Here is a 115,343-nt window from a genome sequence, read left to right as displayed (position 1 = left end):
GTCGAGAATGTCGTCTCGCGTCAAGCCTTCTTGTTTGCCTTCGAAAACGCGTGCGATCAGTTTTTGGCTGCGATCGTCGTGGTCGAGCATCCAGGCGGCAAGGCCTATGGGCGAATCGTCTATGCCGTAAAGCGTTTGCGGGCGCAGGCTCATTTCGGACGCGTAACCCAATCCTTTTTTGTAGAAGAAATCAAGTTGTTTGTACGCATTTTGCTCGTCGGCCGAAAGCCCGTTCGGCATTTTTCCTTCGGCCAAAGCTTTCGAGATTTCGGCGGGAACCGTTGCGGCCATGTTCGTATGGATTCCCAACAATCCTGCGGGTGCGATCACGGCCATATTTTCGGAAACCGCGTTGCCCCAATCGCCGCCTTGAGCCACGTATTTTTTATAGCCGAGCCGATCCATGAGTTTGATCCAGACTTTTGCCACGTGTACCGGATTCCACCCCAATTCGGTAGGTTTTCCCGAAAACCCGTGTCCCGGAAGCGACGGAATCACGACATCGAACGCATCTTCGGCTTTACCCCCGTATTTCGTAGGATCGGTGAGCGGCCCGATGATTTTCATTTGTTCGATTATCGACCCCGGCCATCCGTGGGTAATGATTACCGGAAGCGCGTTTTTGTGTTTCGAGCGTACGTGGATGAAATGGATGTCGACACCGTCAATCGTCGTGACGAATTGTGGCAAAGCGTTTAGTTTGGCTTCCATTTTGCGCCAGTCGTATTGGTTGGCCCAATAATCGGCGAGCGCTTTCATCGTAGCAAGTTGTACTCCTTGCGTTTCGTCTTTTACAAGTTCTTGGTCTGGCCATTTGGTGGCCGAAATGCGTTGTTTGAGGTCTGAGAGTTTTTCATCGGCGATGTGTACCTCATAAGGGCGGATGCTATCATCTGCCTTTTTCTGGGCCGAAACCGGAGCGGCTGCAATGAGTACACCGATTATCAGGCCTTTGCTTACTTTTGTTTTCATTTTTTCTGTGCTTAATTTTTAGAAAAAAACGTTCAGTTAAGATTGTAGCCGGCACCTAAACCTCCGTCTACATTGATTATGGCGCCATTTATGAAATTGCTCTTGGCAACGGTATACACCATTTCGGCAATATCATCCGACTCTCCTACGCGATTTACCAAATGAAGCCCGGCCATTTGATCGCTTGTGTCGCCGTGCATCGGTGTGCGCACCACGCCTGGCGCTACCGTATTGACGCGGATGTTTTTCTTTCCGAACTCGGCGGCGAGCTGGATCGTAAGTGTGTGTATCGCGGCTTTGCTTGAAAGTGCCGCGGTTGCAGGCATTCCGCCTATGCTTTTGTTGACGAGAGGAGTTCCGATGTTGATCACGACGCCTCCTTTCTGCTCAAGCATTTGAGGAATGGCGGCTTGGGTCGTGAAATACGTGCCTTTGAAATTCGTGTTCAAAAAACCGTCGAGATAGGCTTCGTCCACCTCTGTGAAAGGTCGTACGCCAAATATGCCGGCGTTGTTGACCAATACGTCGGCCGAACCGAACCGTTCTACTGCAGCGGCCACTAATTTCTTGCCGGTTTCAGGTTTGCTTACATCGCCCGCAACCGTCAAAAGATTCGCGCCTGCTCCCAATTCGAAATAGGCTTTCTCTAATTTTTCGGCGCTTGCAGAATTGATGACCACGTTGTCGCCTCTGTCGAGGAAGTATTTTGCGATGGCTTTCCCGATTCCTGAAGAAGCGCCCGTAACTAATATCGTTTGTGTTTTCATGTTCTTTGTATTTAAAACTTTGATACAAAGTAACGGCGGTATCCAAAGGTGGTTACGTGACCTACATCACATTCTGGCAAGGTATGATGGAAGGGATCGGAATGCCTATCGGAAAGCGATAGGCAAAAGACAGTCAATGACTTATAAAATTAGGCAATCGCAAACCGCTTTTTTTAAATCTCAAAAAAAAGATAAAGTTGTTGTCACGAAAAATTATCTTTTCTAATATTGCATAATCAGTTATGTAAATGATTATGGATATTTTTCAGAAAACAGGCAAAGTGGCCATCGGCAGCAGATTGCGCCTTCTTACGGCAAAAGTCACCGAAGACGCATCAAAAATCTATGAAATGTATCATGTGGATTTCTCGCCCAAATGGTTTCCCGTGTTTTTCGTGCTTTCGGAAGATGGAGAGAAAACCATTACAGAAATCGCCGAGCAGATCAGGCATTCGCAGCCTTCGGTCACCAAAATCATAAAGGAAATGTCTGGCGCAGGACTTGTCAAAGGCAACCAAAAGTCGGACGATAAGCGCCGCAATGTTGTCGGCTTGAGCAAAAAAGGGACGCAACTCGCCGAAACCTTGCGCATCCAAACCAAAGATGTAGAATTGGCTGTCGAAGGGCTTATGGCCGAATCGACCAACAATTTGTGGGAAGCCATAGCCGAATGGGAATTCCTGCTCCAAAAGAAATCGCTTTTCAAACGGGTTCAGGAGCAAAAGAAACTGCGTGAAAGCGCCAATGTGGAAATCGTCGAATACGAGCCCAAATACAAAACCGCTTTCAAACAGCTCAACGAGGAATGGATTTCCAACTATTTCGAAATCGAGGAAACCGACAGCAAGGCGCTCGACAATCCCGAAAAATCAATCCTTGAAAAAGGCGGGGAAATCTTCGTGGCGCTTTATGAAAACGAACCGCTCGGCGTTTGCGCGTTGATCAAAATGGACGATCCCGACTATGATTTCGAACTCGCGAAGATGGCCGTATCGCCAAAAGCACAAGGAAAAAGCATCGGATTAAAATTAGGGCAAGCCGTGATAGAAGAGGCGCGGAAACAAGGAGCCAAAAAAATCTACCTCGAAAGCAACACCATTCTCACGCCGGCGATCAACCTTTACTACAAGTTGGGTTTTGAGAAAATCGTGGGTCGTGCCACGCCGTATAAGCGATGCAATATCCAAATGGAATTGCGTTTGAAATAAAGATTCGATCTCGTCATCGGCAATAAAAAAACCGCCCAAAAAAAAGGCGGCTTTTCCAATAGCTAAGTCAGTATAAATATGGATCAATCTATAAGTTCGAAACCTCCTTTGCAACGGATGTCTTCGGATGAAGAACCGATCATCACATCGAATTCTCCCGCTTCCGACTTAAATTCGAGGTCTTCGTGGTAAAACGACAATTTCTCATTGTCGATCACAAACGCAACCGTCTTGCTTTCGCCCGGCGCGAGTTTTATTTTCTGGAAACCTTTGAGCTCTTTTACGGGACGCACGACAGACGCGAACTTGTCCCTTAAATAAAGCTGCACGACTTCTTCGCCGGCAACTTTTCCGGTGTTGGCAACGGTAACCGAGACTTCGAGCGTTTCGTTTTTCGACATCTTGCTTTTCGACATGACCATATCGGAATACTTAAACGACGTATAGCTCAAGCCGTAGCCGAATGGAAATTTAGGCGAATTCTGCAAGTCGATGTAGGCCGAAACGTACATTTTGTCGTCTTCGTTCTTGGCCGGTCTGCCCGTGCTCATGTGGTTGTAATAAATCGGGATCTGGCCTTCTGCCCTCGGGAACGACATCGGCAGTTTACCCGACGGATTGTAATCGCCGAAAAGCACGTCTGCGATCGCGTTGCCCGCTTCGGAACCCAACCACCAGGTGTAGACGATCGTCGGCATGTTGTCGGCCGTCCAATTGAAGACGAGCGGTCGTCCGGCGTTGACCAAGACTACGATCGGTTTACCCGTTTTTTGGAGTTCTTTGATCAAATCTTCCTGTACGCCCGGAAGGTTTATCGTACTGCGGCTTTTGGCTTCCCCGCTCATGTCGGGTCTTTCACCTACGCTCAAAACCACTACATCGGCTTGGTTGGCGACATCTACGGCTTCTTTGAAACCCGCTTTGCTCGTATCGGTAATCCCACAACCTTTGGCGTAAAGCAGTCTGGTGTTCTTGCCGACTTTGCGTTGCATGCCTTCCCATTGGGAAACGATGTACGTAGAATCGACATCTTTAAGGTCTACGGCCCAAAAACCGTGGTTGGCTCTTTTGAGTTTGACCATAGGCCCGATGAAAGCGATGGTTTTGGCATCTTTCGAAAGTGGCAAAACGTTCTTTTCGTTTTTGAGCAATACGATGCTTTTAGCCGCAACTTCACGCGCCGCTTTGGTGTTTTCTGGATTGTTTAGTTCTTTTTGCTGACGTTTGGCGTCGCTGTAACGGTACGGGTCGTCGAACAAGCCGAGTTCGAATTTCTTGCGAAGGATGCGTTTCACGGCGTCGTCGATCAACGATTCCGAAACTTTCCCTTCCTTGACCAATTGCTCGAGGTTGTAACGATAGGAATTGCTTTCCATATCCATGTCGCTACCGGCTGTGATGGCCGAATACGCGGCCGCTTTTTTGTCTTGACTATAGCCGTGGTTGACCATTTCGCCTATCGAACCCCAATCGGAAACCACGAAACCTTGGAAGTTCCATTTTCCTTTGAGGATATCGCGCTGGATGCGTCTGTTACCCGTCGCCGGAATGCCGTTGATGTCGTTGAACGAGTTCATGAACGTAGCCGCTCCGGCGTCAAGTGCCGCTTTGAACGGAGGCAGATAGGTTTCCCACAACGCTCTTTCGCTTATGTCGGTAGAGTTGTAATCACGTCCGCCGATCGCCGCTCCGTACGCCAAAAAGTGTTTCGCGCATGCCATCACCGAATTCAAATCGCCCAGTTTGTTTCCTTGAAATCCTTTGACACGTGCGTAGGCGATTTTCGAACCTAGATATGTGTCCTCGCCTGCTCCTTCCATGACGCGTCCCCAACGAGGATCGCGCGCAATGTCGACCATTGGCGCAAACGTCCAGTGGATGCCGCTTGCCGCCGATTCACGCGCTGCGACACGAGCCGAAAGTTCTATGGCCGCCATGTCCCAACTCGCGGCTTCGGCCAACGGGATCGGGAACGTGGTTTTGTATCCGTGGATCACGTCGAGGCCGAAAAGCAACGGAATCTTCAAACGCGACTGCATCGCCAATTCCTGGTATTGACGCGTGTATTCCGAACCTAAAATATTGAGCATCGAGCCAATTTTCCCGGCTTTGATCTCTTCCTTTTTGTTCGGATTTATCGTCAATGGACCAGTCACGGTATTGTCTCCGGTGTATTGGTTGAGCTGGCCGACCTTTTCTTCCAAAGTCATTTTAGCCAACAACTCGTTTATTTTCTGGTCAATGCTTTTTTGTTGTGAAATTCCCGAAACGGATAGCAATAGGAATAGTAGGGATATTCGTTTTTTCATTTTGCGATGCGATTAATGACAGACCGAAATACCTTGGCATTCGAGCGTTCATTCTTAAAAAATTAATGGCTTATTGGTATACTTTTACGTAGTCTACTATCATTTTTTGCGGGAAAGGTGTTTGGGATGTAGGAAACCCTGCGTAATTGCCCCCGACGGCTATGTTGAGGATCATATAAAAATCATGGTCGTACACCCATTGACCCGGCACATCGCTTTTCGTGATGCGCTTGTACAGGAAATCGTCGCAGAAGAAATCGATTTTGTTTTCAGACCATTCGACTGCAAAAACGTGATACTCCAGATCGAAACGGCTGTTTTGCAACGCATAGGACGACGAAATCGCGCCTCCGGCCGAATATCCCGGGCCGTGAACCGTGCCGTGGATGATGTTCGGTTGTTGTCCTTTGAGTTCCATGATGTCGATTTCACCGCATTGTGGCCAGCCTACTTCGCCGACATTGGCACCCAGCATCCAGAATGCAGGCCAGATTCCGGGACCGTATGGCGTTTTGAGACGGGCTTCGAATCGGCCGTACTTTTGGGAAAACAGGGTTTGGGTCTTGATTCTTGCCGAAGTGTACGAATTACCGGCTTTTATCGCCGTGATCACCAAGTTCCCGTTGCCATCCAAAGAGACATTTTCGGGATCGTTCGTGTAGTTTTCGAGTTCCTGGTTGCCCCAACCTCCGTTGTTGCCCAAATCGAAACCCCATTTCGAGGCATCGGGTAACTCGCCTGCCGCACCGTCGAATTCATCGCTCCAGACCAAATCCCAATTACGGCCTGAAACACTTTGCTTGTCGTCTTCGTTGCATCCGGAGACCGATACGGAAATCACAGCCAGTAAGCAAACCGCCAAACGTCTGTTCGAAATACTATTTTTTGAAAAATATCTCATTTTATATCTTTTAGAGTGTAAGACTTGCGATTATCAGTTCCTGAACAAGATGTTGTCGAGATAGATGTCGCCGTTTCCGTCAAATTTCAATTGAATCACATCGGTAAGGTTTACCGGCGCGAACGACGATAGCGGAATATCGATGCTGTTCCATCCGCTTGTGGTTGGAACCGTCAGCGACTGCAGTTTTTCTACAGGTCCGGTGCTGATCAGGTATACGTTGAGCGCCGATGAATTGGCCGAATAATAATCGAGGTGTAAAAAGTTTTTCGAAGACACGTCCAATCCGCTCGCGAGCTGCAATCCCTGATAGTTCAATCCCGCATATTTCAACGTATTGTTGCCTGCGATAGGCACTTGGGAAACCACGGTCAATTGTCCCCAGTTCGGGTTCAGGTTCGAACCGGCCACGTTGGTATAGGCGTCGCTGAATATCGAAATCACGTCGGATGCCGGATATGAAGGCGTCGGCGCGGCTGCGGTCGGAACCGGAGGAATCACGCTTCCGTCGTTGTAGAAATAAATGTTGTCGGCGTAGAAATTGGTGATGTTCGCGCCTTCAAGGATGATTTGTCCCAAATGCGCCCTGTTGGCCAATCCGGTAAAATTGGCAAGCGGAATGTTGAGGCTGACCCAGTTTTGGGAAATCAATGTCGGCGCGGTGAACGTCAGCGTAAAATTGGTGTCGTTGCCTCCGCCAAAAGCGCCATCCGCTCCGAAATCGACGAGTCCGACCTTGAAATTCGATCCTGGCGGAAGCGCGTTAGGAATGTACAGGTCAAGATGCATGTGCGACATACCTGTAGCGTCTACCGTAGGGCTTGAAAATTCGATACCGACGAAATTGAAGTTGGTGTAGTTGAGCACGTTATCGCCATTTACCGCAAAATCGGCCGATTGGGTCGTTTGGTACGGCTCCCAAAATCCGTTGTAATAGTTTACCGGTACGTTTTGGTACGCATCCGAGAAAATCGAAATCACGTTCGACGGATTCTGCGTAGGTGTCGGCGCATGCACATACGTTCCCGCCGAATTGATCGTGAGTGAGCCCAATACGTCGACTCCTCCGACCGTAGCCGTGATCACAGCTGTTCCCGCACCGACCGTCGTCACGATGCCTTGCTCGTTTACGGTCGCGACCGACTGGTTTGAAGACGTGAACGTAAAATAAGCCGGCGTCACATTGACGATTTGGTTGATGCCGTTTGGCATATTGAACGCGCAGACCAATCCGTCGATCGTAGTGGTCACGCCCGCATAAGACGTCTGGACAACATCCTGTCCGTTGAAAATTTGGGGTTGTTGAGGCGTGATCGTGCCGAGTTTCTCGAACTTGACTTCATCTACCCAAAACGTGTAGCCGTTGCCGTTTTCGGGTCCTTCAGAAATAAAGAACATGCCTTTTTCGGCTGTGAGTTTCGCGGCGTCCGGGATCGGGATGATGTATTTTCTCCAGGCCGTGCTGATTTGCAAACCGGTTATCGAAGCCTGGTATTTGTTGTCTCCGAAGTCATTTCCGAAACCGACCACGTCTATTGTGGCAGCCACCGAACTTTTCGCCCAGAACGTCAACGCGTCGTATTTTGTCAAATCGCGCCCGACGCTCGTGTAGAAAGAACCTCCGGCGTAAGAACCCGACGGATCGTTCACGTTGGGCACGTCGAAACGCATCGAAGCCGCAGAATTGTTGTACGTGACGTCTGTATCGACCTGGAAAGCGTCGGCCACCGCACCGCCATAAGACGAATAGATAAGCCCTGAACTGAACGTATCTATGAACACTTCAGGATTTTTGGAATATGACGCCGGCTCGAAATCGTCGGGATCATTTTCGCAGCCGAAAACCGCCAGTGCGATGATGCACAACAACAGTGGCGCGGCCAAAAGGGTTTTAAAATTTGATTTCATAGTATTTCAATTTTTTAATTACCGATGTTGATGTGAATATAGGTCCTGATTTCCCACTCGCTTCCGTTAGGGAAACCGATTGCGGTCGGATCGGGAACCCATTGGCCCGAAGCGTCGAGCACTTGGGTAGGGTTGTATCGTGGCGAGTATTGGTCGAGCGACCTCCATGTGCCGCGTACGCCGATTCTTGTCCTTGGAATCCAGAACCAATCCGGTTTTCCTATTTCGTAAGAAAGGTCGCCCATCAATTGGAGCGGGAACGTGAGGTTGTAATCGCGGTGGTAATCGTATGGACCCCAATCGTTGACTTTCACAGAAGAGTTGAATTTGAGATTCCTGTAGATCATGCGCAAATCCATTCCGTAGCGGTGGATGGTTCTCGCATCGCTGCCGTTCGCCTGAGCGTCGCCTGTGTAAAGGTTGGCGATGATACCGAAGTCGTTCGTGAGTTTCGATACGATTCTCGCGTTGACTTCGTAAAGGTCTTTTGCAGGAGCGGCTCCGTCGAATGCGAAAGTCGTCCTTCCGTCGGGCAAGATCCCGATGGCGGCGTCCTGCGAGGTCGGATAATGACGGAATACGAATCCGGCGCTTACCGCGAATTTCGAATCTTCGGTACGGTCGCTGTCCCAATTGTACATCCAGGTGCCCGGAGTCGGGTCGAACGTAAACAGGATTTCTGCTGCGGTTTGTTCCCTGTTTCCTCTGACCACGAACGGATCGTCGAGGATGTTCCTCGGTCTTCCCGGAGCCGGAACGTCTGAAGTGATCGGTCCTTCAAGCGGCTTTTGGTATAGGAAGTTTGGTGCGATCTGGAGTTTGCCGATCGTATAGGTCAATCCGGTCAGGAAATTGTATTGGTTGCCGCTTCCGCTGTCTTTGAGCCTCCATCCGGTGAAGGTTTGGGTGTAGTCGGCACCTCCGTTTGCGACCAATCCCATGGCGGCCGTTTGTCCGTACCAGTTGAATTTTCCGCCTGTAAAGGTGAATTTGGCTTTTCCTCCCCAATTGTCTTTCGATTCGATTTCGCTTTGGAAGACTTGCTCGCCAGCTCCCGAACCTCTTACGAATTGGTATTCTCTTCCGTTCAACGGTGATCCGGCCCAGATTCCGCCCAGATCGATTCCGAATTTCCCGAATTTCCTATTCACGTGTAATGTGAAACGTCTGGTTTTAGGTTGCGGGATCGCGAACGAACTTTCGGTATTGGTGTGCTGCTCGAGGTCTTCGTGGAAAATCCCGGTAAAGCCGAACTTACCGACGTTTTTGGAATACTTGAGCAAGATCGCCGGGTTCGCACCCCACCAAAGCTGCGGTCCGAAAGCGAGCTTCAACCCGCTGAAGGTTTTTTTGCCTTCTACTTCGAAACCGAGTGGCGCGATGCCGTTGTAAATATCCATGGCCGGTCCGTAGTTGGCTTCGGGATACAATCCGAAGAAATCGCCTTCGTAACCCCAATGGTAATGGCCGGTTCTGTAAAATCCGTTAAGGTTGAAATATTTTTGGTTCCACTGATAGCTCGCGCTGTACACCTGTACGCGGTTGTTCGAATCCAGTCGCATGTCCTGGTTGTTGTTCTCGACGGTTACGGGACGTCCGCGGTTTTCATAGAAGATCTGGTCGATCGGGTTCAAGGCCACGTTACCCAAAATGTTGACCTCGACATTGGCTCGCATATTGGCCGACGGATTGGCTTCCACACCTACATAAAACGACTGCATATGGTCGAAACCTAGCTTGTTCGGATATTCGGTGGTATTCGGTTTCGGCTCGTCTGGAGTCGTGATCAGTGAACCGCCCGTGTTGAACGTGGTGAATTCCGCTCTTAGCTTGCTCAAACGGATCAATCCGCCTTGCTTGCTTTCGAGAGCCGCTTTGTCGCCTCTTGCCCTCAACGTCGCATCCATGACCTGGATGTTGTTGAAATGGCTGTCGATACTTGTCAACGAAGCTGAAAACGGATTCAGCTTGTGCACTTCCTTGAGCACGTAATACGCCGAGCGCGGATACAGTTCGTAAAAACCTTTCTCGTTGGTAGGACCTTTGGCGCAAATCCCGAACCATTCCTCGTTCATGTTGTTCTGGCCTTGCTCGTAATCGCGGATGTAACCTCCGTTCGACCACGATGCGTTGCCGTCGTGTACCTCTAGGTTGTCGGTTTGACCATATTTCCACCAGCCGTCGCTGAATTGGAACGTGAATCCGCCGAGCGCATTTTGTGCTTTGCCGACACCAGCGGCATTCTGGTAGATTTCCTTCCACTGGCTCAGCAAATAATACGACTGTGAAGTCTGGTCTTCCTGATTGGTCAGCGCATTGAACGCATCGGCGCCGAATTCTGCGAACAAAACCGGTTTCCCGTATTCTTTTTTCACGCGTTCGAACAGGTCTCCGAACGATGTGCCGCGGTAGACGTTGGTCGCGAAAATATCCATGTCTTTACATTCCTGTGCGATGATGTCGAGATACATCAGGTCTCCGTTACAGAACGCGATCGGATGCGAAGTGTCGATCTGTTTCATCGAAACCGCGGCCTCGTTGAACAATTTGTACATCGCAACCGCTCTTTTTGTAGAGACGCGTTGCGGAACCGGGATGTTTTCGGTTTCGGCTCCGTCCCAGAACAGGCCGTAGTTGTTTTCGTTTCCGAGCAGGAAAAGCAACAAACCTTTGGTGTCTTTGTATTCCGTCGCCAATTGTTTGACTTCCGACAAAAGCATGTCGCGGGTTGCAGGATTGGAATATTCGGTGTTTGGCGTCCAAGTGCCGTTTATGGTCAATCCGTAGCGGCCGAACGAATGGTTGATCATCGTGTAGATGCCGTAATTGACATACACGTATTCGATCCATTTTTTGGGCATGCCCGAATAAACCCTGATGGTGTTGACGCCCATGTTCCTGAGCAGTGCCATTTCGTTGTCTAGCGCCTGTTGTATGAAACTGTCCGATTGGGTCCATAAACTATACGTGAAATTGGTGCCTATCGGATAGTAGTCCCAGTTCATCCCGTTCACGATGAAGTCTTTTCCGTTGACTACCAATTTCGAACCATCACTGCCGTTTACCACAACAACTTTGTCGTTCTGGGAAAAAACCGAAGGCGAAAAAAGGGCAAGGGTTAATAGTAAAATTAGTTTTCTCATTTCAATGTCTATTTGGTTGGGTTTTTGGAATGATAAATTTCAACTTGGCCTAACGATGCGATTCTTGCTCATCTGCCATTTATTTAGGGTCTTATTTTTGAGTTTGGCAAAAAGCCTGTTTAAAAATTGTCAATACGCTAAAACTACATCTTTTGCATTTCGAAAATCAAATCGACCGATTAAAGAAACTATACAAAAACGGCTTTTAACAACCTTTCTCGCGAGAGCCTCGTTTGACACCGTTTTAGCTGCAAACACGGGCTCAAATCGTTGGTGTTGTATGGTAATTTGTTGGCTTCGCGTATGGTTGATGTATAGTTAAAACCATGTCAAATCCTACATGCTTAAATCGACAGGATGTACTCGACAACCCCTTTTTCGTGAGGCAAATCCATTTTTTTACGCAAACGATATCTTTTGACCTCTACACTTCGCACCGAAATGTTGAGCAAAGGCGCGATTTCTTTAGACGAAAGATTCAATCTGAGGTAAGCGCACAACCTTAAATCGTTAGGTGTCAGCGACGGATGCAACTGTTTTATCTTCTTCAAAAAGTCGTTGTCGGCATTGTTGAACGCTTCTTTGAAAATGGTCCAGGAATCGTCGTCCGAAATGCTTTTGTTGATCGTGTTGATCACCGATTTTATGCTCTTGTCGTCTTTGTCGGTTCCGGTTCTGTTCAAATCGTCTTTGATCAGCGCAAGCAATTCGTTCTTCTTCATCAAGCTCATCGTCGAGACGGCCAATTCGCGGTTTTTGCTGTCCACATCGCTCGACAATTGTTCGTTCTTGAGCTTCATGAGCTGCTGTTCGTTCTCGAGTTCTTTTATTTCGAGCAACAGGTTGTTTTCTTCGATGAGCTTTTGTTCCTTCTTGCGATAATATTCCTTATACGCCTTGTGGATGTAAAGCGCCAACAACACACACAAAATCAGGTACAACACGAGCGCCAGATTCGTCGCGTACCAAGGTTTGCAGATCGTAAAACTGTAAACGGCAAGGTTTTTCGGATTTGAATTCGCGATTTTCGCGCGTACCTTAAACGTGTAATCGCCCGGTGGCAAATTCTTGAAATTGGCCGTCGTCTTGGCCGACCAGTTGCTCCACTCTTCCTGAAGGCCTTCGAGAATGTATTGGTATTCGGTGTAGATGTACTTGTTGTATTCGGGTACGGTGTAATTGAGGATGATGTTGTTCTCGTCGTAATTGAATTCGCCTCCGCTCTTGACGGGACAACTGATCAGCTTTTCGTCGATTTTGTTGATCGTGACGTTCGTGATGGAAACGCTGTTGCTTTTGAATCTCAGGTCATTGAGGTTGATCGTGTAATAACCGTCGGTCGTGCCGATCAGATAAATCGAGTTCGACAGACGCGTCACGTTTTCATATCCCAACATAGAGCCGGTTAGCGACAACGGAATCGGTATGGTGTTCTTTTTTAGTTCGTTACCGATTTTGTTCACAGTGAAATAATGGATGTAATTTTTAGAAAACAACCACAATTTGTTCGAACTGTCGGCGATGAGCTTGCCCGACGTGTATTCGTCCTTTTCAAAAACGGCACTCAGGGTTTTGTCTTTTCGGAACGTTTTCTGGGCATCGTCGAGCACATAAATCCCTTGCTTGTTGGCATAGTAGATGTTCTTGTCGAATTTGATCAAACTCGCGTTCTTGCCTTTTTTGGGAGTCGTGAGCATCGTCAGTTCGGAACATGTGGTGAAATTCGCATCGAGATGGAATCGGAACACGCCTTTGTATTCGTGACTGATGTACACATCGCGTGAATTCGAGATTTCAAAGTGTTTCGCCGAATAGTCGAACTTCGAGATTTTGTTGCGGAACTTCCATTGGTTGCCCGCTTTCTGCAAAACCGAAATACCGTAATAATTACCTTGGAGCAACAAATCGGGTTTGCCCGGAATTTTCACGAATCCCCAAGTTCCGGATGCCGAAAAAATCGGGATGGCGTTGACGTCTTCTATGATGAACGTACCCGAATCGTGTCCGCAAAAGATCGTACCCTGGTATTCGAACAACGACCACACCTGCCCTTTCGTGTTTTTGATGAATTGGAACGGTTCGCTCGAATTGTACGTTTTGCAGAACAATCCCTGATTGGTGCCGATGTATAGTTTTTCGTTGTGCAAAAGCGACGCATACACCGTTCCCAAAGAACCCGTATTGTCCGAATAGCTTCGTATGGGCGACTGCAGGTTGATGCAGTTGATGCCGTTGTCGAGCCCGATCCACAAATTCTGGTCGGCATCCTCGAATATCGACAACACCGTATTGTTGCTCAAACCTTTGTATTGGGTGATGTGGTAGCGCAGTTTCCCGTTTGCCGAAAGGATGAAAACCCCGTTGGAAACCGTACCGATCGCAAATCCCTTGTCGGACAATTGCTGGCAACTGTATACGCTGCTCGTGATGATCTGGTCGTCCACATCTGAAAAGAAAGGCGCGAAATTCCCGTTGATGAACGTGAAAAGCCCGTTGTGTTGGGTTTGGAGCAGCAATCCGTCATCGGCCGAAAAAATCGCCACGATCTTGTTGTTTACCGCAACCGGATGATTCGAAACGAGCTTGCCCTTGCCGTTTTCTATTTCGTACAGACCTTCGTTGGCGACTTGGTAATAAATCGAATTATTGGCCTGGAACGACTTTAAAATCAGGTTTTTTGGCGATATGACGCTGAACTTGCCCGTCTTGGTGTCGTAAATATGGATTTGGTTCAACGACTGGAATATGATCCATTGCTCATACGAGAAAATGTTCCAGAACTGCTCGTCGTCTACGATTTTGTCCTTGATCTTGCTGCTCAGCGAATGGTATTTCAGATGGTTGTTGGCATCTCTCGTCCAATAGCCGAATTCCATATAACAACCCGTGTACACCCTGTCGCCTACCACTTTTACCGAACGGATGATCGTTTCGTTGGGCGACGGATAAAGCGTCCAGGCCGAACCGTTGAACTCAAGCAATCCTTCGTTGTTCGCGAAAAACAGGAACCGCTGGGCATCTTGCGATATCATCCAGTTCTGGTTTCCGGCGTTGTAGGTAGCGGGACTGTATTTTACGATGGGCGCCAATTCCTGGGCGAATGCGAAAACAGGAACGAGTAACCACCAAATAAGGGCGAATTTGATTTTCATTCTTACAAATGAGTTTTTATGCACTTGTTAAATAATTGTGACTTTAGCGCAAGATAATTTATTCGGTGTTTGAAAACCCAAGATTTTGAGAATCACCGTCGAATCGAGTTTGCGAAGCCTGGAAATTATGAACGTGCAAAGGCAAAAGGTAAATGTTTGTTTGGTAAATAGGTTTAATATGCTTTTTATCGGATTTGTTGGACTTCGAAAACCGTTTTGCCGCTATAGCCGTCCACGTCTACTCCCGATACGAAATTCTCGGCAAAAACTTCTACATATTCACCCACGTTGAGCTGCACGAGGCAATCTACAGTACGCTCCACCTGACCTATGCCATGGTGATCTCTCGAGGTTTCCTGATACAACGTTCCGTTTTTGTAGATTCCGATCGAATACATGTTGTTGTTGCTTTGGTTATTCGTATGCAAAGACGCGTTCACCCTATAGTAGCCCGCTTTGGTCGCCGTAAATCTGCTTGTCGCGAATTCGCCTGCGGTATCGAAAACTTCGGTCGCGAAATTCAATTTTTGCCAGCCTGCGGTCGTCAGGGTCTGGTTGGCCGACATATTGGCCCTAACCAAAGACAAGGCACTGAATGTGCTCGCCGGATTCGTCACCCAACTGGTCGCACCCGCGCCGTTCGTCTGCAGGATTTGTCCGTTCGTACCTCTAACATTCGGCAAAGCGTAACCATTGGCATTCGCCGGATTGTTGATTTGCAACGTTCCGTTCACGCGTGCGATGTTCGTGTCGAATTCGCCGTAAAGCAACGCATTGCTCGCATCGGCATTCGAATTGTCGATGTACAATTTGTTCGATCCCGTTTCGGCAGAACCCGCGCTGTAACCGATCGCGACGTTTCCGGTTCCCGTATTCGCGGTAAGCGCGTTGTATCCGATGGCGACGTTGTTGGCCGTAGCCGCATTCGCCTTAAGCGTATTCGAACCTATGGCCGTGTTGAACGAACCTGTCGAAAAAAGACCCGCCTGATAGCCGAGGAAAGCGTTGTTGTTCGTAGCTCCGGTGTTGTAGCGTCCGGCTTCGAATCCTATGTACGTATTGTTGGCACCGGTCGCATGTTCAAATCCAGCCGAGTCGCCAACCGCGGTATTCCCGGCTCCCGTATTGTTGTTCAACGCAGAAGCTCCGACAGCCGTGTTGCCCGTAGAAGTTGTATTTCCTTGGAGTGCATTATAACCCAAAGCCGTGTTGCCGTTGCCCGAATTGCTGAAAAGTGCATGCCATCCGATGGCCGTGGTATTGTTGAATGCGGTGGCCGAACCGAACTCGGCTTCGTGCCCCATTACCGTATTTCCCGAACCCAAATTTCGGCCTAAAGCGAAATTCCCGATGGCCGTGTTTTCATTCCCTGTCACGTTGCTCGACAGGGCTGAATATCCGACCGACGTATTGCGGCTTCCCGTAGAAAACGTGGTCGACGCCTGAAAACCCAAAGCTGTGTTTTGGCTTCCCGTAGTGTTGTTGGTTAACGCCTGAAAACCGACGGCAGTGTTGTTACTCGCCGTCGTGTTCTTGGATAACGCCTGAAATCCGACGGCCGTTCCATTGCTTCCGGTCGTATTTGCGGTCAAGGCCTGAAATCCGATGGCGGTGGACGCGCTTCCTGTATTGACCGTTAAAGCGGCATTTCCGACACCTGTATTTTGGATGCCTGTCGTATTCGAAGATAGCGTGCCATTTCCGACGGCGACGTTATCTGCACCCGTACTCAAAGCCAAAGCGTTCGTACCGAATGCGGCGTTGTTCGTAGCGACTCCGGCGGTCAATGCATTTGCGCCCAACGATGTACTTGTCGCCCCGATTTTACCCGAAGCCGTATTATTGCGCCTGAAGGCCAGATCGATGTTGTCTGTCGTGCCCAAAAAATTGGTCGTGCCCGACAATCCGGAATTTCCCGTCGTCAACCAGCCCGTTGTCGCGCCCGTTCCGAGTTTTTCCCAAACCGATCCGTTGAAGAAATAAAAACCCGTAGTCGTGACGTTGACGGTAGTTCCCGTCGCCGTTCCGTTCGATATGTCGTTCACGTAAAGTATGGTCGAAGTAGGCGTTCCGGTCATGGTTTGCGCTCGCAGTCTGGAAACCCTCGGAATCAACAGACCGTCAACCGTAGTTCCGGTCAGGTTTGCGGCCGTGATGTCGAGGGTGGCCGAAGGAGAGGTCGTTCCTACGCCAACTTGAGCCACGCCCGCCACCGAAAATAAAAAAAACAGCAGCGTTAATCTTTGTCTCGCATTTTTCATTAGTCTTAGTTTTTAGAGGAAAAGTAAAAACACCCCTCAATGAAGAAGGGTGTTTTAATCAATAATTCCACAACCTATCTTTTTACCACACGCAACGTTTTCACGTTCGCGCCTTGTGTCAACACGACGTTGTACACGCCCGAAGGATAGCGCTCACCAAACTGTTGCGTTTCGATCATATCGATCGCGAACTCGCGGTTCTCGACCAATTTGCCCAACATATCGTATACTTTGACCTGAACTTTGTCCTGACCTGAGTTATCCATGTCTAGCGCAAAGCTTTCGGTGTATGGGTTCGGATATACTACGGCACGGAAATCCATTGCCGGTTCCGCTTCGTCTGCTTTCACGATCGCTCTGGCAGCTCCGGGAGCCGTGATTTCACAAGCTTCCCCAAATGGCGACCACTGACCAGAAGTCTGTAAGGCCACGCGAACCGAGTAAACCGCACCCGGCGTAAAGCTTGGAACGCTTGCGAACGTGAACCAGTTTAGGGAACGGTCAACGATGGTTTGCTCGAAAGTCGTCATGTTCGTGACTTCGAAACGGTAGGCCTGAACGCGGTTCAAGCTGGTCGTAGCGATATAGGTAGAGGCACTCGCGATCGTAGCGCCACAGTTACTCAAAGTAGGAACGGCCGGAGACGTCACATTACAAGGCGACCCGTAGCCAGACCAAGTTCCGTTAGAGGTTTTGACGGCCACTTCTACCTGATACTCCGTTCCGTAGTTGAAACGGGTAAGCATCGTCAAGGCAAACCAATGGTAATTGCGTTCGATCACTTGTTGGACGTTCGGTTCGGTTCCGTCAGTCAAATTTGTCACACGGAAACGGTAAGCCGTAACTCCAGGCAAGCTTGTAGTCGCCACCAAAGTACTGATCGTAGGAAGCACGATGCCGCATTGAGAAGGTGAAACGGCCGCAGCTCCACCCGGATCGAGAATCGCAGGAGTAGAGACCAAACAAGGATTTCCGTAATAGTTGAGCCAGATTCCGTTGCGACGAAGCATCACACGGATCGAGTATGTCGTAGCATAGTCGTAGTTCGAAAGCATCGTCAATCCGAAGTTCGGCACGCTACGGTCGATGACCTGAACGGCATTGGTTTGGGTGTTGGTCACTTCGAAGCGGTATCCGTTAACCGGCGCACCGAAACTCACGGCTCCGATCAAAGAACTGATCGAAGTCAAAGTTGTTCCGCATTGTGAAGCGAGAACCTGGGAATAAATCTGGCTGCCTTCGTCGATCGTACCGTCGCAATCGTCGTCTACACCGTTGTACGCGACTTCGGCATGACCCGGGTTGACGGCGAACAAGGTGTCGTTACAATCGGTGTTTTCCAAAACATATCCGGCAGTCGGTTCGCACAGGAACGCAGAATTGGCTGGATCTCCGTATCCGTCGCCATCGGCATCGGCATAATACGTATAACATTCGTTGCTGAAGTAAACGTTGTCAAGGTACATTTGGATCGGGCTTCCCGAAAGTTGCTCCAATTTCAATCCCCAAACCTGAGCCAAATCGGCAGCTCCATAATTCGTCAACGGAATGCTCAACGAGTTCCATCCGGCGGTCAAATTGGTCGCCATGTAAGGGTAATCGCCGTTGGCAAGCAAATACACCAACATATTTGAGACTGGTGTGTTGAGATACACATCGAGATGCAAATGGCTCATTCCGGTTGCTCCGAAATGTACTTCAGCCTGATCGATAAGACCCAAGAATCCGAAATTGTCCAAACGCAAAGCCGTATTCGTGCCATTCGGAACTTCTGTAGTAGTCGTTCCTGCAGTCCAAGCCGATTGTACAGCCGTAATAGCGTTCGCATAAACCGGTGGACTTCCCGTAAACATCGAAACGACGCGCTCTGCCGGTCTTGCCGGTGGAATCGGAGAAGCCGGTGGCGGAGGGAAAGCGATGTTCAATTGAGCCGTGATGCTTCCTGAACCGTAAACGCCGTCGGCAGCCTGTGTAGCCGTAATCGTGACCGTTCCCGGCGCGACGATGTGTACCGTATTTCCTGAAATCGTGGCGATGTTCGTGTTGCCGCTGGAGTATGTGAAAGCTCCGGCACTGTTCGAAGTCGGTGCTGTAAGAGTAAAATCAGGATCGCCGAAATTCTTCGCAGGAATCGTGAAATTCGACAAAGTCGGAGGCAAAGAAGTCGCCGGTCTGTAGAAGTAAATATTATCTACCCAGATGGTTTTTCCACCACCGTTCAAGCTTTCGAATTTAAGCAAGTGGACGCCGTTCAGGTTCAATCCGAGACCCGTGTAAGTCGAAAGCGGAATGTCGAAACTGTTCCATTGGTTCAACATTACCGAACGTTGTGCGACGCGGTCGCCGTTGTTGAGCAACCAGAAATTCAAGCCTGTACAATCTTCAGAATACACATCGATGTGCATCATCGTCATATCCGTAAGGTTTTGTGCGCCGAATTCGACGTTTTCGATCAACATGTTGCTGATTTTTTTGGTGTCGTTCCCGCTGAGTTGCTCATCGGTCGCCACTGCATCAGCCGACCAAGCCGTAGAAGCGACAGGCGTATAAGCATTGCTGTAAACCGAAATCACGTCCCAAGCGTTTCTCGCTGGCGGAGTCGGTGCCGGAGTCGTCAAAGGTGGAACGGTTACCGTAAACGTAGCCGTGGTGCTTGCCGAAGCGTAGATTCCGTTCGCAGCTTGAGTAGCCGTAATCGTAGAAGTCCCGGCTCCGACAATGTGGATGTTGCTTCCGCCCGAGATAGTCGCCACAGCCGTGTTGCTGCTTGAGTACGACCAGGCTCCGGCGCTGTTTGAAGTCGGTGGTGTGATCGCGAAATCGGCATCGCCCAGAACTTTTACAGGAACGGTAAACGCTCCCAAAGTAGGTGGTGTCGCGGTCTCTTTGTAAAAATAGAAGTTGTCGATCGCCAAAACCTGGTTGGCGGTAACAGCCGCTCCTATCTTGAACTCATCGTATTTTATTTCGCGGATTTTGGTCAGATCCAAACCTGGGAAATTGGTCGCATTCACATCGATGTTGACGCTTGTCCAAGCACCCGGAGTAAGCGCGATCGTGACCGGTGTCTCGAATGTGCCGCCTGTCGTCTTGATCAAAAACAGTCGCATGGAAGTCAATGTCGGAGAATAAATATCAACATGTAGTTTGTTGATCGTGGTCACATCGATATCGAAACCAAGCCTTGTGCCTTGATAAGTAGCTGAGTTTTGGTATTGTTTTACCTGGTCGCCACCGTACAATGGTGTGGTCATGTTGTTCGGATAGTTGGATGCCTGTCCCCAATTCGGGTTGAAATCGGTGCCGGAGATATCGGTATAAGCACTTGCAAAAATCGAGATCACGTCCGATGGGTTTCTCGCCGGTTGTGTCGGAGCTGCCGGCGCCGGTGGAGCCGAAACGACCAACGATGCTGTCGTGCTTCCCGCAGCGTAACTTGCGGTAGCAGCCTGATTCGCCGTTATGGTCGATGTTCCCGCGCCTACTACGGTTACGGTATTTCCGCTGATCGTAGCGACACTTGTATTACTGCTCGTGTAACTGAATGCACCCGCGCTGTTAGAGCTCGGCGCGGTCAATGTGAATGGTGCATCGCCTAATGTTTTTGCGGGAACGGTAAATGTGCCGAAAGTCGGGGCCGGAAGTCCGCCGCCGCCGCATGTGTTCCCGACGGTGTAGGTAAACTGCTTGGTAACGGCAAATCCGCCGGCTGCCCACGCAAATTTACAGGCTACGGTGAATGTCGCTCCTGTGGCAAAACCGCTATAGGTTCTCCTGAATTTTTGCCCGCTGACATTGGTCATGGGTAATTCCTGGAAACCCGGGTTGAACGTCCAGGCGTAAGCGACGAGTCCTGTCAATGGGCTCAACACCTCGAATTCTACGGTAACATCGCTTCCGCTTGTCGTAAAGGTGTACTTGTAATTGGGTAAACCGCCGCCTTGGGAAACTTCGTTGGTGGTTCCCGTACACTCTGTGTTTTGGGCAAAACCACCTGTGATATTCGCCGTCAAGAAGAACAGCAAGAATATCAGGTTCTTGATTTGTTTCATAATGGTTAAAATTTTGCTTGTTTGATCCTAGCCTCGTGGCTTGGAGGCCTCGAAGATTGGTTTCGTTATAAAAAATGATTTCCCACAACTGCCAAGGGGCGGAGCAGCTGATAAAGGTATTTCCTAAAAAACTATATCGTTTTCGAGGAAGATGAAAAAGAAACCCGACCGTCCGCCACAGACAATCGGGCTTACATTACCATAAGTTAATTCTTGATGAGTTTGACCGTTTTGCTACCGTTATCGGTCAAGATATTGGCGAAATAAATTCCGTTAGACAATTCGGAAGCATCGATAGAAACCGTCAAATCGTTAGGCTGTACAGATTTGATTTGCTTTCCTGAAACATCGAACAAAGTAACGGAAGTGATGTTTTGGTTTGCATTGATATTCCATTCATTGCGCGTCGGGTTCGGATAAGCACTGAATGAAACCTTATCGAAACTATCGGTTTTAAGGAACGGCTCGTTTACAGAGAAATAAATGTTGTCGAAGTAAACGATATCCGAAACCAGATCAGAGATAGTTCCCAACTTGAATTGGAAGAAATTCGCTTTGTTGAAACCAAGTCCTTCAAAGAAACTCAGCTGCACGTTTACACTTTGCCAAGAACCTTGTACAAGTTGCGCATTGCCACCTGTAGTCGCAAGTTCATAATTATATTCTTGAACTACGCCTTCGTTGTCGATCAGGATAAATCGAATCTGGTTCGAGTTTGAATCGGCGAAATAATCAAAATGTACCCACTGATAGGCCGATATATCCGTTACCGCATTCGTTCCTTCTCCGTATCCGGCCACGGCAAAATTCATCTTGATCGCTTCGTTTACACCGGCCGAAGGATCCAAGTCTGGTTTTCCTGAATACGTTCCGAAGTTATAATCGGGCGTCCAGACGTTTGTGAATCCGCCCGTGTCGCTGTAAATGCTCAACACTTGGTTGTTAGGAGTTCCCGGTGTAGGAGACTGGTTCGGGAATGTAGCCACAAAATTGATAGTATACGTTTTAGTGACGCTTCCGTTTTGGGAAGTCACCAAAACCGATGCCGTTCCCGGAACACCGGAAGCTTGGGTGATAGAAGTTACCGTCGCACCGGCGTCTGTCGTGGTAGCCGAAGTGATTTGAGGAGCTGTGGTCGTCCCTACAACCAATTCATAGGTATACGATGTCACCGAAGACACGAATCCCGGAAGTGCGGAACCGCCAACTTCCAATGCGCTCAACGAAGCGTCCGAACCTGCCGGAGTAGCCGTTTTCCAGAAATACACATTGTCAAGATATATGGTAGAAGGCACTACACCGCCTTGTCCGTCGAATTTGATTTGGAAAACCGAGTCCCAAGTCATTCCCGTAAAAGCACTTTTAGGAAGGTTGACACTGCTCCAGCCGTTTTGCACGAGCGGCACATCTACCAAAATTTCAGAAACTCCGGTTCCGTTATTAATAGGAGAAACTTTTACGCTGGTCGCATTGTTGGTCCAGATATCGATGTGCAAATACTCCATTCCCGAAGCGTTTTGCGTGGTGATATTCGTTCCTTGATAGTTGAAGTTCGGATATGCCAACAGTAGATTCCCAGTTCCCGGATCGTAGGTTGGGTTTACTTGTCCGTGACCCATTTGTCCCCAATTCGGATCGTAATCGGTCGCTACGTTCGTAAAAGAGTCGCTATAAATGGATATTACGTCTGTTTGGGCATTCGTCGGTACGGGTGCATTAGTTGTGGGCTGCGCATACGTCGAAGCGCCACTCAACAATACAATCCATACGAATAGAAAAGTAATTTTTCTCATATCACACGTTTTTAGAATTAAATTTGTTAAAAGCTAAAATAAAGAATAACATGTTTAAACAATCCGCAATTACAACATATACAAACTATACAGTCTAAAACTGGAAAATCAGCAGAATTCACCGATAAATTGCTCAAAATAAAGGTTTGACGATAACCTAGGTTTTATTTTGTATGGTTAATGTATAGTTTTTTCGCATCGGCTTTTTCCAACTACAACGTTTTCAGAAAAGCTTTTTAAGAACGTGATGCATAAAAAACGTCAGATGTTGTCTGTTAATCCAATTTTATCTTTTCATTGCGAAATGCGCCCTGAACGTTTTGCTTTTTCCGTTTTCAGCATAATCTATCGTAAACCAATAATCGGTAGAGGGTAATGGCCTTCCGTTATAAGTTCCGTCCCAACCTAAACCATCGGGACTGATTTGTTTGATCAGTTTTCCGTATCGGTCGAAAATATAAATCACGGCTTCTAGGCCTTTGATATTCCAAGTGTCGTGAAAGCCGTCACCGTTCGGAGTAAAATATTTCGGATAATTGATGATCGTAACCGTCGAGGTAAGATGGGTGCAATTTTCGTCTATGACCGTTATGGTATGCGTTCCTTCGGCAACATCGTGGAATGCGTTCGATTGTTGGAATCCCGCGTCGTCCAATTGGTATAAAAACGGTCCGCCACCGCCAATCACCGTAACCGCAACCGTCGGATTGTCGCTGAACGCCGCCGAATGCTCTACAACCAAACTTTCTCCTTGCGGCATCATGCTTACTACCGCATCTACCGGATTTGAAGCGCAACCTGCAGCATTCGTCGCAATTACGGTGTACGTTCCGATTTGGGTCGCGTTGTACGTACTTCCAAAAGCGTTCGGGATTGGGTTTCCGCCAAAAAACCATTGGAAACTGTGCTGCGCCGGATTCAGGTTCGTATCGAGCGTATAGAATTGGTTCGTAGGAGAAGAACTCGTCGTACAGATCACACCGTCTATAATCGTAGGAACCGGTAACGGATGTATGGTCACGACAATATTTACAGGACTTCCGCTACAACCATTGTAAAAAGGCGTCACGGTGTACGTAACGGTTCCGGACGCAGCGCTTGTGAGCGTTACGTTTTGGGCGATTTGGTTGCCGTTTCCGGAAGTTGCTCCAGAAGTTCCACTTTGTGCGACGGTCCAATCGAAAGTTGTTCCCGCAATGCCCGACGATAGATTTATTTGTATCGATTCGCCTTCACAATACGTCAAATCACCGTTGTATGTCACATCTGGCGTCGGATTTATAGAAACAACGGCAGAATTCGAAAGTGCCTGGCTGCAACCCGTACCTGCTTGCGCAACACCGACGAGTTGGTAGGCGACGTTGGTCGATAATGGATTCGTGGTTATAGAAGCGAGCCCGGAAGAATTTAGCGTGATTGTCTGGTTCGTGCCTCCATCAACGGAATATGTAACGATGGCATTCGGTGTTCCGGTAAAATCTACAGCACTAGTCTGACCGGAACAAACCGTTGATGGATTGGCGCTTATTGACGCTGTTGGCAACGAAACCGATGATATATTGATCGATTGGGACAATGTTTTGGTGCATGCGTTCGCTGCTGCCGAAGTGACATCGACAAGCGCATAAGTTATAGCCGAAGTCACGCTCGGAATGGTAATCGAAGCATTTCCGGACGCATTCAAAACGATGGATTGGTTTGCGCCTCCGCCCACCGAATACGTTACGCTCGCATTCGGCGTTCCCGTAAAAGTCACAACGGCAGAGCTTCCGTGGCAAACGGGCGAATTGCTCGAAATCGAAGCGGTCGGCAAACTGTTTACCGCAATCGTCACCGAACCGTTCAAAACGGCGGTACATGTATTCAATGCAGCCGATGCGGCGCTTACGAGCGTGTATGTGGTGTTTGCCGTCAAAGCGGATGTCGTGATATTCGCCGAGCCCGATGCATTCAATGTGATGGTCTGGTTCGTTCCGCCATCGACCTTATACGTAATGATCGCATTTGGCGTACCGCTGAAACTGATCGTGCTGTTCTGGCCCGAACAAACCGCCAGCGGACTCGCACTTATGGATGCTGTAGGCAATGAAACCGGCGATATCGTAAGCGTCTGGGAAAGTGATTGGTTGCAACCTGTCCCCGATGCGGGAGCGACGTCTACAAGGACAAACACGGTGCTCGTGGTTATACTCGGAATTACGACTGAAGCATTTCCCGACGAATTCAACGCTACGGCTTGGTTGCCACCCGCATTTACCGAATATGTAACGATGGCGTTTGGCGTTCCGTTAAAGTTAATGGTAGCAGGAGTACCGTTACAAACCAACGTATTACCCGAAATCGAAGCGGTAGGCGAATCATTGACGACTATCGTAATCGATTGATTTATACCATTGCTGCATGTGCTCAAACTAGGCGATGCACAACTGACGAGCGTATAGGTACTGTCCGAAGTCAGAACAGGCGTCGTGATATTCGCCAGACCCGATCCGTTCAGTGTTGCCGTCTGGTTTGCGCCTCCATTTACCGTATACGTGACGATTGCACCGGGTGTGCCGCTAAAGCTTACGGTGGCCGTATTTCCGCTACAAACCGAAGCCGTCGCCGAAATGGTCGCACTCGGCAAAGGCACGATAGCAAGTGTAACAGCTGTTCGAGGACTTGCGATGCAGTTCGTGGTCAGGTTATATGCTTCGGCATAATACGTTCCTGCCGTAGTTGGCGTATACGATATGCTATTGGATTGCAATAAAATGCCTCCCGTTGACGAATCGTACCAATTGACACCAGATCCTGCCGATGGCGTTACCGATAAGGCCGGAATCGCTTCGTTGCTGCAAATCGTCTGGTTACCATTGCTTGTCGCCGGATTTGGGGACGCCAGGACATCTATGGTAAACACATTCGATAACGTAGAACAAAATACGTTGCTCAAATTGGCTTGGTCCTGCGCCGCCCTTACCCTAAAATACGTCAGCGAACTCAGGTTTGGCGTGGTATACGTCGGATTCGTGGCTGTTGGGATATCGGTCCAGTTGATATTGTCCGTACTGGTTTGCCATTGGTAGAAATAAGGAGAACCGCCTGCCGTGGACGCATGAAGTTCCAGCGAAGTCGGATTGTTACATGTAGTGTAAGTACTTCCGGCAACCGACGGACTTGAAACGGTGGTCAAATCGGCGCACGCACTGAACGAAATGTCGTCGATCGCCAAGTCGTTTCCGCAGCCGCCCAAACCATTGTTTTTCATCTTCAGGACTACCGATGTCTCATTGACCGTCGTAAACACCAAAGCGAACTGTTGCCACAGCGGAGCCGGCGAACCCATAATGTTTCCGGTATTTCCGGAACCCAAGAGCACGGTTTCGGCCGCATTCCAAATCTCAAACCTAACATTAATAGGAATTTGGCCGGCGCCGCAGTAATTCGTATTCGGATTATACACATTCATCAGCCAAGCCGAAAATTCAAACGTGGTATTGATGCACAATCCCGAGACGGTTTTCTTGTAAAAATCGCCCGAAGTGGTAGCATTGGCGTTCATCAACAGCATTTTGCCGTTGGTGCCGTTCGTCGCATCTGGCGTATGGTCTAGCGAATAATGCCAAGTGGAGTAAAGATTCGAATGATAGAACAACGTGTATTGCCCATCGTTGGGAGCGCCCGTCACAAACGGATAAGTCGTAGTCCCGGCAGGTAGAGCCGGCCCGTAAGTTGATCCGTTACCAAAATTTTCGGTGAAAATGGGTTCTCCTTTACTTCCGGTGCAAAAACCCAATTGGGCGTAATTGCTGACCGATATCAGCAAAAGAAAAAAGGCAAATTTGGTTCTGATTCGACTCATCGGTCAAGTAATAGGTTTTTTGGCTTCAAAACCTACTCTGAATCATCGGTCAATTAACGGTAAGTTCACACCTATATAATAGAGCACGATTGGCAGGTTTTTCATTACTGATAAAAATAACCCGCGTCTTTTACCATTTTTAAGATTCGATATGATAAAAACCATACAATCGCTATTTTTTTACTTAATTCAACGGTAGTGTCGTTTTTGTCAGCATATATGCGGGATGCAACAACGAATGACGTAGTCCGAAATCGGTTTTGATGTGGTAATGTAAGGTTGGCGAAAACGTTGTAAAACGATGCTTGGAGGCAAAAAACAGCGAAAATCTTCTTCAATCGTACAATTCCCCCGTTCGTTCGTAGAAATCGGGACACACTATCCGATACGAATCCCGGACATCCTCATTCAGGCTACAAAATCCCTCAAAAAGGCCACATCGGTCATCTATAATCGGCCGAACTTTGTCCCATCAAATACAACGATCATGACAAATTCAAACAACAAGGTTTGGTTCATTACAGGAACTTCGCGCGGTTTTGGCCGTGTCTGGACCGAAGCTGCGCTGAAACGCGGCGATAAAGTAGTAGCAACCGCACGCAAACTCGACAGCATCCGCGACTTTTCAGAAAAATACGGTGAAAACGTGTTGACGCTCGAACTCGACGTGACCAATGCCGATCAGGTGAAAACCGTGCTCGAAAAAGGCTTCAATCATTTCGGACGTCTCGACATCGTACTCAACAACGCCGGTTATTCGCTCGTCGGGACGATTGAGGAAGCCAGTAACGACGATATCAAAGCCATGTACGAAACCAATGTTTTCGGACCACTTACCGTCATCAAAACCGCACTTCCGCTGCTGCGCAAGCAGGGTTTCGGGCATATTTTGGGTACTTCGAGCGGACTAGGCCACACGACGCTTCCCGTAATCGGATATTATTGCAGCACGAAATGGGCGTTCGAAGCTATCCACGAAAGTCTCGCGCTCGAAGTGAAAGACTTCAACATCAAAGTGACCATTATCGAACCTGGCGCATATGCCACCGAATTCGGAACCCAGGATTCGCTCAAATTCGCGCCCGGAATGGATATTTACGAAGACTTCAAAGCCGAATTCTTCAATCAATTGCAACAGCTCGAAAAAGGAAACCCGGATGCGACGCCCGATGCGGTATTCGCTGCGGTCGATGCCGAAAATCCGCCGTTGCGATTGATTTTAGGCAACGGAAACCTGCCGTGGATCAAAAAAGACTACGCCGAACGTCTCGCGGAATGGGAACAATGGGCCGATGTCTCGAACGCCGCCCAAGGATAACAGGAAACCGCAAAAATTCAACTAACTTTATGGCTGCCGATGTCTCGCGATATCGGTCGCCTTTATTTAAAAGGATATGAAAAACGACGCCAACCAACCGTACCGGTTCGATTCTTTGCCCGAAGCGCATCGCATAATGGGCTTGCCGATGCCCAAACATCCGCTCGTAAGCCTGATAAACGGTTGCCAGCACGGGAACATCAGGATGCCGTCGGGAACGCATGTGCTGTATTTTTACAAAATCTCGTACAAGCCTAAATTCTCGGGCAAGCTTAAATACGGCCAAGGCTATTTCGATTTTGACGGAGGCGGGATGTTGTTTGCCGCGCCGGGACAGCTCATAGGTCCGCACGAAGGCGACGAGAATCCGGAATCTATGGCGCTTGCAACATTGCTGATTCATCCTGACTTTTTGTGGAATCATCCGTTGGCGCGCAAAATCAAGCAGTATGGTTTCTTCTCGTATGCGACGAACGAGGCGTTGCACTTGTCCGATGAGGAAAAAGAGACGATCCTTTCTATTTTCAAGATGATCGAAAACGAACTCAACAGCCGTATAGACGATTTTAGCCAAGGCGTGATCCTTTCGCAGATCGAGTTGCTGCTCAATTATGCCGATCGTTTCTACAAGCGCCAATTCCTCACGCGAAACGCCGTGAATACCGATTTGCTGCAAAAGCTCGAAGACATTCTCGAAAGGCATTTCAACGATCCCGAATTGGCGACCAAAGGCACTCCGACCGTTCAATGCCTTGCGGGACAATTGAATCTTTCACCAAGTTATCTAAGCGACATGTTGCGCGTATCGACGGGACAGAGCGCGCAGCAACACATTCACGAGAAATTGATCCAGAAAGCCAAGGAAATCTTGTCGACCACGACGTTGTCTGTAGGCGAAATCGCTTATGCATTGGGATTTGAACATTCGCAATCGTTCAGCAAATTGTTCCGTAAAAAAGTAAACCAGTCGCCTTTGGAATTCAGGCGGTCGTTTCAGATGAGGGCGTAATTTTTGCAAACCGACCCAAGAACACACTTTTCGAACCCAACCTTTTTACTACTTTTCATGGTACCTACTCGCCCGAATCTTCATTGGGCGACACTTTGCTGAATTTGCCCGAATCGTGGCTTTATGACGCTTATGACGAATCCGCATAAGTTGTTGCAGCACTCCAACTCCTTGATTTTTTCCGAAGTATACACTACTTTCTTTTCGCTTTCTCTTATCTGTATTTCAATACGATAGCTTTTTTCACCTTTCGAAATCGGCAATGTCTATTTGGGGATCCGATTTGTCCACTTCACCCAATTCCTGATTTCGCCAGCCGTATCCGCAAAATACCTTTGACCCAGAAATCATATCGATCTCTACATGTCATCCACAACAATTTCAAAACAAGAACTCATGGAAAATGTAAATCAACAACAAAAAGTGTTATACACGGGCAAAACCCACACTACAGGCGGACGCGAAGGCGCATCACGCAGCTCGGACGGACGTCTCGACATCAAACTCACTTCTCCGGGAGCAATCGGCGAAGGCACGAATCCCGAACAATTATTGGCAGCCGGATGGTCGGCCTGTTTCATCGGAGCGATGGGCAAAGCCGCAGCCGGTATGAGCCTAAAACTTCCTGCCGATACAAGCGTAGACACCGAAATCGATTTGGTGCTTTCTGACACCGGATACGTTTTGCAGGCACGCCTCAACATCAGCCTTCCCGGAATGGACCGCGAAACGGCTCAGGACATCGCACGTACGGCACACACACTGTGCCCGTATTCCAAAGCCCTTCACGGCAACATTAAAGTGGAAACTACCATTCTTTAAGCAATCATGAAAGCTACACAGCAACAACAAGAAAACGGCATCGTCAAGGTAGCGGCCGTGCAGATCAGCCCTGTTTTGTACAGCAAACAGGGCACGATCGACAAGATTGTCGACAAAATAAAGGAACTCGGGAAACAAGGTGTACAATTCGCCACTTTTCCTGAAACGGTAATCCCGTATTATCCGTACTTCTCGTTCATCCAAGCTCCCTATATGATAGGCAAAGAACACCAACGCCTGTTGCAGGAATCGGTGGTCGTGCCTTCTGCCGATACCGATGCGATCGGCGAAGCGGCACGCGAAGCGAACATGGTCGTCTCTATAGGCGTGAACGAACGCGACGGAGGCACGATTTACAATACGCAACTGCTGTTCAATGCTGACGGCACGCTTATCCAACGCCGACGTAAACTCACCCCGACGTACCACGAGCGCATGATTTGGGGTCAAGGAGACGCATCGGGCTTGAAAGCCGCAGACAGCGCTGTCGGCCGTATCGGGCAATTGGCTTGCTGGGAGCATTACAATCCGTTGTTCCGGTATGCTTTGATTGCCGATGGCGAACAGATCCATTCGGCCATGTATCCTGGGTCGTTTTTAGGGCCTTTGCACAGTGAGCAGACCGAAATCAACGTACGCCAACACGCTTTGGAATCGGCTTGTTTCGTGGTTTGTTCAACGGCTTGGCTTGATGCCGACCAACAAGCCCAGATCGCACAAGACACCGGCGGACCGATCGGACCCATTTCTGGAGGCTGTTTTACGGCTATCATCGGGCCTGACGGAAGAATCATAGGTGAACCGATCAAATCTGGCGAAGGAGAAGTCATAGCCGATATCGACTTTGCCGAAATCGATGCGCGCAAACGCCTTATGGATGCGCGCGGACATTACAGCCGTCCCGAATTGTTGAGCCTGAACATCGATCGTACGCAAACAGCACAGGTTCACGAACGCGTCTTTTTTGCCGATCAGGCTTCGGCACAAATCCAAACTCCACAATAATGAATACGTTAAAAATGAAATCACTTCATATAGCCCGAAACCTGTTCACAGTCGTGTTGTTTTTGCAATTCGCACACGTGTCGGCCCAGGGCAAATCGAAAACCACAGTTAAAACGGACGAAAGCATCCGACCTTTCAAAGTGGCCGTTTCCGATGCCGACCTCAACGATTTGCGCTCGCGTCTCAAAGCTACGAAATGGCTAGCAAAAGAGCATGTATCAACCGAAACTAAATATTGAAGACATGAACAATCTCAAAAACCTGCTTTACGCCACACTTTTGCTTGCATTCGCGAATATCGGACAAGCACAGCAAATAAAACGCACCGAACTTCAACGCCACGATCTGGAAACGCCGGGAATCGAAGCGGTTCAGGTAAGTATCGAATTCGGGCACGGCACCGAGTTCGGGAAACACTTCCACCACGGCGAAGAAATCATCTATGTGCTCGAGGGCACGTTCGAATACGAAGTCGAAGGCAGCAAACCCGTAATACTCAAGGCAGGCGAGGTATTGTTCGTGCCCGCCGGAGTCAATCATTCGGCCAAAAACATCGGCAAAGGCAAAGCCGTGGAACTCGCGACTTACGTGGTCGAAAAAGGAAAGCCTTTGGTCGTGATGAAAAAATAACGTCAGATACTTATCATGAAACAGAAAATAGTATTTGCCCTGCTTATGGGCATCGTCACCACAGGCATCATCTCTTTCAGCCTGATTTCGATCAACATCGGATTCTCTGAACGTTTTGTGCCGATATGGTTCCGCTCCTGGATTTTGGCTTACGCAATCGTGATTCCCGTCATCTTGCTCGTCGGACCGATCGTTCAACGGTTTACCGACAGGATCGTAAAAGTCAAAGCTTGATTTACGAACCGCCCATCAACAAAAATGCTTCCCGAATAAGGAAGCATTTTGTATGTTCAAATGTTACGGTGTCAGCGATTAGGCTGGGCTTCTTCGCTGATTTTCCTGATGACGCCGTCGAATTTGAGCGCTTCCTGTTTGAGGTATTCGATGATTTTAGCATTGTTCGGATCGGCCGCGTCGTCGTGGTTGAACGTATCGACCAAGCCCATGATGTTCGAGAGCGGCCCGCGCACCTGATGCGATTGGAACCACGAAATCTCTCGCAGTTTCGCGTTTTGTTTTTCGATCATCTTGAGATACAGCTGGCGCTCGGTAATGTCGCGCGAAAAACAGCTGATGCCCGTAACCTCTTGCTTTTCGTTGCGGATCGGATTGAAACTGAGTTCGGCGAACAGCGGTTTGGGCGAAAGCGTATCTTGCCAGATCACACTGAACGTTTTGCCGCTAAAGGCCATATCGAAATAGTCGTTCCAATCGGCCGGCAAAAATTCGGAACACGGTATTGCCGGAATGCTTTTCGGGCACGCATCGAGCCAAGTCCAAAACGATTCATTGGCCGTGATGATGCGTCTTTGGGTGTCCATCGACCAAATCTTGTCGCTTGTGGTGTTGATGATCGCGCGAAGGTTTTCGAGGATTTCCTTTATCTCGGCGGTCTTTTGCGAGATTTCGGCATCGGCCTTGACTTTGTCGTCTATGTTCGCGGCAAGCACCGATTTGGCTTTTCTGCCATTAAAAATCGTGAGATGCGCGTAAATGTGTACGTGGAATATTCTGCCCGAGCGGTCTATGTGCTTCCAAATCCCGAAATCGTTGAACGAAAGCGGCACATGGCGGTTGGCATCCAGAAACGTAGGGATTTCCTCTTTTGGCCGAAGATCGAATGCGGTCAACGAAAGGAATTTTTCCCTCGAGTAACCGTATTGCCTAAGTGCGGCATCGTTTACTTCGAGAAATTCATACGAATCGTTGTCGTATATATACATCGGAACCGGACTATCCTGATATAGCCTCCGGAAGTAGCTCATAGGTTATGGTAATCGTTTATTGGGGTCTTCAAAAGTACACAAAAAAAACTGGTAGGGCGGCCGAAATTTCAAGTGAATGATTTCGATTCGATTTGTGCAACAATTCCATCCGAAAACTATAAAAAGCATTCTTTGATTACCGATTAACTTGGATGCGAAAATCGTATCACATGGAAAAGACGCAATTCCCTAAACAGCATCAGGATCAACAGCCCGGAAAGGAATCGGAAATGACGCCTCGGCCAGAATACATTCGCCAAAACTACCACGGCAGTGGCAAACTCGACGCAAAAGTCGCACTAATAACGGGAGGCGATAGTGGAATCGGGCGTAGTATTGCGGTTCATTTCGCACGCGAAGGCGCTAAGGTCGCGATCGTCTATTTCATCGATAACGAAGATTCGGATGCGCACGAAACCAAAAAGCTTGTGGAAAAAGAAGGAAGCCAATGTCTTTTGCTCAAAGGCGATTTAAAAGATGCGGATTTTTGCGCGTCGATCGTACGTGATACCGTCAAGTCATTCGGCAAACTCAATATTGTCGTGAACAATGCCGCGATGCAATTCCCGAAAGAAGATTTCACGGATATTTCGGACGAGCAATTGCAAGTGACTTTCGAAACCAACATTTATCCGTATTTCCGCGTGTCGCGCGAAGCCTTGCCGCATCTGAAAAAAGGGGACACAATCATCAATACGGCTTCGGTCACGGCTTATGAAGGCAGTCCGCAACTCGTGGATTATTCGAGTACGAAAGGCGCGATCGTTTCGTTTACGCGTGCGCTCGCGGCCCAAATCGCGTCGAAGGAAATCCGTGTGAACGGCGTAGCTCCGGGCCCGATCTGGACACCGCTTATCCCTGCGAGTTTCGATGCCGAAAAAGTAGCGAAGTTCGGATCCGATACGCCAATGAGAAGAGCCGGACAGCCATCGGAAATCGGACCTGCTTATGTGTATCTGGCATGCGAAGACAGCAGTTACATGACGGGACAAGTGCTGCATTTGAACGGCGGACAACCGGTCGGCGGCTGATTTTAGGACATCTCGCCTCTCAGCGAAGTCTCGAAAACGGTTCGGAATACACTTCCCGAAACCTTTTGCCCGAGCAGGTACATGAGTTTGGTGATTGCGGCTTCTGTAGTAAGGTCTTTACCCGAAATGACGCCGATTTTCTTGAGTTGCGTACTTGTTTCGTATTGGCCCATGCTTACGCTTCCGCCAGAACATTGGGTCACGTTGACGATGTGAAGCCCTTTTTTGATCGCTTTCTGCAATGCGGTCACGAACCATTTTTCGGTAGGCGCATTTCCTGATCCGTAGGTTTCGAGCACGAGCCCTTTTAGGTTCGGAATATTGAGCACGGCCGTAAGCACGTCGGTACTGATTCCCGGGAACATTTTGAGTACGACTACATTGTCGTCCATTTCGCGGTGCACGACGAGTTTTTTGTTGCCGTTTTTGGTAAAGAACGCATCCTTGTCTATTTTGAGATGTACACCCGATTCGGCCAGCGGCTGATAATTCGGCGAAGCGAACGCATTGAAATGTTCCGCATTGATTTTCGTCGTACGGTTGCCGCGGTAGAGTTTGTATTCAAAATACAGGCAAACTTCAGAAATCACGGGCTTGGTCTTGTCGCGCAACGAAGCGATCTGTATGGCCGTAATCAGGTTTTCTTTGGCGTCGGTACGCAAATCGCCTATCGGAAGTTGAGAACCCGTAAATACGACGGGTTTGTCCAAATGCTCGAGCATGAAACTCAACGCCGAAGCCGAGTAGCTCATCGTATCCGATCCGTGCAAAATCACGAAACCGTCGCAATGCTCGTAATGCTGTTCGACGATATCGACCATCTGAACCCATTTATCCGGATTCATGTTCGAGGAATCGATAGGCTTGTCGAACGAAATCGTTTCGATATCACAATCGAGCTGCTTGAGTTCGGGGATTTTCTGTAAAAGTTTCGAGAAATTGAACGCCTTGAGCGCGCCGGTCCTGAAATCTTTGACCATGCCAATCGTACCACCGGTGTAAACCAACAGGATTTTCGGTTTAGATGGCATCGGCATATTTGAGTTTATTTACGACCGGATTGGCATACATGGCCAAAAATCCTTCGAAAAGCACCGGATTGTCTTCGTCTATCTTGATCTCGAGACGGCGTTCGAACAATTCTTTTTGTTTGGCGGTATAACGGTCTGCGTATTTATCGGTTTTGTACAGCAAATCGTAGGCGATGAAATTCGTCGGCCACAATTTGTATCCGGTGATCACGGCATCGTCAATCACTTGGGCAAGCGCCTGTATCTGTTTTTGCGTATTGTCGTGTTCCGATTTTATCTTGTCGATTTCAGAACAGATCACGTCGCCCACATGCATGTGGATACGCTTTTTTTGTCCCATGATGCCCGAAAGCAACGTGAGGAAATCCTCGTTTTTTTCCTTGATGTATTTCTCGTTGTTCGCCTCTGCGAGCAAACGCGGCATTTTCAACGCGTCGGTCGGGTCGTATTCGTACGAAATCGAAATCGGGACGATCCTGACTTTCTTGAAATAATCCATAAGATTTTCCTCGTCGGCGCCCATGGCGAGCATTTTAAGCACACCTTGCTGGGTTTGGTCGTTGCCGTCTTTGGTACGGCCTTCGCGTTGGGCGATCCACACCGAACGGTTTTCGCGACGCAACAATCTACACACGTATTCCGACATCAGTTTGGACGACTGCAACAATTCGCGAGGCGGCAGATTTCGCTGCACCAAAAAATTGCGGTTGAGCCTGGAAAGTACGTGAAGAAACGCTTTCTGCACCAAATTGTCGCCAATGGCCGAAGCCGTCATCACCAATCCGTGTTCGAACAATGCGCAGTTGAGCAACGAAGTGTCAAGGATGATATCGCGGTGGTTCGAAATAAAAAGATACGAAGTGTTCTGTTCCAGTTTTTCAAAACCGCTTGTGGTAATGCCTTCGGAACTGCGCGCGAGTACTTGCTGTATCGAATGATAGACGAAATTGCATTGGAAATCGCGAATCGAATGTGTATGTTCGAACTGCGACATCCACACTTCTTCGGGCTGATCCGGAAATGTAAAACTCATGAGCGCCTTCATCATCGGATGGTTCGAAACCGATTTCAGGGCGGCATTCACTTCGGCGTCATAAAACGGCCGGATAGAATCGAATTTTGACATTGGCGCTTGTTTAATTGGAACTCGTCGAAAAAATCGCAATGAGTTCTTGCAAAAAAACGAAAATAAATCGAGAGTTCTGTTACGTTTTACTTAAATGCCGTACACGATTTTTGAATTTTCCGTAGTGATTTTGGCGATTTCGGAAATTGGCAAATCGTAGATTTCGGCCAACTTGTTCGCGATGTTCACGATATAGGCGCTTTCGTTGCGCTTGCCGCGGAACGGAACGGGCGCAAGGTAAGGCGCGTCGGTTTCGAGCACGATGTTTTCGATCGGGATTTCGCTGAGGAATTGGTCGATTTTGCCGTTCTTGAACGTGGCGACTCCACCTATTCCGAGTTTCATCCCGAGAGAAATAGCGGTTTGGGCTTGCTCTTTCGTTCCCGTAAAGCAATGGAAAATCCCGAAAAGGTCGCTTGATTTTTCGCTTTCAAGTATCTCGAAAATCTCGTCGAAAGATTCGCGTCCGTGAATGTTTATAGGCAGTTTGTATTGTTTGGCCAGACGGATTTGCGCACGGAAAGCCTGCTGTTGGATTTTGAGCGTCGTTTTGTCCCAATACAGGTCGATCCCGATTTCACCGACGGCGTAGAATTTGTGTTTTGCAAGTTCCGAAGCGACGAATTCGAGTTCCTTTTCCCAAGTTTCGGGCTTTACGTAAACCGGATGCAAACCCATCATCAAAAACACGTTTTCGGGATATTGTCGCTGCATCGCGTACATCTTTTCGGTATAAGTCGAATCGATCGACGGAACGAAAATCCGTGTCACGCCGGCGTCGAAAGCACGTTGCATCATGCCGTTTCTGTCGTCGGAAAACTCTTCGCTGTAAATATGGGAATGGGTGTCGGTGAAAATCATGCGGCAAAGTTAGGGCGCATCGGCAATTTTTCCTAAACAATCGACGAATCCCATTCTTACCCGATGGAATTTTTATGCGAAATTTTAACGCAATCCCGAATACCTTAAGACATATTAAACAAGTCGTTATCACAGAATGCCTTATTTTTGGGTTCACTCAATTCACATGGAGAAGCGCGACCATATCCTTAAAGACAAAGATTACCGGAAAATAAAATTCAAGATTTCCAAGACGAACCATTTGCTTTTGACGGCCTATATCAACGGCGTGAAGGGCGATTTCATACTCGACACGGGCGCTTCGAACAGCTGTGTGGGTTTCGACGAGGCCGAGCTTTTCAAACTCACCACCGAAAATTCGAGGACAAAAGCGGCCGGAGCCGGCGCAATCGACATGTTCACGCAGGCCGCACACAAAAACCTGCTCAAAATCGGGCGTTGGACGTATGACGATTTCAATTTGGTCGTTTTCGATTTATCGCATGTGAATATGGCACTCGAACAGCACAAAGCCAAGAAAGTGCAAGGCATAATCGGTGCCGACGTGTTGATTCACGGCAAGGCGATTATCGACTATGAGAACAAATGTTTGTATTTGAGAAATTACTCCAAACTCAAGAAAAATAAACGCTCGGCGCGTTAAAGTCGTTTGCTTGACGTGAAATACATTACTTTCGCGCCATGCAACAGATTATCCTTAAAAAATCTATTTTCCAGGCACTCAAACTCCTTGTGCTTTCGGGCATTTTTGTGGTATTGGGTATTTTCATCATCACTTCTAAAGACAAAAGCCATTGGATCGGATGGATGAATCTTGTGTTTTTCGGTTCGGCTTTTTTGCTTGGTTTCTTTCAGCTTTTTGACAGACGCGCCCAACTCATTGCCGATGAGAACGGGCTTTTTGATCGCATGAACCTCCACGAATCGATCGCTTGGTCATCTGTCGAAAAAATGACGGTGATGAAATCCGGTTTTTTGTTTAGCAAGCAAGCGTTCGTGATGGTCGAGCTTAAACCTTTTTCGGGCGAGACATTGTCGTCCAAAATAAAAAAACGCCTTTTTGCGAAACGTCAGAAAAAAGGAAAAGCATTCTTGTTTTCGATTTCGCTGACACCTTTGGAAGGTAAGGCTTCCGAAACTTTCGAGAAACTCATCGAACTTCAGAAACAGGCAGCGAAATCATACTGACAGCGAAATCTGTACTTCTGGAAATGTTCAAAATAATTACACTTAAATCTACTTCATGAAAAAACTTTATTTTTCTCTTTTTGCAATCCTAAGTTTCGGCCTTTCGTTCGCACAATGCGCCAACGCTGAGCCATTGTGTTTCATAGAGCCGATGACGGGCTTCCCAAGCACCGGAAATGCCGGCAACAACACTGAGCCTGGCATCAATTACGGATGCCTGAGCAGCGTCGGTTCGGTAAAATGGGTATCGCTGAAGGTTTTGTCTGGCGGTAGTTTTAACGTTCACGGTTATGAGCATGACGGTAACGGCCACAATTTAGATATGGATTATGTCTTTTACGGTCCGTTCGATGCGCCGACTTGCGGCAGCGGTTTGACTGGAGACATGATCATTTCTTGTGATTTTGGAGGCGAATATACAATCGATATCAACACCACACTCGAGGCCGGAAAATACTATATGCTGGCACTTGTGAATTATAGCTATGGATCAGGCTGGTTCATCTTAAACCAACTCAATCAAACCAATGCCGCGGTATTGGATTGCGGCCCAACGGAATGGTGCAACGTAACTTTAGACGTAACGCCTCCTTGCGAGGACAACCCGATGGGTGCTCATTTGGTCGCGACTTCCACGAATGAGTATGCCGAATATTCGTGGACTCTTAACGGAATCGCACTTCCTGACACAACCAATTCCATTCAAGGTTATGGACCGGGTATTTATACTGTAACCGCAACTTACAATCTTTGTATGACTACCCAAACAGCAATTGTGCCCGAAGCTCCGAATTTTGCTGCAAATTCGGCTCCTGATATTTCTATTTGTGACGGATCTATAGTAGACTTGACACAAAACGAACCATACATCTTCGGGGGTCAAGACCTGATCAACTTCAGCATCAACTATCATACGACACAACAAGATGCATATGACGTCGCCAACCCAATTTCAAACCCGGATTCTTTCAACGCTCAAGACAACCAGACCATTTTTTATTCGGTAGAGAATTTGGCATCTGGCTCGCCTTGTGCCGAAGTAGGAAGTTTTACGGTTCATCTGAATGCTGCTCCCGAAATCCAGTCTGTAGAAGTTACAGACCAAGTTGTCGATATCAATTCGACAAGCGACGGTCTGATGTATTCTTTGGATGGCGGTCCGTTTGTATCTAGCGCTATTTTTTACGATTTGCCTTTGGGAACGCATCAGGTCATGATTCAGAACAATTGCGGAACAGATACTGCACAATTCACGATCAATACGCCATCTGCACCTACAGGTGACATTACGCAAGATTTCACTCCTGGCGCGACCTTGGCAGATATCCAGATTAACGGACAAAATATCCTATGGTATGTGAGTGCCGCCGATTTGATGGCGAGCAATCCTCTTCCTGCAAACACGGTTTTGGTAGACGGTGCGACGTATTACGCCTCTCAAACCATAAACGGCATCGAAAGTCCACAAAGGCTTGCCGTTACAGTTTCGCTTTCACTGGGTTTGAACGAACATTCGCTTGTGAATTTGTCTTACGAACCGAATCCTGTCAAAGGAAATTTGATTTTCCACAATTCAAATGAAATAGATAAGGTACAAATCTTTGGTATCAGCGGTCAATTGCTTATTGAAAAAAAGATAGGGGCAATTTCTGGGAATTTGGATTTTTCGAGCTATCCTCAAGGAATTTACTTCGTGAAATTTGAATCAGGAAGTGGTTCGAAAACTGTCCGAATCATCAAATAAAAAAAAATTTATGTTAAAAAATCCCGTCATAACAGTATGGCGGGATTTTTTTTTGCGAACATCTGAACGAAAATCGTTTTCTTGGCACTCGATTTGCAAACCGCCAAACATAACCAAACTTGCAAACTATGAACGTGAAAATTACCTCTGTCCTTTTGTTTCTTGTCGCTATCATATCCAACGCCCAAAATCGCGGTCATTTGACGATTTTTTCGGAAGACGGCGACAAGTTCTTTTTGATCCTAAACGGCGAACGCATCAACGATGTGGCCCAAACCAACCTACGCGTCGAAGATTTGCCGCAACCGTATTACAACGCCAAAATCATTTTCGCCGACAAGACGAAAAAGGAAATCACGACGAACAATCTTTCGCTTACCGATGTCGACGATCACTTTATGGACGTGACGTACAAAATCCGGCGTGACAAGAAGAATCCGTCGAAAATGAAAATGAATTTTTTTAGTATGGCCGAAATCGAACCCGATTTTACGCCTGCACCTACGCTTTACGTGATGCATTACGGACAACCTCGCGTTTCCCAGACCGTAACGACGACCACGACTACAAACGCACAACCGAACGGCGTACAGATGAACGCGAATGTTCCGGGAATGAACGTGAACATCTCGATCCAGGATCCCGAAATGTCGACGAGCCAAACGACTACAACCACTACGACTACTTCTTATTCCGATAACGAGCGTCCGAGACCGTCTCGCGGATGCCGCAACGGGTACGCCATGTCGCCGCGCCAATTGGACGATATGCTTTCGAGCCTTCGTAAACAGACTTTCGAGGACACGCGTATCAAAACCGCCAAACAGATGATTTCGGCTAATTGCTTAAGTTCGGCCCAGGTTGCCAAAATGTGTCAGGAATTCACGTTCGAAGCCAACCGTTTGGAGCTGGCAAAATTCGCTTATGCGTATTGCGTCGACCCGAACAATTATTATAAAGTGAACGACGTGTTTACGTTTAGTTCGAGCACGGATGAGTTGACGGAATTCGTTTCGGGTCGATAAAATAAACCTCAAAGGTTTTGAAAACCTTTGAGGTTTGGAATTTACCAAAAACAAAAATCCCGCTCCAGAAGACAGCGGGATTTTCAAATATGAACTAAATAGAAATCTACAATTCTAGCGCTTTCTTCGCGTCTCCGCCCATCAAAAGCTCTACCGGATTTTCCAATCCTTCTTTAACCGCAACCAGGAATCCAACTGATTCGCGGCCGTCGATGATCCTGTGGTCGTAAGACAAAGCCACGTACATCATCGGGTGGATTTCAACCTGTCCGTTCACGGCAATCGGACGCTCGATGATGTTGTGCATCCCAAGGATTCCAGATTGTGGCGGGTTGATGATCGGCGTAGAAAGCATTGACCCGAAAACACCACCGTTAGAAATCGTGAACGTTCCGCCGGTCATGTCGTCAACGGTGATTTGTCCGTCGCGTGCGCGGATGGCCAAACGTTTGATTTCGGCCTCTATTCCACGGAAAGTCAAGTTCTCTGCATTGCGCACAACCGGAACCATCAAACCTTTCGGACCTGAAACCGCTACCGAGATGTCGCAGAAATCGTACGAGATTTTCTGGTCGCCGTCAATCATCGAATTCACATCCGGGAACAATTGAAGCGCACGCGTCACGGCTTTCGTGAAGAACGACATATAACCCAAAGTCACGCCGCCGTGCTTGGCTTTGAACGCGTCTTTGAACTCGTTGCGCACTTTGTTGATCGGCGTCATGTTGACTTCGTTGAAAGTCGTCAACATGGCGGTTTCGTTTTTGGCAGCTACCAATCTCTCGGCAACTTTGCGACGCAACATCGAAAGTTTCGTACGTTGTGATCCGCGGTTTCCACCTGTTGGAGTTCCCATGGACGGCGTAGCGTTTACCGCGTCGTCTTTTGTAATGCGACCGTCTTTTCCTGTACCTGAAACGGCAGCAGGATCGATATTTTTCTCATCGAGGATTTTCTTCGCAGCCGGAGAAGCCGAACCTGTTGCGTAAGAAGTTGCGGCCGGAGCGGCTTTAGGTTCTTCTTTTTTAGGCTCTTCAACTTTTGGAGCTTCTGCTTTCGGCTCTTCTTTTTTCTCGGCCGGAGCAGCGGCTCCGCTTGGTTTCGCAGCGTCCGTATCGATCAAGCATACGACTTGCCCGACTTTTACCGCATCGCCTTCTTCGGCTTTAAGCGTGATGATTCCCGCGGCTTCGGCTGGAAGCTCAAGGGTTGCTTTGTCTGAATCGACTTCGGCAATGGCTTGGTCTTTCTCGACGTAATCGCCGTCTTTCACTAACCAGGTTGCGATTTCCACTTCGGTAATCGATTCGCCCGGCGAAGGAACTTTCATTTCTAAAATCATCGATATAGAATTTTATGTTGTGTGACTTATGGTTCTATTAGAAACCTCAAAGGTTTTGAAAACCTTTGAGGTTTACAAGTATCAATTAAACAAATCTTTGTCGAATACCATCGCGATTGCGGCGGCGTGACGTTTTTTGGAACGTGCGTAACTTCCGGCGGCCGGCGCACTGTAAGCTTTCAACGAAGCCACGCGCAACTTGACCAAATCGAAATTCATAAGCATGTGGCTGTATGCACCCATGTTTCTCGGTTCTTCCTGCGCCCAAACGAAATCGTCGGCGTTCGGATATGAAGCGATGATTTCCTTGAGTTGCTCGATCGGAAGCGGGAACAATTGCTCGATTCTGACCAAAGCCACGTCTTTGCGGCCCAGATTTTCTCTTTCGGCAAGCAAATCGTAATAGAATTTCCCCGTACAGAATACCAGCGTTTTCACGTCTTTCTTGTTCACCGTCGTATCGTCGAACGTTTCGTGGAAATGTCCTGTCGCAAGTTCGTCCTGAGTCGAAACCACAAGCGGATGACGCAACAAACTCTTAGGCGTAAACACGATCAAAGGCTTGCGGAACGTGGTTTTCATCTGACGGCGCAACAAATGGTAGAAGTTCGCCGGCGTCGTGACATCGGCTACGAACATGTTCTCGTTGGCGCACATTTGCAAGTAGCGCTCCATACGCGCAGACGAGTGTTCGGCACCTTGGCCTTCGTAACCGTGCGGCAATAGCATGACCAATCCGTTCTGGTTGTTCCATTTGTCTTCGGCGGCCGAAATGTATTGGTCGATCATGATTTGCGCCCCGTTCGAGAAATCCCCGAATTGCGCTTCCCAGATCGTGAGTGTTTTCGGGCTTGCAAGCGCGTATCCGTAATCGAAACCAACGACGCCGTACTCGCTCAAAAGTGAATTATAGATGTGGAATTTGCCTTTTCCTTCTTTCAAATCCTGAAGCAGGATCACTTCCTCTTCGGAATCCTCGACTTTCACGACCGCGTGACGGTGGGAGAACGTTCCGCGCTCTACGTCCTGTCCGGAAATACGGACGTCGTAACCTTCGCTCAAAAGCGTTCCGTACGCCAGCAATTCGCCCATCGCCCAATCGAGCTTGTCGCTGTCCCACATGGTTTTGCGGTCGGCGATCAGTTTGGTGATTTTGCTGATGAATTTCTTGTCTTGCGGAAGTTCCGTGATCTGTTTCGCGATTTCGGTCAACGCTTTCTTGTCGAAAGTCGTGTCGACATGTTCGAGCATTTCGGCTTGGTCGGCCTGATGGAAACCTTGCCATTCGTTTTGCATGAAAGGCGTGATGATCGTCAAATCTTTCTTGCGCGAAGCCTCGAGGTTTTCTTCGAGAACCGCTTTGTACTTGTCTTCGAGACCTTTCACAAAGTTGTCGTCGATGATACCGTCGTCCAACAATTGCTCGGCATAGATATCGCGAGGATTTCTGTGTTTTGCGAGGATCTTGTACAATTTCGGCTGGGTGAAACGAGGCTCGTCACCTTCGTTGTGGCCGTATTTTCTATATCCAAGAAGGTCGATGAAGACATCGCCTCCGAATTTCATTCTGTAATCGAGTGCAAACAACATCGCGTGGACGACCGCTTCGGTATCGTCGGCATTGACGTGCAACACCGGAGAAAGCGTGACTTTCGCGATATCGGTACAATACGTAGACGAACGCGCGTCCAGGTAATTCGTCGTAAATCCGACCTGGTTGTTGATTACGATGTGGATCGTGCCCGCGGTTTTGTAGCCGTCGAGTTTCGCCATCTGGACGATTTCGTAAACGATACCTTGTCCGGCGACGGCCGCGTCTCCGTGAACCGCGATCGGCAACACTTTAGAAGCGTCGTTCGGAAAATAACGATCCTGCTTGGCGCGCGTGATGCCTTCGATCACCGCTCCTACAGTCTCGAGGTGAGACGGGTTCGGCGCGAGGTTGATGTTGATCGATTTTCCGGTTTGGGTGCGACGGTCGGCAGTCAATCCGAGGTGGTATTTCACGTCACCGTCGAACAATGCGTCGTCGTCGTAATCTTTTCCGTCGAATTCCGAGAAAATGTCCTGCGTATTCTTTCCGAAAATGTTCGCCAAAACGTTCAAACGTCCGCGGTGCGCCATTCCCATGACGAATTGCTCGACACCTTGTTCGGCCGCAGCCTCGATAAGCGCGTCGACTCCGGGAATAAGCGATTCGCCTCCTTCGAGAGAGAAACGTTTTTGCCCGACGTATTTGGTGTGAAGGAAGTTCTCGAAAGAAACGGCCTCGTTGAGTTTTGAAAGGATGTGTTTTTTCTGGTCGGCCGAGAATTTCGGTCGGTTGTCATTCACACCGATGCGTTCCTGGATCCAAGTGCGCACTTCGGTATCGCGGATGTACATGTACTCGACACCTATCGACTGGCAATAAATGCGGTTCAGGTGCTTGAGGATGTTCTCGAGCGTCGTCGGCTCAAGGTACATGACCTTTGCCGCGTCGAACGTGGTTTGCAAGTCGGCATCGGACAGCCCGAAATTCACCAAATCAAGCGAAGGCGTAAAAACGCGACGCTCGCGAACCGGGTTCGTCTTGGTAAACAAGTGACCGCGAGTGCGGTATCCGTCTATGAGTTTAAGGACGTTGAATTCCTTTTGTAATTTGTCTGAAATGTGAGAGAAATCCTGATTGGAAACCGCTGCGGACGCCATTTCGGAAACCGGCGAGATACCACCGTAAGAACTCGAGCCGAAATCGTAGCCTTGGAAGAAACTTCTCCAGCTTGGTTCGATGCTATCGGGATTTTCGAGGTATTGGTCGTAAAGGTCGGCGAAGAATTCGGTGTGTGCTGCGTTCAGGAATGAAAACCTATCCATAATTATTGGAAAATGTGACTACGTTTTGAAAATAGTTCCGCAAAAGTACGACAATTGCCAAAAAGTCTACACCTTTTTTAGATACTTTTATGGATGTAATGAAATACCCCAAAAAGTCATGAAAATACCTGCTGCCGTTCGTTTTAGATTACTGTCGATTCTTACGGTTTGGGCGGTGTTTTCTTCGGCTTCACACGCACAGGACGGCTCTTGGGACGGACCCGATCCGTATCGTTCCGAATTTTGGTCGCATGTACAGGTCGGTAGCGGTTTAGGGCTTGGTTTCGGAAGCGGATACACCGATATCGCGATCGCTCCGAGCGCCATTTACAACTTCAACAAATACATTGCGGCCGGCGTCGGGCTTAACGGAAATTATGTGCGTTACAAGGATTACAGCCTTACCATAGACGAATATCGTTCCTGGATTTACGGCGGAAGCGTCATCGGACTTTTCATGCCGATCGAACAATTGCAATTATCGGTCGAATTGGAACAACTGCGTGTGAATTCCCGCTTGGAAACCACCGAATTCGGCACGGTGCACGACGATTTCTGGAACACCGGATTGTTCGTCGGTGCGGGTTATCGCACACAAAACGTAACGGTCGGACTTCGATACAACCTGCTTTACGATCCCGACAAGACCGTGTACGCCGATTCGTGGATGCCGTTCGTGCGTATTTATTTTTGAAGCTTCAGAATCCAATCCAGAATCAGGGCCGAACTTGCTATTATACCTACAAACGTCATGAAATACAACATAAAACGCCGAAGTCTATACCTAAAATTACTATGGAGATCGCCAAAACTGTCGGCGTCCTGAAATTTTGGCCGCGATGTATTCCATTGATAAACCGATACCGCAATCAATACGGCGGTCGTCACTAAAATCAAAATCTGTTCAACGGCCGTGTTTTGCATCATAATCATAAGCTTTGAGCGGCAAATGTAAGTACCTAAACCAAATTTTCTCTATCGCAAAAACAACAATATGACAAATTACAATTCCCAAGTAGACGAATACATCTCCAAGTCGGCCGATTTCGCAAAACCGATCCTCGAACATTGGCGCAAACTCGTGCATGAAGCTTGCCCGGATGTCGTCGAAACCATCAAGTGGGGTTATCCGCATTTCGATTATAAAAACGATTTCATGGGCGTGATCGCGGCCCGCAAGGATTATTGCACGTTCACGTTCGTCAAGTCGGAACTCATGAAAGACGAGCGTTTGAAAGACAGCAAAAGCCAAAAGCCCGAAGCGCGGTTTTTAGGCCGGATTTCAAAACTGTCGGACTTGCCGTCGGACAAAGAATTCATTTCTTTCATCAACGAAGCGATGCAACTCAACGACAAAGGCGAAAAAGTCGTCAAGCCGAAATCGGACAAACCCAAAGTTCTGGAAACGCCCGATTATCTGATCAAAAGACTGGAATCGAACCCCAAAGCGAAAGAGGTTTTCGACAGCAAATCGGATTCTTTCCGAAAAGAATACATCGGTTGGATTGCCGACGCCAAGACCGAAGCGACCCGTGAAAAGCGCATGAACGAAGCGATCGAATGGATTTCGGAAGGGAAAAGCCGGTATTGGAAATACGCGAAGTGATTATAACTGCTTTACATATTTGATGATCAACACAATAGAAGCAACAACCATCATTACAAAATATACCAGGATAAAATAGCTACGCTGGACACCTCGGAATCTATAGACCGATCTTTCGTATTCTTTTGGGTTTTTCTTTTTTTGAAACAACTTTTTTGCGGATCTGTAAGCGATGAACCCGAAAAAAATCGTGAATAGTACGAATCCTATCACTTGGTCTGTTTGGGCGGCCGAAACATTGGCAAGAAAAATCATGGTGCGAATTTAACATTTGCTACAGAAAATCTGTACTTCCATTTTCGATTTCCAAAGTAATTTCACGGTTCAATCTATACGCCATGAAATTTTGTTATCTGCCTTTAGCATTGCTGCTGTTCGGCTGCAGCTCACCCAAATCTGAAAAAACGGGAATCGTTTACGCCGGCAATTTTGAGCTTCTCAACAAAACCGAACTCGCCGAAAAATGGAACGCCATGCTCGAAAAGAACGGTTTCCAAACGCGATTGTCCACATTCAAGATCCGAAAGAACTACGACGGTGCGACCGATGAAACCTATTATTACCTGTTCGCCGAATCGCTCGACAATACGACCAAAGCCGCGACGATACTCAATCGCGACCGGAATTACTTTTATATCGAGAAGAAACCGGAATTCATCGTCTGTTCGTGCGTAGAAGGAACGCCGCGCCAGTTCGACCATCAATGGATTTGCGAATCCCAAACCGACGAATCGGATTGCACCGAAACGATCCTCGCGTCGAAATAATCGAAAAAAATCAGAATTTGTTGCGGAACCAGACTTTCTGCCATTCGCGTTTCAAAACCAGGAAAGCGACTTGTTGCGAAAGTTCCACGATGTCGGATCCGTCGAGTTTTTTGACCTCGTTTTCGGGAACGTCGATAATGTAAAGCAGGTTCAAATATTCGGCGAACTTATATTGTATGAGACGGTAAATTTTCTCGTGAAGCTGTACTTTGAGTTCTTCGGGAGTAGTGCTTTTCGGGAAGTCGACCGCATCGTTGGCCAAATTGAAATCCTTGTTGAGTTGCTCGATGAGCTTGATGTACAAGTCTTCTTTTTCGGCTTCAGACAGCAAAGCATCGGTAGAAACAGGCGCGACGAAACTCATACGTTGCGGTTCATTAGGTTTTCGCCGAAGTTGCGCAAAATGAATTTCTTGTCTTCGGAAATAGTGAGTTTCGCGAGCGTACCGAACGCCTTGAACGTGTATTCGCGTATGGCTTCGCGAGTGGCTTCGGAAGCGCCGCTGTCATCGAAAATCCGCTTGACGGAATCGATCTTATCGGTATTGTCGTTCGGACTTATGGAATACAAGTGCTGCAATTGCTCTTTTTCGTCGGCAAATGCCAATGCTTTCAAATACAGATAGGTCTTCTTGTTCTCGATGATGTCGCCTCCGACCTGTTTACCGAATGTTGCCGGATCGCCGAAAGCGTCGAGGTAATCGTCCTGCAGTTGGAACGCGATGCCCAAGTTGCGGCCGAAATCGTAAATCAGGTTTTGGTCATTTTCGGAAGCTTTGGCAACGATCGCACCCATTTTCAACGCAGCGCCTACCAAAACCGCCGTCTTGTACTCAATCATCTTGAGATATTCGGGAATGGTCACGTCGTCGCGCGTCTCGAAATCGACATCCCATTGCTGGCCTTCGCACACTTCGAGCGCGGTCTTGCTGAAGAGTTTGGCCAGGTCGCGGAAAGTCTCGGGTTCGTATTGCTCGAAATACCGATATGCCAAAATTAGCATCGCATCTCCCGAAAGAATCCCCGTGTTCAGATTCCACTTTTCGTGTACGGTTTCATTGCCGCGTCTCAAAGGAGCATCGTCCATGATGTCGTCGTGCACAAGCGAGAAATTATGGAACATTTCCACCGCCAAAGCCGCGGGCAACGCCTCTTTATACGAAGCGTCGAAGATTTCGGCTCCCATCAACGTCAATACCGGGCGCATGCGCTTTCCGCCTATGCCGATAATGTAATCGACCGGCTCGTAAAGCCCTAGCGGTTCTTTGAGCAACGTTTGTTTCGAGAGGTAATCCGAGAAAAGATCGCGGTATTGGTCGATGGTATGCATATGCGAATTTCGCGCTAAGGTAGCGGTTTGGCCGCGTTTGGCAAAAAACCCAATATTCGGTTGTGTTAAAAAAATGTAAATACTTAGGAAACTTTTTTTGTGTCAAAAGTTTCCGCTTTAGATTTGCACAGATCTGAAGCACTGATAATGAAAGATAAAATTGTTGCCAAAGCCACCGAAATGTTTCTCAAGTTCGGTTTCAAAAGTGTCACGATGGACGACATCGCCAACGACATGGGCATTTCAAAAAAGACGATCTACAAGTATTTCATCAATAAGGAAGTGCTCGTCATAGAATCGACTTCTACGGTGCATCAGCATGTGATCGATACCATCGCATCGATTGTCGAGAAAAATTACAATCCTGTGGAAGAGAATTTCGAGATCCGCAAAATCTTCGAAGGCATTTTCCAATCTGCCGACGCCTCGCCTCTTTATCAGTTGAAAAAACACTATCCCGATATCTACAAACTCGTCATGGACAAGGAGGAACACGAGTGTTTTCAATACATGCGCCACAATATCCAAAGAGGAATCGAGCAAGGGTATTACCGCGAAAACCTCGACCTGGAAAACTCGATGCGCTTTTACTGGACGCTGATCATGCACATCAACGAAACGACGATGCTCGAAAAAGACGCCAAAAAACTCGAACTCGCGGCACTTTGCTATCACACGCGTGCCATCGGGACCGAAAAAGGCATCCAAGAACTCGAAAAGCAACTATCAATAAATACTTAACCCATATGAGAAACATTCTTTTGCTATTATTTTTAACCGTGTCCGCTCTCGGATTCGCTCAGGAAACCCAGCAGCGGTACACCTTGAGCCTCGAGCAAGCCGTCGCCCATGCGCTCGAGCACAACTACACGGTTATCAATTCGAAGCGCGACATCGAGAAAGCCGAACGCAAGAAGTGGGAAACCACCGCAACCGGATTGCCGCAAATCAACGCGGGTGTCGATTATACGTATAATATCGTGATCCCGAAAACGTCGATTCCGGCGCAATTGGTAGACAGTACCGCCGGTCCGGGCGAATTCAGGGCGGTGGAATTCAGTCCGAAGCAGACGATGACGGCGCGCACGACATTGAACCAGTTGATTTTCGACGGTTCGTACATCGTGGCGTTGCAGGCATCGAAAACCTATCTGAAATACTATCAGAACTACAAGCGCAAAACCGATCAGGAAGTGCGCGAAATGGTCGTCAATGCTTACAGCAACGTGCTTTTGACCGAGGAAAGCATCGAAATCCTCAAAAAAAACAAATCGATCCTCGAGAAAACGCTTCACGACACGGACGAGACGTTCAAACAAGGGCTTATCGAAGAGGAAAGCGTCGAACAATTGCAGATCACATTGGCCACGGTGAACAACAACCTCAACAATTCCCAACGTCTGCGCGAGATTTCACTCAATCTTTTGAAACTGAATTTGGGTATCGATTTGGGTTCGGAAGTAATCCTGACCGACAAACTCGACGCGCTCACGCAACAAAACCTGGAACTGGCTTTTTCGTCTTCGGAATTCGACGTGAAGAACAATATCGATTACCAGATCGGAGAGAATTACAGCGAACAAAGACGTTTGGAATACAAACTTGAAAAGGCCAAAGCGCTTCCGTCTTTGTCGGCGAATTTGAATTTGGGTACGAACGCGTTTTCGGATGAACGTTTCGATTTTCTCCAAAGCAACAAGCCGTGGTTCGCATATTCGAGCGTCGGCGCCTCGTTGAACTGGCCGATTTTCACGAGTTTCGGAAGACACGCCAAAATCCAACAAGCCAAAATCGCTTACGACCAGGCCAAAACCGATTTGACGCATACCGAACAACAACTCAAACTCGCCTACTTACAGGCAAAAAGCGAATACGAATTCAGCATCGAGCAATACGCGACTTACAAAAGCAACCTGAAACTGGCCGAGCGCATCGAAAACAAGCAACAGGTCAAATTCACCGAAGGTTTGTCTACGAGTTTCGACTTCAACGACGCCCAACAACAATTGTACACCGCCCAGCAGCAATACCTGCAATCGATGATAGACGTCATCAACAAACGCGCGGCTTTAGAAAAAATAATCACGAAACCATAACCAATTTCCCATGAAACGACTACTTATCATATCAGCATTCTCACTTTTTGCGGCGTCTTGCGGAGGCGGAGGCGAAAAGACAGGCAGCACCGCCGACGTGATCAAATCGAACAATCTCGATCAGATGAAGGCGCGTCGCGAAGCCGTTCAGGCCGAATTGACCCAACTCGACGAGGCCATCGAAAAAATCGACACCGTACGCGAAGAAGCGTTGGTTTCGGTGATGAAAGTGCAGAACACCGTCTTCAATCATTACGTAGAAATCCAAGGTAATGTAACGACCGACCAGAACATCATCATCTATCCGGAATATGCCGGGGTTTTGACCCAACTCAACGTCAAGGCCGGACAACGAGTATCCAAAGGACAAGTCCTTGGGCGTATTGACGACGGCGGACTCGGTCAACAAGTCGCACAACTCGAAACACAACTCGCATTGAGCAAAACCACTTTCGATCGACAAAAACGCCTTTGGGACCAAAAAATCGGATCTGAAATCCAATACCTTCAGGCCAAAACCAATATGGAAAGCCAGCAGAAAGCGGTTTCCCAAGCGAAAGCCCAATTGGCGAAAACCGTGGTTCGCGCACCGTTTTCGGGAACGATCGATGAAATCATCACCGAAAGAGGCCAGGTTGCCGACCAACAGAACGGTTTGATGCGCATCGTAAGCCTTGGCGACATGTACGTCACGGCAACGATTCCCGAAAATTATGTGGCCAAAGTAAAAGTGGGCACTTTGGTCGATGTCGAACTATCGGCTTTGGGCAAAACCTATAAAGGAAAAGTGCGTCAGGTGGCGAGCAGCATCAACGCGGCCAACCGCAGTTTCGGCATAGAAGTTTCGGTTCCGAATACCGATAATCTGCTGCGTCCGAACCAGGTCGCCAAGCTCAAGGTTATCGATTACACGAACAAGGCTTCGATTTCGGTGCCGTCCAATCTTTTGCTCGAAGACGCCAAAGGCCAGAAATACCTGTATGTGGCCGAAAACGCCAACGCCAAAAGCGGAATCGCCAAGAAAGTCATCGTCAAGACCGGACAGACTTCGGGTAATTCTACCGAAATCCTGTCGGGCCTCAAATCGGGCGACGTGATCGTAACCGAAGGCGCAAGCGGAGTGGCCGAAGGCACCAAACTGAATTTCTGATACAGAAAACCTAACACGCAATCAAATGATCAACGAACATCACGATAATAAAGAATTCAGCATCTCGAGTTGGGCTGTAGACAATCGGGTGACGGTGTACATCTTCACCTTCATCATCGTCCTGACGGGCATCATGGCCTACATCACGATGCCGCGCGAAGACTTCCCCGAAATCATCGAGAACAAGATTTACGTTTCGAGCGTTTTCCCCGGAAACTCTTCGGAAGACGTAGAAAAACTCGTCGTCAAGCCGCTTGAGGACGAAATCAAGAACATCAGCGGCGTGACCAAAGTAACCTCGAGCTCGTTCCAGGATTACGGCATGATCGTAGTCGAATTCGACGAAAAAGTCAAGAACGAGGAAGCCAAGGCGCGCGTCAAGGACAAAGTCGATCTTTCGAAAGCCGATTCGGATTGGCCGAATTTGGACAACGGAAGTAAAGTCGAACCCTCGGTTTTCGATTTGAACATTTCGGAAGAAGTGCCGATTTTGAACATCAACCTCCAAGGAAATTACACGGCCCAACAGCTCAAGAAATACGGCGAATACCTCGAAGACGAAATCGAGGACATACCCGAAATCAAGCAAGTCGACATTTTGGGCGTCGACGACCGAGAAGTGGAAATCGCGCTCGACGTCTTCAAAATGAACGCGGCCAAAGTAAGCTTCGACGACGTGGAAAGAGCCGTAAAAGGCGAAAACGTCACGCTTTCTGGCGGTAATCTGATTACGCAAGGTTTCCGAAACAACATCCGTATCGTCGGTGAAATCGACAAACCGATCGAACTCGAGAACGTGATCGTAAAATCGCAAGGCGGAAACGTATTGCTCAAGGACATCGCCAAAATCGAGTTCAAAGAGAAAGAAAGAACGACGTATGCGCGTGAATCGGGTGACGAAGTCGTGATGCTTTCGGTGAAGAAACGCTCGCGCATGAACATGATCGATGCGATTGACAAAACGCGCGAAGTCATCAAGGAAGCCCAGGAAAAAGTGCTCCCGAAAGATTTGAAAATCAGCATGACCAACGACCAATCGTCTCGCGTCGAGCATCAGGTGGACGAATTGTCGAACCACATCATTTTCGGTATCATCCTCGTCATGATCGTTTTGATGTTCACGATGGGATTGCGCAACTCGCTTTTCGTGGGTGCGGCGATTCCGTTGTCGATGCTTATGGCGTTCGGAATTTTGAACGCGTTCGGCGTCACGCTCAACACGATGGTGCTCTTCGCTCTCGTCATGGGTCTCGGTATGCTCGTGGACGACGGAATCGTGGTCGTCGACAACGTGTTCGCGAACATGAAAAAAGGTATGGACAGGATCCACGCGTCGAAAATCGGTATCGGGGAAATCGCATGGCCGGTAATCTCGTCTACGGCGACGACGCTTGCGGCCTTCTTCCCGCTTGGTTTGTGGCCAGGCACGATGGGAAAATTCATGTTCTACTTCCCGATGACGCTGTCGGTCGTACTTGGCGCGTCGCTTTTCGTGGCGATGATCATCAACGCGTCGATGACTGCGGGCTCGATGGACATCGAAGACAAGAACATCTCGAAGAAAACGCTTAAGTTCTATACGATCCTTTTCACGTGTATCGCCATCGTGTTCCTGGTTTTGGGCAACATCGTGTTCGATTCCAAAGGACTTCGCGCGATCGGAAACCTTTCAGTGATCGCGATCGTGTTCATGTGGCTTTACCGATTGAGGATTTTCAAATGGACGCAGGATTTCCAGCACAGTTTCTTTCCGAGGATGGAAGCGCGTTACCAGAATTTCCTTGCGAAAATATTGCATGGCAAACGTCCGTTCTATGCGCTTTTCGGCATCATCGGATTGTTGTTCCTGTCGTTCGTGCTGCTCGGAATTTTCCCGCGTCAGGTGTTGTTCTTCCCGGATAACATCCCGAACCAGGCCATCGTATACCTCGAATATCCGCAAGGAACAGACATCGACAAGACCGATAAGACCACGAAATTCATCGAAAGACAGGTGATCGACGTGATGAAGAAATACGTCGATCCTTCGACGAAAGAGAATTTCCTCGCCGAATCTATCGTTTCCCAAGTCGGTATGGGCGCGAGCAATCCTAACGTGGATGCCGGTTCGCAAGCCGAAACGCCTTACAAAGGAAAAGTGACGATCAACTTTCGCGAATTCAAGTTCCGTCGCGGCGTGAACACGGCCGATATTCTGGAAGAGGTGCGCGATAAGGTGAAACTCGTTCCGGGCGCTAAAATCACGGTTGAAAAAGACGCCGCCGGACCGGCTTCGGGCTATCCGATTTCGGTTCAGCTTACCGGAACCGATTACGACGAGATGCTCGTAGAAGCCGACAAGCTCATCGCGTTCATCAACTCGAAAAAAATTCCGGGTATCGAAAAACTACAGGTCGACATCAACAAAGAAAGTCCGGAACTCGAAGTCAAGATCGACCGCGTGAATGCCGGAAGCCTCGGCACATCGACAGGCGCCGTCGGTTATACGATGCGACGCGCGCTCTACGGACAGGAAATCTCGACGTATAAAGAAGGCGACGACGATTACGACATCACGATGCGTTTGCAGGAAGACCAGCGCAAGAACGAAAGCGTACTGTTCAACCAACCGGTGACGTTCACGAACAACCGCGGCGAAATCATTCAAGTGCCGATTTCGGCTGTGGCGACATCGGAAAAAACGACCGCCTTCAACCAGATCAAACGCAAGGATTACAAGCGCATCATGACCGTGTACTCGAACTTGATCACGGGTTATAACGCCGATGCGATCATGAAGGAAATCGGCACGCAGCTCAAGGATTACAAGTTTGCGGGAGATGTGACGTATTCATTCTCTGGCGAACAGGAAGAACAGGCAAAAAACCAGTCGTTCCTGTTTACGGCTTTGTTGCTGGCATTGTTCGGAATCATGACGATCATCGTTTTGCAGTTCAACTCGGTATCGAAAACATTGATCATCATGTTCACGGTATTGCTGAGTTTCTCGGGTGTGTTCTACGGATACGTGATCGCAGGAATGGATTTCGTGATCCTGATGACGATGATGGGAATCATCTCGCTCGCGGGTGTCGTCGTGAAGAACGGTATCGTACTGATGGACTTCTTCGTATTGTTGCTCGACCAGAAAGTGCGCGAGTACGATGTGAAAACACATGACGATTTGCCTCTTGAAGTCGTAAAAGAAGTGATCATCGAATCGGGGAAATCAAGGCTTCGTCCGGTATTGTTGACGGCCTTGACGGCGGTTCTCGGTTTGATTCCGCTTGCGATCGGGCTCAACTTCGATTTCTTCTCGTTGATTACCGATTTGAACCCACACGTGTTCATAGGAGGTGACAACGTAATTTTCTGGGGACCATTGGCCTGGACGATCATCTTCGGTTTGACCTACGCGACCGTATTGACGCTCGTGATGGTGCCGGTGATGTTCTACCTTGTGAAAAGAACCAAATACTGGTTGCGACGCCGCAGGGCCAAAAAGGTCGAAATCGCGACCGCATAACGCAAATACCACTCTGTTGCAAAACCGTTCCATTTGAAAAAGTGGAGCGGTTTTTTTTTTGAAATTCCAAGAGATTCCTCCTTCGTCGGAATCAAAAAAAATCCAATCGAACGCCGATCCGAGTCTTGATGAATGATCAGATGTCACAAAAAACATATACAATCACAAGTGTTTTTAAGACACAATTTGGAATCCCTTGATTTATGGGTTAAAAATTTATCGGATTCCGAAAAAATTGCGTGCATTTTATCTTATTTAGAATAAATAAAAATAAACTTGTTTAACTGGATTTCGGGTTTTAGTTTTGCAGCCGTAAAATTTAACTTCATGAAATCTAACTCCATCAAACATTTGCTTTTTGCTTTGTCACTTTTGTGCTTCGCCGCAACAGGCCTTGCACAGACGGCGTCGGTAAAAGGTAAAATCTCTTTGTCTACGGGTACGAATGCCGACAACGTTTCCGTGACCATCAAAAACACACAAATCGGCACGGTTACCGATACGGACGGGAATTATGAAATCAAAAATTTGAAACCGGGTAATTACGTATTGCGCGTTTCGCTTGTCGGATTCTCCTCAAAAGAAAAAAACATCACGCTTCAGGCCGGATCTGAAATCGTCGAGAACTTCGAATTGGCTTCAGGAAGCGAACAATTGGCCGAAGTGACCATCGAAAACGGAAAAACCAACAAATTTGCGCGCAAGGAAAGCGTCGTGGTTTCTAAAATGCCACTCAAAAACCTTGAAAACCCGCAAGTTTATACGACTATTTCGGGCGAATTGCTCAAAGAACAGGTCGTGACCAATATAGACGACGCGCTTAAAAACGCTCCGGGACTTTCCCAACTTTGGGTTTCTACAGGACGCGGCGGCGACGGCTCGGGTTACTATTCGCTTCGCGGATTCGCCGTTCAGCCTACGATGGTAAACGGTCTTCCGGGACTTACAAACAGCTCATTAGATCCGCAGAACATCGAGCGCATCGAAGTCATCAAAGGCCCGTCGGGAACGCTTTTCGGAAGCAGCCTTATTTCTTACGGCGGTTTGATCAACATCAATACAAAGCGTCCGTACAACCATTTCGGAGGTGAGATTTCATACATCTCGGGAAGCTATGGTTTGAACCGATTGACGGCAGACGTGAACGTTCCGCTTGATTCCGAGCACAAAATGAACTTCCGTTTGAATTCGTCTTTGCACAAAGAAGACAGCTTCCAGGATGCTGGTTTCCGCAAATCGTTCTTCGTCGCACCTTCATTGTCTTTCGAGGCCAACGACCGTCTTTCGTTCTTGGTCAATGCCGAAATCCTCAACTGGGAAAGCACGAACCCGACGATGTTGTTCTTCGACCGAAACGCTCCATTGCGCGTGCACGACATGAACCAGTTCCGTTACGACAACAAGAAATCGTACACGAGCAACCAATTGACGCTTGAGACGCCTTCATACAATTTGCAAGGTCAAATGTTCTACAAGCTTAGCAGCAAATGGACTTCGCAGACCGTTTTGTCCAGAAGCTCGCAAAAATCGCAAGGGTATTATTCGTATTTGTACGAAGGTTCGCAGTTCCTTCCGATTACAGAAGGCGTGACGTTCGCCCGTTATTTCAACTACCAGAACTCGACCGGGCAAACGACCGATATCCAACAGAATTTCATCGGAGATTTCAAAATCGGTCAACTGCGCAACCGCATCGTGGCCGGTTTGGATTACTTCAACCGCACGCAAACCGACAACAGCAGTGGTTATGTACAGAACGGATTCGTTTACGTGGGCAACTCGCTCGATCAGTTCAACGCGATGCTTGGTATTACAGATCCGACGCAGTTCGTCGACGACAGCGGCGATTTGACAAAAGCCGGATCGGATGCGTTGCTCGAAGGCGCACCGATCAACATCTCGAAATCGAAACAAGACGTTTACAGCGTTTACGCGTCGGACGTATTGAACATCACACCGGCGCTTTCCGCTATGGTCAGCGGACGTATCGACCGTTTCTTCAACTACATCGACGCGCATCAGGACAACCCGCAGGCGCAAACGACGTTCTCGCCTAAATTCGGTTTGGTGTACCAGCCGATCCTTGACAAAGTCTCTGTTTTCGCCAATTACATGGACGGATTCACGAATACGGCTCCAAGTTCCGATCGCATCAACGGCGTGAACAGACCGGTGGTTTTCGATCCGGAGCACGCCAAACAATTCGAAATCGGTACGAAAGTCAATTTGATGGGCGACAAGATCACGGCGAGCTTGAGCTATTTCGACATCCGCGTTACCGATGCCGTATATTCTACGCTTGAAGCCGATCCGGATCCGAACGACAACATTCCGGGCGATTTGATCAACCACCAGGACGGCGCGCAGAAAAACCGCGGTTTCGAGGCCGATGTGCAGGCGAACCCGATCGAAGGTTTGAACTTGGTTTTCGGTTACAGCTACGTAGATTCGAGATTGACGCAAGGCGATGCCGATTTCGTCGGCAACCGACCTGAAAGTGCCGGACCGCGTAACCTTGTGAACTTCTGGGCAAGCTATAAATTCCGTGGCAAGCTAGACGGTTTCGGTATCGGTTTCGGAGGAAACTACGCCGACAAGAACCGCATCATGAACCGCAACTATGCCGGAACGTTCACGCTTCCGTCTTACACTGTATTGAATTCGTCGCTTTTCTATACGAAAGATCGTTTCACGTTGACTTTGAAGGTAGACAACATCGCCAACAAAGACACCTACGACGGTTGGTCGACGGTTCACCCGCGCAACATGAGAAGCGTTTTGGGAGGATTGACGTATAAGTTTTAATAATTAAGTAGTTAGCTGGAAGGCCCCGATTCGCGTCGGGGTTTTCGGGCTGATGTAAAATACGGTTTCGATATGATGACAATAGGCGCGTTATTGGCTTTCTTCGGATTCTTCTCGGGTTACAATTCTTCGAGAAAAGCGGTTTTGACGGGAGATTCCAAATTGGAGCTTTGGCTTAGGAACAATCCTTCGAACGCAAAAACGGCAGGATTGCTATTGCTTATTGCCGCACTCCTGTTGTTGGTGATGAACAGAGGCATCGGAGCGGGAACATTCGTGTTTTTTGTGATGCTGATCGTATTCGGAAGCCTGATTGTACTACTTTCGCCATTGAAAATCGTAACGCTTAAAACGGCCGGAATCGCTTTCGTCATCGCCATTTCGATCGAACTCCTAAATCTCGTCTGATGCCTGCGAATCCTAAATATCTCACGCCCGCTTTTTGGCCGCGATTCTCGAAGATCACGGCTGCGATTTTAGGCAGTTATCTCGTGACGGTTTCGTTCCATCAGATGCTTATCTCTTGGTTGGATCGCGAGGATATGCTCATTACGATGGCGTATTCGGGCTTTATCGTTTGGGTGGCGCTCATGATCGTGACCTTCATCGCCAAAAGCGGCTGGAAAATGTGGGCGCTTTATTTGCTGCTGACCGCGATTTTCGCAGGATTGACTTACGCCGGAATCTCTTATGACGCCTGACATGGAAAACCGCAAGTACAACATATTCTTTCATTTGCACACCGTGAGCGGCATCGTGATCAGCGTGTTGCTGTTTGTGATTTTCTTTGCGGGCTCGTTCTCGTTTTTCCGCGACGACATCGACAATTGGCAGCGCAACGAATCGGCCGAGGCCAATGAATATCTCAACATCGATTTCGACAAGGCGATTTCGTCTTTGGATACGGCTTACGTGCTTAAAGGACGCACGTTTCAACTAAGTCGTCCGCATGGCGAGAAGGCTTTTATCGCGCATCTTGACCCGACCAAAGATTCGCTTGTCGACAAGAAAGCGCGCGAACACCAATATGCGTACGTCGATCCCGAGACGTTCAAAAAAGAGACGTACGAACAAAATTACAAGCTTGGGGAGTTTTTGTACCGATTGCATTTCCTCGCGCAGATTCCGTATCCGTATGGCTATTACCTCGCCGGATTCACGGCTTTGTTCTTCCTGTTCGCGATCATCACGGGCGTTCTGGTACATTGGAAAAAGATCGTTTCTAATTTCTATACGTTCCGACCGAAGGAAAAACTCAAGACGCTTTGGACCGATTCCCACACGGCTTTAGGCATGATCGGGTTGCCGTTCCAGTTCGTGTATGCGGTGACGGGCGCGTTTTTCCTGATCAATATTTTCCTTGTCGCACCAAGCGTGATGACGTTTTTCGGAAACGATTCGGAGAAACTCTATCAGGATTTGGGCTTTACGAACAAACCGATCGAATACACCGGAAAACCTCTGGAAAATCCGATCAGCCTGAATGCGCTCGCCAAAACCGCAGAAACCCAATTCAGGGATTTCCGCCTGACATTTATCGAAGTGCAGAATTTCGGGGATGCGAACATGCAGGTGATTGCCGACGGTGCGATTCCGAAAGACGAAAAATTCACGGGTTTCGGGCGCGTGGTTTTCAATGCTAACGGAAACATCGTCTCGAAAAAAGATCCGCGTGCCGCCACTACTTATCTGGACGGAGCGAAAAACGTGCTGTATAAAATCCATTATGGAGATTATGCGGGTTACGGACTCAAGATCGTGAGCTTCATGCTGGGTTTGATTACGTGCTTTGTGATCCTGTCGGGCGTGATGTTGTGGCTTGTGGCGCGCGACAAGAAAAAAATCGACCCGAAAAAGAAGCGTTTCAACGAAACCGTGGTGCGCATCTATTTGTCGATTTCACTGACGATGTTCCCGATTACGGCCGCGACGTTCATTGCCGTAAAACTCAACCCGAATTCGGATATGACGTTCCTTTACGGTTTTTACTTTATCGGATGGCTTGTGTTGGCCACGTTGTTCTTCATCAAGAAAAATCTTGGCTTCATCAATAAATATTGCCTGCTTTTGGGAAGTATCGTCGGTTTCGCGGTTCCGATCGTAAACGGAATGGTCACCGGAAATTGGCTATGGCGATCTTTGCCCGACGGAATGTTCTCGATCTTCTTCGTCGACGCGCTTTGGATCGTCCTTTCTGTGCTCGCGCTTTACGCATTCTTCAAGATACGCAACACACAAAACGCATAAAAACAAAAAAGGCTGCCGATGAATCGACAGCCTTTTTATATTGGAAATACTGATTTAGTTTTTGGCTACGGCCTGATTCCAGTTGTGTACCGCAGAAACACGGCTGTTGGAATAGTCGACCTCGCTTAGCGTATTGTCGTTCCAGAAGAACCACTTTCCGGTTTTTTGGCCGCTGGTGTATTCTCCCATCGATTTTTTGTTTCCGTTTATGTCGTAAGCAATCCATTTGCCATCGGCTTTGCCATCTTTGAAATAGCCTTGCTGGCTGATCTGGCCGTTGTCGTGGTAATATGTCGCTTTAACCAATTGTCCGTCCGCTTCGAGTTTTGGCTCTTTCTCCTGGGCCGATACGAAAGCCGAAACCAACATAGCCGCTGCAATAAAGTACTTTTTCATTATAGTAGGTTTTTTGGGAATTCCTTTAGATATAGTGAAACAACCACGGGAATTCTTTGGTTAAACATTCATTCTGAAACAAATGTAGCTAACCACTTTACACAAACCAAACTTTTGCTTAACAATTTGGTAACATTGAAGAAAACTTAACATTGGAAATCAAAAAACCCCGCAATGACGCGGGGTTTCAGGGTATGGCAATTTTATTGCGCATTTTTTTATTTGCTGTTATTTGACCAAAGTGTCCAATTTCGCGACCAAATTAGGGTCAGATGGTCTTGGAGCGTCCGAGTCGATGATTTTTCCGTCAGGTCCGATCAAGATGAAGCGCGGAATCGACTGGATTCCGTAAGCCTTAGCCCAGTCTGAGTTCCAGTCTTTGTCGGCCATTACCTGAACACCACCCAATTTCTTGTCGTCTACGAATTTCTTCCATTTGTCGTGGTCTTTTTGCGCATCGATCGAAACGCTTACGAACTCGATATTCTTGCCGTGGTACTTCTCCTCGACTTTCGCCAAATGCGGGATTTCCTGACGGCAAGGCCCACACCAGGTTGCCCAAGTGTCGATGTACACGTATTTACCTTTAAGCGCGGAAAGCTTGGTTTTTCCGCCTTTGTGGTTTTCGTATTCGAAGTCCGGAGATACCGTTCCGTTGAGTTTAGCCATGGCCGCTTTGGCCGCGAACATCTGCTCTAACTGGCCTTTGCTTTGTTGAAGGCTCATCGTCATTTGGGTGCGGAACTGATCGTTGATGTCTTTTTCACCGAGTTTGGCCGTAACGTCTTTCGTGAGTTTGTCGTATCCGGTAAGGAAACCTTGTTGGTCGTTCTTTTCCATTAGCGGATCGAGTTTTTCCTGCTCAATCGCCATATAAGCCAAAACGTTACTCTCGGCAGAACCTTTGCCCGAATACTTGATGGTCTCGTCGAACATTTTCGCGTCCATTTTCAATGTGATGTCAGAACCCGGAGTCAGGTAAAGCTGTGTGACTTCGGTTCCGTCGCCAAGTTGGTAGAAACCTTGAGGCGCTTCGAAAGTATCGGAGAATTTTCCGTCTTTTCCTTTGATGACCTTGTTGAAATTACGCCCCTTGATCACGATGGAATCGGAATTCCGGTTCTGGATCTCGGCCGTGAACTTCACCTTATTGTCTTGTGCGTACAATCCTGCGGATGCGAGGAATAGCCCTAAAAGTAATTTTTTCATGTGTTGTCGGATTTTTAACAGAGATGTAAATGTAAGGGATAATTTGATTTGGTGATTTGTTTGGGAAAATTTTCACATGATAATAGATGGAAGACGCATAGAAAATAAACGTCATCTGTAAAAGAAATCGTTTGTGAAATCCGACAACACGAGGCTTTAAAAAATCTTGAACCCTGCAGCGAGGGGTTTTCATCAAAAAAGGCGATAAATCTCCCCATACTTTAACAAAAAGTACATTTTTTCTGTATCAAGCTATCTGCAGTTTTTTGTAGGGACCACATCGCCCTTTCCCCGTAATGGCAAAGTTCGGATTTCCCCAAATACGCCAAGTGCACAAAAAATGTACTTTTTGTTAAACCGGCTACCCAAAATCCGACCGCGAGATTGCGTAATAATCCCTATTTTTGCAGCAAATTTTTCAAAATGTACAGAAGCCATAACTGCGGGGAACTCAACGCCTCGCATATCAATACAGAAGTTACGCTTGCCGGTTGGGTGCAAAAATCGCGCGACAAGGGTTTTATGTCGTGGGTCGATTTGCGCGACCGTTATGGAATTACGCAATTGATTTTCGATTCGGAGCGTACAGACAAAACCGTTTTCGAGAAAGCCCGCACATTGGGTCGCGAATTCGTGATCCAGGTGAAAGGAAAAGTCATCGAGCGCGAGTCGAAAAACCCGAATATGGCGACTGGCGATATCGAAATCCTTGTTTCTGAATTGAACATTTTGAACGAAGCGCTTTTGCCGCCTTTCACGATCGAGGACGAAACCGACGGCGGAGAGGAACTGCGCATGAAATACCGCTACATCGACATCCGACGCAATCCGGTCAAGAACAGTTTGTTGTTCCGACATAAAGTTTCTATGGGCGTCCGCAATTATTTGTCCGAAAAAGGATTTTGTGAAATCGAAACGCCATACCTTATTAAGTCGACTCCCGAAGGTGCTCGCGATTTCGTCGTGCCTTCGCGTATGAATCCGGGACAGTTTTACGCACTTCCACAGTCGCCGCAGACGTTCAAGCAACTTTTGATGGTCGGCGGAATGGACAAATATTTCCAGATCGTAAAATGTTTCCGCGACGAGGATTTGCGCGCCGACAGACAGCCTGAATTCACTCAGATCGACTGTGAAATGGCATTCGTCGAACAAGAAGATATCTTGAATGTTTTCGAAGGCTTGACGCGTCATCTCCTCAAGGAAATCAAAGGAATCGACGTGGCTGAATTCCCACGTATGACGTATGATCACGCGATGAAAACGTACGGAAACGACAAGCCGGACATCCGTTTCGGGATGGAATTCGGCGAACTCAATTCCGTCGCCCAAAACAAAGACTTTTCGGTGTTCAATTCGGCCGAGTTGGTTGTCGGGATCGCGGCTCCGAACTGCGGCGAAATGACGCGCAAGGAAATCGACGCGTTGATCGAATGGGTGAAACGCCCGCAAATCGGCGCAAGCGGAATGGTTTACGTGAAATGCAACACCGACGGTACTTTCAAATCATCCGTAGATAAATTCTACGACCAGGACGATTTGCAAAAATGGGCCGAAGCCACCGGAGCAAAAGCCGGCGACATGATTTTCATCTTGTCGGGCAACGCCAATAAAACGAGAACACAACTTTCGGCTTTGAGAATGGAACTCGCGACGCGTCTCGGGCTTAGGAACCCGGAAGTTTTCGCACCGCTTTGGGTGGTCGATTTCCCTTTGTTGGAATTCGATGAAGAATCGGGACGTTACCACGCGATGCACCACCCGTTCACGTCCCCGAAACCAGAGGATATGCACTTGCTTGAAACCGATCCCGGGAAAGTTCGCGCGAACGCTTACGATATGGTGTTGAACGGAAATGAAATCGGCGGCGGATCGATCCGTATACATGATAAGGAAACGCAGGCGTTGATGTTCAAATATTTAGGATTTACCGAAGAAGAAGCGCGTTACCAATTCGGATTCCTGATGGACGCTTTCCAGTTCGGAGCGCCGCCTCACGGTGGATTGGCGTTCGGATTGGACCGCTTGGTGGCGATTTTGGGCGGACAGGAAACCATACGCGATTTCATTGCGTTCCCTAAGAACAATTCGGGTCGCGATGTGATGATCGACGCGCCTTCGAATATCAATCCCGCCCAATTGGACGAATTGCAAATTAAGCTCAACGTAAAATAACGAATTCGTAATAAACGATTTCAAAACGCTGTTAATCAATAATTTTTGTATTTTTTTTAACGCTGTTCTTTTTTTTTTGCCTTTAAAGTTTAAATTTGTTTCACTAACATTTTATCCGATTAACAATGCGTACAGGTACTATTAAATTTTACATCGAATCCAAGGGATATGGGTTCATTACAGATGACGAAACAGGAAGAGACATCTTCGTTCATGCATCGGGCGTAAGAGCCGAAAACCTTAAGGAAGGCGATAAAGTCAACTTCGAGGAAGAAGAAGGCCGCAAAGGAAAAATTGCAGCTCAGGTAACATTGCTAAAGTAATCGCTATATAGCTTATTTTTTCAAGGGTTAAGGCGTCTCCAAACGGAGGCGCTTTTTTTATGTTTAAGTTTCTTATTTATAATGAATAAAAATTAGCCTCGCTCGAGACAGCACATCGGCTCAGGGTTGTTTTTTTCTATACATGCCGTTATCTTTGCAGTTATTCAAAAGCCGATTTTTCTTATGGAAACCAACCAAACGGATTACCTTCCGATTTTGATGCAGATGGGACTCGCCGTCGGATTCGTCGTCATGACCATCATCGTATCGTCTTTCCTCGGCCCTAAACGCAAATCACAGAACAAGGACAAGAACTTTGAGTGCGGTATCGAATCGATCGGTAACGCGCGTATCCCGTTTTCGGTAAAGTACTTCCTTGTCGCGATTTTGTTCGTTTTGTTCGACGTCGAAGTCATTTTCATGTATCCTTGGGCAACCAATTTCAAGGCGATGGGACTCGAAGGCTTGATCAAGATGGGCATTTTCATGTCGTTGCTCGTGGTCGGGTTCGTATATGTGATCCGCAAGAAAGGCCTTGAATGGGAATAAGATTTTAACTGCTGGAAGAAAATGAAGTGAGATGATGCAGCAGAAAACTCCAAATCGTTACTAAAAAAATCAAAAATGGCAGATTCAAATAACATCAATACCAACGCACCGATGCCCGAAGGTTATTCGGGAGAAGGTTTTTTCGCGACGAAACTCGACTCTGTCGTGGGTCTGGCACGTGCCAATTCGCTTTGGCCTTTGCCGTTCGCGACTTCGTGTTGCGGAATTGAATTCATGGCCACGATGGCATCGCATTACGACGTGGCGCGTTTCGGATCGGAACGTATGAGTTTTTCTCCGCGTCAAGCGGACATGTTGCTCGTCATGGGAACGATCGCCAAGAAAATGGCGCCGATCCTTCGCCAGGTTTACGAACAGATGGCCGAGCCGAAATGGGTTATCTCGGTCGGTGCTTGTGCTTGTTCGGGTGGTATTTTCGATACGTATTCGGTACTTCAGGGAATCGATAAGGTAATTCCGGTAGACGTTTACGTTCCGGGTTGCCCGCCAAGACCGGAACAAATCCTCGACGGCATCCTTCGTTTGCAGGATTTGGTGAAAACCGAATCGGTACGCCGACGCAGCTCGCCTGAATACCAGGAACTTTTGGCTTCTTATAACATCTCTTAATCTGATGGCTTTAGAACAAAACGCAATCATACAATCGCTCTCGGACCGTTTCGGCGGTACTGTGAGCGATTTCATCAATATACACGACATATTGACTTTCGAAGCGGATTCGGAATCCATCCTCGAGGTCATGGGCTTTTTGAAGGACGACGCCACGATGCGTTTCAACTTCCTGACCGACGTTTGCGGCATGCATTTCCCGGACGCCGACAAGAGCCGACAATTCTCAGTTGTGTATCACATGCACAACTGGATCGACAACGTCCGCATCCGCATCAAATGTTATTTGAACGGCGATAATCCCGAAATCGACAGCGTCACGCCTTTGTTCCTCGGAGCGAACTGGCAGGAACGCGAAACGTACGATTTCTACGGCATCATCTTCAAAGGGCATCCCCAACTCAAGCGCATCCTTAATATGGACGAAATGGTCTCCTTCCCGATGCGCAAGGAATTTCCGATGGAAGACGGCGGACGTACCGACAAAGACGACCGTTTCTTCGGACGTACAACCGATAACTACACCAAGTCGTAATTATGTCAGACTTACTCCTACCACCGGAACAGCGCTTTGCCGACGTCATCAAACGACACGAGAATGAAGACGGAAGCGAGCTCTCGATATTGAACCTCGGGCCGACACACCCTGCAACCCACGGGATTTTCCAGAACATCCTTTTGATGGATGGCGAAAGGATCCTCGACGGAGAAGGAACTGTCGGTTACATTCACCGCGCGTTTGAAAAAATCGCCGAGAACCGTCCGTTCTACCAAATCACGCCGCTTACCGACCGTATGAATTATTGTTCGTCCCCAATCAACAATTTCGGTTGGTGGATGACGGTCGAAAAGGCGCTCAACATCGAAATCCCGAAACGCGTCCAATACATGCGCGTCATCGTAATGGAACTCGCGCGCATCGCCGACCACATCATCTGCAACTCGGTTTTGGGTGTAGACACAGGCGCATTGACCGGATTCCTTTACGTTTTCCAATACAGAGAAAAAATTTACGAGATCTACGAAGAAATCTGCGGTGCGCGTCTCACGACGAACATGGGCAGGATCGGCGGTTTCGAACGCGATTGGTCGCCTCTCGTTTTCGAGAAGATCGAAGCGTTGCTCAAAGAATTCCCGCCGATCTGGCAAGAGTTCGAAAATCTGTTGATGCGCAACCGAATCTTTATGGATCGTACGATAGACGTAGGTCCTATTTCTGCAGAAAAAGCAATCTCTTACGGCTTCACGGGCCCGAACTTGCGCGCTGCGGGAATCGATTACGACGTTCGTGTCATGACGCCTTATTCTTCTTATGAAGATTTCGAATTCGACATTCCCGTCGGAAAATCGGGCGATACGTATGACCGTTTTTGCGTGCGGAATGCAGAGGTTTGGGAATCGCTCAAAATCATCCGACAAGCTATCGATAAAATGCCCGAAGGTCCGTATCATGCTGATGTTCCCGATTATTACCTTCCTCCGAAAGAAGACGTGTACCACAACATGGAAGCGCTCATTTATCACTTCAAAATCGTGATGGGTGAAGTTCCGGTTCCGGTTACCGAAGTCTATCACGCGGTCGAAGGCGGAAACGGCGAACTAGGCTTTTATTTGACGACCGACGGAAGCCGCACGCCTTACCGTTTGCACTTCCGCCGTCCGTGCTTTATTTATTACCAGGCGTTCAACGATATGGTTCAGGGACAAATGTTGTCCGACGCCATCGCGACGCTTTCGAGTTTGAATGTGATTGCGGGCGAACTAGACGCTTAGTAATTATGAATTATAAATTATGAATTGGGGTTTTGTGAAAATTCAAGTCTCTTTCCTGAAACACGATTTTCGCCACTTCAATTAAATTCAGCAAAAAAGATTACAGATTATGAATTGATTTTCGATTATGAAGCCGGATTTGTTCCTTTTGGACATTTTCATTCATAATTCATCATTCCTAATTTATAATTAGAAAAATATGGATCGTTCTATCAGAATACATCAAGACATAAACATCACCGACGCTTTGATGGCGCGCATCAACGAATTGTTGAGCCATTATCCGGATGACAAGCGCAAGTCGGCATTGCTTCCGATTTTGCACGAAGTACAGGATGCGCACGACAACTGGCTTTCGGTCGAGTTGATGGACAAAGTTGCAGAGATCATCGGAATCAAGCCTATCGAGGTTTACGAAGTCGCGAGTTTTTATACCATGTACAACCTCAAACCCATCGGGAAGTACATGTTCGAATTCTGCCAGACGTCGTGCTGCGCGATAAACGGTGTAGAAAACCTTATGGATTACACTTGCGACAAGCTCGGCATCGAAGTCGGAAAAACTACAGCTGACGGCATGTTCACCGTAAAAGGCGTGGAATGTCTCGGCGCTTGCGGATACGCTCCCATGATGCAGCTCGGAGATTTCTACCATGAAAACCTTACTCCGGCCAAAATCGACCAACTCATCGAAGATTGCCGCGCAGGCAAAATCAACATGACCAACCATGGCACAGAAGATATTACTAGATAAAATAAACGTTCCCGGAATCAAGGGTTACGAAGTCTATCGCCAAAACGGCGGTTACGCTTCTGTTGAAAAAGCCTTAAAGATGACTCCGGATGAAATCGTCGAGGAAGTCAAAACCTCTGGTCTTCGCGGTCGCGGTGGCGCGGGTTTCCCTGCCGGAATGAAATGGAGTTTCATCGACAAAAAATCGGGCAAGCCGAGACATTTGGTGTGCAATGCCGACGAGTCTGAACCCGGAACCTTCAAAGACAGATTCCTCATGGAATACATTCCGCACTTGCTAATTGAAGGCATGATCACGTCTTCGTATGCTTTGGGCGCGAATTTGTCGTACATCTACATCCGAGGCGAATACATGTGGGTGTTCAAAATCCTAGAAAAAGCGATCGCTGAGGCAAAAGCGGCCGGCTGGCTCGGAAAAAATATCAAAGGTTCAGGTTACGACCTTGAGCTTTATGTGCATTGCGGTGCGGGTGCTTACATCTGCGGAGAAGAAACCGCGCTGATCGAATCGCTCGAAGGCAAACGCGGAAACCCGAGAATCAAACCGCCATTTCCGGCCGTTTCCGGTCTTTGGGCAAATCCGACGGTTGTAAACAACGTAGAAACGATTGCTGCCGTGCCGTGGATCGTCATGAACACAGGCGCGGAATATGCCAAAATCGGAATCGGACGTTCGACTGGGACGAAGTTGATTTCAGCTTCGGGCCACATCAAAAATCCCGGTGTTTACGAAATCGAGCTTGGTCTTTCGGTTTATGAGTTCATGAATTCGGACGAATACCTTGGCGGAATGAGTTCGGACAGACCTTTGAAAGCATTCGTTCCCGGAGGTTCATCGGTACCGATTCTTCCTGCCAATTTGATTTATAAAACGGCGAACGGTGAAGATCGCTTGATGTCATACGAATCATTGTCCGACGGCGGTTTCGCAACTGGCTCCATGCTTGGTTCGGGCGGATTCATCGTCTACAACGACACGTCTTGTATCGTACGAAATACCTGGAATTTCTCCCGCTTCTATCACCATGAATCTTGCGGTCAATGTTCGCCTTGCCGCGAAGGAACAGGCTGGCTTGAGAAAGTTTTACATAGAATCGAAAACGGTCACGGACGCGAAGAAGACATCGATCTTTTGTGGAGCATCCAAGCCAAAATCGAAGGAAATACCATTTGCCCGCTTGGAGATGCGGCAGCTTGGCCGGTTGCGGCTGCGATCCGTCATTTCCGCGATGAATTCGAATACCACGTGCGTTTCCCTGAAAAAATCAAGAACCGTGATCACTTCGTTGAAGAACCGTTCGAAAAAGTCAAACACCTGATAGCGAAAGCTACAGTCTAGACATCACAATTATGAAAGTAACCATAGATGGTCAAAGCATAGACGTCGAACCAGGAACAACAATCCTGCAGGCGGCCCGCATGATTGGAGGCGAATCGGTTCCTCCGGCCATGTGCTATTACTCAAAACTCAAAGGCAGCGGCGGAAAATGCCGTTGTTGTTTGGTTGAAGTTTCCAAAGGTTCGGAAGCTGATCCGCGTCCGATGCCGAAGCTCGTCGCTTCTTGCGTGACGGGCGTGATGGACGGAATGGAAGTGAACAGCACCGCATCCGAAAGAGTAACCGACGCGCGTAAATCGGTGACCGAATTCCTTTTGATCAACCATCCGCTTGACTGTCCGGTTTGCGACCAGGCCGGTGAGTGCGATCTTCAGAATCTGAGCTTCAAGCACGGAAAGTCCGAAACCAGATATATCGAAGAAAAAAGGACGTTCGAACCCGAAGACATCGGCCCGAACATCCAACTTCACATGAACCGTTGCATTTTGTGCTACCGTTGCGTGATGGTCGCCGACCAATTGACTGACGGACGTGTTCACGGCGTTTTGGACAGAGGCGACCACTCGAATATCTCGACTTGTATCTCGAAAGCCATCGACAATGAGTTTTCAGGAAACATGATCGACGTTTGTCCGGTTGGTGCTTTGACCGATAAAACCTTCCGATTCAAGTCGCGCGTTTGGTTCAACAAACCGTTCAACGCTCACAGAAATTGCGATAAATGTTGCGGAAAGACCACCGTTTGGATGTTCGGAAACGAAATCCAGCGCGTGACGGGACGCAAAGACGAATACCACGAAGTTGAGGAATTCATCTGCAACGAATGCCGTTTCGACCACAAAGACGCGAACGATTGGGTAATTGAAGGACCGCGCCGTTTCGAGAAAGATTCGGTTATCAACGCGAACAATTACACGCGTAAAATCGCTCCTGTCGTCATCGAAACCGAAGAGAAAATCTTGCTCGGACGAGACGAAGACAGAAAGAAAATCTCGATGGCGTCGCGACCGCTTCGCCCCGAAGAACAAGAAGTATTTAAAGAAGGAAACGTATAATGGAGAGCGCAATCATCATAGAAAAGTCGATTTTCATCTTCACGATTTTCGCGATCACGATGTTGGCCGCGATGTATTCGACTTGGGCCGAAAGAAAAGTCGCCGCTTGGCTTCAGGATCGTATCGGACCGAACCGCGCCGGGCCGCTTGGGCTTTTGCAGCCGCTTGCCGACGGTATGAAATTGTTCTCGAAAGAAGAATTCCTTCCGAACACACCGAATAAATTCCTGTTCGTAGTCGGACCTGCCATTTCGATGAGCGTGGCTTTGATGACGAGCGCCGTAATTCCTTGGGGCGACAAATTGGTCATCGGCGGACACGAAGTGATTTTACAGGCGACGGACATTGACGTCTCGATTCTTTACGTTTTCGGCGTTTTGTCTGTTGGCGTTTACGGCATCATGATCGGCGGATGGGCATCGAACAACAAATTCTCGTTGATGAGTGCGATGCGTGCGTCTTCGCAGATGATTTCGTACGAAGTCGCGATGGGCTTGTCGTTGATCGCTTTGCTGATGATGAGCGGAACGTTGAGCTTAAAAGAAATTTCGGAACAACAGGCGGGAATGAACTGGAATGTGTTCTACCAACCGCTCGGATTCATCATTTTCCTTGTGTGTTCGTTTGCGGAAACCAACCGTACGCCATTTGACTTGGCGGAATGCGAGGCCGAATTGATCGGAGGTTACCACACCGAATATTCATCGATGCGAATGGGCTTCTATTTGTTCGCCGAATATGCGAGTATGTTCATCTCGTCTACGATCTTGTCGGTGCTTTATTTTGGCGGATACAATTATCCTGGAATGGGATGGGCGATCGAACATTGGGGCGTGAATGCCGGCAACTTGATTGGAGTCGCCGTGTTGTTCATCAAGATTTGTGCGTTCATCTTTTTCTTTATGTGGGTAAGATGGACAATCCCGAGATTCCGTTACGACCAATTGATGCGTTTGGGCTGGCAAGGTTTGATTCCGTTGGCAATCGCGAACATCGTGATTACGGGGTTGGTTATGGTGAGACATGAACTTGCGGCAGCGCTAGGGTTTTGATAGGCCGCTCCTCGACTGCGCTCGGAGCATTCCCTAGCTCCGAGCGCAGTCGAGGAGCCATAAAAAAGTAAAAAAATCGCGTCAGCGAATAAAGAATAATAAAATGTCAGTACAGACAATGTCCCTATCGGGACGCAAAAAAGAAGTTTCCAACAAAAAGATGTCTTTTTGGGAAAGCCTATATCTGGTGGCGATCGTAAAAGGTTTGTGGATTACGATCGGGCACTTGTTCACGCGCAAAGTCACGGTGAAATATCCCGAAGAAGTTCGTACGCGATCAGCCGTTTGGCGCGGCCAGCACATGCTCAAACGCGATGAGCAAGGTCGTGAAAACTGTACAGCCTGCGGATTGTGCGCGCTTTCATGTCCGGCCGAGGCCATCACGATGACGGCCGCCGAGCGCAAACCAGATGAAAAACACTTGTACCGCGAAGAGAAATATGCTTCGGTATACGAAATCAACATGCTGCGTTGCATTTTCTGCGGATTGTGCGAAGAAGCCTGTCCGAAAGACGCGATTTATTTGACAGAATCGAAGGTTTTGGTGCCGGCGAGCTACGAACGCGAAGATTTTATTTTCGGGAAGGACAAATTGGTCATGCCGCTTGAAATGGCGTTGGCGAATTCTAAAAACAAGAACTAATGTCGACAGTTTTACTCATATTCTGCATTCTTTCGGCCATTACGCTATCGACTGCTTTCCTTACGATTTTTTCGAAACAACCGATCCATAGCGCGATTTACCTCGTGTTGTGTTTCTTTTCGGTCGCCGGACATTACTTGTTGTTCAACGCCCAGTTCTTGGCCGTCGTCCACATCATCGTGTATTCGGGAGCGATCATGATTTTGTTCCTGTTTACGGTCATGCTCATGAACCTGAACAAGGAAGACGAAGTACACAAACCGCGCGTGACGCGACTTGCAGCGGGAATTATCTTCATTTTGACGTCTTTGGTGCTGCTTGCTATTTTCATCCAGACCAAACCGATTGTCGGGCCTTACGACGATACGGGCGTCGACTACCAATCAATCAAAGTCTTGGGCCAAGTGTTGCTCAACGAATATATGGTGCCTTTCGAATTCGCTTCGATCTTGCTTTTGGTCGCGATGATCGGTGCCGTGCTATTGTCTAAACGTGAAAAAACCGAGAAGAACTGATGGGAAATGTCTTAAACCAGATCGGTATTGAAAACTACATTTTCCTGTGCGTGATTTTGTTCAGCATAGGTGTGTTTGGCGTGTTGTACAGACGCAACGCGATCATCGTTTTCATGTCGATCGAAATCATGTTAAACGCCGTAAACCTTTTGTTCGTGGCCTTTTCAACCTATCACCAGGACGCGCAGGGACAGGTTTTCGTGTTCTTTTCGATGGCGGTGGCTGCGGCCGAAGTCGCGGTAGGACTTGCGATCGTCGTATCGATTTTCCGCAATTTGGGATCGATCGACATCGATAATTTGAAAAATCTAAAAGGATAAGCGCGCATGGATACAGCTTACATTTTACTTTTATTGCTTGCCCCTTTTGCGGGATTCCTTTTCAACGTTTTCTTTGGAAAGAAGGCCGGACACAACGGCGCCGGATACATCGCGACTTTCGCCGTATTCGTGTCTTTCCTTGTGACTTTATTTTATTTCATCAGGATCAACCAGACGGGACAGGCCGTTTCGGTCAAGCTTTTCGACTGGATCCAGATCAGCACGTTCAAGCTTTCGTTCGGGGTTTTGCTCGATCAATTGTCTTTGTTGTGGCTGATGTTCGTGACCGGGATCGGATCGTTGATCCATCTGTACTCGATTTCGTACATGCACGATGACGAGAACCGACACAAATTCTTCGCTTACCTGAACCTTTTCGTTTTCTTCATGATCACGCTCGTCGTGGGCAGCAACCTTTTGGTGATGTTCATCGGATGGGAAGGCGTAGGATTGTGTTCGTATCTACTCATCGGATTCTGGTACAAAAACCAGGATTACAACGACGCGGCCAAGAAAGCGTTCATCATGAACCGCATAGGCGATTTGGGCTTTCTGATCGGGATGTTTCTGCTCGGACACTTGTTCACGACGCTCGATTACGCCGATATGAAAATCACGATCGAAGGCGGGACGAACGCCGCGAATACAGGTTGGATCGCAGCTGCGGCTTTGGCATTGTTCATCGGCGCTTGCGGTAAATCGGCACAAATTCCTTTGTATACCTGGTTGCCCGACGCGATGGCAGGCCCGACTCCGGTTTCGGCTCTCATCCACGCCGCGACGATGGTAACTTCCGGTATTTTCATGATCACGCGTCTCAATTTCCTTTTCGGATTGGACAACGTCGACATGCACACGGTGAATCTTGTAATTGCCGTTGTCGGTGCCGTGACCGCTTTGGTCGCCGCAACCATCGGATTAGTCCAGAACGACATCAAGAAAGTACTCGCCTACTCTACGGTTTCACAACTTGGTCTGATGTTCCTCGCTTTGGGCTTGGGCGCTTACGAAGTCGCCGTTTTCCACGTAATCACGCACGCATTCTTCAAAGCTTGTTTGTTCCTCGGTTCGGGTTCGGTCATCCACGCGATGCACGGCGAACAGGACATGAGAAACATGGGCGGGCTCAAAAAATGGATGTCGGTCACGTATATCACGTTCTTGATTTCGTCTTTGGCGATTTCCGGAATCCCGCCATTCTCAGGTTTCTTCTCTAAGGATGAAATCTTGATGACGGCTTTCCATTCGAATACCGTTCTTTGGGCGATCGCTTCTTTGGCATCGATCATGACGGCATTTTACATGTTCCGTTTGTTGTACCTGACGTTCTTCAAGGAATTCCGCGGAACGGACGAACAGAAACACCACTTGCACGAAAGCCCTGCGTTGATCACCTTCCCGCTTATCGTGCTTGCGATTTTGGCTACCGTCGGCGGATTCATCAGCTTGCCTGGAAACAGCTGGCTCAATAATTACCTCGCGCCTGTCATCGCACACAAAGGCCACGGCGAGCACCACCTTGACAACACGGCTTATATGCTTATGGCAATCGCGGTCGTAGGCGGTTTGATCGGAATCGGCATAGCGTACGCCAAATACATCAAGAAAAGCGAAGTTCCGCCTGCAGATGCAGAAATGACGGGCTTCCACAAACTTCTATACAACAAATATTACGTAGATGAGATTTACGAAAGCCTATTCGTCAAACCTATCAACGCGCTTTCTACATTCTTCAGGGATACTCTGGAAACCGCGCTTTCGGGTCTGGTTTACGGTTTCGGCAAAGTGACCAATGCCATCAGCGACAAAGGTCGTTTGGTACAAAACGGAAGTATCGGCCGCTACCTTTTCGCCTTCACGCTTGGTGTGGTCGCCATCATCACTTATTTGTTTTACAACAAAATCGCTTAACCAATGGATGTAAGTATTATTCTGATTTTACTTTTGGCAGGAACCCTTGTAACGCTTTTCTCCGGGAAAGCCGCAGGGAAAGTCGCTTTGGCGTTCGGCCTTCTTGCTTTGGGTGCATCCGTTGCGCTACTCACCAAATTCAACGCTCATCAAAACATCGGATGTTTGGGCGTTTGGATGGAAAACCCGCAAATCTACTTTGCGCTCAACGGAGACGGCCTTTCGCTTGCGATGGTGTTGCTCACGACTTCGCTTTTGCCGATCATCATGTATTCGACTTTCGGCAGTGAGGTCAAAAATCCTTCATCGTTTTATGCGTTGATTTTGTTCATGGGATTCGCCATGGTCGGGACTTTCCTCGCCGCCGACGGATTCCTGTACTATATTTTCTGGGAACTCGCGCTTATCCCGATTTATTTCATTGCACTCAATTGGGGTAACGGAGACGCTAAAGAGCGTCAAAAAGCGGTAGTGAAGTTTTTCATCTATACGTTTGCAGGTTCGTTGTTCATGCTGGCTTCATTCGCCTATTTGTATACGAAAGCCGGGAATTTCCTTATCGGAAACCTTTCGGCCTTATCGCTTTCGGCCGACGAACAATTCTGGATTTTCCTCGGATTCTTCGCCGCATACGCGATCAAGATTCCATTGATTCCTTTCCATACATGGCAGGCCGCCGTTTACCAAAAAGCGCCGACCGCAGGAACCATGTTGCTTTCGGGTATCATGCTCAAAATGGGATTGTATAGCGTTTTGCGTTGGCAATTGCCGATCGCGCCATACGCAGCGAAAACGTTCATGACGATTTTCATCGTGTTCGGAATAGCGGGTACGATTTACGGATCGATCGTCGCGCTTCGTCAAAAAGACCTCAAGAAACTCCTCGCCTATTCGTCTTTGGCCCACGTCGGGTTGATTGCGGCCGGTGCGTATACGTTGACCGTCGACGGACTTCGCGGAGCTGTCCTTCAAATGATCTCTCACGGTTTCGTAATCGTCGGATTGTTCTTCGCAGCCGAAGTGATTTTCCGTCGCTATCAAACGCGTGAAATTTCAGAAATGGGCGGAATCCGTGTCCAGGCACCGAAATTCACGTCTATGTTCATGATTTTGGTACTTGCGTCGGTGGCGCTTCCTTCTACGTTCAACTTCGTAGGCGAATTCACCGTGCTTTACGGATTGTCGAGCATCAACATCTGGTTCCCGATTTTGGGAGGTTTGACCATCATCCTCGGCGCTTACTACATGCTCAAAATGTTCCAGAACGTCATGCTCGGAGAAGCCAATCCGAAACCGTTTGCCGATATCACGTTCCAGGAAGGATTGACGATGGGCGTCATCATCGCCGTGCTGTTCTTCTTCGGATTGTATCCGAAACCGATCGTAGACATGATCACGCCAAGCATCGAACAAATTTTAAGTTACACCCATAAGTTATAATTAGACAATAAGACATGAATACATTACTGGCAATAACGGGAATAGGTGTTTTGTGCCTTTTGTTTGAGATCGCGAACCTGCGCAAGGCCATCGTTCCGTTTACCGTAGTCGCACTTTTGGGCACTTTGGGCATTACGCTTTCCGATTACGGAACAGTGCACAGCCATTACAACAACATGATCGTGACCAACAATTTCTCGGTTTCGTTTTCGGCTTTGTTTATCGTGCTTACGATTTTCCTCGTCGCTTTGAGCGGTGATTTTTATCGCAAGACCGAAGCCAAGATTTCCGATTTCGTTTCGATCAAGATCTTTTTGCTCGCCGGAGCCGTCGCTATGGTTTCGTTCGGCAACCTGTCTATGTTTTTCCTCGGGATTGAAGTACTTTCGATTTCACTCTATATCCTGGCTGCGAGCCAACGTTTGAACATTAGGAGCAACGAAGCGGGAATGAAGTATTTCCTTATGGGATCGTTCGCTTCGGGTATCATTTTGTTTGGAATCTGTTTGATTTACGGCGCAATGGGAACGTTCGACATTCAGGAGATTTCAGAATTGACCGGATCGGCCGAATTGCCCGAATGGTTCTTTATCGGAATCGTATTGCTGACGATCGGGATGCTGTTCAAAATCGCCGCCGTGCCTTTCCATTTTTGGGCTCCGGACGTATACGAAGGTTCACCTACATTGACCACAGCCGTGATGAGCACGCTTACAAAAGTTGTGGCAATGGCAGCATTTTATAAGCTTTTGACGGGCATGAACGCCAATATTTCGTACGAATATGAAATGGTCATCATGGTGGTTTCTATCGCATCGATGACGGTCGGTAACATCATGGCCTTGCGTCAGACGAATGCCAAAAGGATGCTCGCGTTTTCGGGTATTTCGCACGCCGGATTCATGTTGATGACGTTGCTTAACATCACTTCGTCCGCAGGAACGCTATTGTATTACGCTTCGGCTTATGCCTTGGCCGGAATCGCCGCTTTCGCCGTAATCCTTTACGTGTGCCGCGACAAAGAAAACGAAGATATCTACAACTTCAACGGACTCGGAAAAACACGTCCGGTTTTGGCCGCCGTGCTTACGGCCGCATTGCTTTCGATGGCCGGAATCCCGATTTTCGCCGGATTCTTCGCCAAGTTCGCGTTGTTCTCCCAAACCATCAAAGCGGGTTATTTGGTCATGGTCATCGCAGCGGTAATCAACTCGATCATCAGCGTCGGGTATTACTTCAAACTGATCTTGGCTATGTACACGAAAGATTCGACCGAAGAAGCGACGAAAGTTCCGGTTGTTTTTTACGCCGTCGGAGTGCTTTCTATCCTGATCAATATCGCGATCGGATTGTATCCGTCTTTCGTGATCAACCTCATCAAGTAATTTATCTTACTCCATAAAAAAAGGCGTCCTGGTTCGGGCGCCTTTTTTGTTTTTTGGCATTCTGCTTTGGTCGTATCGCTTACCTTTACAACATGTACGCTTTAGTCGATTGCAACAACTTTTACGTGTCCTGCGAGCGCGTTTTCCGACCTGATTTGATCGGGAAACCCGTAGTGGTGCTGTCCAACAATGACGGCTGTATCATTTCGCGCAGCGACGAAGCGAAAGCCCTTGGCATCGACATGGCGGCTCCCGAGTTCAAGATCCGAAACGAGCTCAAGGAAAAAGGCGTTACCGTATTCTCGTCCAACTATCCGCTTTATGGCGACTTGAGCCAGCGTGTGATGGAGACGTTGCGCCAATTTACGCCAAATATCGAAGTCTATAGCATTGACGAGGCTTTCCTGAATTTCGATGGCGTCCCGGTTTCCGATTATTTCGATTATGGAACGCAGATGAAACAACGTATCGGCAAATGCATCGGAATCCCGGTTTGCGTGGGGATTGCGCCTACCAAAGCGCTTTCGAAAATCGCCAATAAGATCGCGCGCAAATTTCCCGAAAGGACGCAAGGCGTATACGTGATCGACTCCGATGAAAAACGCCTCAAAGCCTTGGCGTGGACGCCGATAGCCGCCGTTTGGGGCATCGGCCATCGCATGAAGAAAAAACTGCAGGCGCGCGGCGTTAATACCGCCCTCGACTTTATCGACCCCAAACACAACGAATGGATCAAAAGCACCATGGGTGTAACCGGATTGCGGTTGGTCAAGGAACTGCACGGACAATCGGTATTAACGCTCGAAGAAGCACCTACCAAAAAAAGTATCGCCATTACGCGAAGCTTTCCGAATAAACTTACCGAATTCGATGCGTTGCGCGAACGCGTAGCCACATTCGCATCGGTCTGTGCCGAAAAACTGCGCAAGCAACATTCGTGCTGCCATACCATAATCGTGATGCTCGGCACGATGGACGCTCAAGCCACACGCCAACGCGAATTCTTCCAGGAAGCCACCACTATCGCGTTCGGTACGAATTCGACCATCACCATTGTCGGAGCCGCCATAGAATTGCTCGAAAGGCTGTATGCGCGACACGAAGGATTGCGGTTCCAGAAAGCCGGTGTAATCGTCACGCAACTCGTTCCTGAAAACGAAAAACAGTTCGATTTGTTCGAGGACGAGAATCCTAAGCATCTGGCGTTGATGAAAACCATCGACCGCCTCAACGATAAGATAGGCGACCGCAAAATACGCATCGCGGCACAAGACGAGAAAACCTGGAACATGCGCCAAAACCTGCGTTCGCCACGATATACGACAAGACCCGATGAAATCCTGATCGTAAATTGCAAATGAAAAAGAAAAACGAGCTCGAATTCTTCGCTCCAGACACCAACTTCCCTCTGGAGATTCCGCATGCCGATACGGGCGTCTCGGCTGGATTTCCGTCTCCGGCCATGGATTTCATGGAAACGCGGCTCGACATCAACAAGTTGCTAATCAAAAATCCGTTGTCTACATTTTATGTAAAGGTGAACGGGAATTCGATGGTGAATGCGGGCATCAAAAACGGCGACCTGCTCATCGTGGACCGCAGCCTTTCGCCCGAAAATTCGAGCATAGCCGTTTGCTTCATCGATGGGGAATTTACCGTAAAGCGGCTGCTCGTCGAGAAAGACGGATTGATGCTGATGCCCGAAAACGAACATTATCTTCCGATCAAAATCACCGAAGGCAACACGTTTTTCGTTTGGGGAATCGTGACGCACGTCATCAGCAAACTTTGATTTTAGCGGGATTTGTAGTGTACATCGCTCAGGCTTTTGAGCAATTCGGCGCTTTTTTCGGGTGTGATGTCGCGCTGGGATTCGCCCATCATCTCGTATCCGACCATAAATTTCTTGACCGAAGCCGATCGCAGCAATGGTGGATAGAAATGCATGTGGAAATGCCACTCGGGATGTGATTTTCCATCGGTTGGCGATTGATGGATTCCCGACGAATATGGGAACGATGTGTTGAAGACGTTGTCGTATTTGGCCGTGAGTTTCTTTAGCGTTTTGGCGAAATCGGAAACTTCATCGGTCGTAAAATCTGTTATTCTGGAAACCGGACGCTTGCTTACGATCATGGTTTCGAACGGCCAGATCGCCCAAAACGGCACAAGCACTACGAAGTGTTCATTCTCTATGACGATGCGCTCATTCTTTTGCAATTCCTGTTTCAGATAATCCTCGAGTAAGGTTTTGCCATGCTTTTGAAAGTATTCCGAAAGATTGTGCTGCGTCTTCTGGACCAACGTCGGAAGTGACGACTGCGCCCAAATCTGTCCGTGCGGATGCGGGTTCGAACAACCCATGATCGCGCCTTTGTTCTCGAAGATTTGTACGTGGTTGATGAAATCGATTTTGCCTAAATCCTCATATTGGAATTGCCAGGTCTTGACCACGTTTTCTATGGTTTCCAAATCCATTTCGGGCAACGTCAGATCGTGGCGGGGCGAAAAACAGACCACACGCGAAATGCCGCGTTCGGGTTGGGTTTTGAAGAATATATCGTCGGGATTTTGTTCGAACTGGACTTTTTCTTGTTTCAGTGCGGCAAAATCGTTGTCAAAAACGAACGTAGACTCGTAGTTTGGATTTTGCTCACCGTTGGCGCGAACGTTCCCGGGACACAAGTAACAAGTCGCGTCGAATTCTGGACGTTTTTCCTCGTTGACAGCTTCGGTTTGACCTTGCCACGGACGCGTTGCGCGATGCGGTGATACGAGAACCCATTCGTTGATTAGCGGGTTGTAGCGACGATGTGGGTCGTTGTTGTGGTTGAATTCTCTCATTTTTATGGATGGCTCCTCGACTGCGCTCGGAGCCTAATTTTACACGTTTGCGTTAAGGATGCAAGTGGAAATCCTTTGGTTGCGAGCGCAGTCGAGGAACCAAAGATTGCAACGGGCAGCCTGGCGACGGCCTCAATGCAACTGCCTTCTGCCACTCACTCTCCGGCCGGCGCAACGCCCTTAAACTTTTTATACTCCTTACAACCGTCTGAAATCTTGACTTTATAGACGGCAGGTTCGATATCGAATTCTTTTTGATAGGCTTCGGAAAGGCGGTTGATCACTTCCTTTTCTGCCGATTTTTTGACGAGGTTGATCGAACAGCCGCCGAAACCGCCGCCCATCATGCGCGAGCCCAAAATTTCGGGTTCGTTTTGCGTGGCTTCGACGAGAAAATCGATTTCCTCGCAACTCACTTCGTATTCTTTGCTCAATCCGTTGTGGGTTTCGGTCATGAGCTTTCCGAGTTTTTTGAAATCGGAAGCTTCCAAAGCGTCGACCGCATCGAGCACGCGTCGGATTTCACCAACCACGAAATGACATCTGCGAAACCGCACATCGCCCAATTCTTCTTTATGGGTTTCGACTTGTTCTACGGTGAGGTCGCGAAACGTCCTGACTTCGGGATATTTCGTTTTGAGGATTTCGAGCCCTTCCGTAGCTTCGCGTCGGCGGTCGTTATAACCCGAGGTGAGATGCGTGTGCTTGACTTTGCTGTCCATTAAAAATACGGAATATTCGTCGAAGCGCGCCGTATGATAATCGTGTTCGAGTGTCGTGCAATCGAGTTTGAACACGTGGTCTTCCTTTCCGAAAACCGACGCGTATTGATCCATAATGCCGCAATTGACACCTGCAAACGTATGTTCTGATTTTTGGCCGATCAGCGCAATTTCTTTTTTGGACAATCCGAGATTGAACAATTTGTTGAGCATGTATCCGAATCCGCATTCAAGTGCCGCCGAAGACGACAAACCTGCGCCCATCGGGATATTGCTCGCGAAGACGACGTTGAAACCCTGTAATCTCGATCCGCGTTCCTTCAATTGCGAAAACACGCCGAGCATGTAATTGGCCCACATCTTGTCGATCGGTTTTACCTCGTCGGATAAACGAAAATGATGCGCATCCTTTAAATCCTGCGAGACCAGATTGATTTCGTTCGAATCGTTGGCCGAAACCGCAAAACAGATGTATTTGTTGATCGCGGCCGGCAACACGTAACCGTCGTTGTAATCTACGTGTTCGCCTATGATGTTGATGCGTCCCGGAGCAAGAAAAACGTGTTCGGGTTCCGATTTGAACACCTCGAGGAAATTCGAGGCGACGCTTTGTATGAGTTTTTTCTTTTTCACTTTTGAGTGTACTGTTTGATGTCGTAAAAATCGAAGGCCGGAAGCGCTTCATTGTGGTTTTGGGAATCGAAGAACGCAGCGTTCTCCCAATGCGAGCCTTCGCCCCAAAGCGTTTTGCAGTTCGACGTAACCCAAGCCGGTTCCCAATAAATAACACCGTTTCCGCCGGCTTTGAGTACGATTTTGGTCAAATCTACCATGTATTTCTTTTGGCCTTCGGGCGTCGCCGGATAACCGTCTATAAGCGCTTTGTCGTTGAGGATGTTATTGGCTTTGTCGATGTTTACCATATTGTAAGGATACGAAGTCTCGACGACGAGCAACGGCTTCTTGTACGTGTTTACCAAGGTTTTTATCGCGTCCGGCACGCGGTCGAATTTGTATTCGGACCATAGCGGATAGTACGAAATACCGATCCAATCGTAATCGGAAATACCGTTTTTCTTCGCTTCGGCAAACCATTTGAGCGCATTCTCGGGCTGTGCGATATGCAATAGGATGCCTATTTTCTTATTGGTCCGTTCAGAAGCTTCGCGCACGGCTGCTATGCCTTTGTTGAACAGGAAAGCATTGCGTTTCCAATCGATTTTGTCTTTGGCCTTGTCTGTCGGTTGTAGGATTTCGCTGTTGGTTTCGTTGCCTACCTGAACCATTTCGGGAAGCAGATTTTCCTTGTGCAGTTTGAGAAGCGTATTCAGCGTATAATTGTAAATACTGTCGCCGAGGATTTTGAGGTCTTTGATTTCGGCCCATGCTTTCGGTATTTGCTGATGAGCCGGATCGGCCCAAGTATCGGAATAATGGAAGTCGAGAAGCACCGCCGTTTTTGTGTCTTTAGCGCGTTTGATCGACTTTTTGACATCGGAAAAACCCGAATACGAATTGATGCTCGGATTGTGCCACAGGCGAAGACGCACGAGGTTCGAGCCTTTGTCGGCAAATAATTGATACGGATCGACTTTGTTGCCTTTGTTTTGGAAGTATGCGCCGCAGTCTTCGATTTCATTCACATACGATAAATCTGCCCCGAGGTAAATCGTGTGTTTTTGCCCGAATCCGAACATTGGAAGCATTATCAAAAAAAGTAGTTTTTTCATTTGTGAACCGTATATTTTGAACCATTGAGGAAATTAAACGACATATTTGAAACTGTCTGAGCCAGCTTTTCGGTACAATCTTAACTCCCTTAATTATCTTAATGGTTAAATTTTTATTTCGTGAACAGTAAATTTTACTCGTGGAAAACATCCAAAACAGGCAAAGCTTCCATCTCAAAATCCCACAACGCCTGATTCTCGAAAGTAGAACCGTTCGTCGCCTCCGTTCCTCGGAAAGCAACCCATTCGCCACCCCAATACGCGAATCCCAGACCATATTGAGACGCATCGACCGTATTGCGGATCGTAGAAAGAAAACCCTTCTGTCCAATTTCGGACGCTGCGTAACCCGGCACGAGCTGGCCTTCTTCGCCTACGATGTTGTTCGTCCAATCGTTCCATCCGAGCGTGAACGGATAAGCCGTTTCTGCGACCAAAACCTTTTTGTTATGAGCCGAACCCAGCGTATTGATCATATTGCCCAAAGCCGTAATGTTGGTGCCGTGCCAAACCGGATAATAGGAAAGTCCGATATAATCGTAATCTACCGTCGAGGTAACGTTGAAAAACCACTCCGCCCCAACACCGACACCGGCATAGTGCAACATGATTTTCGCATCGGGCGCATCGTTGCGGATGACCGTGCTGATTGCTTGGAACAATTGTACCGATTGGGCTTCGTTCGTAGACAATTTGCCCATCGGCCACAAAAATCCATCGTTGGTCTCGTTTCCGATCTGGATGATGTCGGGATCGATTTCCGTTAGAATTTGCGACGTGTATTGCTCGGCAGCCGTTTTGAGTTGATCGAACGTCATGCCTGACCAAGCCGCCGGAATCGTTTGGTTTCCGGGATCGGCCCACGTATCGGAATAATGCACCGTAAGCCAGACTTTCATGCCCGCATTGTGCACGCGTTGCGCGAACGTCTTGACTTCCTGGAAACCCGAATGACCGTTCGCGGAATCTTTCCAAAGCCTGATCCTGATGTAATTCGCTCCGGCATTTTTCAAAGTCGTGATCGGATCTTGTGCCGCACCGTTGTTGTAATACACAGTTCCTTCGCCTTCGATTTCGGGCAGGAACGACATGTCGGCGGCGCGCACGAATTCGTCTGTGGTGATTGGGCCGTCATCGTCGTTCGGGCTGTCGTCGCTGCTTGAACACGCTAGAGGCAAGGCGAAAACCGCGGCAATACCCAGCGCCAAAAAGTATTTTTTCATATTTAACTCGATTGGAATTTATAAATGGTCTTGTGGTGGTAAATGGAATCGGGTTTCAAAACGGCGCTCGGGAAATGCTTGTGGTTCGGCGCATCCGGAAAGTTCTGTGTCTCGAAACAGATGCCGCTTGTGTTGTGGTAATCGGTGTTGTCTTTGCCTTTGATGCGTCCGAAGCAATTGCCGCCCACGTAAATATGCACGCCGGGTTGGTTGGTATAAACCGACATCTTGAGTTTGTTCTTCGGGCTGAAAAGCGTGGCGGCCAATCCGTAAGCACTTTCGAGCAGAAACGTGTTGTCGATTGTTTCGGGAACGAATTTGGCCGATGAAAAATCGAAATCACTTGCGGTCAAATCGACGAATTTGCCTGTCGGGATATTTTCGGCGTCGACCTCGAGCATCGTTCTCGAATTCACCGTCATCTGCTGACCGAGAACCGAAGCATCGTGTCCGTCAAGATTGAAATAGCTGTGATGCGTAAGGTTGACGATGGTATCTTCGGTCGTGATCGCTTTGTATTCGACGACGAATTCGTTGTCATCGGTAAGCGTATAACTCAATTCGACGGTGAGTTTTCCGGGAAAATTCTCATCGCCGTCCGGGCTAGTGAGCGAAAGCGTAATCGACGGATTGTTGCCCGGAAGCAAGCGTTTCACTTCCCACATTTTCCGGCTGAAGCCGATATTTCCGCCGTGAAGCGTATTGAAACCCTGGTTCGCGTTGAGCACGATTTGCTTCGAGTTGAGACAGAAACGTCCGCCCGCGATTCTTCCGGCATAACGCCCGACAACCGATCCGAAATATGGCGCGGCCGGCAAAGAAAACGAATCGACGTATTGTTGAAGCGATTCGAATCCGGGCACGACATCGACGATTTCGCCAGATTTGAGCGGCACTTGAAGCGAAGTCACGGTCGCGCCGAAATTGGAAACGCGCAACTGCATGCCTTTGGCATTCTGCAACGTGAACAGTCCGGCTTGCTCGTGTTCGGCAAAACCGAATACTTTCTCAAAAATCGGTTCGACAAAATTGGATATCTGCTTCAGTTTCATAAAATTTTTGGCGATTATGAAATCCAAAATTACCCCATCGTTTAAATTTTCCATACCGATACCTACCAGTTTTTATATATTTGCCCAAACTTTAACGCATGAAGCTGATTTCCATACAGAACAATTCGGGCATCCCAAAATACCGCCAGATCATCGCTTCTCTCGAAAAGGCCATCTTGGACGGCAAGTTGCTCAAGAACGACCGATTGCCGTCTGTGAACAAAGTGTGCCTCGAGTTCGGATTGTCGCGCGACACCGTGCTCCTGGCCTACGACGAATTGAAAAAACGCGGCATCATCCTGGCCATACCGGCCAAAGGGTATTACGTGAAAAGTACCGAAGTGAGCATTCGCGAGAAGATTTTCCTGTTGTTCGACGAGCTCAATTCGTTTAAGGAAGACTTGTACAATTCGTTTTTGGACAACATCGGAAAGGACGTGCAGGTCGATATTTCGTTCCATCACTTCAATCCGAAGATGTTCTCGAAACTTATCGAGGACAACAACGGGATTTACACCAAATACGTGATCATGCCCGCTAATTTGGGCAATGCGGCCGAATGCGTGAAGACGTTGCCACCGTCTGAAGTTTTTATTTTGGACCAGACGCACGACAGCCTGTCGAATTATCCGTCGGTGTACCAGAATTTCGTGACCGACATTTATAACGCGCTCAAAGAAGGTAAAGGCCGATTGGACCAATACGGCAAATTGATTTTGATTTTCCCGGGATTCCGCGAACCCGAAGGCATGAAACAAGGCTTTTTGAATTTTTGTGCAGATTTTGGGCTCGACCACGAAGTGATTTCGGAATTCGATGCGCGCAACATCGAACAGGGCGAAGTATACATCCTTCCTAACGACCGCGACCTCGTGAAAGTCATCGAACAAGCCAAACGCCAACGGTTTCAGGCGGGAATCGATTTCGGCATCATCTCGTATAACGAAACGCCGCTTAAGAAATTAGTCGAAAGCGGTATCACGACCATTTCTACCGATTTCCTTGCGATGGGCAAACTCATGGCTAAACTCATATCGGAAGGACGCAAGAAACGCATCGAAAACAAATGTTCGCTCATCTTGCGCAATTCCTTGTGATATGCGACCTTTACCAAAAAACACTATGAAAAAGATAATCGCCCTTTCGTGTATCGCCTTGCTTTTCGGATGTGATAATGACAACGAAGGCGAACAGGTATGTACCAATAAACTTTGGGGTCTTACCGAAAACTGCGACGACACTCAAGAACCTCCCGTTTGCGTACGGCTTGCGACATACGGGCAAACCCAAGCTTCGGCCACGACGATTCACGTTGACGAAGCCACTTACGACCATTATATCGCGCTAGGCAACGTGACAAATGGAACGATTTGTTGGGAAGGCACTCAGGATTGATCAGGAACGATGGCTTTTTTCTAACCTGCTCAACGTTTCCCTTGACACGCCAAGATAATGGGCAATCAAGGTCTTGGACACCTTTTGGAACAATTGCGGATATTGCTTGAGCAGCAGTTCGTATTTTTCCTTTGCCGAATTCTTCATCATAGACAGCACACGTTTTTGCAGGGCGACATATCCCAAGAACGCTTTCTCTCCGTGAAATTGGTACATTTTGGGAACGAGAACGCAAAGTTCCTTCCTATCCGAAAGCGAAAGCTCCAATACCACGCTGGTCTTTAGCGCCTGTACGTAAATCTCGCCTTTGTCCTGCGCTATAAACGCGGCGTAATCGGAAACCCACCAATTTTCCATCGCGAACTGAAGGATGTGCTCCTTGCCTTTTTCGTCGTAAATGAACGATTTGAGCAAGCCGTCCATGACCAAAAATTCAGACTTTACGGTATCGCCGCTTTTAATCAGCAAACCTCTTCGTGAAACCGTTCGAGGCCGGAAACGCGGAAGCACTTGCTCAAATTCCTCGTCGGTCAACGGTACCACGCGTTCGATATGGGCGCGCAAAAAAGAAGCATATTCCATTTCGTAAAAATACGCATGGAATATGCTTTTTGTATTAAAATGCGATGCTGTTATCGGCGTTATTTCACCAATGATCCGTCGAGGATTTCGGAAGTCTCGAAAACCTCTTTCAAATGCGAGAGATACGTTTGCCTGAACGTTTCCATGCGCGCTTCGGAATTGTTTTTCTCGACGTCGTGAAAGTGGAAACTCTCTCGTTTGGCCATTCCCGTAAACTTGTTCATTTTGTGGAATCCGAACATCACGCCTTCGTCTACGCTTTTTTGGTCGAAGAATTCGCCTTCGAGCGTGAATGCGGTTTGAGGCGCGTTCCAGGTCGTGGTGAGCATATAATCGCGTCCGTGCATGGAGCCGCCCGTTCCGTAATTGATCGCCGGATTTTCTTGTTTGCGACCGTCGCTGTAATACAAACCGTTGCGATGTCCGGCCGTGAAAACCTTGTCGAGATACGTCTTGAATTCGTGCGGCAACGAGAACCACCAAACCGGTGTGTGATAGATGATCGTGTCGGCCCAAACGAACTTGGCCACTTCTTGTTCGAGGTCGTAAGACTCTCCGATATCGGTGAATTTCGCTTCGAAACCGTTCTGTTGCGTAAAGAATTCTTTGTCCCATTCCAGGATCGTCTTGTTGAATTTGGCGCCAGAATGCGCGAATGCGTGTGCGCCGTTGATGATGAATATTTTTTGCATGATGAAATCTTTCGGGCAAAATTCCGTCAGATACGAAAGGCGTACCTGTGACTTAAATCACAAGTTATTGAAGCGATCATATCCATAAAAAAATCCCCTTCTTGATGAAGAGGATTTACATGCGGCGTCAGCATACCACCAACTGACCGCTCACATTTATCATTTGTTTTCGGCTTGTGCGGCCAATACTTTTCGGATCATATCGCTCTGTTCGGCCATGACCGATTTCATGAGTTCAATTTGGGCTTTGAGGTCGGCGTTTTCGTTTTTGAGGATTTCGATTTCGGACGTGATTGCCTTTTGCTTCTCGTCAAGTTGCCGAAGCGCGTTGACCGAAGCGACCAAAATCGGGTGCATGTTGAAGTTCAGGTACCCGTCGCGGTCGACACCAACGGCTTCGGGGAAAATTTCGCGTACTTCCTGGGCGATGAACCCAACCGCGGATTCGCGTAAAACCTCGTCGGCAAACGTTTTATCGGGAACATTTTTGTAATGATAACGCACGGTTTTAAGCCTTGAGATTTCCCCAAGCCCTTTTTCGTAAAGTCCGTCTATGTTTTTTAAGCGTCCGTCCGACGGAATCGTCCAGGCCGAACTCAAGGGTTTCCGACCTTCGTTGAGCGAAAGTTCGAACTGACCGCCCGGAGTTGCCGTTCCGATGCCCAAATCGCCGGCTGCGGTCAATCCCATACGAAACGTATTGCCGCCTGAACGGAACCCGATGCCTTCAAGCAATCCGGGGCTGTTGAAGACGATGCCGCCTCGAACCGAACCGACTTCCGTGCCGAACAAATAGCCGCTTTCGGACGTGGACGGTGACATGATCTGCGCAAACGTCGGGCCGTCGTTTTCCATCGCCAAAACCGTATTTACGGACGGAGTTCCGCCGCTGTCGCCTCTTGAAATATGAAGCGCGCGTTCGGGTGCGGTCGTGCCGATTCCTACGTTTACGTCGGCGGTGGCCGAATTGGTTCCGCTAATGCTGCCAAGCACAAGCGAATTGCTCGTGCTCACCAAAGCGTTCGACCCGATGGCCGTGGCGTTGGTAAGAACCCCGGACGTTTCCGCCTCGTTGCCCAAAGCCGTATTGTTCTGGCCTTGCGTAGCAGCCGACATGGCCGAAAAACCGACGGCCGTATTGCGATTTCCGGTAAAATTGGTCAATAACGCTTCCCTTCCGACGGCGACGTTGAAATTCCCCGAATCATTGCTGACCATGGTGCGTGCGCCGATTGCGGTGTTGCTTCCACCCGAAACATTATCGGCGAGTGCTTCGCTGCCGTAAGCCGAATTGCCGCCTCCGCTGTTCGTGATCAGACTTTCAGACCCGAAAGCGGTGTTTGTCAAGGAGATCCGACCCGAATTCATGTTGTTGCGTTTGAAAACCACGTCGGCGTTATCGATCGTACCGATGAAATTCGACGCGGCAGTAAGTCCCGAATTCCCCGAAACCGCCCAACTCGAAGCCGTCACCGGAGGCGTTCCCGTAACACCCGAACCTCCGGCCGGATCGATTATGGTCAACGTGCGCAAAGCTCCATAAGTAAATCCCGAAAATGCGATAACCGATGTTCCCACCGGATTCAGACCCGCGTTACAGCCCGGTGTTCCCCATAAAATCGAAACGGTCTGCGGAATGCCTTCGGTAACCGAGACGGGAACGCTCAACGTCGTATCCCAGGAAGGTCTGTTCGTGGATGCGTTGAGCACGTCCTCGGTAGGCGTTTGCCAAGACCTGACCGCGACCCCGTTCACATGAATCTGGAAAAAAATCGAGAAGTTGCCGCATGCTGTCGTGGTCGAAAAGCCCGAAGCCGAGAAATTCACGAAAACCACCGACTGCTTTGGTGTAAAAGTCACGGTCATGTCGGGCATCGCTTGCATCGTTGTGGCTACGGGAGCTAAAGTGGTCGCATCGGCCGTGTAGAAATGTGGTTGTTTTTCTCCGTCTGAATCGAATCGCGCCCATTTTGTTCCGTTCCAATAGTAGAATCCTGGTTTTACGTTGTCTGGCGAAGTCCCGGCCATAGCGGTATTGTACACCATCGTGGATTCTGCCAAAGCACCCGTTTGCGGATTGGTGACGGGCGCGGCTACCGTCGTCGAGGTCAAAGCCACACGAGGGATCAAAATGCCGCTGTTCGAAGAATTGACCTCGAGCATCGCTTTTGGCGTATTGATGTTGATTCCGATGGCTTTTTCCGTCGCGCCGATCTTCCCGAAAACGGTGTTCCCGATGTTCAATTCGTTCGAAACCGTGGTCGAGGAAAGACTCGTATTGGCACCGATGGCGATGTTATTGCTTCCGCTGTTGAGCAGTTCTGCGGCCTTGTGCCCAACCGCTACATTATTGCTGCCCGAGGTTTGCTCGAGTGCACTTCGTCCGATAGCCGTATTTCCGTCACCGCTGCCATTGGCGAATGCAATGCTTCCGACGGCCGTGTTGAAATCGCCCGTATTGCTATCCAGTGCATGATAGCCTAAAGCCGTATTGGCGATGCCCGAAACGGAACTTCTGAGCGCGCGTCGCCCGATTGCGGTGTTATAGTCGCCCGTTGAATTGGCCGTGAGCGCTTCCACTCCCATCGCCGTGTTATAATCGCCCGAAATGTTCGAGAACAGCGCTTTGTTGCCGATTGCCGAATTCTCTTCTCCCGTCGTATTCGAAAACAATGCCTCGAGCCCGAAAGCCGAGTTGTTGGTGCTGATGCCGGACGTCGGAAGCGTTCTTAATCCGAACGACGTGTTCGATTGGCCGAGAAATCCGGCTCTTTGGTTGCTTCGTTTGAAAATTACGTCCTGGTTGTCTCTTGTGCCTATGAAATTCACGGTAGACGACGTGCCTAAATTCCCGGTCGTGCTCCATCCGGTGAGGTCGCTGTTGAGAGCCGTCCATTTCGTACCGTTCCAAAAATAAAATCCGGGCACGACATTATTCGGCGAGACGCCCGCAGTCGCCGTATTGTAGATCAAAGTCGAAACGGAAAGCGCGCCTCCTTGCGGATTGACAACCGGCGCCGAAACCAAAGCAGAAGTCAAGGCCACCCGCGGAATGAGCACGCCCTGATCGGTAGCATTGACCTCGAACATCGCATTTGGCGTGATGGTATTGATCCCGATTTGGGCATAAATCGGAAAACACAAAAGCAGGAACGCCCAAAGAGTAACCTTTTTCATGACGCGGAGATTTTGGTGGTACTTCTCGTTTGCGGATCGGGGCGAATCCGTTAAGGCTAAGGTATCGGGAATGTCCTGTAGGGAATCTGAAGAATGTGCGCACGAAACGATAGGGTGTGTAGATTGGTCGGTTTGCGTGTAATCGGTTTCGTGTGGAAAATCCGGATCGGTTTTCAAAAAATGCCATCGGTAAACGAAAAGCGGCGATCGACAGGCAAAAATCTGCCATCGGCACACAAAACGACTGGCTGTCAAAAAATTACAGTACATTTAATCGTATGATCGATGTTATCCTCATAGACGACGAACCGATGGCCATTCGCAGCCTTGAATGGGAATTGCAGAATTTTTGCAAGGACGTTTCCATTGTCGCGACGTTTTCGAATGCGTCTTCTGCGATCGATTACCTAAAATCGCATGTGGTGGATTGTGTGTTTTTAGACATCGAAATGCCCGGAATGGACGGTTTCCAATTCCTTGAATTTTTTCCGAACCGCAATTTCGGCGTGGTGATCACGACGGCCTACGATCAATATGCGATAAAAGCGATCCGGGAAAAAGCGATCGATTACCTGCTCAAACCTATCGATTCGGACGATTTGGTGGCTTGCGTGAACAACATCGCATTGCAAAAAAACAAACCCGCCCTAAGCGAAAAACTCGAGCAGACGTTGGAAGCGATGCTGCAGAAAAATCAATCGGGCGCGAAAAAAATCAGCGTGCCTTGCGACGGTAAAATCATTTTCCTCGAGCCCGATTCGATCTTGTATTGTGAAAGCGACGGCAATTACTGCACGATTTTCCTCGAGAACAAAGAGAAAATCCTGATTACGCAAAAACTCAAGTTCATGGAGGAAAAGCTATCCGATTCGCATTTTTTCCGCGTGCACAATTCGTATCTCGTCAACCTCAATAAAATTCGGGAATACCATAAATCGGACGAATATGTGGTGCTTTCCAACCAAGTGAAAATCCCGGTTTCCCGACAGAAAAAAGCGTCTTTCCTTGATAAACTTTAGCCTCAAGGTTGTCATAAACAGCCAGCCGGAATATGTGTACATCTGGAGTTTCGTAGCCAGCATGTTGTTTATTCTCACGGCTTTGTGCGCGTTGATCTATTCGCAATCGCGCGTGAAAAGTTTCCTCTATTACGGGCTTTACAACTTCGTGACGCTTACGTATCTGTTTCCGAAATCGCCGTTTTTGTTCCATCTCGACGACGTGTATGTGACGAGCCGCTTTTACGGATACAGCCTGTACAGCCAGATTTTATTCCATTGCTTGTTGTTTTTCTTTTATCGGGAATTTCTCGATTTGAAGCAGCATCGGCCTAAATTCCATACGGTTTTGACCAAAGTGCTGTATACTTTGATGGCCGTCGGAGGCGTACTTTTCGTGCTTTCGATCGCAATCGGCGACCTGAAAATCCTGCATGTGTACTACATGTTCTTCCATTTGCCGGTGATTACGGGATTCAGCATCTATGCGTTGTATTCGGCGTTTTTCATTCCGAACCGGCTCGGATATTTCATCATCGTAGGCGTGACGGCTTACAACATTTTGGCGTACACAGCTTTCTACCGCACGTTGTTTTTGCCTTACGAAACGCCGGCTCCTTTGGTTTTCTTTTGCACGGGTATCATTTTCGAATCGGTGGTTTTTATGCTCGGTTTGGGATATAAGATCCGGTTGCTGTATTTGGAGAAAATCAATTCCCAACAGAAAATCATTCAGGAACAGGCCGAAATACAACGGCTCAAAGAGAATTACCAGGTGGAGTTGGAAACAAAATTGCACGAACAGGCCGACGAGCTCAAATCGGTACTTCAAAAATCGGAAGACGAAAAACTCAAATCGCTCACGCTTTCGTTCGAGAACGAGATTTCGCTGTTGCGGCTCGAATCGCTGCGCAGCCAAATGAATCCGCATTTCATTTTCAACGCGCTCAATTCGATAAAAGTCTATCTGATCGACAACGACAAGGAACAGGCCGTTTATTACCTCAACAAATTCTCGAAACTCATCCGCAAAATCCTCGAAAGTTCGCGTACCGACAGCATTTCGCTCGAGGAAGAACTCGAAATCATCGAGCTGTACATGAATATCGAGAACATTCGTTTCGACAAGAAAATCAATTTTGCGATCGATGTCGACCCGAATATCAACCCCGCATCAATCCGCTTGCCCGGATTGATCCTGCAACCGTTTATCGAAAACGCTTTATGGCATGGTTTGATGTTGCGCGAAGGCGAGAAAAACATCGGCATCGACATCAAAAAAGAAGATGTGAAAATCGTGCTTTCGATTACCGATAACGGTATAGGACGTGAGAAAGCCAAACAGAACAGCGACAAAAAATCGTTCCGGAAAGAATCGCTCGGGCTTCGTTTCGCGAGCGAGCGCATCGCCAACTTCAACAAGAAACAACGCACTGATTACAGCTTTGAGATCGTCGACCTTAAAGACTTGAAAGGAAATGCGTCGGGAACGAAAATCCTGTTTTACTTCAATTAATCGTTGGATTTCTCGAGTTTGGAGAGTCTTGCCTCGATCGCTTCGAGCGTTTGTTTCTGGTTCGCCGAAACCGTTTTGAGAGCGGCGTTTTCGGCTTTGAGCTTCTCGATTTCCGATTGTTGTTCCTGAACCGATTTCACGAGCGGCATGATGAACTGGCTGTAAGCGACGCTGTAATTGTCGGAAGGATTCGACGCGTCGGGTTTGTGCAATCCGTCAAAATCATATCCGATTTCGTTGGCCGCTTTTTCGATGTCCTGAGCTAAAAATCCGGTGCGGATGATTGCGGACGACTTGTCGAAATCGGCATTCATATCGGTTTTTAAACTATCCGGAAGGTTTTGCGTAAGATGCGACTGGAATTTTCTCGCATCGAAATGGTACGTCACAGGCTTCAATCGCATAATGAAATCGAGACCCGGAACGTTTTGCTTCACATCGTATTTGAAGCGCGCATCCGAAGGGTTGAAATATGCGACTTGCCCTTCGACTACGGTTACGGCCGCATTTCCGAGACGCACTTTGTTCGAAGCGTTCACGATTGCGCCGTTTCCGACCGCGGTAGCATTGCCCAAAGCCGAAGTGGATACGTTCGCTCCGTTTCCGATTCCGGTGTTGTTGCTTCCCGTCAAGTTCGCGAGTAAGGCCGCGTTCCCGACAGCCGTATTGCTGTTGCCTAACGAATTGTAAAGCGATGAAGAACCGATTGCGGTATTGTTGTCGCCGGTGAGGTTTTCGCGCAAAGCCGAGTTCCCCGAAGCCGTATTGTTGTTTCCCGATTGGTTGGTCGCCATGGCATTCGCGCCCGAAGCGGTGTTCGTCAATCCGGTGAGGTTGCTGCTTAACGCATAACGCCCGATGGCGGTGTTGTTGTCGCCCGAAACGTTCCAACGCAACGCATAATGGCCCGAAGCCGTGTTGCCGTTACCCGTTTCGTTGTTGATCAAAGCCGCCGCTCCTACGGCTGTATTATTCGATCCGGTCTTGTTGTAGTACATCGTGGACGAACCGATCGCCGTGTTGGAATTTCCGCCCGTATTGTCGTGAAGTACCGAAAATCCGATGCCGGTATTCGAGTTTCCGGTGATGTTCGCTACTAAGGAATTCGCTCCGTTTGCGGTGTTTCCAGAACCCGTAGTGTTGGCCATCATCGAATTCGGACCTGTCGCCGTATTGGATTCGCCCGTGGTGTTATTGCGCAAAGCGTTTCCGCCTAGTCCCGTATTCCACGAAGCGGTAGTCGATTGGCTCAAGGCATTGGCACCGATGGCGAGATTGTTCGCACCGATCGTATTTTGCGTCATCGCGTTGTTGCCGATCGCGACGTTGCTGTTTCCTGTGTTGTTGCGCAATGTCCCGTTTCCGAAGCCGATGTTGTAATCGCCGGAAACATTCGAATAAAGCGATTGATAACCCAAACCGATATTGTTGCTGCCCGTCGTATTGGCCAATCCCGACTGATACCCGATAAACGAATTGCGGTTGGCCGTTTCGTCGTCGTTGTCGCCCGCTTGTTCACCGATGAAAATGGAAGTGCCGTTGTTGAGGAATTCGAGCTGTCCGCGTTGGGTCAATCGCATTTTGATGCTGTTGTTCGAGCGAAAATCGACATCCTGGGCGTTGATCGTTCCGATGAAATTCGTTCCGCTGACCGCATTCGCATTACCGACCGTATCCCATCCTTTGAAACTGCTGATCGAAATCCAGAGCGAGGCCGCGTTGTTCCAATAATAAAAACCCGGTTGATAAGGGCCCGATACCGTATTCAAATACACGAGCATCCCGTCTTGGGAAACCGACGGATTGATTGCTGGAAAAGCAGAAATTCTGGGAATCAAAAGACCGTCCTTGCTCGTTGGAGCCGACGGGTTCGAAGCAACGATATCAAGCTGGGCGTTCGGATTCGTCGTTCCGACACCGACTTGCGCACTCGAACTAAGGCATACGCAAAGCCATAGGAAAATGCAGACTGTTCTCATCATTTTATGCAGATTGGGACTTCTGTAATGTTTGACATGACAAATTTATATGTTTTGGCAACAAACTGAAATCCAACAGCTTTTATTCGACAAAAATGTTAAAAACTTCGGCGAAGTGGCTTTTTTTAATAAGAATTTTTGGTAAATAAATCGTTTGGTCGACATTATTAGTGACGACAATCAACGAAATATCGATAAAGTACGTGTCAGAAAATAAGCTTTAACGCAACGTTCGGCGTCAGGCCTAAAGAATACGAAGTGACGCGTTCGGCCGAATCGGAAGCCTCGTTTATGCGATAATATTGGTTGATCACATTTTTCCTGTCCAGAATATTAAGCACCGACGCACTCGCGGAAAGAACCGTTTTTGGCGCCAACGTCCAGTTTTTCGAAGCCGAGAAATTGACTTGCACATATTCTTTAAGCGTACGCGAATTGGGTTGCCCGAAAGTGATCTCAGAATTCGATGGATTGGCCGGATCAATGATGATTCCCGTCGGCAAAGTCGTCACGCGGCCCGAATGCCATTTCGCGCCCAAGGCAAAACGCAACTCGTTCCATTCGTAAATCGCGGCGCAGGAAATCGCGTGTTTGATCGCGAAATTGTTATCGAAGCGCGAAGGTGCGAACGCGTCAAAATCGTATCGGTTGTCGTTATAGGTGTACGAAATCCAGGAATAGAACTTGCCGAAACTCTTCTGGGCGAAAAATTCCGAACCCAAAACCCTATAACTGCCGGTTGCCTGAACGCCTTCGAACTGGTTGCGGAAATCCTGCTCGGACGCGTTGATTCCCGAAACGTGCTTGTAGAAATTATCGACAGCAACCAACCAGCCGTCGTGTTCGAACGTAAGTCCGGCCGAAAACTGTGTGCTTTTCTGCACCGGAACGCCCGATTCGTTGGCCAAAACCCATCGGTTGTTGTCTATCCCGAGGAAATCCTGTCCGTGCGACGCGATTTGCGAAATGCTCTGGCTTTTGCGCTCGGCCAAAATCTCGAGTTTGAGTTTTTGGGTGAGCGAACGGATCAACACAAGACGCGGTTCGGCCAAAACCAAAGCGAATCGTTCGAAATAGTTGAGTCGCAAACCCGCACGGATCTTGGTTTTCGCATCCGCGGAAGCGTAATCGCCTTCGGCAAGAACGGCATGGGTACGCGAGGTCTCGTCTGAAGATTGCGAAAAATCGGGATCGAAAGTGCGCAAATCGTTCCCGACGTTGATCGCATCGTATTGATATCCGAAAGTCGCATCGAACCGATCTGAAACGGCGTACGAATGATGCAACCGAAGTCCTAAATCAAAAATCGAATTGCGGTTCGATTGGCCGAATCCGTCGGTAAAATCCCTGCTGTGCGAATCGAGTCCATATTGGGATCCGTACGCTTGGAATTCCGAAAAATGGAGGTCGTTCCAAGACGATCGCCAATGGAAACTCGCCCCGAAATTCTGTTGTGAAATCGAATTCTTGATCGTGTCAAGTTCGCGGCTTTGGGTAAAATCGACCTCGTTCCGAATACCGATTCCATCGAGTACGAACTCGTGTTTCGTCCCGATTTTTTGGTGGTATTGAAGCGAAAAGTCGTAAAAATAGAAGTCGTTTTTGCTTCGGATCGGAATTTTGCGGTTACCTGTCACATCGTAAATTTCGGTATTGTCGAAAATCCGGTCGCGGTACATCTTGAATGTGGGAGTAGTCGCCACATCGGTGAACGTGCGTCGTCCGGCCGCTTGGATCGTGGCCTTGTCGGACAATTTTATCTTCGAGAAAAAGTTCGCGTTGATCAAATCGACCGAGACCGCGTTATAACAACTGTCGATCTTTTTGGTGTGGCTCGAAACGTCGACCAAAGCCGAAACGCCTTCTCCATAACGGGCCGAACTTCCGTTTTTCGAGATCGAAATATTTGTGGCGAGCATCGGATTGAAAGCCGAAATCAATCCGAAAAAATGCCCCGTCTGGAACATGCGGATGCCGTTCCACAAAAACAAATTCTGGTCATGCGAACCGCCGCGCACATTGATATTCGAAACGGTTTCGTCTATACTCGAGATGCCGGGAACTTGTTGCATGGTTTGCAAGACGTCGGGTTCGGTCAAGCCCGGAAGAATCCCGAATTTGCCGGGACGGACGGTCAACGTACCGTTGTCGTTTTTGGTGATTCCCGTCGCGATATAACGATGCGCGAGAACGGGTTTGAGTTCTTCGATGACGGGTTTGAGCTGCAGTTTCGGGCAATCGGAAACGTAAATGCTTTGGGGTTCGATCTGGATGTTTTCGTATCCGAGATGCCTGATCTGGATCGTGTTCGGCGCCAAAACCGGCAATTCGAAATAGCCGTCCGCGTTCGAAAAAACCTCGACAGACAAACCTTGCATCGTGATTTGGGCGTTTTCGATTCCTCTTCCCGATTCGGAATCGATGAGATACGCACACAACGGCTTGTCCATCTTGCGGTTGTTCGAAACCACGTAATAATTGGCCGAAACGGTTTCGAATTTGAGCTGCGTATGGGCTTCGATATATTCGATTTTTTTGGCCAACGTCAGATTTTCATCGGGAGACGCGAGCATGTAAACCACCAATTCGTCTTCGATATAACTGAAGCGCACGTCGTGTTTTTGAGAAATTTGCGCGAGCAGCGTTTTCAGTGCAAGCCTTTGGTTTTGCGCCAACGCGAACATCGGCAACAGAAACGCGAATATGACGAGCCGCAGCCGCATCACGGTTTTAGAATGATGGAATTGCCCGATTTCTCGACCTGTAAATGATACGTCAGGCATACGGCTTTGAGCGCGGCGTCGAGATTGTCGGCCGGAAGGAAACCGGTGAACAATTGCTCAGATTCGCCTTTGAGGTCGATTTCCACATCGTATTTGCGTTCGATTTCGGCCACGACTTCGGGCAAGGTTTCGAGATACAAAGCGATTTCGCCACTCATCCATTCGGGTTGCGACAAATCGGGAATGTGCATTTTTTGCGGTTGCTTGCCTTTTTCGAAATTCATGCCGTGTCCGGGCGTGAGCAGCCATTCTTCGGCATCGAAACGCACGAGCACCTTTCCTTCGAAACACACGACCTGGAACCTGTTGCCGCGCGATTTCACGTTGAACTGCGTGCCTATGACCATCACTTGCCCTAAATCTGTGTCGACGGTGAATTTTTTACCTTTGGCGACTTTGAAATACGCTTCGCCTTCGAGGTTCACTTCGCGTTTGCTGTTCCAATTCCAAGAGCTGAAATCGGCTTTGGATGCGGAATTGAGTACGACTTCGGAATTATCCGGCAAATGGAACGTCAATGTTTTTCCGTTATCGGCCGATTCATGCGTCGGCATCAAGAATGTGACTGCCAATCCGATGAATACGACAACTGCAGCCGCGATTTGCAACCAACGACGCGCGTACAACGGCACTATTTTGGTCGGTTTTTTCTCGTGAGACAACACTTCGGTAAGGATGCTTCCCGAGTCGAATCGAGGCTTATGAAGCGTCTCGAAATTGTCCTTTATGCGCGACAACGTCGGGAATTCGGGACTTTGCTCGAGTTCCTTGAGTTCGTTTTCGGACAATTCGCCTGCAAGCCAGCGCGCGAGTAAAGTATCTTGGTCCATTTGGTCTTGTTTGCGTTATGACAAGGTCGATTTGAAAAACCCTACCTGAAATTGTCGATTTGTTCGCGCATAGTCACAAGCGCGCCGTGAATCCTTTTTTCGACGGCCTTGACACTGATGTCGAGCATTTCGGCAATCTCTTTATACTTCTTTCCTTCGATGCGATTGAGCAACAAAGCCTCGCGTTGGGCGTCGGTCAGCGAATTGATCGCTCGGTCGAACTTTTGTCGGAATTGTTCTTCCTCGATCAAAAATTCGGGATTTTCTATCGTAATCGTGTCTTTGGAATGTGTGCGTTCGAATTTGAGCGCGACTTTTTGCGAAGCGATCTGGTTCAATGCGGCGTTTCGGGCGACGGTGTAAATGAACGATTTCGGATGGCGCACATCGGCACAATTCTGCCAAAGTTTGATGAACGCGTCCTGAGCCAAATCGTCTGCCAAATCTTCATTGCCGAATTTGAAATACAGGAAATTGCGCAGCGCACTTATTTGCTGATTGAAAAATCGCGTGAATACGTTTTCGGAACAAATGCCTTTATCGGGATTTTCCATTGGTTGGAGGTTGGGATTTCGACGAAGGAGAAATCTCAGCCTTACGCCGTCTGGACGAGATTCCTCCTTCGTCGGAATCCCTCCAGGAAACCGAAATTAAAAAAAAATGAATACGGAGGTAGGGTCGATCCGAAAATTTCTGTCTTCCATACAAAAGCACCAAATGGCAAACGAATGGCGATGCGATTTCCGAAACGACTTTTTGATCCGTCCGAAAACAAACTGCATTTACTCGTACAAATGCTCATTTGGCTTGCAATCATCCTAATCCTATTCAGTTTAAAATCAATTATCTAAAAACAATCACCATGAAAACGATCACTCAATCATTGAAAACAGCCTTGTCAAAAACCGGAAAATTCCCTGTGTATTTCGCGCTTGCCGCCATTTTCATCATGAACACGGCCTCTACCTGCGAATGGGAGCACGATGACGACGACAGCCACCACGGAAGCTCGCAAAATATTTCGGCGATCAACTCGGCCGTGAATTCGGGTACTTGGAAGGTAACGTATTATTTCGACACCGATTCTGAAGAAACGACCCAATTCGCCTCCTATACGTTCACTTTCGGCGACAACAACCAATTGGTCGCGACCGATGGCAGCAATTCGGTTCAAGGCACATGGTCGGTTACGAATTCGAGCGGTTCAAGCCGACACGGAGACGACGACAGTTCGGACGTCGATTTCAACATCTTTTTCTCGTCTCCGGGCAACTTCGCCGACCTTTCAGACGATTGGGATATCGTACTCTACACGGCCAACCGTATCGAACTCATAGACGTGAGCGGCGGAAACGGCGGCACCGACATATTGACATTCGAAAAAATTTAGTTGGATTTTCGTTGATAACTTATCCGTTCAAAGGTTGGGAAAAGGCTTCATTCGAGGCCTTTTCGCTTTTTCGTACCTGTCGATTTCGTTACCTTTGAAGCCAAACCTCTATTGAAAAACCAAATGAAAAAAACACTCCTCGGATTCCTTTTCGTGCTTGCGAGTTGCGTGGTTTCGGCCCAACAACTCAAGTCGCCCAACGGTAACCTGACCATGGATTTCGCGCTGCAATCGGGCGGCGTCCCGACGTACAAACTCGATTACAAAGGAAAAGCGGTCATCAAGACGAGCAAACTTGGGCTCGAACTCAAAAAGGACGAGAAATCGCTGCTTGACGATTTTACCGTTTCGGATACCCAAACCGCAACTTTCGACGAAAACTGGAAACCGGTTTGGGGCGAAGTGGCAAGCATCCGCAACCAGTACAACGAACTTGCGGTCACGCTCAAACAAAACAAAACCGATCGCGTCATGATCGTGCGTTTCCGTTTGTTTGACGACGGATTGGGTTTCAGGTACGAATTCCCGACCCAGAAAAACCTCGTGTATTTCGTAATCAAGGAAGAACGCACCCAATTCGCGATGGCCGGCGACCATACGGCGTTTTGGATTCCGGGCGATTACGATACGCAGGAATACGATTTTACGACATCGAAACTGTCGGAAATACAAGGTTTGATGAAGAAATCGGTGACGGCGAACTTGTCGCAGACGTCGTTTTCGGATTCCGCCGTACAGACATCGCTCATGATGAAATCGGCCGACGGATTGTACATCAACCTTCACGAAGCCGCGCTTATCGATTACGCGTGCATGCACTTGAACCTCGACCCCAAAACGCTCACGTTCCAATCGTGGCTCACGCCCGATGCGAAAGGCGACAAAGGCTATATGCAAGCGCCGTGCACTTCGCCTTGGAGAACGGTCATGGTAAGCGACGATGCGCGCGACATCGTGGCCTCGAAAATCACGTTGAACCTCAACGAGCCGTGTAAAATTGACGATACGTCCTGGATCCATCCGGTGAAATACGTGGGTGTTTGGTGGGAAATGATCACAGGCAAATCGACCTGGTCGTATACGGACGAACTTCCGTCGGTACAACTCGGCATCACCGATTACACCAAAGTGAAACCGAACGGAAAACACGGCGCCAACAACGCCAACGTCAAAAGATACATCGACTTCGCGGCCAAGCACGGTTTCGGCGGCGTTCTCGTCGAAGGTTGGAACCAGGGTTGGGAAGACTGGTTCGGGCATTCGAAAGATTATGTGTTCGATTTCGTGTCGCCTTATCCCGATTTCGACGTGAAAATGCTCAACGAATATGCGCATTCGAAAGGTGTGAAGATCATCATGCACCACGAGACGTCTTCATCGGTAAGAAATTACGAGCGCCACATCGACAAGGCCTACCAATTCATGAAAGACAACGGTTACGATGCCGTGAAAAGCGGTTATGTGGGCGACATTTTGCCGCGTGGCGAAAACCATTACGACCAATGGATCATCAACCATTACCAATATGCGATCGAAAAGGCCGCCGATTACAAGATCATGGTCAATGCGCACGAAGCGGTGCGTCCGACGGGAATTTGCCGCACGTATCCGAACATGATCGGAAACGAATCGGCCAGAGGAACCGAATACCAATCGTTCGGCGGATCGAAACCCAACCATGTGACGTTGCTTCCGTTCACGCGTCTTTTGGGCGGCCCGATGGATTACACGCCGGGAATTTTCGAAATGGACCTGTCCAAACTAAACCCGGAAAACCATTCGCATGTGAACAGCACGATCGCGAACCAACTCGCGCTTTACGTGACCTTGTATTCGCCTTTGCAGATGGCCGCCGATTTGCCTAAAAACTATGAGCGTTTCATCGATGCGTTCCAGTTCATCAAAGACGTCGCGATCGATTGGGACGACAGCAAATACCTCGAGGCCGAACCCGGACAATATATCACCGCGGCGCGCAAAGCCAAAGGAAAACAAGATTGGTTTATCGGAAGCGTAGGCGGGAACGATCCGCGCACGTCGAACATCAACTTCAATTTCCTCGACAAGGGCAAAACGTACGTCGCCACGATTTACGCCGACGGAAAAGACGCGCATTACAAGACGAATCCGCAGTCGTACAACATCCGCAAAGTACTCGTGACGAACAAATCGAAATTGTCGCAATGGGTTGCTTCGGGTGGCGGTTATGCCATTTCGATCGTGCCTGCGACTTCTGAAAACTCGAAAGGATTGAAAAAACTCTAACAACCTATGAACAAACATTTGAAAGTGCTGTTGCTGTTTTTGGCGTTTTCGGCTTCGGCCATCGCCCAAAAAGCGAACGACCAAAAGGCGAAAATCGACATGCTAAAGGCGTTCTACACGGAATACATCACGGCCAACGCCAAAGAACCTGCCAACGAAAAAGAGGTCGCCTCGATCAGGAAAAAATACTGCACGGCCAAATTCCTCAAGGAAATCGAGGCCAAACAAGCTTCGGGCGAACTCGATTACGACATTTTCGTAAGTGCACAGGATTACGACGTCGAATGGCTCAAAACGTTGAAAGTTGAGCCTGCCGTGACGTTCAACGTTTTCCGCGTGACGTACGACATGAATTTTGAAGATGAAAAAGCGTTGATCCGTCCCGTAATCGTGAAAGAAAACGGAAAGTTCAAGATCGGCAACATCAAAACCGATTGACACCAAAGCCTCTTCATTGCGAAGGGGCTTTTTTATGCGACGCTCGTTTTCGAGCCCAGCTTTTCGTACCTTAAACGTCCAATGGAAATCAAACCCAAATCTTGCAGTCACGATCACGGAAATCACGATTCCGACGGCTATTCGCACGACCACGACCACGATTCGGATGGTTCGGGCTGGAAAAGCCATTGGCCGTTGTTGCTCGCGATCGTGATTTTGTTTGCCATGTTAGTTTTGGAATACGGATTTTCGTTCGTGCCCGAATTCCCGATCGACCTCATAATTTTCGGCATCGCTTACCTTTTAGCCGGATACGACGTGTTGTATATGGCCTACAGAAAAGCCATCCGATTCGATTTCTTCAACGAGTTTTTCCTGATGAGCGTGGCCACGATCGGCGCGTTCGCGATCGGTGAATACAGCGAAGGCGTCGCGGTCATGGCGTTTTATTCGATAGGCGAATGGTTTCAGGACGCGGCCGTAGACAAAGCCAAACGCAGCATTAAGTCGCTTTTGGACATCCGGCCCGAATCGGTTTCGGTGAAACGTGACGATACTATTTCGCAAGTGCATCCTTCCGAAGTCGGAATCGGAGAAATCATCCGCATAAAACCTGGCGAAAAAGTCGCGCTCGACGGTGAACTGGTTTCAGAAAAAGCCACGTTCAACACCTCGGCTTTGACCGGTGAAAGCCAACCCGATTCGAAAAGCGCAGGTGAAAAAGTATACGCCGGCATGATCAACCTCAACACGGTCTGCGACATAAAAGTCACGGCCAAATTCAGCGATTCCAAACTGAGCCGCATCCTCGAAATGGTTCAGGACGCGACGGCGCGTAAATCGCAGACGCAATTGTTCATCAGCCGTTTCGCCAAAATCTACACGCCTATCGTATTCGCGTTGGCGTTGCTCGTTTGTTTCGCACCTTACTTTTTTGTTTCCGATTACGTGTTCCGCGAATGGTTTTACCGCGCTTTGGTTTTTCTTGTGATTAGTTGCCCGTGCGCTTTGGTGGTTTCGATTCCGTTGGGTTATTTCGGTGGAATCGGGCTTGCATCGAGAAACGGCATCTTGTTCAAAGGCTCGAACTTCCTCGACGTGATGACGCAGATCGACACTGTGGTAATGGACAAGACCGGAACGCTTACCGAAGGCGTTTTCAAAGTGCGCGAAATCGTATCCGACGGTATTTCGGAAAAAGAATTGCTCCAAAAAACGGCCGCTTTGGAAAGCCATTCGACGCATCCGATCGCGTTGGCCATTGTAGAAAAAGCCAAAGGCGAAGTTGCCGACAACATTGCGGTTTCGGATGTAGAAGAAATTGCGGGCCACGGATTGAAAGGCAAAATCGGCGTCGACGAAATCCTCGTCGGAAACACCAAATTGCTGCGAAGTTTCGGAATCGATTACCCAAAAGAAATCGACACTATCGTGTTTACGACCGTCGTGGTGGCCATCGGCAAGAAATACGCGGGTCATATCGTGATTTCGGATCAAATCAAACCCGACGCCAAAGACGCCATCGCGAAACTTCACGCGCTTGGCATCAAAACGGTCATGCTTTCGGGAGACAAGGAAAATGTCGCGGCCGAAGTGGCCAAAGAAATCGGGATCGAAACGGCTTACGGCAATTTGCTTCCCGAGGGAAAAGTCGAAAAAGTGCAAGACTTGAAAAACCAAAACCGACGCCTGGCTTTCGTAGGCGACGGCATAAACGATGCGCCCGTCGTGGCTTTGGCCGACGCGGGAATCGCAATGGGCGGGCTTGGAAGCGACGCGACGATAGAAACCGCCGACATCGTGATCCAGAACGACCAGCCGTCTAAAATCGTTTCGGCGATCAGGGCCGGAAAAATCACCAAAACCATCGTTTGGCAAAATATCGCGCTTGCGATGGCCGTAAAAATCGCCGTGCTCGCTTTGGGCGCAAGCGGCGTCGCCAATCTTTGGGAAGCCGTGATTGCCGATGTGGGCGTAGCTTTGCTCGCAATCCTGAACGCGGTGAGGATTCAATCAATGCGGTTAGGCTGACTTAGGTGATCCATCCGAAATACATCGAAATCGGCATCATTGCCAAAAACGACGGGATCAAAATCGAGAAACACACACCCGAAAACCATATCAGTCCGTCGTATTTGTAATGCGAAAGTCCTAGGGTTTGGAACGCGCTCGAAAATCCGTGGAGCAAATGCCAAAACAGCGAAAAGCAGCCCAAAACATAGATCGTGACTTCTATCGGGTTGCTGAACTTCTCGAGCATCATCTCGTACAACGGCAATTCTTCGCCCGTCCTGAATTGGCTAAGGCGGTTCGGAATCCAGAAATTCGACGTGTGCACGACCAAAAACAGCAAAATCAATGTGCCGAGCAACGCCATGCTGCGACTGTACCAAGTCACTCGAGGTGCGGGTTTCGAATACGCATATCGCACCGGACGCGCGTCGCGGTTCTGTTTCCACAGGTACAATCCCTGGAAAATATGGATCAGGAATCCGAGAATCAACACGATTTCGAGCGTTCGGATGATTGGGTTCGTGCCCATGAAGTGTGCTCCGATGTTGAACGTTTTTCCTCCGTCGTTATAAAAAATCAGCCCGTTGATCGCCGCGTGCACGATCAGGAAACTGATCAGGAACAACCCCGTGAGCGCCATCGTGATTTTCTTTCCGAGCGAACTCGTGAAAAGCTGCAAAATCCATTTCATAAAATTCGGTTTGATTGCAAAAAAAGGCACGCTCCCGACGATGCGCGAACGTGCCAAAAAAGAAAGATTATGCTACAGGAACGGCCTGACGTACTTCGACGGTCGCTCCGTATTCGATGATAGGACATCCTTTGGCAAGCTCGACGGCTTCGTCATAATCGTTGGCCTTGACCAGGAAAAGTCCGCCGATGGATTCTTTGACTTCGGCATACGGCCCGGATGAAAGGCCGTTTTTGGTGATGACGCGTCCGTCTGCATCCCAACGTTTCGGAGGCGCGACGAGTTTGTCTTGGGAAGCGAGGCTGCCGATCCATTGCTGGTACGGTTGCATGGCGTTTTTCATTTGTTCGGGAGTCGGGGTCGGGTTGGCGCTCGTGAAATCTCTGTGGATCACTACTAGGAATTCTTGCATGGTTGATTTATTTAGATTTATAATGATGGATCAATAGTTTTCGAACTCGGTATCGTCGAACGCGTCTTCTTGCATGTGCAGGTTTTCGTCGAGGTATTCGCATCCTTCACTCGAATCGTATTTGTGCGTCGGACCGATGTATTCCGGCCCTAACTCGTTCGTAAAAGCTCTCGTGATGCTCGTGAAACTGAAAAATTGTAGAATTTTCATAAGATCGATTTTAGGTTGTCAATTGAATTGTCCGGGTTGATACGATCCGGCCACCGAAGGAAACGCCAATTGGATGCGGTTCCACGTATTGATTCCGGTCACGACGATCGTGAGGTCTATGAGTTCCTGTTCCGAAAAATGAGCACTCGCCAAAGCGTATGTCTTTTCGGAAACTTTGGTTTTCGTCAACGCCTCGGCCCAAGCCAAAGCCGCGCGTTCGCGTTCGGTGTAATACGGCGCTTCTTTCCACGAGCTGAGTCCGTAAAGGCGTTGTTCGGTTTCTCCGATGGCACGCGCTTCCTTGTAATGCATGTCAAGACAATACGCACAGCCGTTGATCTGCGAGACGCGCACCTCGACAAGATGGCGCAGCGAAGCATCGATGGTAGATTTGTTGATGTAGGCGCCCACTCCGAACAACGGTCGTAAAGCGTCTTTTCCTTTTTCGAAAATATTAAGTCGTGTTTTCATGATATGTATGGATTGATTGTAAATGATTAAACTTCTACGGGCGGAATAATTTTGCGCTCGCCGTCCTCGATCGTTACGTTACCCATTTTCCCGCTTTTGAAATCGGACAGCGTTTGCAGCAAGGTTTCCTGAGAACCCATTGCCATCGCGCCTTGTGAAAAGATTTTCTCGTTTAGCGGTACGCCCGATATGAAAATCACTTCTGAATCGGTAATGCCGTTGAATGTGATCGCTTCCTCTATTTCGGAACGTCCGAAAGACACGACATTGCCTTCGTCGAGTTCTACGGTCTCTTCGGGCAGCATCACGTCGCAACGGCCTTCGATGACCAACACCGTTCCCGACCAATTCGCAGGCAATACATGCGTAAAGCTTTTGCGCGGTTCGACGAAAACATGCAGTATCGCAAGCGGATCCGGTGTGGCGATCGGATTGTTTTTTTCACCCGAACTGCCGCAAACCACTTTCACGCGCACGCCGTCTTCAATTATTTCGGGCATTTGCGATTTGTCGATGAACACACTTTGAGGTTCCGTGGTTTTTTTCGCCAATGGCATGTTCAGGAACAATTGCAAACCTTCTACTTCGGCTCCGTCGGGCACCGGGAATTCGGTATGCACAACGCCTTTTCCGGCAAACGTCCAAAGCAGGCTGCCCGGCGTGATCGTGATATCGTTCGCCCTAGAATCGATGCTGCGATACGGTGCCGAATGTTCAAAAACATAGCTGATGGCCGACATGCCTGCGTGCGGATGCGGTCCGAAAACATCTCGTGTCAATTCGAAATGGTCGAACCCGATGATCGGATCCATAAGTCCCTCAAAATCGAAAGCACGTGCTTTTCTCGCAAAGAAGCTGCGGTCACCTTCTACATCGGTGGTGATAACGGGCGATAGTGTAAGTCGTTTCATAGGATTGGATTTTAGTCAATTGTTATATCTAAGCGTCAGATGTAAAACCCGACTGGCGTTGCGTTGCCCGCCGTGTTGCCGTGTTGTTGATCGGATTTTCGCACGGATAATGCGTCCGACGTTGGGCTATCCGAATGCACGAACGGATGGAAAGTGCATGCCCGTTACAACCGCCTCGGCAACCTGGCATCCGTCATCTTCGTTTCGACGGACAACAAGCCGTTTATCTTTGCGGACGGTTCGGGAACCATTGCTCGAACGTGAGCGTCCCGAGTTTGGCGTCGTCATTCGGCACCAAGGTCAAATCGTCTAGGCGCGCGCCGAAATACAAAGCGTTCGCGTCTGCCACGACTTTACGTGAATCATTGGTCTTGTCGAGATATTTCTGCATGAGGTCAGAAAGCGGGAATCGCTCCGGACCGCCGATTTCGACAATTCCATTGGTCGGCGCCTGCAACGAAATCTCGGTTACGAAAGTCGAGACGTCTTCGGCTGCGATTGGTTGGATTTTTGCCGGAGATAACGTAACGTTCGCGCCTGCATCTGCCGAGGCGGCGATTCCTCCGAGGAATTCCAAAAATTGCGTCGAATGGATGATCGTGAAAGGCACGCCCGATTTGCGGATCAGGTCTTCCTGTACTTGCTTGGCGCGGAAATATCCGCTGTCCTGCAAACGATCGGTTCCGACAACGGAAAGCGCGACATGGTGTTTTACTCCGGCGTTGATTTCGGCGGCCAACAGGTTTTTGCCTGAAGTCTCGAAAAACTCCATGACGTCTCTATCGGCGAAAGATGGGGAATTCGCAAGGTCGATGACTATGTCGGTTCCGCTTACGGCTTCGGCCAATCCTTCGCCCGTTATGGTATTGATTCCTGTGGATGGTGAAGCGGCTATGACCTCATGCCCGAGTTTCCTCAACTTTTCGGTGGTTTTGCTTCCGATAAGGCCCGTCGCCCCGATTACTAGAATTTTCATGATACTTGCTTTTAAAATGGTGGTTATTGATTTTCAAATTTGACAGAGCAATAGCCAAACGACGTGCCAATCACTTAATCAATTGTAAATCAGCATTTTAAAAACAATTGTCATTTTCGAATTTCACTTTATTCAGTGAAATCACTTTTTGCATCCTTTTATTTCGGGATTTCTGTCGGAATTCCGTCGCATAAAAAAACCTGCCTCGAATCGAAAGCAGGTTGCTGTAATTTCATTGTCCGGAAAATCAATTCTTGAAATAATCCGACTTGGAAATCGAGAGCTTCTTCATTTTGGAATGCAGCGTATTCCCGGGAATGTCGAGCACTTCGGCCGCGCTTCCGGGTCCCGAGATCTTTCCGCGGCAGCGTTTGAGCGTCGAGATGATAAAATCGCGTTCCATTTGTTCGAGGGTTTTGTCGAACGCATCGGCAGCAGCAGTATTGGCATCGGTTTTCTTGGGCAGATAGACTTCCTGCAACGTGTTGCCTTGGGCCATAAGCACGCTCCTTTCGATAAGATGTTCGAGTTCGCGTACGTTGCCCGGCCACAAATAACTATGCAATTGTTGCAAAGCTCTCGCTGAAATGCGCGTGATGTTGCGGCCTGAATTCTTGCTGTATTTCGAAAGGAAAAAGTTCGCGAGCGCTTCGACGTCTTCCATGCGATCGCGCAAAGGCGGAAGTTCTATCGGGAAAACGTTGAGCCTGTAATATAAATCGGAACGGAAACGACCCGCCTTGACTTCTTCTTCCAAATCGCGATTGGTCGCCGCGATGATGCGCACGTCTACTTTTATCGTCTCTTTGCCGCCGACGCGCTCGAGTTCGCGTTCCTGGATCACGCGCAGCAATTTGACTTGGGCTTCAAGCGGCATCTCGCCTATCTCGTCGAGGAAAAGCGTACTGTGATTGGCCAATTCGAATTTTCCGATACGGCGTTCAAGCGCGCCTGTGAACGCTCCTTTTTCATGTCCGAACAATTCGCTTTCGATTAGATTTGCTGGCATGGCGGCACAGTTGACCTTGATCATCAATCGGTCTTTTCGCGGCGATGCATTGTGGATGGCGCGCGCGATGAGTTCTTTTCCGGTTCCCGTCTCGCCCAGCACGAGCACCGTCGAATTCGAATCGGCGACAAGCGACATGAGACGGTATACGTTCTGCATCTGTTCGCCCGAGCCGATAATGTCCGAAAAATTGTAAATGTTCTTGATTTGTTCTTTCAGGTACACGTTTTCCTGTTCGAGCTGTTGTTTATAAACCAGCAGCTTCTCGTTGGCCATGATGTTCGCGATCGCCATTCCGATTTGGGAACAAATGCCTTTAAGTATCGCCGGATCGAGATGATCGGCCAACAGCCAAAGTGTGCCGATGTTCGAATTCCCGACCGTTAACAACGCGCCGTACATGTTCCTGAAGCCTGTTTTTTGCCACAAAAGCGCATAACTGTTGTCCTCGCGTTTGAGTTCTTCGGCCACATTGAAAACCACGGCTTCACGCGATTTCATGACTTGGGCCGTATAAATTTCGCTGCGTTCGATCTTGACCGAGGCCATCTTGTCGAAATCGATGTTGAAATTCGCGAAAATACTGCGGTCGAAAATATAAGGCGTAAGATGTAGGCCGTCTTCGTCGAAAACGCGCAGCATCGCAAGTTTGGTGTCGAGCATTTCGCGCAATACCTTGACGATGGCTTTCTCGAGATCGGATTTGGTGCGCACGCCCGCAATCTCATTGCTGAATTGCAGCAAAACCTCTTGTTGAGTGGTCTTGGTGACAAGGCTTTCGTTCGAAATGATGTTCGCCATCGCAATCGAAATCTGGGCGCAAATGCCTTGAATCAACGGAATGTTGACTTCATCAGTATTGAGCCAAAGGATGCCGAGATTGACGTCTGCATGACGCAACGCGATCCCGACAAGGTTGCGGAAGCCGATGTGTTTCCACAATTGAAGATACTTTGAGGTGATGCCGCGATTGATTTCGATATCGACGTTGAACAGCAGCGGAATGTAACTGTTGAGCACGCGGTTTTGCAGACCGTCGTTAATCGGGAATTTCGACCTTAACACTTCCTGCAGCAGCGAATCGTCCTGTATGGAAAGCGTGGTGTCGTAAATATACGTGCTCATGGTTTGCCCGTCCTCATTGATTTTGCGAATCACGTAACCGTTGAGCGAATTCATTTTCGCAAGTGCCGTGCGCACCGACAACGCCAGGTCTTCTTTGTTGCGCACCGTGGCTATGTCGTTGCTGAAATCGAGCAGATAGGACTTTTCGGCCTCCTTTTTCTGGAGTTCCTCGTTTTTGATGATGTTCGAGACCGCCACCGAAAGTTGGGGCGTGATGCCTTTGATGATGTTGCGGAACTCTTGGGTGAACGTTTCTTTGTTATCGGAATAAATGTGGATGAAACCCATGGGTTTTTCCTCGTGCCACAACGTCGTCATCAGGATTTCGCGCACACCTCTTTCGTAATTCACGCGTAGGAAAGACGGGCTTTTGGGTTCGTCCATAACGTCTTCGAGATAGAACGAGATCGGACCGTCGGCAGCGAGGACCTCCTGAATGAACGGTTCGTTAAGGTTGAAATGCGCTTTGATAAGGCCTTGGTAAGCCGAGTGATCGCGAATCGGCGAACGCTCATTGTCTAAAAGGAAAGGTGTGTAGGTTTCGTCTTTGTGGTCGATGAGCGTGACGATAGTATGCGTGAATTCGAAGAAACTGCGGATGCGTTTGGTGAACAGCACGATCAGGTCGTTCTTTTCGCGCACTTTGGTGATGTCTTTGGCCAGGTCGAGCAAAATATGCCGCTCCTTCTCGAGAACAGAAGGCGCATCTGATTTTGGCTGTGTCGCTTGTGCTTTTTTCATGGAAAGCAATGCCAATTGTTTTTGGAAATGTGTTTGGTAAAATGGGGCGGGAAAAATCGGCGGTACTAAATTACGGAATGTTTGGTTTGGATAGACTTTGATTGGAAAATGGGTTTCGATGGCGGTCACGAAACGTATGGATTGGGGTTATTTTTGGAAACTAACAAGCGAAAAAGCTTTTTCTGGTTTGAAGAAAATCTGTTCGGGTAATTGCGTTAGGGATAGAAGCGGCATCCTTTTGGGGTTCCTCGACTGCGCTCGGAACCCCAAAAGATACAGCGGATAGCCCGACGGCGGCTCCTCGACTACGCTCGGAGCCCATATCTTGTTCCAAACAAAAGCGTCTCCAAAGTCTGGCCGCCGGAACGCCCAAAAACCAAAAACTATATAAATAAAAAAGCTCCCCATTTCTGAGAAGCTTTAGTACCCGGGGCCGCAAACTTGAAATAGTTTGAGCCGACCCCAAATAAAAAAACCTCCTAAAAAGGAGGTTTTCGTACCCGGGGCCGCAAACTTGAATAGTTTGAGCCGACCCCAAATAAAAAAACCTCCTAAAAAAGGAGGTTTTCGTACCCGGGGCCGGGCTCGAACCGGCACGGTTTCCCACAGGTGTTTGAGACCAGCGCGTCTACCAATTCCGCCACCCGGGCATTTTTGATTTGGTATGAACCGTTTTGTGGCTGCAAATGTAAAACTTTTTCTTTATCTGCAAACAAAATTTACATGATTTTATTCTTTCCGCATCGGATTTAATTTCTAAATTTGCACACCGTTTACAAAACGGTCACACAACTAACTACTTAACAACACATTAAAATGTCGCATCACGAGCCGGAAGCCAAGATTTTCGCGTGTACGCAAAGCACTTACCTCGCAGAGAAGATCGCCGCAGCATACGGTGCTCCGCTAGGAAAAGTTACGTTCTCTGAATATAGCGACGGTGAATTTCAGCCGTCTTATGAAGAATCGATCCGCGGGATCAGGGTTTTTATCGTGTGCTCGACATTTCCGAGTGCCGACAACCTTATGGAGTTGTTGCTCATGATCGACGCCGCAAAACGCGCTTCTGCCCGTCATATCACGGCCGTCATCCCTTATTTCGGATGGGCGCGCCAAGACAGGAAAGACAAGCCGCGCGTTCCGATAGGTGCCAAACTCGTAGCCAAATTGCTCGAGGCCGCCGGAGCGACACGCATCATGACGATGGACTTGCACGCCGATCAGATCCAGGGATTTTTCGAGAAACCGGTCGACCATTTGTTCGCCTCGACGATTTTCTTGCCTTACGTGAGAAGCTTGAATCTCGAAAACCTCACAATCGCGTCTCCGGATATGGGCGGTTCTAAAAGAGCTTACGCCTATTCGAAGTTCCTGAACTCGGATGTCGTGATCTGTTATAAGCAACGCAAGGCTGCGAACGTGATCGAATCGATGGAACTCATCGGTGAAGTGAAAGGCCGCAACGTGATTTTGGTAGACGACATGATCGATACCGGAGGAACGCTCGCCAAAGCAGCCGACCTCATGATTGAAAAAGGAGCGCTAAGCGTTCGTGCGATCTGTACACATGCCATTCTTTCGGGAGCGGCTTACGAGAAGATCGAGAACTCGAAATTGACCGAACTGATTGTGACCGACTCGATTCCGCTTAAGAAGCAATCGGATAAAATCAAGGTCGTGAGCTGTGCCGACCTGTTCGCCGACGTCATGCAGATGGTGCAACAGAATAAGTCGATCAGCGGCAAATTTGTAATGTAATTTTTAATATTAACTATAATTTTTTATCAATGAAATCGATTACGATTAAAGGATCAGAAAGAGAAAACGTAGGCAAGTCATCGACGAAGTCGCTACGTGATGCTGGAATGGTTCCGTGCGTAGTATACGGCGGCGACAAACCAGTTCACTTCTCTGCAGAAGAGAAGTCTTTCAAAAACTTGGTTTACACTCCGAACGCGCACACTGTCGTGCTCGATCTAGGTGCCAAAAAAATCAACGCTATCCTTCAGGATATCCAGGTTCACCCAATCAGCGACAAAATCCTTCACATCGACTTCTTCGAACTTAACGAGAAGAAAGAGATTACTATGGAAGTTCCTGTGAAAGTGGTTGGTACTTCAAAAGGTGTCCTTGGCGGAGGTGTTCTTCGTTTGAACCAACGCAAACTTAAAGTGAAAGCGTTGCCGGCAAACCTTCCTGACTTCGTTGAAGCGGACATCACTGAGCTTGAAATGGGTAACAAATTGTACGTTACGAAACTCGTTTCTGACAAGTACAAATTGATGCACCCGGACAACACGGTTGTAGCTCAGGTACGTATCTCTCGTGCGGCGATGAAAGCTGCTCAAGAGGCTGCAAAAGCTGCAAAAGCTCCTGCAAAAGGAAAGAAAAAGTAATTTTTCTGAAGTTATATTGGAAAGCCTCGTTGAAAGACGGGGCTTTTTTATTGGGGTGATTGGACGGTTGAGTTTTAGGATTTTGTGCATTTTTTCTGTACTTGGCTTGTGAAATCCCGCATTAACTTGAGGATGGGTGGTGGTGGTAATTTTTCTGCACCCTTTTTTATCTGAAGCCAATCCGGTTGAGCCGTTTTGCTTTCTCAAAAGACCAACCGCTTGCATTGATTAGATTTCTCGACTGCGCTCGAAATCTAACCCAAAGCAAATACCGACGTCTTAAACATTTGACTTTCGACATTCGACTTCCTATTTTTGCTCCATGAATTTTTTCACCAATATTTTCTTTAAACAAAAAGCCGACTTTGACCCCATGAAGAAATACCTTATCGCCGGTCTCGGCAACATCGGTGCCGATTATGTGAACACGCGCCACAACATCGGATTCAAAGTCCTGGATTTTCTCGCCCGAAAAGAAGGCTTGTCTTTCGAAACGGCAAAGTTGGGTGCGGTAGCCGAATACAGTTTCAAAGGAAGGAAGTTCATCCTGCTAAAACCGAATACGTATATGAACCTCAGCGGGAAAGCCGTCCAATACTGGATGCAGAAAGAAAACATTCCGCTCGAGAACGTTTTGGTGATTACAGACGATTTGAATCTGCCGTTCGGTACGATCCGCATTAAGCCAAAAGGCAGCGACGGCGGGCACAATGGTTTGAAAAATATCAATTTGGTTTTGAATACCCAAAACTACACGCGTTTCCGCTTCGGGATTTCGGACGAATTCAAAAAAGGCCAACAAGTGAATTACGTACTTGGCGAATGGTCTCCAGAAGAGGAAGCGAAACTTTCCGAAAGGCTCGAAATGTCCGTCGAAGTGATCAAATCTTTCGGAACTGCCGGACTTGAAAATACCATGACCGGATTTAACGGGAAGTGATCGTTGATCAAGAGGTTGCTAGTAATCGAAGATATGCTGCAAACTCACGATTTGTTCGCCACTGCTCAAAGTTTTAGGAGCCTTTGCCATTTTTTCAGCGAGCACTTTTGTCGGCATCGGACGGAACTTACTGAAAAGCCCTACCGCATTCACGATTTTAAGTACCGCAGCCGAAGCTTTCTCGCCCCATCTGTCGGTATCTTTGCGCAATAACAATCCTGGCCTGAAGATAATCAATCGTTCGAACGATAGTTTTCTGAAATGCTCTTCAAGCTTGCCTTTCATACTCGAATAA

94 protein-coding genes and 1 tRNA gene (2 of these 95 running past the window's edge) are annotated in these 115,343 nt (G+C 48.4%); 53 read left to right on the top strand and 42 right to left on the bottom strand.

Annotated elements, in window-relative coordinates; genetic code table 11:
- A protein-coding gene (locus HZF10_RS06015; RefSeq protein WP_176005278.1) for an epoxide hydrolase family protein crosses the window boundary here: on the bottom strand, nucleotides 1–972 show its 5' portion. The gene continues 309 nt to the left of window position 1, outside the view; the window shows 972 of its 1,281 coding nt (coding positions 1–972); its start codon is at nucleotides 970–972; the stop codon falls past the left edge of the window.
- Between the two features lie 32 nt (nucleotides 973–1,004).
- Entirely contained in the window at nucleotides 1,005–1,739 is a 735-nt protein-coding gene (locus HZF10_RS06010; RefSeq protein WP_176005277.1) for an SDR family NAD(P)-dependent oxidoreductase, read from the bottom strand.
- A 254-nt stretch (nucleotides 1,740–1,993) separates the two neighbouring features.
- Here HZF10_RS06010 and HZF10_RS06005 point away from each other — a divergent pair, with 254 nt between their 5' ends.
- Nucleotides 1,994–2,947, top strand: coding sequence for a bifunctional helix-turn-helix transcriptional regulator/GNAT family N-acetyltransferase (locus tag HZF10_RS06005; protein ID WP_176005276.1), 954 nt, complete (start codon nucleotides 1,994–1,996; stop codon nucleotides 2,945–2,947).
- 83 nt (nucleotides 2,948–3,030) lie between these two features.
- On the opposite strand, the gene HZF10_RS06000 is transcribed toward HZF10_RS06005, so the two are convergent.
- The 9 genes from HZF10_RS06000 to HZF10_RS05960 form a co-directional block, all read right to left on the bottom strand.
- The gene (locus HZF10_RS06000; protein WP_176005275.1) at nucleotides 3,031–5,256 is read right to left on the bottom strand and encodes a glycoside hydrolase family 3 N-terminal domain-containing protein; all 2,226 of its coding nucleotides are present in this window, start codon (nucleotides 5,254–5,256) and stop codon (nucleotides 3,031–3,033) included.
- 70 nt (nucleotides 5,257–5,326) lie between these two features.
- Entirely contained in the window at nucleotides 5,327–6,157 is an 831-nt protein-coding gene (locus HZF10_RS05995) for a glycoside hydrolase family 16 protein (protein WP_176005274.1), read from the bottom strand.
- Between the two features lie 33 nt (nucleotides 6,158–6,190).
- On the bottom strand, nucleotides 6,191–8,065 hold the full coding sequence (locus HZF10_RS05990; RefSeq protein ID WP_176005273.1) for an Ig-like domain-containing protein: 1,875 nt from the start codon (nucleotides 8,063–8,065) through the stop codon (nucleotides 6,191–6,193).
- A gap of 14 nt (nucleotides 8,066–8,079) precedes the next feature.
- Nucleotides 8,080–11,208 (bottom strand): glycoside hydrolase family 2 TIM barrel-domain containing protein, encoded by a 3,129-nt coding sequence (locus HZF10_RS05985; RefSeq protein ID WP_176005272.1) that lies wholly within the window; start codon nucleotides 11,206–11,208, stop codon nucleotides 8,080–8,082.
- 344 nt (nucleotides 11,209–11,552) lie between these two features.
- Nucleotides 11,553–14,360: a helix-turn-helix and ligand-binding sensor domain-containing protein gene (locus tag HZF10_RS05980; protein ID WP_176005271.1), complete on the bottom strand. Its 2,808-nt coding sequence runs from the start codon at nucleotides 14,358–14,360 to the stop codon at nucleotides 11,553–11,555.
- Between the two features lie 185 nt (nucleotides 14,361–14,545).
- Complete coding sequence (locus tag HZF10_RS05975) at nucleotides 14,546–16,621, bottom strand: beta strand repeat-containing protein (protein ID WP_176005270.1); 2,076 nt, start codon at nucleotides 16,619–16,621, stop codon at nucleotides 14,546–14,548.
- Between the two features lie 74 nt (nucleotides 16,622–16,695).
- Entirely contained in the window at nucleotides 16,696–20,673 is a 3,978-nt protein-coding gene (locus HZF10_RS05970; protein ID WP_176005269.1) for a T9SS type A sorting domain-containing protein, read from the bottom strand.
- Between the two features lie 206 nt (nucleotides 20,674–20,879).
- Nucleotides 20,880–22,466: a T9SS type A sorting domain-containing protein gene (locus tag HZF10_RS05965; protein ID WP_176005268.1), complete on the bottom strand. Its 1,587-nt coding sequence runs from the start codon at nucleotides 22,464–22,466 to the stop codon at nucleotides 20,880–20,882.
- 286 nt (nucleotides 22,467–22,752) lie between these two features.
- Nucleotides 22,753–26,310 (bottom strand): T9SS type B sorting domain-containing protein, encoded by a 3,558-nt coding sequence (locus tag HZF10_RS05960; protein WP_176005267.1) that lies wholly within the window; start codon nucleotides 26,308–26,310, stop codon nucleotides 22,753–22,755.
- A 487-nt stretch (nucleotides 26,311–26,797) separates the two neighbouring features.
- Here HZF10_RS05960 and HZF10_RS05955 point away from each other — a divergent pair, with 487 nt between their 5' ends.
- The 7 genes from HZF10_RS05955 to HZF10_RS05925 all read left to right on the top strand — a co-directional run bounded on the left by HZF10_RS05955 (nucleotide 26,798) and on the right by HZF10_RS05925 (nucleotide 31,328).
- Nucleotides 26,798–27,628, top strand: coding sequence for an SDR family NAD(P)-dependent oxidoreductase (locus HZF10_RS05955; RefSeq protein ID WP_176005266.1), 831 nt, complete (start codon nucleotides 26,798–26,800; stop codon nucleotides 27,626–27,628).
- Nucleotides 27,629–27,704: 76 nt separating this feature from the next.
- Complete coding sequence (locus HZF10_RS05950) at nucleotides 27,705–28,637, top strand: helix-turn-helix domain-containing protein (RefSeq protein ID WP_176005265.1); 933 nt, start codon at nucleotides 27,705–27,707, stop codon at nucleotides 28,635–28,637.
- Between the two features lie 396 nt (nucleotides 28,638–29,033).
- Nucleotides 29,034–29,459, top strand: coding sequence for an organic hydroperoxide resistance protein (locus HZF10_RS05945; protein WP_176005264.1), 426 nt, complete (start codon nucleotides 29,034–29,036; stop codon nucleotides 29,457–29,459).
- Between the two features lie 6 nt (nucleotides 29,460–29,465).
- A complete protein-coding gene (locus HZF10_RS05940; RefSeq protein ID WP_176005263.1) occupies nucleotides 29,466–30,464 on the top strand; it encodes a nitrilase-related carbon-nitrogen hydrolase in 999 nt (332 codons plus the stop codon).
- Complete coding sequence (locus HZF10_RS05935) at nucleotides 30,464–30,703, top strand: hypothetical protein (RefSeq protein ID WP_176005262.1); 240 nt, start codon at nucleotides 30,464–30,466, stop codon at nucleotides 30,701–30,703. Before HZF10_RS05940 ends, HZF10_RS05935 begins: the two co-directional genes overlap by 1 nt.
- Nucleotides 30,704–30,707: 4 nt before the next feature.
- Nucleotides 30,708–31,094, top strand: a complete 387-nt coding sequence (locus HZF10_RS05930; protein WP_176005261.1) for a cupin domain-containing protein — start codon at nucleotides 30,708–30,710, stop codon at nucleotides 31,092–31,094.
- A gap of 15 nt (nucleotides 31,095–31,109) precedes the next feature.
- Nucleotides 31,110–31,328 carry a DUF2798 domain-containing protein gene (locus tag HZF10_RS05925; RefSeq protein WP_176005260.1) on the top strand — a complete coding sequence of 73 codons (219 nt, stop codon included), beginning with the start codon at nucleotides 31,110–31,112 and terminating at the stop codon, nucleotides 31,326–31,328.
- Between the two features lie 71 nt (nucleotides 31,329–31,399).
- On the opposite strand, the gene HZF10_RS05920 is transcribed toward HZF10_RS05925, so the two are convergent.
- Entirely contained in the window at nucleotides 31,400–32,359 is a 960-nt protein-coding gene (locus tag HZF10_RS05920) for a PAS domain S-box protein (RefSeq protein WP_176005259.1), read from the bottom strand.
- A 170-nt stretch (nucleotides 32,360–32,529) separates the two neighbouring features.
- On the opposite strand from HZF10_RS05920, the gene HZF10_RS05915 reads away from it, so the two are divergent.
- A complete protein-coding gene (locus tag HZF10_RS05915; protein WP_176005258.1) occupies nucleotides 32,530–33,390 on the top strand; it encodes an SDR family oxidoreductase in 861 nt (286 codons plus the stop codon).
- A gap of 2 nt (nucleotides 33,391–33,392) precedes the next feature.
- Here the strand turns inward: HZF10_RS05915 and HZF10_RS05910 are convergent, their stop codons facing one another.
- From HZF10_RS05910 to HZF10_RS05900, 3 genes are all read right to left on the bottom strand, one after another.
- Nucleotides 33,393–34,421 carry an asparaginase gene (locus tag HZF10_RS05910; protein ID WP_176005369.1) on the bottom strand — a complete coding sequence of 343 codons (1,029 nt, stop codon included), beginning with the start codon at nucleotides 34,419–34,421 and terminating at the stop codon, nucleotides 33,393–33,395.
- Nucleotides 34,411–35,547: a 1-acyl-sn-glycerol-3-phosphate acyltransferase gene (locus HZF10_RS05905; RefSeq protein WP_176005257.1), complete on the bottom strand. Its 1,137-nt coding sequence runs from the start codon at nucleotides 35,545–35,547 to the stop codon at nucleotides 34,411–34,413. Before HZF10_RS05905 ends, HZF10_RS05910 begins: the two co-directional genes overlap by 11 nt.
- Nucleotides 35,548–35,637: 90 nt before the next feature.
- The gene (locus HZF10_RS05900; protein WP_176005256.1) at nucleotides 35,638–36,408 is read right to left on the bottom strand and encodes a TatD family hydrolase; all 771 of its coding nucleotides are present in this window, start codon (nucleotides 36,406–36,408) and stop codon (nucleotides 35,638–35,640) included.
- Nucleotides 36,409–36,574: 166 nt separating this feature from the next.
- On the opposite strand from HZF10_RS05900, the gene HZF10_RS05895 reads away from it, so the two are divergent.
- From HZF10_RS05895 to HZF10_RS05880, 4 genes are all read left to right on the top strand, one after another.
- Nucleotides 36,575–37,051 (top strand): retropepsin-like aspartic protease, encoded by a 477-nt coding sequence (locus HZF10_RS05895; RefSeq protein ID WP_176005255.1) that lies wholly within the window; start codon nucleotides 36,575–36,577, stop codon nucleotides 37,049–37,051.
- Between the two features lie 38 nt (nucleotides 37,052–37,089).
- A complete protein-coding gene (locus tag HZF10_RS05890; protein ID WP_176005254.1) occupies nucleotides 37,090–37,596 on the top strand; it encodes an STM3941 family protein in 507 nt (168 codons plus the stop codon).
- A 55-nt stretch (nucleotides 37,597–37,651) separates the two neighbouring features.
- Entirely contained in the window at nucleotides 37,652–39,340 is a 1,689-nt protein-coding gene (locus HZF10_RS05885; RefSeq protein ID WP_176005253.1) for a T9SS type A sorting domain-containing protein, read from the top strand.
- A 128-nt stretch (nucleotides 39,341–39,468) separates the two neighbouring features.
- A complete protein-coding gene (locus tag HZF10_RS05880) occupies nucleotides 39,469–40,365 on the top strand; it encodes a proline and serine-rich protein 1 family protein (protein WP_176005252.1) in 897 nt (298 codons plus the stop codon).
- Nucleotides 40,366–40,471: 106 nt separating this feature from the next.
- Here HZF10_RS05880 and odhB read toward each other — a convergent pair whose 3' ends face one another.
- Entirely contained in the window at nucleotides 40,472–41,707 is a 1,236-nt protein-coding gene (gene odhB, locus HZF10_RS05875) for a 2-oxoglutarate dehydrogenase complex dihydrolipoyllysine-residue succinyltransferase (RefSeq protein ID WP_176005251.1), read from the bottom strand.
- A gap of 81 nt (nucleotides 41,708–41,788) precedes the next feature.
- Complete coding sequence (locus HZF10_RS05870; RefSeq protein ID WP_176005250.1) at nucleotides 41,789–44,563, bottom strand: 2-oxoglutarate dehydrogenase E1 component; 2,775 nt, start codon at nucleotides 44,561–44,563, stop codon at nucleotides 41,789–41,791.
- Between the two features lie 118 nt (nucleotides 44,564–44,681).
- Between HZF10_RS05870 and HZF10_RS05865 the strand changes: the two genes are divergently transcribed.
- The 3 genes from HZF10_RS05865 to HZF10_RS05855 all read left to right on the top strand — a co-directional run bounded on the left by HZF10_RS05865 (nucleotide 44,682) and on the right by HZF10_RS05855 (nucleotide 46,936).
- On the top strand, nucleotides 44,682–45,257 hold the full coding sequence (locus HZF10_RS05865) for a hypothetical protein (protein ID WP_176005249.1): 576 nt from the start codon (nucleotides 44,682–44,684) through the stop codon (nucleotides 45,255–45,257).
- Nucleotides 45,258–45,557: 300 nt separating this feature from the next.
- On the top strand, nucleotides 45,558–46,169 hold the full coding sequence (locus HZF10_RS05860; RefSeq protein WP_176005248.1) for a YdeI/OmpD-associated family protein: 612 nt from the start codon (nucleotides 45,558–45,560) through the stop codon (nucleotides 46,167–46,169).
- A 338-nt stretch (nucleotides 46,170–46,507) separates the two neighbouring features.
- Nucleotides 46,508–46,936, top strand: a complete 429-nt coding sequence (locus HZF10_RS05855; RefSeq protein ID WP_176005247.1) for a hypothetical protein — start codon at nucleotides 46,508–46,510, stop codon at nucleotides 46,934–46,936.
- Between the two features lie 10 nt (nucleotides 46,937–46,946).
- Here the strand turns inward: HZF10_RS05855 and HZF10_RS05850 are convergent, their stop codons facing one another.
- Nucleotides 46,947–47,300, bottom strand: coding sequence for a hypothetical protein (locus HZF10_RS05850; RefSeq protein WP_176005246.1), 354 nt, complete (start codon nucleotides 47,298–47,300; stop codon nucleotides 46,947–46,949).
- Nucleotides 47,297–48,265, bottom strand: coding sequence for a polyprenyl synthetase family protein (locus HZF10_RS05845; RefSeq protein ID WP_176005245.1), 969 nt, complete (start codon nucleotides 48,263–48,265; stop codon nucleotides 47,297–47,299). Before HZF10_RS05845 ends, HZF10_RS05850 begins: the two co-directional genes overlap by 4 nt.
- Nucleotides 48,266–48,412: 147 nt before the next feature.
- On the opposite strand from HZF10_RS05845, the gene HZF10_RS05840 reads away from it, so the two are divergent.
- The 8 genes from HZF10_RS05840 to HZF10_RS05805 all read left to right on the top strand — a co-directional run bounded on the left by HZF10_RS05840 (nucleotide 48,413) and on the right by HZF10_RS05805 (nucleotide 60,068).
- Nucleotides 48,413–49,006: a TetR/AcrR family transcriptional regulator gene (locus HZF10_RS05840; protein WP_176005244.1), complete on the top strand. Its 594-nt coding sequence runs from the start codon at nucleotides 48,413–48,415 to the stop codon at nucleotides 49,004–49,006.
- A 5-nt stretch (nucleotides 49,007–49,011) separates the two neighbouring features.
- Nucleotides 49,012–50,361: a TolC family protein gene (locus HZF10_RS05835; RefSeq protein WP_176005243.1), complete on the top strand. Its 1,350-nt coding sequence runs from the start codon at nucleotides 49,012–49,014 to the stop codon at nucleotides 50,359–50,361.
- A 10-nt stretch (nucleotides 50,362–50,371) separates the two neighbouring features.
- Nucleotides 50,372–51,511, top strand: a complete 1,140-nt coding sequence (locus tag HZF10_RS05830; RefSeq protein ID WP_176005242.1) for an efflux RND transporter periplasmic adaptor subunit — start codon at nucleotides 50,372–50,374, stop codon at nucleotides 51,509–51,511.
- Nucleotides 51,512–51,536: 25 nt separating this feature from the next.
- Nucleotides 51,537–55,016: an efflux RND transporter permease subunit gene (locus HZF10_RS05825; protein ID WP_176005241.1), complete on the top strand. Its 3,480-nt coding sequence runs from the start codon at nucleotides 51,537–51,539 to the stop codon at nucleotides 55,014–55,016.
- 327 nt (nucleotides 55,017–55,343) lie between these two features.
- Nucleotides 55,344–57,821, top strand: a complete 2,478-nt coding sequence (locus HZF10_RS05820; protein ID WP_176005240.1) for a TonB-dependent receptor — start codon at nucleotides 55,344–55,346, stop codon at nucleotides 57,819–57,821.
- A gap of 72 nt (nucleotides 57,822–57,893) precedes the next feature.
- Nucleotides 57,894–58,229: a hypothetical protein gene (locus tag HZF10_RS05815; RefSeq protein WP_176005239.1), complete on the top strand. Its 336-nt coding sequence runs from the start codon at nucleotides 57,894–57,896 to the stop codon at nucleotides 58,227–58,229.
- Nucleotides 58,229–58,522: a hypothetical protein gene (locus HZF10_RS05810; protein ID WP_176005238.1), complete on the top strand. Its 294-nt coding sequence runs from the start codon at nucleotides 58,229–58,231 to the stop codon at nucleotides 58,520–58,522. The genes HZF10_RS05815 and HZF10_RS05810 overlap by 1 nt, the downstream gene beginning before the upstream one ends.
- Nucleotides 58,512–60,068, top strand: a complete 1,557-nt coding sequence (locus HZF10_RS05805) for a PepSY-associated TM helix domain-containing protein (RefSeq protein ID WP_246282485.1) — start codon at nucleotides 58,512–58,514, stop codon at nucleotides 60,066–60,068. Before HZF10_RS05810 ends, HZF10_RS05805 begins: the two co-directional genes overlap by 11 nt.
- A gap of 54 nt (nucleotides 60,069–60,122) precedes the next feature.
- Here HZF10_RS05805 and HZF10_RS05800 read toward each other — a convergent pair whose 3' ends face one another.
- Nucleotides 60,123–60,464 (bottom strand): toxin-antitoxin system YwqK family antitoxin, encoded by a 342-nt coding sequence (locus HZF10_RS05800; protein ID WP_176005237.1) that lies wholly within the window; start codon nucleotides 60,462–60,464, stop codon nucleotides 60,123–60,125.
- Nucleotides 60,465–60,692: 228 nt separating this feature from the next.
- The gene (locus tag HZF10_RS05795) at nucleotides 60,693–61,673 is read right to left on the bottom strand and encodes a TlpA family protein disulfide reductase (protein WP_176005236.1); all 981 of its coding nucleotides are present in this window, start codon (nucleotides 61,671–61,673) and stop codon (nucleotides 60,693–60,695) included.
- A gap of 423 nt (nucleotides 61,674–62,096) precedes the next feature.
- Between HZF10_RS05795 and aspS the strand changes: the two genes are divergently transcribed.
- From aspS to HZF10_RS05705, 18 genes are all read left to right on the top strand, one after another.
- Nucleotides 62,097–63,848: an aspartate--tRNA ligase gene (gene aspS / locus HZF10_RS05790; protein ID WP_176005235.1), complete on the top strand. Its 1,752-nt coding sequence runs from the start codon at nucleotides 62,097–62,099 to the stop codon at nucleotides 63,846–63,848.
- A 125-nt stretch (nucleotides 63,849–63,973) separates the two neighbouring features.
- Complete coding sequence (locus tag HZF10_RS05785; protein WP_176005234.1) at nucleotides 63,974–64,171, top strand: cold-shock protein; 198 nt, start codon at nucleotides 63,974–63,976, stop codon at nucleotides 64,169–64,171.
- Nucleotides 64,172–64,354: 183 nt separating this feature from the next.
- Entirely contained in the window at nucleotides 64,355–64,720 is a 366-nt protein-coding gene (locus HZF10_RS05780; protein ID WP_176005233.1) for an NADH-quinone oxidoreductase subunit A, read from the top strand.
- A 75-nt stretch (nucleotides 64,721–64,795) separates the two neighbouring features.
- Entirely contained in the window at nucleotides 64,796–65,350 is a 555-nt protein-coding gene (locus HZF10_RS05775) for an NADH-quinone oxidoreductase subunit B (protein WP_306454590.1), read from the top strand.
- Between the two features lie 4 nt (nucleotides 65,351–65,354).
- Entirely contained in the window at nucleotides 65,355–65,885 is a 531-nt protein-coding gene (locus tag HZF10_RS05770; RefSeq protein ID WP_176005232.1) for an NADH-quinone oxidoreductase subunit C, read from the top strand.
- A 2-nt stretch (nucleotides 65,886–65,887) separates the two neighbouring features.
- Nucleotides 65,888–67,123, top strand: coding sequence for an NADH-quinone oxidoreductase subunit D (locus tag HZF10_RS05765; RefSeq protein WP_176005231.1), 1,236 nt, complete (start codon nucleotides 65,888–65,890; stop codon nucleotides 67,121–67,123).
- Nucleotides 67,124–67,322: 199 nt separating this feature from the next.
- Nucleotides 67,323–67,877: an NADH-quinone oxidoreductase subunit NuoE family protein gene (locus tag HZF10_RS05760; protein WP_176005230.1), complete on the top strand. Its 555-nt coding sequence runs from the start codon at nucleotides 67,323–67,325 to the stop codon at nucleotides 67,875–67,877.
- Nucleotides 67,852–69,216 carry an NADH-quinone oxidoreductase subunit NuoF gene (nuoF, locus tag HZF10_RS05755; RefSeq protein ID WP_176005229.1) on the top strand — a complete coding sequence of 455 codons (1,365 nt, stop codon included), beginning with the start codon at nucleotides 67,852–67,854 and terminating at the stop codon, nucleotides 69,214–69,216. Before HZF10_RS05760 ends, nuoF begins: the two co-directional genes overlap by 26 nt.
- 11 nt (nucleotides 69,217–69,227) lie before the next feature.
- Nucleotides 69,228–70,271: an NADH-quinone oxidoreductase subunit G gene (locus HZF10_RS05750; protein ID WP_176005228.1), complete on the top strand. Its 1,044-nt coding sequence runs from the start codon at nucleotides 69,228–69,230 to the stop codon at nucleotides 70,269–70,271.
- Nucleotides 70,271–71,323 carry an NADH-quinone oxidoreductase subunit NuoH gene (gene nuoH / locus HZF10_RS05745; protein WP_176005227.1) on the top strand — a complete coding sequence of 351 codons (1,053 nt, stop codon included), beginning with the start codon at nucleotides 70,271–70,273 and terminating at the stop codon, nucleotides 71,321–71,323. Before HZF10_RS05750 ends, nuoH begins: the two co-directional genes overlap by 1 nt.
- Before the next feature lie 103 nt (nucleotides 71,324–71,426).
- Nucleotides 71,427–71,966: a NuoI/complex I 23 kDa subunit family protein gene (locus tag HZF10_RS05740; RefSeq protein WP_176005226.1), complete on the top strand. Its 540-nt coding sequence runs from the start codon at nucleotides 71,427–71,429 to the stop codon at nucleotides 71,964–71,966.
- Nucleotides 71,966–72,481, top strand: coding sequence for an NADH-quinone oxidoreductase subunit J family protein (locus HZF10_RS05735; RefSeq protein ID WP_176005225.1), 516 nt, complete (start codon nucleotides 71,966–71,968; stop codon nucleotides 72,479–72,481). Before HZF10_RS05740 ends, HZF10_RS05735 begins: the two co-directional genes overlap by 1 nt.
- Nucleotides 72,481–72,801 (top strand): NADH-quinone oxidoreductase subunit NuoK, encoded by a 321-nt coding sequence (gene nuoK, locus HZF10_RS05730; RefSeq protein WP_176005224.1) that lies wholly within the window; start codon nucleotides 72,481–72,483, stop codon nucleotides 72,799–72,801. The genes HZF10_RS05735 and nuoK overlap by 1 nt, the downstream gene beginning before the upstream one ends.
- A 6-nt stretch (nucleotides 72,802–72,807) precedes the next feature.
- Nucleotides 72,808–74,712 (top strand): NADH-quinone oxidoreductase subunit L, encoded by a 1,905-nt coding sequence (nuoL, locus tag HZF10_RS05725; RefSeq protein ID WP_176005223.1) that lies wholly within the window; start codon nucleotides 72,808–72,810, stop codon nucleotides 74,710–74,712.
- Nucleotides 74,713–74,715: 3 nt separating this feature from the next.
- Nucleotides 74,716–76,152 carry a complex I subunit 4 family protein gene (locus tag HZF10_RS05720; protein WP_176005222.1) on the top strand — a complete coding sequence of 479 codons (1,437 nt, stop codon included), beginning with the start codon at nucleotides 74,716–74,718 and terminating at the stop codon, nucleotides 76,150–76,152.
- Between the two features lie 14 nt (nucleotides 76,153–76,166).
- The gene (locus HZF10_RS05715) at nucleotides 76,167–77,537 is read left to right on the top strand and encodes an NADH-quinone oxidoreductase subunit N (RefSeq protein ID WP_176005221.1); all 1,371 of its coding nucleotides are present in this window, start codon (nucleotides 76,167–76,169) and stop codon (nucleotides 77,535–77,537) included.
- Nucleotides 77,538–77,629: 92 nt separating this feature from the next.
- Complete coding sequence (locus HZF10_RS05710; RefSeq protein WP_176005220.1) at nucleotides 77,630–78,898, top strand: Y-family DNA polymerase; 1,269 nt, start codon at nucleotides 77,630–77,632, stop codon at nucleotides 78,896–78,898.
- A complete protein-coding gene (locus HZF10_RS05705) occupies nucleotides 78,895–79,329 on the top strand; it encodes a LexA family protein (RefSeq protein WP_176005219.1) in 435 nt (144 codons plus the stop codon). The genes HZF10_RS05710 and HZF10_RS05705 overlap by 4 nt, the downstream gene beginning before the upstream one ends.
- A 2-nt stretch (nucleotides 79,330–79,331) precedes the next feature.
- On the opposite strand, the gene HZF10_RS05700 is transcribed toward HZF10_RS05705, so the two are convergent.
- The 5 genes from HZF10_RS05700 to HZF10_RS05680 all read right to left on the bottom strand — a co-directional run bounded on the left by HZF10_RS05700 (nucleotide 79,332) and on the right by HZF10_RS05680 (nucleotide 85,108).
- On the bottom strand, nucleotides 79,332–80,381 hold the full coding sequence (locus HZF10_RS05700; protein ID WP_176005218.1) for a UDP-glucose--hexose-1-phosphate uridylyltransferase: 1,050 nt from the start codon (nucleotides 80,379–80,381) through the stop codon (nucleotides 79,332–79,334).
- Nucleotides 80,382–80,536: 155 nt separating this feature from the next.
- Entirely contained in the window at nucleotides 80,537–81,736 is a 1,200-nt protein-coding gene (gene galK / locus HZF10_RS05695) for a galactokinase (protein ID WP_176005217.1), read from the bottom strand.
- Entirely contained in the window at nucleotides 81,733–82,833 is a 1,101-nt protein-coding gene (locus HZF10_RS05690) for a glycoside hydrolase family 53 protein (RefSeq protein ID WP_176005216.1), read from the bottom strand. Before HZF10_RS05690 ends, galK begins: the two co-directional genes overlap by 4 nt.
- A gap of 134 nt (nucleotides 82,834–82,967) precedes the next feature.
- Complete coding sequence (locus HZF10_RS05685; protein WP_176005215.1) at nucleotides 82,968–84,056, bottom strand: glycoside hydrolase family 53 protein; 1,089 nt, start codon at nucleotides 84,054–84,056, stop codon at nucleotides 82,968–82,970.
- A gap of 2 nt (nucleotides 84,057–84,058) precedes the next feature.
- Nucleotides 84,059–85,108 (bottom strand): aldose epimerase family protein, encoded by a 1,050-nt coding sequence (locus HZF10_RS05680; RefSeq protein WP_176005214.1) that lies wholly within the window; start codon nucleotides 85,106–85,108, stop codon nucleotides 84,059–84,061.
- Nucleotides 85,109–85,206: 98 nt separating this feature from the next.
- On the opposite strand from HZF10_RS05680, the gene HZF10_RS05675 reads away from it, so the two are divergent.
- Both HZF10_RS05675 and HZF10_RS05670 read left to right on the top strand, forming a co-directional pair.
- Nucleotides 85,207–86,205, top strand: a complete 999-nt coding sequence (locus HZF10_RS05675) for a GntR family transcriptional regulator (protein ID WP_176005213.1) — start codon at nucleotides 85,207–85,209, stop codon at nucleotides 86,203–86,205.
- Nucleotides 86,206–86,230: 25 nt separating this feature from the next.
- Entirely contained in the window at nucleotides 86,231–86,503 is a 273-nt protein-coding gene (locus HZF10_RS05670; protein WP_176005212.1) for a hypothetical protein, read from the top strand.
- Here HZF10_RS05670 and HZF10_RS05665 read toward each other — a convergent pair whose 3' ends face one another.
- The 3 genes from HZF10_RS05665 to HZF10_RS05655 all read right to left on the bottom strand — a co-directional run bounded on the left by HZF10_RS05665 (nucleotide 86,504) and on the right by HZF10_RS05655 (nucleotide 90,954).
- Nucleotides 86,504–87,085: a Crp/Fnr family transcriptional regulator gene (locus tag HZF10_RS05665; protein WP_176005211.1), complete on the bottom strand. Its 582-nt coding sequence runs from the start codon at nucleotides 87,083–87,085 to the stop codon at nucleotides 86,504–86,506.
- A 59-nt stretch (nucleotides 87,086–87,144) separates the two neighbouring features.
- Complete coding sequence (locus HZF10_RS05660; RefSeq protein ID WP_176005210.1) at nucleotides 87,145–87,777, bottom strand: NAD(P)H-dependent oxidoreductase; 633 nt, start codon at nucleotides 87,775–87,777, stop codon at nucleotides 87,145–87,147.
- Nucleotides 87,778–87,936: 159 nt separating this feature from the next.
- Nucleotides 87,937–90,954, bottom strand: a complete 3,018-nt coding sequence (locus tag HZF10_RS05655) for a phage tail-like protein (protein WP_176005209.1) — start codon at nucleotides 90,952–90,954, stop codon at nucleotides 87,937–87,939.
- 278 nt (nucleotides 90,955–91,232) lie between these two features.
- On the opposite strand from HZF10_RS05655, the gene HZF10_RS05650 reads away from it, so the two are divergent.
- Together HZF10_RS05650 and HZF10_RS05645 are read left to right on the top strand one after the other, a co-directional pair.
- Nucleotides 91,233–91,973 carry a LytR/AlgR family response regulator transcription factor gene (locus HZF10_RS05650; RefSeq protein WP_176005208.1) on the top strand — a complete coding sequence of 247 codons (741 nt, stop codon included), beginning with the start codon at nucleotides 91,233–91,235 and terminating at the stop codon, nucleotides 91,971–91,973.
- A complete protein-coding gene (locus HZF10_RS05645) occupies nucleotides 91,960–93,468 on the top strand; it encodes a sensor histidine kinase (RefSeq protein ID WP_176005207.1) in 1,509 nt (502 codons plus the stop codon). Before HZF10_RS05650 ends, HZF10_RS05645 begins: the two co-directional genes overlap by 14 nt.
- Here HZF10_RS05645 and HZF10_RS05640 read toward each other — a convergent pair.
- The 4 genes from HZF10_RS05640 to HZF10_RS05625 all read right to left on the bottom strand — a co-directional run bounded on the left by HZF10_RS05640 (nucleotide 93,465) and on the right by HZF10_RS05625 (nucleotide 99,614).
- A complete protein-coding gene (locus HZF10_RS05640) occupies nucleotides 93,465–95,450 on the bottom strand; it encodes a tail fiber domain-containing protein (RefSeq protein ID WP_176005206.1) in 1,986 nt (661 codons plus the stop codon). The genes HZF10_RS05645 and HZF10_RS05640 overlap by 4 nt on opposite strands.
- Nucleotides 95,451–95,653: 203 nt before the next feature.
- Nucleotides 95,654–98,230 carry a TonB-dependent receptor gene (locus HZF10_RS05635; protein WP_176005205.1) on the bottom strand — a complete coding sequence of 859 codons (2,577 nt, stop codon included), beginning with the start codon at nucleotides 98,228–98,230 and terminating at the stop codon, nucleotides 95,654–95,656.
- On the bottom strand, nucleotides 98,170–99,060 hold the full coding sequence (locus HZF10_RS05630; protein ID WP_176005204.1) for a FecR domain-containing protein: 891 nt from the start codon (nucleotides 99,058–99,060) through the stop codon (nucleotides 98,170–98,172). Before HZF10_RS05630 ends, HZF10_RS05635 begins: the two co-directional genes overlap by 61 nt.
- 41 nt (nucleotides 99,061–99,101) lie before the next feature.
- Nucleotides 99,102–99,614: an RNA polymerase sigma factor gene (locus HZF10_RS05625; protein WP_176005203.1), complete on the bottom strand. Its 513-nt coding sequence runs from the start codon at nucleotides 99,612–99,614 to the stop codon at nucleotides 99,102–99,104.
- 308 nt (nucleotides 99,615–99,922) lie between these two features.
- On the opposite strand from HZF10_RS05625, the gene HZF10_RS05620 reads away from it, so the two are divergent.
- The 4 genes from HZF10_RS05620 to HZF10_RS05605 all read left to right on the top strand — a co-directional run bounded on the left by HZF10_RS05620 (nucleotide 99,923) and on the right by HZF10_RS05605 (nucleotide 105,184).
- Nucleotides 99,923–100,450, top strand: a complete 528-nt coding sequence (locus HZF10_RS05620; RefSeq protein ID WP_246282483.1) for a hypothetical protein — start codon at nucleotides 99,923–99,925, stop codon at nucleotides 100,448–100,450.
- A 123-nt stretch (nucleotides 100,451–100,573) separates the two neighbouring features.
- Entirely contained in the window at nucleotides 100,574–102,715 is a 2,142-nt protein-coding gene (locus HZF10_RS05615) for a glycoside hydrolase family 97 protein (RefSeq protein ID WP_176005202.1), read from the top strand.
- 6 nt (nucleotides 102,716–102,721) lie between these two features.
- Nucleotides 102,722–103,153 carry a DUF3828 domain-containing protein gene (locus HZF10_RS05610; RefSeq protein ID WP_176005201.1) on the top strand — a complete coding sequence of 144 codons (432 nt, stop codon included), beginning with the start codon at nucleotides 102,722–102,724 and terminating at the stop codon, nucleotides 103,151–103,153.
- An 81-nt stretch (nucleotides 103,154–103,234) separates the two neighbouring features.
- Nucleotides 103,235–105,184 (top strand): heavy metal translocating P-type ATPase, encoded by a 1,950-nt coding sequence (locus HZF10_RS05605; protein WP_176005200.1) that lies wholly within the window; start codon nucleotides 103,235–103,237, stop codon nucleotides 105,182–105,184.
- A gap of 1 nt (nucleotide 105,185) precedes the next feature.
- Here HZF10_RS05605 and HZF10_RS05600 read toward each other — a convergent pair whose 3' ends face one another.
- From HZF10_RS05600 to HZF10_RS05565, 8 genes are all read right to left on the bottom strand, one after another.
- Complete coding sequence (locus HZF10_RS05600; RefSeq protein ID WP_176005199.1) at nucleotides 105,186–105,857, bottom strand: succinate dehydrogenase cytochrome b subunit; 672 nt, start codon at nucleotides 105,855–105,857, stop codon at nucleotides 105,186–105,188.
- A 67-nt stretch (nucleotides 105,858–105,924) separates the two neighbouring features.
- Nucleotides 105,925–106,269, bottom strand: a complete 345-nt coding sequence (locus tag HZF10_RS05595) for a YciI family protein (protein ID WP_176005198.1) — start codon at nucleotides 106,267–106,269, stop codon at nucleotides 105,925–105,927.
- 30 nt (nucleotides 106,270–106,299) lie between these two features.
- A complete protein-coding gene (locus HZF10_RS05590; protein WP_176005197.1) occupies nucleotides 106,300–106,479 on the bottom strand; it encodes a hypothetical protein in 180 nt (59 codons plus the stop codon).
- Between the two features lie 18 nt (nucleotides 106,480–106,497).
- Entirely contained in the window at nucleotides 106,498–106,950 is a 453-nt protein-coding gene (locus tag HZF10_RS05585; RefSeq protein WP_176005196.1) for a carboxymuconolactone decarboxylase family protein, read from the bottom strand.
- 26 nt (nucleotides 106,951–106,976) lie between these two features.
- Entirely contained in the window at nucleotides 106,977–107,861 is an 885-nt protein-coding gene (locus HZF10_RS05580; protein WP_176005195.1) for a pirin family protein, read from the bottom strand.
- 223 nt (nucleotides 107,862–108,084) lie between these two features.
- Entirely contained in the window at nucleotides 108,085–108,837 is a 753-nt protein-coding gene (locus tag HZF10_RS05575) for an SDR family oxidoreductase (protein WP_176005194.1), read from the bottom strand.
- 247 nt (nucleotides 108,838–109,084) lie between these two features.
- Nucleotides 109,085–111,712, bottom strand: a complete 2,628-nt coding sequence (locus HZF10_RS18065; RefSeq protein WP_176005193.1) for a sigma-54-dependent Fis family transcriptional regulator — start codon at nucleotides 111,710–111,712, stop codon at nucleotides 109,085–109,087.
- Between the two features lie 570 nt (nucleotides 111,713–112,282).
- Nucleotides 112,283–112,362: transfer RNA gene (locus HZF10_RS05565), tRNA-Leu, on the bottom strand.
- Nucleotides 112,363–112,528: 166 nt separating this feature from the next.
- On the opposite strand from HZF10_RS05565, the gene HZF10_RS05560 reads away from it, so the two are divergent.
- The 3 genes from HZF10_RS05560 (at nucleotide 112,529) to pth (ending at nucleotide 115,048) form a co-directional block, all read left to right on the top strand.
- A complete protein-coding gene (locus tag HZF10_RS05560; RefSeq protein ID WP_176005192.1) occupies nucleotides 112,529–113,470 on the top strand; it encodes a ribose-phosphate pyrophosphokinase in 942 nt (313 codons plus the stop codon).
- 29 nt (nucleotides 113,471–113,499) lie between these two features.
- Nucleotides 113,500–114,108, top strand: coding sequence for a 50S ribosomal protein L25/general stress protein Ctc (locus HZF10_RS05555; protein ID WP_176005191.1), 609 nt, complete (start codon nucleotides 113,500–113,502; stop codon nucleotides 114,106–114,108).
- Nucleotides 114,109–114,481: 373 nt separating this feature from the next.
- A complete protein-coding gene (gene pth, locus HZF10_RS05550) occupies nucleotides 114,482–115,048 on the top strand; it encodes an aminoacyl-tRNA hydrolase (RefSeq protein WP_306454589.1) in 567 nt (188 codons plus the stop codon).
- 18 nt (nucleotides 115,049–115,066) lie between these two features.
- Here the strand turns inward: pth and HZF10_RS05545 are convergent, their stop codons facing one another.
- On the bottom strand, nucleotides 115,067–115,343 hold the end of the coding sequence (locus HZF10_RS05545; RefSeq protein ID WP_176005189.1) for an NAD(P)H-binding protein. It continues 362 nt past the right edge of the window; only the last 277 of its 639 coding nucleotides appear in the window; the start codon falls outside the window, past its right edge; its stop codon occupies nucleotides 115,067–115,069.

This window comes from Flavobacterium agri (genome assembly GCF_013401995.1).
Lineage (GTDB): Bacteria > Bacteroidota > Bacteroidia > Flavobacteriales > Flavobacteriaceae > Flavobacterium > Flavobacterium agri.
The sequence above is the reverse complement of the archived record's forward strand: the minus strand, read 5'-3'. Positions and strand labels throughout refer to the sequence as shown.

Bases quoted from the DNA above. Each gene is read 5' to 3' on its own strand.
- HZF10_RS05580 (WP_176005195.1), bottom strand. From the start codon at position 107,861: ATGAAACGACTTACACTATCGCCCGTTATCACCACCGATGTAGAAGGT.
- HZF10_RS05930 (WP_176005261.1), top strand. From the start codon at position 30,708: ATGAACAATCTCAAAAACCTGCTTTACGCCACACTTTTGCTTGCATTC.
- HZF10_RS06010 (WP_176005277.1), bottom strand. From the start codon at position 1,739: ATGAAAACACAAACGATATTAGTTACGGGCGCTTCTTCAGGAATCGGG.
- HZF10_RS05710 (WP_176005220.1), top strand. From the start codon at position 77,630: ATGTACGCTTTAGTCGATTGCAACAACTTTTACGTGTCCTGCGAGCGC.
- odhB (WP_176005251.1), bottom strand. From the start codon at position 41,707: ATGATTTTAGAAATGAAAGTTCCTTCGCCGGGCGAATCGATTACCGAA.
- HZF10_RS05715 (WP_176005221.1), top strand. From the start codon at position 76,167: ATGAATACATTACTGGCAATAACGGGAATAGGTGTTTTGTGCCTTTTG.
- nuoH (WP_176005227.1), top strand. From the start codon at position 70,271: ATGGAGAGCGCAATCATCATAGAAAAGTCGATTTTCATCTTCACGATT.
- HZF10_RS05830 (WP_176005242.1), top strand. From the start codon at position 50,372: ATGAAACGACTACTTATCATATCAGCATTCTCACTTTTTGCGGCGTCT.
- nuoL (WP_176005223.1), top strand. From the start codon at position 72,808: ATGGATACAGCTTACATTTTACTTTTATTGCTTGCCCCTTTTGCGGGA.
- HZF10_RS05740 (WP_176005226.1), top strand. From the start codon at position 71,427: ATGTCAGTACAGACAATGTCCCTATCGGGACGCAAAAAAGAAGTTTCC.
- HZF10_RS05655 (WP_176005209.1), bottom strand. From the start codon at position 90,954: ATGAAAAAGGTTACTCTTTGGGCGTTCCTGCTTTTGTGTTTTCCGATT.
- aspS (WP_176005235.1), top strand. From the start codon at position 62,097: ATGTACAGAAGCCATAACTGCGGGGAACTCAACGCCTCGCATATCAAT.
- HZF10_RS18065 (WP_176005193.1), bottom strand. From the start codon at position 111,712: ATGAAAAAAGCACAAGCGACACAGCCAAAATCAGATGCGCCTTCTGTT.
- HZF10_RS05780 (WP_176005233.1), top strand. From the start codon at position 64,355: ATGGAAACCAACCAAACGGATTACCTTCCGATTTTGATGCAGATGGGA.
- HZF10_RS05885 (WP_176005253.1), top strand. From the start codon at position 37,652: ATGAAAAAACTTTATTTTTCTCTTTTTGCAATCCTAAGTTTCGGCCTT.
- HZF10_RS05925 (WP_176005260.1), top strand. From the start codon at position 31,110: ATGAAACAGAAAATAGTATTTGCCCTGCTTATGGGCATCGTCACCACA.
- HZF10_RS05870 (WP_176005250.1), bottom strand. From the start codon at position 44,563: ATGGATAGGTTTTCATTCCTGAACGCAGCACACACCGAATTCTTCGCC.
- HZF10_RS05960 (WP_176005267.1), bottom strand. From the start codon at position 26,310: ATGAGTCGAATCAGAACCAAATTTGCCTTTTTTCTTTTGCTGATATCG.
- HZF10_RS05760 (WP_176005230.1), top strand. From the start codon at position 67,323: ATGGATCGTTCTATCAGAATACATCAAGACATAAACATCACCGACGCT.
- HZF10_RS05690 (WP_176005216.1), bottom strand. From the start codon at position 82,833: ATGAAAAAACTACTTTTTTTGATAATGCTTCCAATGTTCGGATTCGGG.
- HZF10_RS05820 (WP_176005240.1), top strand. From the start codon at position 55,344: ATGAAATCTAACTCCATCAAACATTTGCTTTTTGCTTTGTCACTTTTG.
- HZF10_RS05785 (WP_176005234.1), top strand. From the start codon at position 63,974: ATGCGTACAGGTACTATTAAATTTTACATCGAATCCAAGGGATATGGG.
- HZF10_RS05605 (WP_176005200.1), top strand. From the start codon at position 103,235: ATGGAAATCAAACCCAAATCTTGCAGTCACGATCACGGAAATCACGAT.
- HZF10_RS05660 (WP_176005210.1), bottom strand. From the start codon at position 87,777: ATGCAAAAAATATTCATCATCAACGGCGCACACGCATTCGCGCATTCT.
- HZF10_RS05805 (WP_246282485.1), top strand. From the start codon at position 58,512: ATGACGCCTGACATGGAAAACCGCAAGTACAACATATTCTTTCATTTG.
- HZF10_RS05835 (WP_176005243.1), top strand. From the start codon at position 49,012: ATGAGAAACATTCTTTTGCTATTATTTTTAACCGTGTCCGCTCTCGGA.
- HZF10_RS05855 (WP_176005247.1), top strand. From the start codon at position 46,508: ATGAAATTTTGTTATCTGCCTTTAGCATTGCTGCTGTTCGGCTGCAGC.
- HZF10_RS05705 (WP_176005219.1), top strand. From the start codon at position 78,895: ATGAAAAAGAAAAACGAGCTCGAATTCTTCGCTCCAGACACCAACTTC.
- HZF10_RS05900 (WP_176005256.1), bottom strand. From the start codon at position 36,408: ATGATTTTCACCGACACCCATTCCCATATTTACAGCGAAGAGTTTTCC.
- HZF10_RS05585 (WP_176005196.1), bottom strand. From the start codon at position 106,950: ATGAAAACACGACTTAATATTTTCGAAAAAGGAAAAGACGCTTTACGA.
- HZF10_RS06005 (WP_176005276.1), top strand. From the start codon at position 1,994: ATGGATATTTTTCAGAAAACAGGCAAAGTGGCCATCGGCAGCAGATTG.
- HZF10_RS05815 (WP_176005239.1), top strand. From the start codon at position 57,894: ATGATGACAATAGGCGCGTTATTGGCTTTCTTCGGATTCTTCTCGGGT.
- HZF10_RS05850 (WP_176005246.1), bottom strand. From the start codon at position 47,300: ATGAGTTTCGTCGCGCCTGTTTCTACCGATGCTTTGCTGTCTGAAGCC.
- HZF10_RS05980 (WP_176005271.1), bottom strand. From the start codon at position 14,360: ATGAAAATCAAATTCGCCCTTATTTGGTGGTTACTCGTTCCTGTTTTC.
- HZF10_RS05640 (WP_176005206.1), bottom strand. From the start codon at position 95,450: ATGATGAGAACAGTCTGCATTTTCCTATGGCTTTGCGTATGCCTTAGT.
- HZF10_RS05920 (WP_176005259.1), bottom strand. From the start codon at position 32,359: ATGAGCTACTTCCGGAGGCTATATCAGGATAGTCCGGTTCCGATGTAT.
- HZF10_RS05955 (WP_176005266.1), top strand. From the start codon at position 26,798: ATGACAAATTCAAACAACAAGGTTTGGTTCATTACAGGAACTTCGCGC.
- HZF10_RS05700 (WP_176005218.1), bottom strand. From the start codon at position 80,381: ATGAGAGAATTCAACCACAACAACGACCCACATCGTCGCTACAACCCG.
- HZF10_RS05880 (WP_176005252.1), top strand. From the start codon at position 39,469: ATGAACGTGAAAATTACCTCTGTCCTTTTGTTTCTTGTCGCTATCATA.
- nuoF (WP_176005229.1), top strand. From the start codon at position 67,852: ATGGCACAGAAGATATTACTAGATAAAATAAACGTTCCCGGAATCAAG.
- HZF10_RS05590 (WP_176005197.1), bottom strand. From the start codon at position 106,479: ATGAAAATTCTACAATTTTTCAGTTTCACGAGCATCACGAGAGCTTTT.
- HZF10_RS05970 (WP_176005269.1), bottom strand. From the start codon at position 20,673: ATGAAACAAATCAAGAACCTGATATTCTTGCTGTTCTTCTTGACGGCG.
- HZF10_RS05905 (WP_176005257.1), bottom strand. From the start codon at position 35,547: ATGTCAAAATTCGATTCTATCCGGCCGTTTTATGACGCCGAAGTGAAT.
- HZF10_RS05895 (WP_176005255.1), top strand. From the start codon at position 36,575: ATGGAGAAGCGCGACCATATCCTTAAAGACAAAGATTACCGGAAAATA.
- HZF10_RS05800 (WP_176005237.1), bottom strand. From the start codon at position 60,464: ATGAAAAAGTACTTTATTGCAGCGGCTATGTTGGTTTCGGCTTTCGTA.
- HZF10_RS05795 (WP_176005236.1), bottom strand. From the start codon at position 61,673: ATGAAAAAATTACTTTTAGGGCTATTCCTCGCATCCGCAGGATTGTAC.
- HZF10_RS05670 (WP_176005212.1), top strand. From the start codon at position 86,231: ATGAAAAAGATAATCGCCCTTTCGTGTATCGCCTTGCTTTTCGGATGT.
- HZF10_RS05630 (WP_176005204.1), bottom strand. From the start codon at position 99,060: ATGGACCAAGATACTTTACTCGCGCGCTGGCTTGCAGGCGAATTGTCC.
- HZF10_RS05840 (WP_176005244.1), top strand. From the start codon at position 48,413: ATGAAAGATAAAATTGTTGCCAAAGCCACCGAAATGTTTCTCAAGTTC.
- HZF10_RS05890 (WP_176005254.1), top strand. From the start codon at position 37,090: ATGCAACAGATTATCCTTAAAAAATCTATTTTCCAGGCACTCAAACTC.
- HZF10_RS05990 (WP_176005273.1), bottom strand. From the start codon at position 8,065: ATGAAATCAAATTTTAAAACCCTTTTGGCCGCGCCACTGTTGTTGTGC.
- HZF10_RS05770 (WP_176005232.1), top strand. From the start codon at position 65,355: ATGGCTTTAGAACAAAACGCAATCATACAATCGCTCTCGGACCGTTTC.
- HZF10_RS05750 (WP_176005228.1), top strand. From the start codon at position 69,228: ATGAAAGTAACCATAGATGGTCAAAGCATAGACGTCGAACCAGGAACA.
- HZF10_RS05865 (WP_176005249.1), top strand. From the start codon at position 44,682: ATGAAAATACCTGCTGCCGTTCGTTTTAGATTACTGTCGATTCTTACG.
- HZF10_RS05910 (WP_176005369.1), bottom strand. From the start codon at position 34,421: ATGCCATCTAAACCGAAAATCCTGTTGGTTTACACCGGTGGTACGATT.
- HZF10_RS05860 (WP_176005248.1), top strand. From the start codon at position 45,558: ATGACAAATTACAATTCCCAAGTAGACGAATACATCTCCAAGTCGGCC.
- HZF10_RS05575 (WP_176005194.1), bottom strand. From the start codon at position 108,837: ATGAAAATTCTAGTAATCGGGGCGACGGGCCTTATCGGAAGCAAAACC.
- HZF10_RS05650 (WP_176005208.1), top strand. From the start codon at position 91,233: ATGATCGATGTTATCCTCATAGACGACGAACCGATGGCCATTCGCAGC.
- HZF10_RS05915 (WP_176005258.1), top strand. From the start codon at position 32,530: ATGGAAAAGACGCAATTCCCTAAACAGCATCAGGATCAACAGCCCGGA.
- HZF10_RS06000 (WP_176005275.1), bottom strand. From the start codon at position 5,256: ATGAAAAAACGAATATCCCTACTATTCCTATTGCTATCCGTTTCGGGA.
- HZF10_RS05595 (WP_176005198.1), bottom strand. From the start codon at position 106,269: ATGCAAGAATTCCTAGTAGTGATCCACAGAGATTTCACGAGCGCCAAC.
- HZF10_RS05965 (WP_176005268.1), bottom strand. From the start codon at position 22,466: ATGAGAAAAATTACTTTTCTATTCGTATGGATTGTATTGTTGAGTGGC.
- HZF10_RS05940 (WP_176005263.1), top strand. From the start codon at position 29,466: ATGAAAGCTACACAGCAACAACAAGAAAACGGCATCGTCAAGGTAGCG.
- HZF10_RS05635 (WP_176005205.1), bottom strand. From the start codon at position 98,230: ATGCCTGACGTATCATTTACAGGTCGAGAAATCGGGCAATTCCATCAT.
- HZF10_RS05945 (WP_176005264.1), top strand. From the start codon at position 29,034: ATGGAAAATGTAAATCAACAACAAAAAGTGTTATACACGGGCAAAACC.
- HZF10_RS05935 (WP_176005262.1), top strand. From the start codon at position 30,464: ATGAATACGTTAAAAATGAAATCACTTCATATAGCCCGAAACCTGTTC.
- HZF10_RS05625 (WP_176005203.1), bottom strand. From the start codon at position 99,614: ATGGAAAATCCCGATAAAGGCATTTGTTCCGAAAACGTATTCACGCGA.
- HZF10_RS05675 (WP_176005213.1), top strand. From the start codon at position 85,207: ATGAAGCTGATTTCCATACAGAACAATTCGGGCATCCCAAAATACCGC.
- HZF10_RS05665 (WP_176005211.1), bottom strand. From the start codon at position 87,085: ATGGAATATGCTTCTTTTTTGCGCGCCCATATCGAACGCGTGGTACCG.
- HZF10_RS05685 (WP_176005215.1), bottom strand. From the start codon at position 84,056: ATGAAAAAATACTTTTTGGCGCTGGGTATTGCCGCGGTTTTCGCCTTG.
- HZF10_RS05985 (WP_176005272.1), bottom strand. From the start codon at position 11,208: ATGAGAAAACTAATTTTACTATTAACCCTTGCCCTTTTTTCGCCTTCG.
- nuoK (WP_176005224.1), top strand. From the start codon at position 72,481: ATGGGAAATGTCTTAAACCAGATCGGTATTGAAAACTACATTTTCCTG.
- HZF10_RS05615 (WP_176005202.1), top strand. From the start codon at position 100,574: ATGAAAAAAACACTCCTCGGATTCCTTTTCGTGCTTGCGAGTTGCGTG.
- HZF10_RS05975 (WP_176005270.1), bottom strand. From the start codon at position 16,621: ATGAAAAATGCGAGACAAAGATTAACGCTGCTGTTTTTTTTATTTTCG.
- HZF10_RS05680 (WP_176005214.1), bottom strand. From the start codon at position 85,108: ATGAAACTGAAGCAGATATCCAATTTTGTCGAACCGATTTTTGAGAAA.
- HZF10_RS05555 (WP_176005191.1), top strand. From the start codon at position 113,500: ATGAAATCGATTACGATTAAAGGATCAGAAAGAGAAAACGTAGGCAAG.
- HZF10_RS05810 (WP_176005238.1), top strand. From the start codon at position 58,229: ATGCCTGCGAATCCTAAATATCTCACGCCCGCTTTTTGGCCGCGATTC.
- HZF10_RS05845 (WP_176005245.1), bottom strand. From the start codon at position 48,265: ATGCATACCATCGACCAATACCGCGATCTTTTCTCGGATTACCTCTCG.
- HZF10_RS05720 (WP_176005222.1), top strand. From the start codon at position 74,716: ATGGATGTAAGTATTATTCTGATTTTACTTTTGGCAGGAACCCTTGTA.
- HZF10_RS05950 (WP_176005265.1), top strand. From the start codon at position 27,705: ATGAAAAACGACGCCAACCAACCGTACCGGTTCGATTCTTTGCCCGAA.
- HZF10_RS05995 (WP_176005274.1), bottom strand. From the start codon at position 6,157: ATGAGATATTTTTCAAAAAATAGTATTTCGAACAGACGTTTGGCGGTT.
- HZF10_RS05735 (WP_176005225.1), top strand. From the start codon at position 71,966: ATGTCGACAGTTTTACTCATATTCTGCATTCTTTCGGCCATTACGCTA.
- HZF10_RS05775 (WP_306454590.1), top strand. From the start codon at position 64,796: ATGGCAGATTCAAATAACATCAATACCAACGCACCGATGCCCGAAGGT.
- HZF10_RS05765 (WP_176005231.1), top strand. From the start codon at position 65,888: ATGTCAGACTTACTCCTACCACCGGAACAGCGCTTTGCCGACGTCATC.
- HZF10_RS05600 (WP_176005199.1), bottom strand. From the start codon at position 105,857: ATGAAATGGATTTTGCAGCTTTTCACGAGTTCGCTCGGAAAGAAAATC.
- HZF10_RS05560 (WP_176005192.1), top strand. From the start codon at position 112,529: ATGTCGCATCACGAGCCGGAAGCCAAGATTTTCGCGTGTACGCAAAGC.
- HZF10_RS05620 (WP_246282483.1), top strand. From the start codon at position 99,923: ATGAAAACGATCACTCAATCATTGAAAACAGCCTTGTCAAAAACCGGA.
- HZF10_RS05825 (WP_176005241.1), top strand. From the start codon at position 51,537: ATGATCAACGAACATCACGATAATAAAGAATTCAGCATCTCGAGTTGG.
- HZF10_RS05610 (WP_176005201.1), top strand. From the start codon at position 102,722: ATGAACAAACATTTGAAAGTGCTGTTGCTGTTTTTGGCGTTTTCGGCT.
- pth (WP_306454589.1), top strand. From the start codon at position 114,482: ATGAAGAAATACCTTATCGCCGGTCTCGGCAACATCGGTGCCGATTAT.